The 115,343-nt window shown below is 36.2% G+C and carries 112 protein-coding genes, 5 pseudogenes and 1 other annotated feature (1 of these 118 running past the window's edge); of the genes and pseudogenes, 28 read left to right on the top strand and 89 right to left on the bottom strand.

Annotated elements, in window-relative coordinates:
• The 8 genes from BCR24_RS02990 to BCR24_RS02955 form a co-directional block, all read right to left on the bottom strand.
• Positions 1-5, bottom strand: partial view of a glycosyltransferase gene (locus BCR24_RS02990; RefSeq protein ID WP_167351661.1) — the 5' end (the start) only. 1,123 nt of this gene lie to the left of the window's left edge; the window shows 5 of its 1,128 coding nt (coding positions 1-5); the start codon lies at positions 3-5; the stop codon falls past the left edge of the window.
• A gap of 37 nt (positions 6-42) precedes the next feature.
• Positions 43-807, bottom strand: a complete 765-nt coding sequence (locus BCR24_RS02985) for a sugar transferase (protein ID WP_083244291.1) — start codon at positions 805-807, stop codon at positions 43-45.
• Positions 808-873: 66 nt separating this feature from the next.
• Positions 874-1,638 (bottom strand): tyrosine-protein phosphatase, encoded by a 765-nt coding sequence (locus BCR24_RS02980; RefSeq protein WP_069639081.1) that lies wholly within the window; start codon positions 1,636-1,638, stop codon positions 874-876.
• Positions 1,639-1,662: 24 nt separating this feature from the next.
• The gene (locus BCR24_RS02975; RefSeq protein ID WP_069639080.1) at positions 1,663-2,367 is read right to left on the bottom strand and encodes a CpsD/CapB family tyrosine-protein kinase; all 705 of its coding nucleotides are present in this window, start codon (positions 2,365-2,367) and stop codon (positions 1,663-1,665) included.
• A gap of 11 nt (positions 2,368-2,378) precedes the next feature.
• Positions 2,379-3,218: a YveK family protein gene (locus BCR24_RS02970; RefSeq protein ID WP_069639079.1), complete on the bottom strand. Its 840-nt coding sequence runs from the start codon at positions 3,216-3,218 to the stop codon at positions 2,379-2,381.
• Positions 3,219-3,359: 141 nt separating this feature from the next.
• A complete protein-coding gene (locus BCR24_RS02965; RefSeq protein WP_069639078.1) occupies positions 3,360-4,202 on the bottom strand; it encodes a hypothetical protein in 843 nt (280 codons plus the stop codon).
• A gap of 84 nt (positions 4,203-4,286) precedes the next feature.
• Positions 4,287-5,261 carry a diaminopimelate epimerase gene (gene dapF, locus BCR24_RS02960; RefSeq protein ID WP_069639077.1) on the bottom strand — a complete coding sequence of 325 codons (975 nt, stop codon included), beginning with the start codon at positions 5,259-5,261 and terminating at the stop codon, positions 4,287-4,289.
• Positions 5,262-5,388: 127 nt separating this feature from the next.
• Positions 5,389-5,997: a superoxide dismutase gene (locus BCR24_RS02955; RefSeq protein WP_069639076.1), complete on the bottom strand. Its 609-nt coding sequence runs from the start codon at positions 5,995-5,997 to the stop codon at positions 5,389-5,391.
• A gap of 167 nt (positions 5,998-6,164) precedes the next feature.
• On the opposite strand from BCR24_RS02955, the gene BCR24_RS02950 reads away from it, so the two are divergent.
• The 3 genes from BCR24_RS02950 to BCR24_RS02940 all read left to right on the top strand — a co-directional run bounded on the left by BCR24_RS02950 (position 6,165) and on the right by BCR24_RS02940 (position 9,271).
• Positions 6,165-6,977 carry a DUF1189 domain-containing protein gene (locus tag BCR24_RS02950; protein ID WP_069639075.1) on the top strand — a complete coding sequence of 271 codons (813 nt, stop codon included), beginning with the start codon at positions 6,165-6,167 and terminating at the stop codon, positions 6,975-6,977.
• A 140-nt stretch (positions 6,978-7,117) separates the two neighbouring features.
• A complete protein-coding gene (gene ispG / locus BCR24_RS02945) occupies positions 7,118-8,209 on the top strand; it encodes a flavodoxin-dependent (E)-4-hydroxy-3-methylbut-2-enyl-diphosphate synthase (RefSeq protein ID WP_069639074.1) in 1,092 nt (363 codons plus the stop codon).
• 99 nt (positions 8,210-8,308) lie between these two features.
• Positions 8,309-9,271, top strand: coding sequence for a phosphoglycerate dehydrogenase (locus BCR24_RS02940; RefSeq protein ID WP_069639073.1), 963 nt, complete (start codon positions 8,309-8,311; stop codon positions 9,269-9,271).
• Positions 9,272-9,323: 52 nt separating this feature from the next.
• On the opposite strand, the gene BCR24_RS02935 is transcribed toward BCR24_RS02940, so the two are convergent.
• Complete coding sequence (locus tag BCR24_RS02935; protein WP_069639111.1) at positions 9,324-10,262, bottom strand: glycosyltransferase family 2 protein; 939 nt, start codon at positions 10,260-10,262, stop codon at positions 9,324-9,326.
• A 394-nt stretch (positions 10,263-10,656) separates the two neighbouring features.
• Between BCR24_RS02935 and BCR24_RS02930 the strand changes: the two genes are divergently transcribed.
• Positions 10,657-12,144 carry a helix-turn-helix domain-containing protein gene (locus BCR24_RS02930; RefSeq protein ID WP_069639072.1) on the top strand — a complete coding sequence of 496 codons (1,488 nt, stop codon included), beginning with the start codon at positions 10,657-10,659 and terminating at the stop codon, positions 12,142-12,144.
• Positions 12,145-12,243: 99 nt separating this feature from the next.
• Here the strand turns inward: BCR24_RS02930 and BCR24_RS02925 are convergent, their stop codons facing one another.
• From BCR24_RS02925 to BCR24_RS02880, 10 genes are all read right to left on the bottom strand, one after another.
• Positions 12,244-12,555 (bottom strand): HesB/YadR/YfhF family protein, encoded by a 312-nt coding sequence (locus BCR24_RS02925; RefSeq protein WP_069639071.1) that lies wholly within the window; start codon positions 12,553-12,555, stop codon positions 12,244-12,246.
• A gap of 87 nt (positions 12,556-12,642) precedes the next feature.
• The gene (locus BCR24_RS02920) at positions 12,643-13,308 is read right to left on the bottom strand and encodes a potassium channel family protein (RefSeq protein WP_069639070.1); all 666 of its coding nucleotides are present in this window, start codon (positions 13,306-13,308) and stop codon (positions 12,643-12,645) included.
• 182 nt (positions 13,309-13,490) lie between these two features.
• Positions 13,491-14,123, bottom strand: coding sequence for a response regulator (locus BCR24_RS02915; RefSeq protein WP_069639069.1), 633 nt, complete (start codon positions 14,121-14,123; stop codon positions 13,491-13,493).
• Positions 14,098-15,201, bottom strand: coding sequence for a sensor histidine kinase (locus tag BCR24_RS02910; protein WP_069639068.1), 1,104 nt, complete (start codon positions 15,199-15,201; stop codon positions 14,098-14,100). The genes BCR24_RS02915 and BCR24_RS02910 overlap by 26 nt, the downstream gene beginning before the upstream one ends.
• Positions 15,198-15,929, bottom strand: a complete 732-nt coding sequence (liaF, locus tag BCR24_RS02905; RefSeq protein ID WP_069639067.1) for a cell wall-active antibiotics response protein LiaF — start codon at positions 15,927-15,929, stop codon at positions 15,198-15,200. Before liaF ends, BCR24_RS02910 begins: the two co-directional genes overlap by 4 nt.
• A gap of 197 nt (positions 15,930-16,126) precedes the next feature.
• On the bottom strand, positions 16,127-16,600 hold the full coding sequence (gene greA, locus BCR24_RS02900; RefSeq protein WP_069639066.1) for a transcription elongation factor GreA: 474 nt from the start codon (positions 16,598-16,600) through the stop codon (positions 16,127-16,129).
• A 261-nt stretch (positions 16,601-16,861) separates the two neighbouring features.
• Complete coding sequence (gene mltG / locus BCR24_RS02895) at positions 16,862-18,304, bottom strand: endolytic transglycosylase MltG (RefSeq protein WP_069639065.1); 1,443 nt, start codon at positions 18,302-18,304, stop codon at positions 16,862-16,864.
• Positions 18,305-18,476: 172 nt separating this feature from the next.
• On the bottom strand, positions 18,477-19,814 hold the full coding sequence (gene nox / locus BCR24_RS02890; protein WP_069639064.1) for a H2O-forming NADH oxidase: 1,338 nt from the start codon (positions 19,812-19,814) through the stop codon (positions 18,477-18,479).
• A 309-nt stretch (positions 19,815-20,123) separates the two neighbouring features.
• On the bottom strand, positions 20,124-20,777 hold the full coding sequence (locus tag BCR24_RS02885) for an HAD family hydrolase (RefSeq protein WP_069639063.1): 654 nt from the start codon (positions 20,775-20,777) through the stop codon (positions 20,124-20,126).
• 21 nt (positions 20,778-20,798) lie between these two features.
• Positions 20,799-21,668, bottom strand: a complete 870-nt coding sequence (locus tag BCR24_RS02880; protein WP_069639062.1) for an SPFH domain-containing protein — start codon at positions 21,666-21,668, stop codon at positions 20,799-20,801.
• 167 nt (positions 21,669-21,835) lie between these two features.
• On the opposite strand from BCR24_RS02880, the gene BCR24_RS02875 reads away from it, so the two are divergent.
• Positions 21,836-22,807 carry a ring-cleaving dioxygenase gene (locus BCR24_RS02875; RefSeq protein ID WP_069639061.1) on the top strand — a complete coding sequence of 324 codons (972 nt, stop codon included), beginning with the start codon at positions 21,836-21,838 and terminating at the stop codon, positions 22,805-22,807.
• Between the two features lie 23 nt (positions 22,808-22,830).
• Entirely contained in the window at positions 22,831-23,451 is a 621-nt protein-coding gene (locus BCR24_RS02870) for a flavin reductase family protein (protein ID WP_069639060.1), read from the top strand.
• Between the two features lie 97 nt (positions 23,452-23,548).
• Here BCR24_RS02870 and BCR24_RS02865 read toward each other — a convergent pair whose 3' ends face one another.
• The 4 genes from BCR24_RS02865 to BCR24_RS02850 form a co-directional block, all read right to left on the bottom strand.
• On the bottom strand, positions 23,549-23,911 hold the full coding sequence (locus BCR24_RS02865) for an iron-sulfur cluster biosynthesis family protein (protein ID WP_069639059.1): 363 nt from the start codon (positions 23,909-23,911) through the stop codon (positions 23,549-23,551).
• A gap of 153 nt (positions 23,912-24,064) precedes the next feature.
• Positions 24,065-24,556: a gamma carbonic anhydrase family protein gene (locus tag BCR24_RS02860; RefSeq protein ID WP_069639058.1), complete on the bottom strand. Its 492-nt coding sequence runs from the start codon at positions 24,554-24,556 to the stop codon at positions 24,065-24,067.
• 127 nt (positions 24,557-24,683) lie between these two features.
• Positions 24,684-26,450 (bottom strand): multidrug efflux ABC transporter subunit EfrB, encoded by a 1,767-nt coding sequence (gene efrB / locus BCR24_RS02855; RefSeq protein WP_069639057.1) that lies wholly within the window; start codon positions 26,448-26,450, stop codon positions 24,684-24,686.
• Positions 26,447-28,177: an ABC transporter ATP-binding protein gene (locus tag BCR24_RS02850; protein ID WP_069639056.1), complete on the bottom strand. Its 1,731-nt coding sequence runs from the start codon at positions 28,175-28,177 to the stop codon at positions 26,447-26,449. Before BCR24_RS02850 ends, efrB begins: the two co-directional genes overlap by 4 nt.
• A 194-nt stretch (positions 28,178-28,371) precedes the next feature.
• On the opposite strand from BCR24_RS02850, the gene BCR24_RS02845 reads away from it, so the two are divergent.
• From BCR24_RS02845 to rnjA, 3 genes are all read left to right on the top strand, one after another.
• The gene (locus BCR24_RS02845) at positions 28,372-28,761 is read left to right on the top strand and encodes a YbaN family protein (RefSeq protein ID WP_069639055.1); all 390 of its coding nucleotides are present in this window, start codon (positions 28,372-28,374) and stop codon (positions 28,759-28,761) included.
• A 289-nt stretch (positions 28,762-29,050) separates the two neighbouring features.
• Positions 29,051-29,263, top strand: coding sequence for a DNA-directed RNA polymerase subunit epsilon (locus BCR24_RS02840; RefSeq protein WP_069639054.1), 213 nt, complete (start codon positions 29,051-29,053; stop codon positions 29,261-29,263).
• Position 29,264: 1 nt separating this feature from the next.
• Positions 29,265-30,935 carry a ribonuclease J1 gene (gene rnjA, locus BCR24_RS02835; RefSeq protein WP_069639053.1) on the top strand — a complete coding sequence of 557 codons (1,671 nt, stop codon included), beginning with the start codon at positions 29,265-29,267 and terminating at the stop codon, positions 30,933-30,935.
• Positions 30,936-31,180: 245 nt separating this feature from the next.
• On the opposite strand, the gene BCR24_RS02830 is transcribed toward rnjA, so the two are convergent.
• The 3 genes from BCR24_RS02830 to BCR24_RS02820 all read right to left on the bottom strand — a co-directional run bounded on the left by BCR24_RS02830 (position 31,181) and on the right by BCR24_RS02820 (position 33,486).
• Positions 31,181-32,395 (bottom strand): nucleotide disphospho-sugar-binding domain-containing protein, encoded by a 1,215-nt coding sequence (locus tag BCR24_RS02830; protein ID WP_069639052.1) that lies wholly within the window; start codon positions 32,393-32,395, stop codon positions 31,181-31,183.
• Positions 32,392-32,826 (bottom strand): MerR family transcriptional regulator, encoded by a 435-nt coding sequence (locus BCR24_RS02825; RefSeq protein ID WP_083244290.1) that lies wholly within the window; start codon positions 32,824-32,826, stop codon positions 32,392-32,394. Before BCR24_RS02825 ends, BCR24_RS02830 begins: the two co-directional genes overlap by 4 nt.
• Positions 32,827-33,036: 210 nt before the next feature.
• Entirely contained in the window at positions 33,037-33,486 is a 450-nt protein-coding gene (locus tag BCR24_RS02820; protein WP_069639050.1) for a universal stress protein, read from the bottom strand.
• A 178-nt stretch (positions 33,487-33,664) separates the two neighbouring features.
• On the opposite strand from BCR24_RS02820, the gene BCR24_RS16810 reads away from it, so the two are divergent.
• Positions 33,665-33,814, top strand: a complete 150-nt coding sequence (locus BCR24_RS16810; RefSeq protein WP_167351501.1) for a hypothetical protein — start codon at positions 33,665-33,667, stop codon at positions 33,812-33,814.
• 134 nt (positions 33,815-33,948) lie between these two features.
• Here the strand turns inward: BCR24_RS16810 and BCR24_RS02815 are convergent, their stop codons facing one another.
• From BCR24_RS02815 to BCR24_RS02795, 5 genes are all read right to left on the bottom strand, one after another.
• On the bottom strand, positions 33,949-34,137 hold the full coding sequence (locus BCR24_RS02815; protein WP_069639049.1) for a hypothetical protein: 189 nt from the start codon (positions 34,135-34,137) through the stop codon (positions 33,949-33,951).
• A gap of 215 nt (positions 34,138-34,352) precedes the next feature.
• Positions 34,353-34,553, bottom strand: a complete 201-nt coding sequence (locus BCR24_RS02810; protein WP_010760372.1) for a cold-shock protein — start codon at positions 34,551-34,553, stop codon at positions 34,353-34,355.
• Positions 34,554-34,700: 147 nt separating this feature from the next.
• Positions 34,701-35,369, bottom strand: a complete 669-nt coding sequence (gene radC / locus BCR24_RS02805) for a RadC family protein (protein ID WP_069639110.1) — start codon at positions 35,367-35,369, stop codon at positions 34,701-34,703.
• Positions 35,370-35,455: 86 nt separating this feature from the next.
• Positions 35,456-36,115 (bottom strand): HAD family hydrolase, encoded by a 660-nt coding sequence (locus tag BCR24_RS02800; RefSeq protein WP_069639048.1) that lies wholly within the window; start codon positions 36,113-36,115, stop codon positions 35,456-35,458.
• A gap of 32 nt (positions 36,116-36,147) precedes the next feature.
• Positions 36,148-37,449 (bottom strand): bifunctional folylpolyglutamate synthase/dihydrofolate synthase, encoded by a 1,302-nt coding sequence (locus BCR24_RS02795; protein ID WP_069639047.1) that lies wholly within the window; start codon positions 37,447-37,449, stop codon positions 36,148-36,150.
• A 372-nt stretch (positions 37,450-37,821) separates the two neighbouring features.
• On the opposite strand from BCR24_RS02795, the gene BCR24_RS02790 reads away from it, so the two are divergent.
• The 4 genes from BCR24_RS02790 (at position 37,822) to BCR24_RS02775 (ending at position 44,683) form a co-directional block, all read left to right on the top strand.
• The gene (locus BCR24_RS02790; RefSeq protein WP_069639046.1) at positions 37,822-40,389 is read left to right on the top strand and encodes a YfhO family protein; all 2,568 of its coding nucleotides are present in this window, start codon (positions 37,822-37,824) and stop codon (positions 40,387-40,389) included.
• Between the two features lie 21 nt (positions 40,390-40,410).
• Positions 40,411-41,004, top strand: coding sequence for a TVP38/TMEM64 family protein (locus BCR24_RS02785; protein WP_069639045.1), 594 nt, complete (start codon positions 40,411-40,413; stop codon positions 41,002-41,004).
• A 160-nt stretch (positions 41,005-41,164) separates the two neighbouring features.
• Positions 41,165-41,617, top strand: coding sequence for a DUF1307 domain-containing protein (locus BCR24_RS02780; RefSeq protein ID WP_069639044.1), 453 nt, complete (start codon positions 41,165-41,167; stop codon positions 41,615-41,617).
• 18 nt (positions 41,618-41,635) lie between these two features.
• Positions 41,636-44,683, top strand: a complete 3,048-nt coding sequence (locus BCR24_RS02775; protein ID WP_069639043.1) for a BspA family leucine-rich repeat surface protein — start codon at positions 41,636-41,638, stop codon at positions 44,681-44,683.
• Between the two features lie 69 nt (positions 44,684-44,752).
• Here BCR24_RS02775 and BCR24_RS02770 read toward each other — a convergent pair whose 3' ends face one another.
• The 7 genes from BCR24_RS02770 to BCR24_RS02740 all read right to left on the bottom strand — a co-directional run bounded on the left by BCR24_RS02770 (position 44,753) and on the right by BCR24_RS02740 (position 54,676).
• On the bottom strand, positions 44,753-47,398 hold the full coding sequence (locus BCR24_RS02770) for a valine--tRNA ligase (RefSeq protein WP_069639042.1): 2,646 nt from the start codon (positions 47,396-47,398) through the stop codon (positions 44,753-44,755).
• Positions 47,399-47,549: 151 nt separating this feature from the next.
• Positions 47,550-47,769, bottom strand: a binding site (T-box leader).
• Positions 47,770-47,813: 44 nt separating this feature from the next.
• Positions 47,814-48,305 (bottom strand): thiol peroxidase, encoded by a 492-nt coding sequence (gene tpx / locus BCR24_RS02765; RefSeq protein WP_069639041.1) that lies wholly within the window; start codon positions 48,303-48,305, stop codon positions 47,814-47,816.
• Between the two features lie 223 nt (positions 48,306-48,528).
• Positions 48,529-49,182, bottom strand: coding sequence for a redox-sensing transcriptional repressor Rex (locus tag BCR24_RS02760; protein WP_069639040.1), 654 nt, complete (start codon positions 49,180-49,182; stop codon positions 48,529-48,531).
• Positions 49,183-49,335: 153 nt separating this feature from the next.
• Positions 49,336-50,541 carry a tRNA uracil 4-sulfurtransferase ThiI gene (thiI, locus tag BCR24_RS02755; protein WP_069639039.1) on the bottom strand — a complete coding sequence of 402 codons (1,206 nt, stop codon included), beginning with the start codon at positions 50,539-50,541 and terminating at the stop codon, positions 49,336-49,338.
• A 253-nt stretch (positions 50,542-50,794) separates the two neighbouring features.
• Complete coding sequence (locus BCR24_RS02750; protein WP_069639038.1) at positions 50,795-51,943, bottom strand: cysteine desulfurase family protein; 1,149 nt, start codon at positions 51,941-51,943, stop codon at positions 50,795-50,797.
• A 119-nt stretch (positions 51,944-52,062) separates the two neighbouring features.
• A complete protein-coding gene (gene ezrA, locus BCR24_RS02745) occupies positions 52,063-53,784 on the bottom strand; it encodes a septation ring formation regulator EzrA (RefSeq protein WP_069639037.1) in 1,722 nt (573 codons plus the stop codon).
• A gap of 229 nt (positions 53,785-54,013) precedes the next feature.
• Entirely contained in the window at positions 54,014-54,676 is a 663-nt protein-coding gene (locus BCR24_RS02740) for an HAD family hydrolase (protein ID WP_069639036.1), read from the bottom strand.
• A gap of 198 nt (positions 54,677-54,874) precedes the next feature.
• Between BCR24_RS02740 and BCR24_RS02735 the strand changes: the two genes are divergently transcribed.
• The 3 genes from BCR24_RS02735 to BCR24_RS02725 all read left to right on the top strand — a co-directional run bounded on the left by BCR24_RS02735 (position 54,875) and on the right by BCR24_RS02725 (position 58,758).
• The gene (locus tag BCR24_RS02735; RefSeq protein WP_069639035.1) at positions 54,875-56,227 is read left to right on the top strand and encodes an aspartate kinase; all 1,353 of its coding nucleotides are present in this window, start codon (positions 54,875-54,877) and stop codon (positions 56,225-56,227) included.
• 190 nt (positions 56,228-56,417) lie between these two features.
• On the top strand, positions 56,418-57,182 hold the full coding sequence (locus tag BCR24_RS02730; RefSeq protein WP_069639034.1) for an ABC transporter ATP-binding protein: 765 nt from the start codon (positions 56,418-56,420) through the stop codon (positions 57,180-57,182).
• Complete coding sequence (locus BCR24_RS02725; RefSeq protein ID WP_069639033.1) at positions 57,175-58,758, top strand: ABC transporter; 1,584 nt, start codon at positions 57,175-57,177, stop codon at positions 58,756-58,758. Before BCR24_RS02730 ends, BCR24_RS02725 begins: the two co-directional genes overlap by 8 nt.
• 46 nt (positions 58,759-58,804) lie before the next feature.
• Here the strand turns inward: BCR24_RS02725 and BCR24_RS02720 are convergent, their stop codons facing one another.
• From BCR24_RS02720 to BCR24_RS02705, 4 genes are all read right to left on the bottom strand, one after another.
• A complete protein-coding gene (locus BCR24_RS02720) occupies positions 58,805-59,326 on the bottom strand; it encodes a pyrophosphohydrolase domain-containing protein (protein ID WP_069639032.1) in 522 nt (173 codons plus the stop codon).
• A 37-nt stretch (positions 59,327-59,363) separates the two neighbouring features.
• Positions 59,364-60,200: a Cof-type HAD-IIB family hydrolase gene (locus tag BCR24_RS02715; protein WP_069639031.1), complete on the bottom strand. Its 837-nt coding sequence runs from the start codon at positions 60,198-60,200 to the stop codon at positions 59,364-59,366.
• A 36-nt stretch (positions 60,201-60,236) separates the two neighbouring features.
• Positions 60,237-61,070, bottom strand: a complete 834-nt coding sequence (locus BCR24_RS02710) for a DUF72 domain-containing protein (protein ID WP_069639030.1) — start codon at positions 61,068-61,070, stop codon at positions 60,237-60,239.
• 146 nt (positions 61,071-61,216) lie between these two features.
• The gene (locus tag BCR24_RS02705) at positions 61,217-61,957 is read right to left on the bottom strand and encodes an acyl-ACP thioesterase domain-containing protein (RefSeq protein WP_069639029.1); all 741 of its coding nucleotides are present in this window, start codon (positions 61,955-61,957) and stop codon (positions 61,217-61,219) included.
• 150 nt (positions 61,958-62,107) lie between these two features.
• Between BCR24_RS02705 and BCR24_RS02700 the strand changes: the two genes are divergently transcribed.
• On the top strand, positions 62,108-62,908 hold the full coding sequence (locus BCR24_RS02700; protein ID WP_069639028.1) for a MurR/RpiR family transcriptional regulator: 801 nt from the start codon (positions 62,108-62,110) through the stop codon (positions 62,906-62,908).
• Between the two features lie 53 nt (positions 62,909-62,961).
• Here the strand turns inward: BCR24_RS02700 and BCR24_RS02695 are convergent.
• A pseudogene (locus tag BCR24_RS02695) lies at positions 62,962-64,410 on the bottom strand (6-phospho-beta-glucosidase).
• Positions 64,370-65,653 (bottom strand): annotated as a pseudogene (locus BCR24_RS16355) (PTS sugar transporter subunit IIC). The pseudogenes BCR24_RS02695 and BCR24_RS16355 overlap by 41 nt, the downstream one beginning before the upstream one ends.
• A gap of 509 nt (positions 65,654-66,162) precedes the next feature.
• Here BCR24_RS16355 and BCR24_RS02685 point away from each other — a divergent pair.
• From BCR24_RS02685 to BCR24_RS17345, 3 genes and pseudogenes are all read left to right on the top strand, one after another.
• Entirely contained in the window at positions 66,163-67,008 is an 846-nt protein-coding gene (locus BCR24_RS02685; RefSeq protein ID WP_069639027.1) for a helix-turn-helix domain-containing protein, read from the top strand.
• 168 nt (positions 67,009-67,176) lie between these two features.
• Complete coding sequence (locus tag BCR24_RS02680; protein WP_083244285.1) at positions 67,177-67,761, top strand: lytic polysaccharide monooxygenase; 585 nt, start codon at positions 67,177-67,179, stop codon at positions 67,759-67,761.
• 30 nt (positions 67,762-67,791) lie between these two features.
• A pseudogene (locus tag BCR24_RS17345) lies at positions 67,792-67,896 on the top strand (chitinase); the annotation flags it as partial.
• 102 nt (positions 67,897-67,998) lie between these two features.
• Here BCR24_RS17345 and BCR24_RS02675 read toward each other — a convergent pair.
• From BCR24_RS02675 to BCR24_RS02665, 3 genes are all read right to left on the bottom strand, one after another.
• A complete protein-coding gene (locus BCR24_RS02675; RefSeq protein WP_069639026.1) occupies positions 67,999-68,313 on the bottom strand; it encodes a DMT family transporter in 315 nt (104 codons plus the stop codon).
• The gene (locus BCR24_RS02670; RefSeq protein WP_069639025.1) at positions 68,310-68,645 is read right to left on the bottom strand and encodes a DMT family transporter; all 336 of its coding nucleotides are present in this window, start codon (positions 68,643-68,645) and stop codon (positions 68,310-68,312) included. Before BCR24_RS02670 ends, BCR24_RS02675 begins: the two co-directional genes overlap by 4 nt.
• 669 nt (positions 68,646-69,314) lie before the next feature.
• Entirely contained in the window at positions 69,315-70,643 is a 1,329-nt protein-coding gene (locus BCR24_RS02665) for a C1 family peptidase (protein WP_069639024.1), read from the bottom strand.
• A 143-nt stretch (positions 70,644-70,786) separates the two neighbouring features.
• Here BCR24_RS02665 and BCR24_RS02660 point away from each other — a divergent pair, with 143 nt between their 5' ends.
• The 3 genes from BCR24_RS02660 (at position 70,787) to BCR24_RS02650 (ending at position 73,222) form a co-directional block, all read left to right on the top strand.
• On the top strand, positions 70,787-71,161 hold the full coding sequence (locus BCR24_RS02660) for a GntR family transcriptional regulator (protein WP_069639023.1): 375 nt from the start codon (positions 70,787-70,789) through the stop codon (positions 71,159-71,161).
• A gap of 14 nt (positions 71,162-71,175) precedes the next feature.
• Positions 71,176-72,558: a PH domain-containing protein gene (locus tag BCR24_RS02655; RefSeq protein ID WP_069639022.1), complete on the top strand. Its 1,383-nt coding sequence runs from the start codon at positions 71,176-71,178 to the stop codon at positions 72,556-72,558.
• Positions 72,559-72,742: 184 nt separating this feature from the next.
• Positions 72,743-73,222, top strand: a complete 480-nt coding sequence (locus BCR24_RS02650; protein WP_069639021.1) for a GNAT family N-acetyltransferase — start codon at positions 72,743-72,745, stop codon at positions 73,220-73,222.
• 64 nt (positions 73,223-73,286) lie between these two features.
• On the opposite strand, the gene BCR24_RS02645 is transcribed toward BCR24_RS02650, so the two are convergent.
• From BCR24_RS02645 to rpiB, 19 genes are all read right to left on the bottom strand, one after another.
• A complete protein-coding gene (locus BCR24_RS02645; RefSeq protein WP_069639020.1) occupies positions 73,287-73,910 on the bottom strand; it encodes a P-loop nucleotide/nucleoside kinase family protein in 624 nt (207 codons plus the stop codon).
• A 4-nt stretch (positions 73,911-73,914) separates the two neighbouring features.
• Complete coding sequence (locus tag BCR24_RS02640; RefSeq protein WP_069639019.1) at positions 73,915-74,778, bottom strand: class II fructose-bisphosphate aldolase; 864 nt, start codon at positions 74,776-74,778, stop codon at positions 73,915-73,917.
• A gap of 24 nt (positions 74,779-74,802) precedes the next feature.
• Complete coding sequence (locus BCR24_RS02635; protein WP_069639018.1) at positions 74,803-75,198, bottom strand: hypothetical protein; 396 nt, start codon at positions 75,196-75,198, stop codon at positions 74,803-74,805.
• A 17-nt stretch (positions 75,199-75,215) separates the two neighbouring features.
• A complete protein-coding gene (locus tag BCR24_RS02630; protein WP_069639017.1) occupies positions 75,216-76,505 on the bottom strand; it encodes a PTS sugar transporter subunit IIC in 1,290 nt (429 codons plus the stop codon).
• A 29-nt stretch (positions 76,506-76,534) separates the two neighbouring features.
• Positions 76,535-76,840: a PTS sugar transporter subunit IIB gene (locus tag BCR24_RS02625; RefSeq protein WP_069639016.1), complete on the bottom strand. Its 306-nt coding sequence runs from the start codon at positions 76,838-76,840 to the stop codon at positions 76,535-76,537.
• Between the two features lie 21 nt (positions 76,841-76,861).
• Complete coding sequence (locus tag BCR24_RS02620) at positions 76,862-78,961, bottom strand: BglG family transcription antiterminator (protein WP_069639015.1); 2,100 nt, start codon at positions 78,959-78,961, stop codon at positions 76,862-76,864.
• A 199-nt stretch (positions 78,962-79,160) separates the two neighbouring features.
• Entirely contained in the window at positions 79,161-79,361 is a 201-nt protein-coding gene (locus BCR24_RS02615; RefSeq protein WP_069639014.1) for a heavy-metal-associated domain-containing protein, read from the bottom strand.
• A 38-nt stretch (positions 79,362-79,399) separates the two neighbouring features.
• Positions 79,400-79,846: a CopY/TcrY family copper transport repressor gene (locus BCR24_RS02610; RefSeq protein ID WP_069639013.1), complete on the bottom strand. Its 447-nt coding sequence runs from the start codon at positions 79,844-79,846 to the stop codon at positions 79,400-79,402.
• Between the two features lie 170 nt (positions 79,847-80,016).
• Positions 80,017-80,943 carry a transketolase family protein gene (locus BCR24_RS02605; protein WP_069639012.1) on the bottom strand — a complete coding sequence of 309 codons (927 nt, stop codon included), beginning with the start codon at positions 80,941-80,943 and terminating at the stop codon, positions 80,017-80,019.
• 1 nt (position 80,944) lies between these two features.
• Positions 80,945-81,757, bottom strand: coding sequence for a transketolase (locus BCR24_RS02600; RefSeq protein WP_069639011.1), 813 nt, complete (start codon positions 81,755-81,757; stop codon positions 80,945-80,947).
• A gap of 15 nt (positions 81,758-81,772) precedes the next feature.
• Positions 81,773-82,426: a dihydroxyacetone kinase subunit DhaL gene (dhaL, locus tag BCR24_RS02595; protein WP_069639010.1), complete on the bottom strand. Its 654-nt coding sequence runs from the start codon at positions 82,424-82,426 to the stop codon at positions 81,773-81,775.
• A gap of 85 nt (positions 82,427-82,511) precedes the next feature.
• Positions 82,512-83,276: an SDR family oxidoreductase gene (locus BCR24_RS02590; RefSeq protein WP_069639009.1), complete on the bottom strand. Its 765-nt coding sequence runs from the start codon at positions 83,274-83,276 to the stop codon at positions 82,512-82,514.
• A gap of 18 nt (positions 83,277-83,294) precedes the next feature.
• Positions 83,295-84,284, bottom strand: coding sequence for a dihydroxyacetone kinase subunit DhaK (locus BCR24_RS02585; RefSeq protein WP_069639008.1), 990 nt, complete (start codon positions 84,282-84,284; stop codon positions 83,295-83,297).
• Between the two features lie 18 nt (positions 84,285-84,302).
• Positions 84,303-84,644: a Lin0368 family putative glycerol transporter subunit gene (locus BCR24_RS02580; RefSeq protein ID WP_069639007.1), complete on the bottom strand. Its 342-nt coding sequence runs from the start codon at positions 84,642-84,644 to the stop codon at positions 84,303-84,305.
• A gap of 15 nt (positions 84,645-84,659) precedes the next feature.
• Positions 84,660-85,082: a Lin0368 family putative glycerol transporter subunit gene (locus tag BCR24_RS02575; protein ID WP_069639006.1), complete on the bottom strand. Its 423-nt coding sequence runs from the start codon at positions 85,080-85,082 to the stop codon at positions 84,660-84,662.
• A gap of 17 nt (positions 85,083-85,099) precedes the next feature.
• Positions 85,100-85,483: a dihydroxyacetone kinase phosphoryl donor subunit DhaM gene (dhaM, locus tag BCR24_RS02570; RefSeq protein WP_069639005.1), complete on the bottom strand. Its 384-nt coding sequence runs from the start codon at positions 85,481-85,483 to the stop codon at positions 85,100-85,102.
• A complete protein-coding gene (locus BCR24_RS02565; RefSeq protein WP_069639004.1) occupies positions 85,471-86,265 on the bottom strand; it encodes a triose-phosphate isomerase family protein in 795 nt (264 codons plus the stop codon). The genes dhaM and BCR24_RS02565 overlap by 13 nt, the downstream gene beginning before the upstream one ends.
• A 70-nt stretch (positions 86,266-86,335) precedes the next feature.
• Positions 86,336-86,980 (bottom strand): fructose-6-phosphate aldolase, encoded by a 645-nt coding sequence (fsa, locus tag BCR24_RS02560; RefSeq protein ID WP_069639003.1) that lies wholly within the window; start codon positions 86,978-86,980, stop codon positions 86,336-86,338.
• A gap of 26 nt (positions 86,981-87,006) precedes the next feature.
• Positions 87,007-87,456, bottom strand: a complete 450-nt coding sequence (gene rpiB, locus BCR24_RS02555; protein WP_069639002.1) for a ribose 5-phosphate isomerase B — start codon at positions 87,454-87,456, stop codon at positions 87,007-87,009.
• Positions 87,457-87,762: 306 nt separating this feature from the next.
• On the opposite strand from rpiB, the gene BCR24_RS02550 reads away from it, so the two are divergent.
• Positions 87,763-88,527, top strand: coding sequence for a DeoR/GlpR family DNA-binding transcription regulator (locus tag BCR24_RS02550; protein WP_069639001.1), 765 nt, complete (start codon positions 87,763-87,765; stop codon positions 88,525-88,527).
• A gap of 108 nt (positions 88,528-88,635) precedes the next feature.
• Here BCR24_RS02550 and BCR24_RS02545 read toward each other — a convergent pair whose 3' ends face one another.
• The 13 genes from BCR24_RS02545 to BCR24_RS02485 all read right to left on the bottom strand — a co-directional run bounded on the left by BCR24_RS02545 (position 88,636) and on the right by BCR24_RS02485 (position 100,204).
• Positions 88,636-89,178, bottom strand: coding sequence for a dihydrofolate reductase family protein (locus BCR24_RS02545; RefSeq protein ID WP_069639000.1), 543 nt, complete (start codon positions 89,176-89,178; stop codon positions 88,636-88,638).
• Between the two features lie 126 nt (positions 89,179-89,304).
• Positions 89,305-89,994 carry a uroporphyrinogen-III synthase gene (locus tag BCR24_RS02540; RefSeq protein ID WP_069638999.1) on the bottom strand — a complete coding sequence of 230 codons (690 nt, stop codon included), beginning with the start codon at positions 89,992-89,994 and terminating at the stop codon, positions 89,305-89,307.
• Complete coding sequence (hemC, locus tag BCR24_RS02535) at positions 89,991-90,899, bottom strand: hydroxymethylbilane synthase (protein ID WP_069638998.1); 909 nt, start codon at positions 90,897-90,899, stop codon at positions 89,991-89,993. Before hemC ends, BCR24_RS02540 begins: the two co-directional genes overlap by 4 nt.
• A gap of 47 nt (positions 90,900-90,946) precedes the next feature.
• The gene (locus BCR24_RS02530; protein ID WP_069638997.1) at positions 90,947-91,732 is read right to left on the bottom strand and encodes a formate/nitrite transporter family protein; all 786 of its coding nucleotides are present in this window, start codon (positions 91,730-91,732) and stop codon (positions 90,947-90,949) included.
• A gap of 519 nt (positions 91,733-92,251) precedes the next feature.
• The gene (cobA, locus tag BCR24_RS02525) at positions 92,252-93,232 is read right to left on the bottom strand and encodes a uroporphyrinogen-III C-methyltransferase (protein WP_069638996.1); all 981 of its coding nucleotides are present in this window, start codon (positions 93,230-93,232) and stop codon (positions 92,252-92,254) included.
• A 3-nt stretch (positions 93,233-93,235) separates the two neighbouring features.
• On the bottom strand, positions 93,236-93,541 hold the full coding sequence (nirD, locus tag BCR24_RS02520; protein WP_069638995.1) for a nitrite reductase small subunit NirD: 306 nt from the start codon (positions 93,539-93,541) through the stop codon (positions 93,236-93,238).
• Between the two features lie 2 nt (positions 93,542-93,543).
• Complete coding sequence (gene nirB, locus BCR24_RS02515; protein WP_069638994.1) at positions 93,544-95,946, bottom strand: nitrite reductase large subunit NirB; 2,403 nt, start codon at positions 95,944-95,946, stop codon at positions 93,544-93,546.
• Positions 95,947-96,080: 134 nt separating this feature from the next.
• Entirely contained in the window at positions 96,081-96,911 is an 831-nt protein-coding gene (locus BCR24_RS02510; RefSeq protein ID WP_069638993.1) for an STM3941 family protein, read from the bottom strand.
• Positions 96,912-96,926: 15 nt separating this feature from the next.
• A complete protein-coding gene (locus BCR24_RS02505; RefSeq protein ID WP_069638992.1) occupies positions 96,927-97,367 on the bottom strand; it encodes a precorrin-2 dehydrogenase/sirohydrochlorin ferrochelatase family protein in 441 nt (146 codons plus the stop codon).
• Positions 97,355-98,092 carry a sirohydrochlorin chelatase gene (locus tag BCR24_RS02500; RefSeq protein WP_069638991.1) on the bottom strand — a complete coding sequence of 246 codons (738 nt, stop codon included), beginning with the start codon at positions 98,090-98,092 and terminating at the stop codon, positions 97,355-97,357. Before BCR24_RS02500 ends, BCR24_RS02505 begins: the two co-directional genes overlap by 13 nt.
• A 10-nt stretch (positions 98,093-98,102) precedes the next feature.
• A complete protein-coding gene (locus tag BCR24_RS02495) occupies positions 98,103-98,750 on the bottom strand; it encodes a response regulator transcription factor (protein ID WP_069638990.1) in 648 nt (215 codons plus the stop codon).
• Complete coding sequence (locus tag BCR24_RS02490) at positions 98,747-99,766, bottom strand: sensor histidine kinase (protein ID WP_069638989.1); 1,020 nt, start codon at positions 99,764-99,766, stop codon at positions 98,747-98,749. The genes BCR24_RS02495 and BCR24_RS02490 overlap by 4 nt, the downstream gene beginning before the upstream one ends.
• A gap of 9 nt (positions 99,767-99,775) precedes the next feature.
• Positions 99,776-100,204 (bottom strand): GAF domain-containing protein, encoded by a 429-nt coding sequence (locus BCR24_RS02485; protein ID WP_069638988.1) that lies wholly within the window; start codon positions 100,202-100,204, stop codon positions 99,776-99,778.
• Positions 100,205-100,304: 100 nt separating this feature from the next.
• Between BCR24_RS02485 and BCR24_RS02480 the strand changes: the two genes are divergently transcribed.
• From BCR24_RS02480 to BCR24_RS02470, 3 genes and pseudogenes are all read left to right on the top strand, one after another.
• Positions 100,305-101,810 carry an amino acid permease gene (locus tag BCR24_RS02480; protein WP_069638987.1) on the top strand — a complete coding sequence of 502 codons (1,506 nt, stop codon included), beginning with the start codon at positions 100,305-100,307 and terminating at the stop codon, positions 101,808-101,810.
• Positions 101,811-101,961: 151 nt separating this feature from the next.
• Positions 101,962-102,713 (top strand): annotated as a pseudogene (locus BCR24_RS17365) (MurR/RpiR family transcriptional regulator).
• Between the two features lie 144 nt (positions 102,714-102,857).
• On the top strand, positions 102,858-103,277 hold the full coding sequence (locus BCR24_RS02470) for an effector binding domain-containing protein (protein ID WP_069638986.1): 420 nt from the start codon (positions 102,858-102,860) through the stop codon (positions 103,275-103,277).
• Between the two features lie 861 nt (positions 103,278-104,138).
• On the opposite strand, the gene BCR24_RS02465 is transcribed toward BCR24_RS02470, so the two are convergent.
• From BCR24_RS02465 to BCR24_RS02415, 10 genes and pseudogenes are all read right to left on the bottom strand, one after another.
• On the bottom strand, positions 104,139-104,444 hold the full coding sequence (locus BCR24_RS02465) for an LPXTG cell wall anchor domain-containing protein (protein ID WP_069638985.1): 306 nt from the start codon (positions 104,442-104,444) through the stop codon (positions 104,139-104,141).
• Positions 104,445-105,148: 704 nt separating this feature from the next.
• Positions 105,149-105,571 (bottom strand): NUDIX hydrolase, encoded by a 423-nt coding sequence (locus BCR24_RS02460; RefSeq protein ID WP_069638984.1) that lies wholly within the window; start codon positions 105,569-105,571, stop codon positions 105,149-105,151.
• A gap of 149 nt (positions 105,572-105,720) precedes the next feature.
• Positions 105,721-106,308, bottom strand: coding sequence for a histidine phosphatase family protein (locus BCR24_RS02455; protein WP_209437231.1), 588 nt, complete (start codon positions 106,306-106,308; stop codon positions 105,721-105,723).
• A 619-nt stretch (positions 106,309-106,927) separates the two neighbouring features.
• Positions 106,928-107,053: pseudogene (locus BCR24_RS17015) on the bottom strand (ABC transporter ATP-binding protein); the annotation flags it as partial.
• Between the two features lie 433 nt (positions 107,054-107,486).
• The gene (locus BCR24_RS02445) at positions 107,487-108,935 is read right to left on the bottom strand and encodes a glycoside hydrolase family 32 protein (RefSeq protein ID WP_069638982.1); all 1,449 of its coding nucleotides are present in this window, start codon (positions 108,933-108,935) and stop codon (positions 107,487-107,489) included.
• A gap of 26 nt (positions 108,936-108,961) precedes the next feature.
• Positions 108,962-110,398 (bottom strand): PTS transporter subunit EIIC, encoded by a 1,437-nt coding sequence (locus BCR24_RS02440; RefSeq protein WP_069638981.1) that lies wholly within the window; start codon positions 110,396-110,398, stop codon positions 108,962-108,964.
• Between the two features lie 117 nt (positions 110,399-110,515).
• Positions 110,516-111,508, bottom strand: a complete 993-nt coding sequence (locus BCR24_RS02435) for a LacI family DNA-binding transcriptional regulator (RefSeq protein ID WP_069638980.1) — start codon at positions 111,506-111,508, stop codon at positions 110,516-110,518.
• Positions 111,509-112,021: 513 nt separating this feature from the next.
• Positions 112,022-112,264 carry a hypothetical protein gene (locus tag BCR24_RS02425; RefSeq protein WP_069638978.1) on the bottom strand — a complete coding sequence of 81 codons (243 nt, stop codon included), beginning with the start codon at positions 112,262-112,264 and terminating at the stop codon, positions 112,022-112,024.
• A gap of 169 nt (positions 112,265-112,433) precedes the next feature.
• Positions 112,434-112,925 (bottom strand): hypothetical protein, encoded by a 492-nt coding sequence (locus BCR24_RS02420; RefSeq protein WP_069638977.1) that lies wholly within the window; start codon positions 112,923-112,925, stop codon positions 112,434-112,436.
• A 967-nt stretch (positions 112,926-113,892) separates the two neighbouring features.
• The gene (locus BCR24_RS02415; RefSeq protein WP_069638976.1) at positions 113,893-114,987 is read right to left on the bottom strand and encodes an LPXTG cell wall anchor domain-containing protein; all 1,095 of its coding nucleotides are present in this window, start codon (positions 114,985-114,987) and stop codon (positions 113,893-113,895) included.
• Between the last annotated feature and the right edge of the window lie 356 nt (positions 114,988-115,343).

Genomic DNA, 115,343 nt, shown 5'->3' with positions numbered 1-115,343 from the left:
TTCATCAGTGTTGAACTCCTATTTTTTCTTAACATAAATTGTTCAATATGCACCATTACTATTTGAATTAATTGATAGCATAGTTTTGGCTGTTGCAAAAATAATTTTAATATCACTCATTAAAGAAGGATTCGCGATGTACTCTAAATCAAGTTCCACCATGTCGTCAAAATGAATGTCATTTCTGCCGCATATTTGCCACAATCCTGTACAACCAGGTTTAACAGTCAGTCTTAGCATGTCATGTTGACTGTACTCTTTAACTTCTCTTTCTAGTGGAGGTCTTGGTCCTACTAATGTCATGTCACCTTTCAAAACATTCCAAAGCTGAGGTAACTCATCTATGCTTGTTTGACGTAACTTTTTCCCGATCTTGGTCACCCTAGGGTCTTTTTTTATTTTAAACATTGCACCTTCAATTTCGTTATATTCCAATAGCTCATCTAATTTCTTCTCTGCATCAGTACACATAGAACGAAATTTATACATAATAAACGGCTTTCCATTTTTACCGACTCGTTGTTGCGCAAATAACACGTGACCTTTTGAATCTTCTTTTTTTATTAAAAAAGCTACTATGAGAAATAAAGGACTAAAGCATATAAGTCCTATTAAACTTCCTAAAATATCTAATCCTCTTTTTGATATACGAAAAGATAAAGATCGTTGTGCAAAATCTCTTTCTAAATGCGAATTGTTAGATTCATTACTTCTTTTTATATATGCTTGTTTTTTCTCTTTGTCTTTACCAACATTTACAAACTTCCCCTCCAAATTAAGCACCCCTTTTAGCCCTGATTTGATCATACCAACAACTATGTATTAAAAACATACCAACAACAATATATAAAATCATTTAATTATTTGTTATCTCTAAAATAAACCAAATTTTTTCTTTTTAATCTCTCTAAAAATAGGTCTTTGGATACCATCCCCATTCAAGACATCTTTAGCCATTTGCTGCATAACCGCCACATGTTCCACGCCCATATCTTTCTCAATAGCATCATAAGCTTTTTTCATAAAAAAACCGCGTTTTTTTATGTTGTGGGCATCAGAAGCCATCATATAAATCATATTGTGTGAAACCATTTGTTTGGCTATACGCTCAATCTGTTTTCCAAAAACACCAACGTAACTTGGAGCTGTTAATTGAGTGAGCATCCCCATCTCTAAGAACGGCAATAATCGATTAGGATCTTCAATAAATTTACTGTTTCTTTCTGGATGAACGATCACCGGAATGTGCCCCGCTTTTAGTAGCTCAAAAAATAATCGTTCCGTATAAGCAGGGATATCGTTACTCGGAAACTCAATTAGAATATATCGATTTTCAAGATCTGTAAATAAAATATCATTTGTCTGAATTTGTTCCAGTAGATCTCCACTGATCCGTACTTCTTGTCCTTCATATAAAGTAAGTGGGATACTCCGCTGATCTAATTCTTTTTGTAAAGTTGCCACGTGGGTAATGACCTGCTCAGCTGGGTTATCGTATTTACCATTATTATGATGCGGCGTACAAAGGATATGTGTGATTCCCTGTTTAACAGCCATCCGTGCCATATCAAGGGAATCGTCGATTGTTTTGGCGCCATCATCAATACCTGGCAATATATGGCAATGTAAATCGATCATCGGCTTTCCCCTCTCTATTCTTTTTTATGATCCATAATAATATCCTTGATCTTCTATACTTTTCGACCCATTGTAAACAACCCCTAGGATATTTGCATCCACCAACTCTAGTAGGCTTTTCGCTTTCAGCAAAGAGTCTCTCTTTGAAACATTTTCACGGACCACTAGAATCGTACCGTCTGATTTTGATGAAACGATTTGTGCATCTGTCACCGCAACAACAGGCGGCATATCAAAAATAACCAAATCATATTGATGCTTTAACTCCTGAAGCAATTCTTGCATTCTTCTAGAATCTAATAATTCTGAAGGATTAGGTGGTTTCGGGCCACTTGCCATCAAAAATAAATTATCAACTCCGGAAGGTTGCACCACTTGATGTAACATCGTTTCACGGCTACCTAATAACGTACTCAATCCACGTGCATTATCTAAAGTAAATGTTTTGGCTACTGTAGGCTTGCGCATGTCCGCATCCACTAGTAAGACACGTTTACCAGAATTTGCAAATACAATCGCTAAATTTGCAGATGTAGTGGATTTTCCTTCACTTGGGCCAGAAGAAGTAATAACCAAGGTCTTTAAGTCTCTATCTACCATAGCGTACTGAATATTGGTTCGAATCGTTCGATATTGTTCTGAAATAGGGGAAGATTTATCAGCTAAAGTAATTAAACTTACAGCTTTTGTTTTCTGTTTTTTTTGCGCTCTTATTATATTTTTTGTCATTCTATACTCCTTTAAACTCGTGGACGACTTCTACGCACTGGTGGCGTAGAATTATCAGGCTTACTATTTTCTTTTGTTGTGGTAGGTTTAGGTACGTCTCTAGCCGGCCCTCTAGGATCATTCACAAATGAATCAGACACCGATGGATTACGTACTACTTTTGCATTTAGTTCCTTGGCTGTCATATTAGGTACGACACCTAATATCGTAAAGCCAAGCTCATCTTCTACAAAACTATCATCTTTGATTGTTTTATCAAATAATTCTAAAATGAAAGCTACAACTATTCCGAACATAATTCCTAAAGCCAAACCAATCATTAGATTTATTTTGTCGTTTGGTGAGACTTGATTCACATTTGCAGTTGCCGCAGATATAATCGTGATCTTGTCTACATTCAGCATATCTTTTGCTTGTTCTTGGAAAACCAAAGCAGTCTGATTGGCAATATTTTGTGCTACAAGTGGATCCGTTACTTTGGAAACGATTGAAAACATTTGAGAATTTTGTGATTGATTTACTGAGATACTTTCACCCAAAGCTTCAACAGTTAAATCATTATCATGCTCCGTTTTCATTCTTTGCTGTACTTCGGTCATTACCGTATCACTTTTGATCAAATCCTTATAGGTGTTGATCATCTGTAAATTTCCATTGATATCATTAACGTTGGTTGTTTCATTTTGCGGTAACCGCACGATCAATTGCGCCTGAGAACTGTATTTAGGAGTGATTACAAAATATGTTAATATTCCAGCGGCACCTAACCCTAAAAACATACTGACGATGATTAGACCGATACGTTTTTTTAATACTCCGATTAATTCTTGTAAACTGATTGTCTCTTCCATTTTTTCCTCCAATTAACTACTTACAAATAATTATAGATTTTAGCTGAAGCAACTACAAGGTTATTTGTACAGAATAGCTATCAATTATTTCAATATTTATTGAAATAATTGATAGAGTTCATTCTAACAAGCCAAAAAGCTTTATCCTAGAGGTTCTTCACTAGGCAGGATTTCTTCTTGATTTACTATTACTTCACCCATCGCTTGCTTTTCTAGAAGGTTGTCAATTACATCCATTTTATCAACTAACTCTTTTTTCAATGTTTCATTTTTGATCTGATCTAACTGATTAAAAATAAGAATAAAATTATCCATAGTTACACTATCAGACAATACTCCATCTTTGCTCATAGCAGTAATTTCTTGTTTTAAATCAGAATAGTATTTGACTTGAGTATCCATTTCAGTTAAAAATGCAATGATGGCGTTATTCCACTCATTTTCAGAATCAGCGATTTTACTACGAAGTTTAGAAATAGCTGTAACTGACGCCAGCTCGTTGATGATGATATCTATAGTCTGAGCTGTCCAGTCGTTTGGCGCATGAACAAGTAATGCGGTTATTTGCTCTTGTATTTCTTTTTTATTCTTAAGATTCTTTATTTTAGTGGTCATTTCTTTTTTTCCTTGTGTTACTTCGACAGTATCTACAGAAAAATCATTACTTTTTAAATCGAAGTCTTTTGCTTCTGTTTTTAGAGAAAGGATTTCACGTTCCATTTCCTTTAATTTCTCCATATCAACAGGCTCTACTAAAAATTCTTCCTGATCATTTTGATAGAATTGAAGAATTTGTTTATTAAGTCTTTGTATTTTTACAGTTTCATTTTTTATCGTTGTTTTTGCATATTCGACTTTTCGTTGACGTTCTTTATTAGCATTTGATTGTAATCCTAAAAAACAAATACCAATTGAACTGATGATTACAATCAAATAGATGACCTTCATTACTGACTTACTACCAAACCTTCCACTTTTTATCACTACTACACTCCTTTAGGGATACCTTACTTTTAAATAACCAACTTTTGTATTTTGGACATACCAATCCTCATACTTATTGTGCCTCTATTTTATAGATGCTAAAAATGCCAAATAATCTGCTTGTTCAACAGTTTCCTTAACACTTATTTTATTGAAGTGACCTTCTAAAAAATCAGTCTGTAAACCAGATACCAAATGTGTAATTGTCGCGTTCCCTATCAATTCCATCCAATAGCCATCTGAATCATCTTCATGAACTACAGTTTTTACCATGCCACCAGTATTTTTAACAGTAATCGGTTCACTGAATTCTCCTTCGTTCAACAGGACATACATTAGACTGCTTGCACACATCGCAGTTCCACATGCGCTAGTGAATCCAACCCCACGTTCAAACGTGCGCACAAAGATTTCATTTTTTCCTAATATCTCAACAAAGCTCACATTGACTCCATCTGGAAATAGTGGGTTGACACCATTTACATATGCCGCGATTCGTTTAAACTCTTCTCCCATAAGAGTTTGACGGTCTACAAATGTGATTAAATGTGGATTAGGAACAGCTACTACTGAAAATCTCAGATCGTTAGACAATTCTGGGATCACTTCATCCATTATGGTATTATTTTCAGTCTGCATCGGAATCGCAGCTGCTTCAAAACGAACAGGTGAAATTTCTACTTGATAGGTAACTACTTGTTCCGCTAGATTAGGCGCCTTGCGTACTTTAAGGTCAGCAAACATAGTCTCCACAGTAAAGGAGCTTTTTTTATACTTTTCGGCTAAATACCTAGCTACAGTACGTAAACCGTTCCCGCACATACTGGCTTCACTACCATCGCGATTGATCACCCGCATCTTAGCGAGTGATTCACCATTTAGTACTTCTTCCACTAGCAATAAGCCATCAGCACCACCTAAAAGACCTGTCTCTCTATCACATAGACGAGTGCGTAAAGTGTCGATTTTCTTTTCCGTAAGGGGCTCATCCAACTGCGTTTCATCTATTAAAAAGAAATCATTTTCTGATCCATGAACTTTTTGCATAGTTATCTTCATTATAGTTCTCCCTTACTCTCCCTAATTTTATATTCCTAACTAATAGTATGCCACAAACAAAAAGAGGAAAACAGCATAATTTACTGTTTTCCTCAAAAAGTTTCTAAAAACTTTGTTTTGTTCTTAATTATTTAGCTGCTGCAAAGCGTTTATTCACTTCATCCCAGTTTACTACGTTCCAAAATGCATCAATGTATTCTGGACGTACATTTTTGTAATTTAAATAGTAAGCATGTTCCCAAACGTCTAAACCTAAAACTGGTGTTTTACCATCCATTAAAGGTGAGTCTTGGTTTGCAGTTGAAGTAATTTCTAGCTTACCGTTATTCAAAACTAACCATGCCCAACCTGAACCAAAGCGTCCAGTTGCAGCTGTTTTAAATTCTTCTTTTAATTTATCAAAACTACCAAATGCGGCGTCAATAGCCTCCTTGATGTCGCCTGTTGGCGCACCACCAGCATTTGGTGCCATGATTTCCCAGAAGAATGAGTGATTGGCATGTCCGCCACCATTATTACGTACTGCTGTATGAATATCTTCAGGAATGCTATCCATATCAGCAATCAATTCTTCTACTGATTTAGTCCCTAATTCAGGATGCTTTTCGATTGCAGCATTTAAATTCGTCACATAAGTGTTATGGTGTTTGTCATGGTGTAAATGCATTGTTTCCACATCGATGTGAGGTTCTAATGCATCATAAGCATAAGGTAAATCTGGTAAAGTGTAAGTCATAAAAAATCCCTCCATTAATTAAGTATAAAGTTTCATACATTTATAGCATAACAGATTTTATGGCAACCTTCAAAGTAATTGCTTACAAAGTTTGATATAAACTTGTTTTTCCTTGATATCTCCTTTAAAATGACGTGTATACTCAATTTCAAGTCAGGAGAGAAATCATGAATTCATTTACGCTTTTTAAACACTCGTTATTTAGATTAACTGATCTCAATCAGGCAAAAAAAATGCCTTTTTGGAAAGTTATTTTATATGTTTTTTTTCTAAGTATCATTCTTGCCTTGCCAATAACAAAGCAAATATTTTCTATTATGAACGACATTAAGAGTGATGGACAAGAAATCGCTACAAAACTACCTGATTTCAACATTACAGATGGAAAATTTCAAACTTCTCAAGAAGCTGAAGGTTTCATCTATCAGACAAACTCAATCATTTTTACATTTGATCCAGATGGAAAACGCACTCTTAATGATGTGGCAGCTGATTCCGTAGGAAGCGCTGTTGGTCTAGGTTTTTTGAAAGATGAATTTGTTGTAGCTTTGCCTAATTCAGGTGCTGCCGATGCGTTGTTAGGCGCTAATCAATTTGAAGTCCCCTATTCTAAAGGAACTTTAGACGGCTTGAATAGTAAAGAGTTGAAACTAGCTTTAGATAAGGCAAATGTCCCTTTTTGGATAAAGTTAATTGTCTTTATTGTTACGTTGTATCCCACTTTCATCAACTTGGTCATCAACTTACTTATGATAACTATCGGTGCCAATCTTTATAGTAAGATCCGTTTGTATAAATTACGTTTTTTAGATTGTTTAAAAATCGCAACTTATTGTGCGACACTGCCTGTGATCATCAGTAGTATTCTTCATTTTCTCACTCGCTCATTTGATGACAGTTTCCTAATCGTCTTCACTTCATTACTGATCTTCTTTTTTGCTATTCGTAATGAGGAACGGCGAGAAACACCTTTAGTTTAACTTATAAAAACAAATGAATTGAATCTTAAACATTTCTTACATAATTTGGCTTATAATTATGTAAGAAACTGGAACATAAATGATACTTATTTAGAAATGTCTTATAAAATAAATGCATAGTAATAGGGAGAGAATTAATTATGGGAGAATTGACCCATCGTAAAAATACTCGTCAGGTTAAGATTGGCGATTTAACGATTGGCGGAAGTGATGAGTTGTTTATTCAAAGTATGTGTACCACAAAAACACATGATATCGATGGCACTGTAGCTCAAATCAAACGCTTAGAAGAAGCTGGTTGTCAAATCGTCCGTGTGGCAGTCCCTGATGAGGCAGCAGCAGAAGCTTTAGGTGCTATCAAACGTCAGATTTCGATTCCTTTAGTTGCTGACATCCATTTTGATTATCGTTTAGCACTAAAAGCTATCGAACAAGGCGTAGACAAAATCCGAATCAATCCAGGAAATATTGGTCGTAAAGATCGTGTAGAAAAAGTCGTCACAGCCTGTAAGGCCAAAGGAATTCCAATCCGAATCGGTGTCAATGCTGGTTCATTAGAGAAAAAATTCTTGCAAAAATACGGGTATCCAACTGCAGAAGCCATGGTAGCCAGTGCTGTTGAACATATCGAGATACTTGAAGAGTTAGATTTTTACGATATTATTGTTTCATTGAAGGCAAGTGATGTTAACTTAGCAGTCGAAGCTTATACTCTAGCAGCACAAACGTTCGATTATCCGCTACATTTAGGCATTACAGAAGCTGGAACAAAATTTTCTGGCGGTATAAAATCAGCTGCTGGTCTTGGGGCATTGTTATCACGAGGTATTGGAAATACTTGTCGAGTGTCATTATCAGCCGATCCTGTCGAAGAAATCAAAGTCGCCAAAGAAGTTTTAAAAGCTTTTGGTTTGGCAAGTAATGCTGCGACATTAATTTCTTGTCCAACTTGTGGACGGATCGAAATCGATTTAATCCCAATCGCTAATGAAATTGAAGAATATATCGAAACCATCAAAGCACCCATCAAAGTAGCGGTTTTAGGTTGTGCTGTTAATGGACCTGGTGAAGCGCGGGAAGCTGATATCGGGATTGCTGGTGGAAACGGTAAGGGAATGCTTTTCAAAAAGGGGAAAATCATCCGAACTGTTCCAGAAGAAATCATGGTCGATGAATTGAAGAAAGAAGTCGATATTCTTGCTGCGGCTTATGCTCGCGGAGAAAAAATATAATCCAAAACCAAAAAAGAGTGGAATGATGTGATTATCAGTTCACTCTTTTTTGGTTTTGGATACTTTTTTGTTACAATAAAGTAGCGAGGAGGAATCAACATGGGACAACCAATAATTTATCTGTATGAACAATTGAAAGAAGAGCAAGTTGAAACAATCAAGCGAGCTGCTCCTGCGTATACTATTATCGATGCTCAAAAAGAAACAACTCAAATGATAGAGGACGATATCCAGATTATGCTTGGCTGGGACAAAGAATTAGGTCAACGTTTGTTAGCTTCTGAATCAAGTCGACTACAATGGGTCCAAGCTATTTCAGCTGGTGTAGACTCTTACGATTTGAAGCGTTTCGCTGATAAAAAAATCTTGCTTTCTAATGCTAGCGGCATTCACAGCGTATCTATATCAGAACATGTTTTAGGGACATTATTGACTGAATTCCGTGGGATTCGAGCCAGTATCAATAACCAATCGAAAAATGAGTGGACAAGAGAAAATATCACTTATCAGCAACTTTCTGAGCAAAAAATGTTGATCGTTGGAACGGGACATATCGGACAACAGCTTGCTGTTTTCTCACAAGGACTAGGAATCCAAACTTATGGCGTAAATACATCTGGTCATGCAACAAATGGTTTTATTGAATGTTACTCACATAAAAATATCAGTCGGATTGTCAATGAAATGGATATTGTTGTAAATATTCTCCCTTTGACCGATGATACTTATCAGATGTATAACGAAAGATTGTTTCTTGCAATGAAGCCTGGAACCGCTTTTGTCAATGTTGGGCGAGGACCTTCTGTCAATACAAATGATTTGATTGATGCATTGAATACGGGTCATCTACGTTTTGCGGCTTTGGATGTTTTTGAAGAGGAACCGTTACCTAGTGACAGCCCATTATGGCACATGGATAATGTCTTGATCACTCCTCATATTTCTGGGTTAACCCCTAAATTTAAAACAAAACTATCACTAATATTTATGCAAAACCTCAAACAATTTCTAAAAGATCATACACTAGTAAAAAATGAAATATCCTTGCATCAAGGCTATTGATCAAAAAAACACTGATTCAACGCTCACTCTAATGCGCTGAATCAGTGTTTTTTTATAATTTCCGATCCTTTTCTGTTTCTTTTACCAGATAAATCGGCCGTTTTTTTGTCTCTAAGAAAATTTTCCCAATATATTTCCCAATGATCCCCAGACAAAGTAACTGCAATCCCCCAACAAATAAAAAAATACAAACCATCGACGGCCAACCACTTGTCGGATCTCCTTTAATGATTGTTCTGAAGAAAATCACAAACATTGTTATCACTGAACCCACACATGAAAAAGCCCCAATATAAGAAGCAAGATTTAATGGTGCTTCTGAGAAATTAACGATTCCATCGATCGAATAACTTAGTAAACTCCAAAAAGACCAAGACGTAGCTCCAGCTACTCGTTCGCGGTTCTCATAGGAAAGATATTCTGTATTAAAGCCAACCCAACTAAAAATGCCTTTTGAAAAACGATTGTACTCAGTTAATTCTAAAATCGCATCTACCATTTGGCGTGTCATCAAACGAAAATCACGTGCGCCATCAACCATCTCAGTTTCTCCAATTTTATTGACTAAACGATAAAACATTTTCGCAAAAAAACTACGAATAGGCGGTTCACCGGCACGATCTCCCCGTCTGGTACCCACACAATCCAGTTCTTGATTCGTTTCCAGCATTTGGATCATCTGAGGTAATAGCTCTGGCGGATCCTGTAAATCTACATCCATGACAGTTACCAAGCTTCCATTTGCTTCCTTAAGCCCTGCATACAACCCAGCTTCTTTCCCAAAGTTTCTGGAAAAAGAAAGATAACGTACTTTTTCAGGATGCTCTTTATATAATTTTCTAAGTGCACTTAAGGTATGGTCAGTCGATCCATCATTAATAAATATGTATTCTATATCCTGTTGTATTTCCGAACTCACTTTTTCCACTTCATCAAAAAACAATGGAATTGACTCCTCTTCATTGTAACAAGGAACAATAATCGATAGCATAAAATTTCCTCCAAAAAAGTATTCTTTTTTGATTATAGCATACATTCTTAACTGAATAATAATAAAATTATGTATAAACGTATCCACCATAATGTAAGGGGGAAGCCTCCTATAAAATATAGAAAAAAACAAATTTCAACTATATAAATAACACATATTTTTTAATTATATATAAATTAAAAAATATAAATTCCAATAGATGCAACAATACAAACTACAAATAAAATATTAATGTAACTTTAAATAATTATTAGATTTCTAATTTATAATTGAAATCCCTAGATTAAATGGTTATTATAAAGAGAATTAATTTTTATGCTCTATTTATCTTTGTAAAACTAATCATTAGAAATTGCAATAACTTTTAAACAAAATCACTAAAAGGAGACTAAATATGCTAGAAGACATTTTATTAGATGATGTTGCCCAACGCAAGATCAGTGTTTTTAATCAACTATTAGCTACAGCAGATGGTACATATAGCATTCATTATTTTGAACAGTTCACAGATTTTTCTTATGCTCGTTTAATTTCTTTGTTTGCTGAGATACATGAGGATCTCATGGAGAAACAAAACCTTGAATTATTGAACGATCAAGGAAAGGTACATATTGATTTATCCAAGCTGCGAGATATTCCATACGCTCAATTTTTATTTCGTAAAAGCTTACCTTATAAGTTTTTACTTGCGACAATTTTGGAAAATAATTATACGATTGAACACTTTTGCAGAGATCATTTTATTAGTCGGGCTTCGATTATTCGAAGACTGCAACCATTGATTAATTATTTAAAAGATTTCGATATTCAGTTGAATTGTTCCAAACTCCAACTTACAGGGAAAGAAAACTTGATTCGCATTGTTTATCTAAACTTTTTTTGGATCGCATCATGCGGGGAAGATCTTTTTTTAGCGTTAGATGAAACAAAAAGAGGGGTTGAGCTGTTTGATTCACATGACCATCAATGGATGACTTATGCTGAACCAAGAGAATGGTATCTACTAACAACAATTTCTCAATTACGAATCAAAAAGAAACACTTCATTATCGAGCCTCCCTTCAAACAATTAACTTTTCCAAAAGTAAATATGTCTTTTATTAAAAAGCTGGAACAATCGAAGATCCCTCAGCAATTCATAGAAAGAGAAGCTACTTTTCTTTCCTTTATGATGTTCTATTGGAGCATTTATTTTTACGCAGACGATCCTAGGCTAAGCTATGTAAAAGAGTATATGAGAAGTGACCAGCAGCCTTTAGGAAATTTGATTGAACGCTTTGAAGGCTTTTATCAGTCTTTATTTTCTGAGAAAAAATTATCTAATGACATAAAAGAATTACTAAATGCCAATCTCTTTACTACTTGTCTCAATCACTTTGTATTGAAAGATTCACTCCCACTGGCCATTAACTTTATGGAGAAATGTATCAAAGAGCAAAATCCGTTGTATCAACCACTTTCAGTAAAAGTCCGATCATTCTTGGCTGAGATCATTTTACTCCCAGAATTCGCTTGGATAAAGAATTGTTTGGAAGATTTAGTTTATATTTGTTCTTATTTACTCCTTCCTTTTTATGAAAGAAATAATCCTAAATATCAGTTGAATGTAGGAATTATTTTGTCGCCGAATGCTATATTCTTGAAACCTCTTTTTGATTTTTTAGAGCATCTTTCATTTGTCACCGTTTCTTTTGTCTCCTCAACATCTGACGATGATTATGATTTCTACATAGCAGCATCAAAACTATTGCTGCCAGAAAAAATCAAGCAAACTGATAATTTCCAAGTCATTCCATTATCACATGCCCTTGATTATCAAGCGAATCTTATCGATACGTTACATAAAAAATATACAGAAAAATCGACTTCATTATCTAGTTAAAAAACGAGCCTTGGACAAAACTAGTTGCTAGTTATGTCTAAGGCTCTTTACTATAAAAGAAACTATTGAAAATTTACTTCATCCAGCTAAGCTGATTTTTTATTGTTTCAAATCTTCTTTATTTTCAGCGAAGTTGTATTTCGGTTCATCTTTGTCTTCATCATAATCCACTAATAAATCATACCCTTTAAAAAACCAATCATCCGTTTCTTCAATAAAATAAGTAATGCCTTCAATCTCTTCTTTGACTAGTGGTTGATCTGGCGCTTCTACTGACATGGCTATAGAAAACCCTTCATGGACATCTGTCTTACCGTAAATTTTACCGTAAAAACGAATACCACTATCCGAGGTAACACCGACTTCCTCTTTGAACCATTGTTGCGCACGCGGCGTAATTGTTAATTTCATCTGCAATTTCCTCCTAACATGAAAGCTAGTTATCACTCTTGTTATTTTAGCACAGAGTTTGTCTTTCAGAGAATAAAGTGCTTGACCTTACTCATTCATCTTTTCATCCAGCAAATCAACATCGTCTGTTTCGCCAACTACCAATAGGTTATCATTTTCTCGTACCATCTCTTCAGCTGCTGGCGAGGCAATTACTTCTGATTTTGAGCGGCGGATGGCCACTACGGTCAAGCCAAAGCGTTGACGAAAATTCAAGTCCCCCAGTGTTTTGCCATAAAATTTAGGGTTTGATACGCGAACCTCTGCTAATGATACTTCATTTGATAGTTCGATATAGTCTAAAATATTTCGAGAAACTAATTTATGTGCTACTCTGATGCCCATGTCTCTTTCAGGATGAACAACCAAGTCAGCTCCAATCTTTTCTAATACTCTGGCATGGTACTCATTCACGGCTTTAGCTAAAACGTTTGGAACACCCATTTCCTTTACCATCAAAGTGACTAAAATACTCGCTTGAATATCTTCACCGATTGCAACAACGACATGATCGAAGTTACGAATTCCTAAAGAACGCAATGTTGCTTCGTCTTGCGCATTTGCTACAACTGCGTGGGTTGCTATATTCATGTATTCATTTACTCGGTCTTCATTACTATCAATCGCCAAAACTTCTTGACCTGACTCGATCAACGTTTGACAAATGCTGCCGCCAAATCTTCCTAGACCAATAATTGCAAAATTTTGCTTCATGTTTATTTCTCCTAGCATTAGATTTAGTTTAAGTATAACAAACAGATAGCTAATTGAACAGAAACAGTAAATCATTCCGTGTTGTACGTACTATTTCTACTTTATTTGTTACTGCTGAGTACTTATTTTACTACTAAAAAAAGTGAACAAGATTGCCTTATTCACCCGTAGTTGTCTATTTTTTATTTTGCTAAACCGTGCTGAAATGCATAGATTGCCGCTTGTGTACGATCTTCAACATCTAGTTTTGCTAAGATATTCGAGACATGTGTTTTAACTGTTTTTAGCGTAATAAATAACTCATCTGCAATTTCCTGATTACTACGACCTTTGGCAATCAACATTAAAATTTCATGCTCACGATTCGTCAAATCCTCATGTAAAACTGGCTCTTGCTTTTTCGTTAAGCGTTCCATCATTTTAGTCGTTACTTCTGGTTCTAACACACGTTCACCTCTAGCAATAGCACGTATGGCATTGGCAATTTCATGTGCCGTAGAGGTCTTCAATAGGTAGCCCGCAGCACCAGCTTCAATGGCTGGATAGACTTTTTCATCATCAATAAAACTAGTCACAATAATGATACGGGCTTGGGGCCAATCTTTTAAAATTGCTTTTGTTGATTCGATCCCATCCATCACATCCATGACTAAATCCATTAAAATCACATCTGGTCGTAATTCGAGGGCTTTTTCATAACCGATCTGACCATTTTCCGCTTCTCCAACGACTTCAATATCTTCTTGAATCGACAAATATGAGGATACTCCTAATCGCACCATTTCATGGTCATCCACTAACATTACTTTGATCACTTATCATTTCCTCCTTTATTACAGGCACTTTGATCTCAACACTTGTCCCTTGTCCTTTAAAACTGATGATCTTCACGATACCGCCCATACCTGCTACACGTTCGCGAATATTTTTCAAGCCATAACTTCCAGCCTTATTATCATTTTCACTCATATCAAAACCGACACCATCATCGACTAAACGCAACAGAACATTTTTGTCTACTTGATGAAGATATACCTCAAGTTCTTTTGCTTTTGCATGACGAAGCGTGTTGGATAATAGTTCTTGTACGATTCGGAATAAATGATCCTCGATACTATTATTTAAATGAACATCCTCAACATCCCAAGTCAATTCGATTTTGATTTTCGTTTGTAATTCTTTTAATAATTGTTCAATTCCCTTACGTAAACTCTTACCTTCTAAGCTCACAGGACGTAAATGAAGCAGCAAAGCACGCATCTCAGATTGAGAGGCGTTGATAATATCGGTTACAGTTACCAATTGTTTACGGAACATCTCTAGCGTATCACTACGTTGGGCTTGTTCATTCAAAGCAGATAACATCATCATCGCAGCAAATAACTGCTGACTGACAGAATCATGAAGTTCTCTAGCTAGACGATGACGTTCCGCTTCTAAGATTTCCTCTTTTGTCTCTCCATCCATGATTTGTGGACGACTATTCAATAATTGCAATTCTTTTGACATTTCCAATAATTTCGTTCGAATTTTGAAAATATCATGATCGACTTCGCCGATGTATTGATCATTGCTCGCATGTGGTACGCTTTTAGTAATGACAGGATTTTCGTAACTGCCTCGAGCTAACAAACGAAGTTTTTCTTCAATTCTACCATATTGTGCTTTTTGTACAATAGATACGAGTAGAAATGTTGATAATCCCACTAACAGTGAGATCAAGAGCATATGGAAAATCAAAGGAATATAAAATACTTTCCTTTGAAGTAATTCCAACATCCAATTTTTTTGTTTGATTGAATGAAAATAAGAGAACAGAGTGAGTAGAACGACAATAAACGTACTACATGCGGCATATAGTGAAAGCATCTGTCTGGATATCTTCCCCATCATACGCGGATCACCTCTAAATCTCCGACTAATGTATTGGTGATGATCTTTAGGCGGCGATTATTTGTGTCATAATCATGGCTATAGAGTTTTAATGATTCATTTTTTAAATGATATTTTTCTTCTTCAAAATTAACATTTCCATAAAATGTCGAATGTTCTAGCATAACTGCAACCCCAAGAGGAACTAAAATTCTAGTTCGGCCAAAGCCTTTGCGGATAATGATGATGCTATCATCTTTAGGTAATAAGGTATTGCCTAAGTCAACGATCGTATCCCCAGAAAGCACGTCTATATTGATATCATCCCATTCATAAACATTACTCCCGATACGTTCATTGGCAAACCAAGGACGCTTAAAGCGGCGACCGCTTTTAGGTTCGACATTCGTTGTTTCTACCATGATCATTTGTTTCTTTCGCCACGGAGCTCGTTGAGTAATATCAACTCCTGCGATTTCAACACCTTTTAGACCAATAAATAAAACACCAAAAACCAACATCAACCAAAATGCCGGGCTATTCATTACTCCTATCAAAATCAAAATGATCCCCAATACTAACTGGAAATTATTGAAATTACTGCGATGTACTTTTTTAAGTGCATAAACTGCACTCAAGATACCTAATACTAATACCACTACTAAACCTGGGTTATGTATAATTTGCCATAAGGCTAATATAAAAAGTAATGCTTCTACTACGATAAAAAAACGCCATGGGTTATTCATTATAATCCCCCTTCCTATGAAATTAGTATACCTTGATTCCCATGCTAATGTTAGTTGCTAAAGCCTCATTTTGCTATAGGACTTTAGCCCTAATTTTAAATACAGACAAGAGTCCCTCTATAATTTATTCAGGTTTAAAGGGCAAGTCAAAACTAATGATAGCTTTGGCTCGCCCTTTGTTCTTATTGATTGTTTTATTAACCGACTTTTGTAATTCTGACTTGCATATCTCCACCTGGAGTTGCAATAGCGACTTGATCGTTTAATCGTTTACCAATTAATGCTTGTGCAATTGGTGAATCATTTGAAATTTTACCTGAAAAAGGATCTGCTTCTGCGCTACCTACGATAGTATATTCTTCTTCATCGCCATCAGGTAATTCAATAAATGTTACAGTTTTCCCAATCGAAACTTCATCAGAATCGACGCCATTATTATCAATGATTTGTGCAAAACGAATCATATTTTCTAATGTAGTGATTTTTCCTTCCACAAATGCTTGTTCATCTTTAGCAGACTCGTACTCAGAGTTTTCTGATAAATCACCGAAACTTCTTGCAATTTTTATACGTTCAACGATTTCTTTTCGCTTAACTGTTTTTAGTTCTTCTAATTCTTGTTCTAATTTTTCTTTTCCTTCAAGTGTCATCGGAAATACTTTTTCTACCATGTTAATTTCTCCTTCTTAACTTACTACAATGTTTTATTTTTATCTTCATTGAAAAATTCCGCTTTCAATCCACAAAAGAGTACCACGCTTTAAGCAAATTGTAAATAATATTCACTTAATTTTTATAAATCTGCTAAACTTTTTTTAACAGATGATTCTTAAAGTATTTCTTTTGGATCATAATCCACCTATTCTATAGTAAAGCGAAACGAGCCGCCTAAATAATAGGTTGGCTCGTAATATAATACGCAAATTTATAAGCTATTCACTTTTTTCAGTATCAGTATTGTTCACATATTTATCTACAAACTCTTGATGTTCTTCATACGTTTCAGCAAAATAAACATTTCCAGTTGAGATATCTGCAACAAAATAGAGATAATTATTTGGTGCTGGATTTAAGACAGCGTTGATTGCTTGTTCACTAGGGCTATTGAAAGGTCCTGGACCATACCCTGTATTTTTATAAAGATTGTAGGGTGAATCGACTTCTAAATCCTTATATGTGACTAATTCTTTGTGTTCACCTAGAGCATATAAAATCGAAATATCAGATTGTAACGGCATATTCGCTGCTACGCGATTAAAGAAAACTTGGGCAATTTTCTTGCGGTCTTCTTCTTTCACCCCTTCTTTTTCTACTAATGATGCTAATGTCAAGACTTGTTGGACTGTCATCCCTTTTGCATGGACCATTGGAATAAAGGGCTCCATCACACTATTAGACTTAGCGATCATTTGTTCAACAAACTCTTCTAACTTAGACTCTTTATAGTAGTCATAGGTTGCTGGGAATAAGTAGCCTTCCAAACGATAACGGACATCTTTTGCTTCAGCTGCGCTTGCCAATAATTCCGGATATTTTTCCTTCATCGAATCAAAAAATGCTTGGTCTTTCATCAATTCAATAAATTGATTTTTCTTAAAATCGGTATTTTTTTCGATTGCCTCTCCGATTTTCTCAATATCAAAGCCTTCTGGAATTGTGACTTTGCCATCGGCAAGCTGGGTTGGTTCAGCTGTTCCGCCTTCTCTTAAAAGTGCACCGATATCATCTAATGTCATATCTGGCGACATTTGATAGTATCCAGCCTGAAAATCAGTTAGATTTTTAAACTTTGCATAATAGTTAAAAACTAAGCCACTTTTAATCACTTTGCTTTCTTCTAAAATATTCGCGATTTTCTTATTGGATGAATCTTCTGGAATATGCACTTGAACTAATTTTGAATTCTTCTTGTCTAGCGGCTGTAGACCTGCATCAACATACTTATAGAACGTGAATCCAAAAATTGCGATCACCAATATCAACACAGAGGCAACAATCAATACAATTCGGCTGACGATTCGATCTTCTTTCTTTCTAGTACGTTTATTCGATTCTTCATTTTTAGGACCTTGATGCTTTTCCAGTTCTGGTTTTGCAGCAAAATCTGGTTGTTCATTTTGTTTTGCATGATGTTCTGCACTACGAGAACCTACTGAATATATTTCTTCTGATGGTATTGATTCTTCCTGTTTATGAGACTGAACATGGTCTACTTGATTATATTCTGCTTCGTTATTGTGCGATAAGTTCTGAGCATTGTGTTCAGAAGAAGCTGAATCATCATTGCCTATTTCTTCTCCCCGCAAAGAACGCAAGACCTGATCTTTGAATGAAGACTTGGAATGATCTTGATTATTTTGGTTATCTTCTGCCAAAACAAATCCTCCTTACTTTCTTATGTATCTTCGTTAACTTTAACTATTATACATGAAAGCTTTTTAAATTTAAACTTTTTTAGAAAAAAGTCACCAACTTGTAAGATTTGCTTTTTCTCTCAAACGTTTAAAATAAGGCTAAGGACTTATGTCCCCAGCCTCTAAAACATGATTATTCAGCGCTAAGTGCCGCCATTGTAATATAGTTATAGGGTTGATTAAAGTGCGGCAAGAAGAAAATATCTAGTAATTTCAATTTATCGATCGTGACTTTTTCTTCGATTGCTAAGGAGAACATGTGAATTCCCATTGAGATATCTTCATAAGAAGCCATCTGAGCACCCACGATTCGACGAGACTCTTCTTCATATACGATTCTAATTTTTACGTTGTTGTTTTCTTTCATGAAGCCAGGTTTTTGTAAATCTTCAAATTCAGTATATTTTATTTTCAAGCCTAATTTTTCAGATTCTTGAACCGTTAATCCTGTAGAAACCATATGATAACCAAAAATTGAAATGCCGTTTGAGCCTTGAACACCGATGGATTCTAGTGGTGTCCCGCCAACATTATGTGCGGCAACGATTCCTGAACGAACAGCATTTGTCGCTAAAGCAATATACGTTGTTTGTTGTACAGCATTTGAGAAGATCGTTGAACAATCTCCTACTGCATAAACATCGGGATCACTTGTTTGTTGGTGTAGATCCACTAAGTAAGCACCATTAGCGAACAATTCCAAGTGGTCTTTCCCTAATCCGTTATTTGGCCTAAAACCAATTGCATTGATAACTAGATCGACAGCATATTCTCCTTTGTCTGTGACGATAGATTCAACTTTTTCAGTTCCTTTGTATTCTTTAGCTAATTCATTGTAATGAAGCTCGATGCCATTATCAGCTAGAACTTTATCCATATCATCTGTGAACCATTTGTCATAGTAGTTTGGTAGACATCTGTCCGCTGCATCGAATAGTAAAACTTTCTTACCACGCCGTTTCGCCGCTTCAGCAATCTCAACACCAATGTAGCCTGCGCCAATCACAGCAACTGTTTGAACTTCTTCTTTAGCCATAGCTGCATCCACAGTTTGACCGTCTTGGAAAAGTTTTAGAAATTCGACATTTTTCAGCTCTCTTCCAGGGATGTTAGGATTGATAGGTGCTGATCCTGTTGCTAAAATCAGTTTGTCATAGGTTTCTGTAAATTCTTCACCATTATGCTTTTTACAAAAAACGGTTTTTTGTTCAAAATCAATACGCTCTACTGTTGTTTCCATGTAAATTTTAGCACCTTTGGCTTCAAATGCTTCTTTGTTTGTATAAAATAAATTCTCGTAAGATTCAATTTGACGTCCTACCCATAGCGCTGTCCCACAACCTAAATAACTAAGGTTTGTATTACGGTCGATCATTACGACTTCTTGATCTGGATACGCATCCAACAATGTGTTTGCAGCAGCAATTCCTGCATGATTGGCACCGACAATAACTGTTTTTGTTTTACTCATAAGACTCTCCTTCATGTGATTTATTGAACTTAATTATAACCGAAGAAAGGGTTTTTTTTTATCAATTTATAAGCATTTCATTAAAATATTTGAGAATACCTCATCATTTTCACCAAATAATAAAAAAAGGCTTATTGTTTTATAATAGTTGAATATGTTTCTTTCATGGATTGATTAGACTTTACCCAGATTATCAAAGGAGTAATGAATAATTTTAAAAAAGAGCGTTTTGAGAATCAAACAGTAGCATGTTACAGAAAAATTGCTTCTGTCATACTGTTCATTTAGTCTCATAACGCTCTTTTGTCATTAATTGTTTATAATTATTTTCTCAATCTCTTTAGGGGTTTCAACAATATAATCAGCACCTGCAAGTTCCAACTCAGCTTGGTCACCGAAGCCATACAACACACCAATACTAGTTAGTCTATTCTCTTTAGCCCCAATTATATCGTGACTGCGATCACCAACCATCAGTGTCTCTTCAAAGTGAGTAATTGCAGACTTCTTTAGTGCATACTGAATAACATCTCCTTTTCTTGACCGTCCGCCATCCAAACTTGCGCCATAAATTCCATCGAAATAACTGCTTAAATCAAAATGAGTCAAAATTTGTTTAGCATAAATCTCTGGTTTAGATGTTGCAATATAAAGAGTGCAGCCAGCAGCTTTCAAGTTAATCAATAATTCAGAAATTCCTGCATATACGTGATTTTCATAGATTCCCTGTTTTTGATAATAGTCACGATAATACTCCACTGCCAAGCTCGCTTTTAGGTCATCGAAATGATAGAGTCGTTTAAATGAATCAGTTAATGGCGGACCAATAAACGAATATAATTCTTTTTGATCAGGTATCTTTACCTTCATTTTTTTTAAGGCATAAACGACAGAGTGCATAATTCCTTCACCAGAGTCCGTGATCGTGCCATCCAAATCAAATAAAATCGTTTTATAGCTCATACCAGGCTCACTTTCTTTTGTTTATCGTTCATGAACATCTCCAGTGTTGATTATCGGCTGCGTTCCTTTATCTGTAATGATTGATACTAGCAGATTATTAATCAATTGAACTTTGCGATCGTCTGTGAAATTGATTTCCTGTCCATCTTCAATTTGTTCTAACGCCATTTGAGTCATAGATACCGCACCTTCAACAATGATTTGCCGCGCAGATAGAATGGCTTTGGCTTGTTGTCTTTGCAACATCGCACTTGCAATTTCAGTCGCATATGCAAGGTGGTTCAAACGGGTTTCGATCACTTCAACGCCAGCTGCTGCTAAGCGTTCTTGAAGTTCTTTTGCCATTTCTTCTGAAACTTCATTGGTATTGCCACGTAAAGTGAGGTCGTCTTCATTAAACGTATCATATGGATATTGTGTCGCAATGTGACGAATCGCAGTTTCACTTTGAATTTCTACAAAATCTTGATAACGATCAACGTCAAACAACGCTTTAGCTGTATCAACTACTTTAAATACCACCACAGCAGAAATTTCAACTGGGTTACCATCAGAATCATTTACTTTTAACAATGAACTATTGAAGTTGCGTACCTTTAACGAAACATTGATTTTTTGTGTTAATGGCGTTGTGACGAATAAACCATTATCCTTGATCGTGCCGAGATATTGTCCAAAAAATAAAATGGCTTTGGCTTGATTGGGACTAACGATCGTTAGCGAGCTTAAAAATAGCGCAGAAATCACCCATAACACCATACCGATCGTGATCATACTAAAGCGTTCATCTATTACCCCGATATACAGACAATAGCTACCAATCACAAGTAAAATAACCAATACTACCAATGCAATGTAGCCATTGACATGAAATGTTTTTTTCTCTTCCATTATTCTCCCTACCTTCTTTAACAGCTTCGTAATCTTATAGTACTCCTCTTTAATCTTTCTATCAATAGTTAGGAAAAGTAAAAAAGGTTGCTTATTTATTAGTTTAGATGTAAACTTACTTTTAGTAAGTTAAATAAAAATAATTATCAATTCGGAGGTTTTATATTATGAATACACAAATTCGCGGAATTCACCATGTTACAGCCATGACATCAAGTGCAGAAAAGATTTATCGTTTTTTCACTGATCTGCTAGGTTTACGACTGATCAAAAAAACTGTTAACCAAGACGATATTGAAACGTATCATTTATTTTTTGCAGATGACCTTGGTTCTGCCGGTACAGACATGACATTTTTTGATTTCCCTGGGATTCCCAAAGGAACTAAAGGAACCAACTCAATTTCTCACACATCGTTCCGAGTAAAAAATGATGCTTCTTTAGATTACTGGGTCACCCGCTTTAACGAACATCAAATCGATCATGGCGAAATTCAAGAACGTTTCGGCAAGAAATATCTAGAATTCGAAGATTTTGATAATCAAAGATATCAATTGGTTTCAGATGAAAACAATCAAGGTGTTGCTAGTGGCACGGCATGGAAAAAAACAGATGTTCCTGCTGAGCATGCCTTAACTGGATTGGGACCTGTTTTTGTAACCGTAGCAGATTTTGACCATATGCAACGTGTTTTAGTAGGCGTTTTAGGATTTAAGCTGATTGATGCCGAAGGTCGTTTCCATTTATTTGAAGTAGGAGAAGGTGGCAATGGTGCTAGTATTATCGTTGAACATCGTGATGATTTGCCTGATGCGCAAGAAGGCTTTGGTAATGTCCATCACTTAGCTCTTCGTGTTGCAGATCAAGAAGCTTTGCGCTTTTGGATCGATAAAATCAATCAGCTTCAATTCCCTAATTCCGGATTTGTTGAACGTTTCTACTTCAAATCTGATTATTTCAGAGCTGCTCCGCATATTTTATTTGAACTAGCAACTGATGGTCCTGGTTTCTTAGAAGATGAAACCTACGAGGCTGCAGGTGAAAAATTAGCTTTACCACCATTTTTAGAAGGAAAACGCAAAGAAATCGAAGAATTTGTACGTCCTTTTGATACTTCTGATGCAAATAAAGCACGTTAAAAACAATGGATCGGAGAAGAAAAATGCTGCATTACCCGACAAACAATTTATCAGCAAAACAAGCCTATAAATTTCTTTCTGGCAGTATCATTCCACGCCCAATCGCATGGGTCACAACATTGAATGATAAAACTCAAACGATCAACGCTGCTCCTTTCAGTTTTTTTAATGCTGCAGCTTCTGATATCCCATTAGTAACATTATCAATTATTAGAAGAAACGGCGAAATAAAAGACACCGCCCAAAATATTCTGGCGACTAAAGAACTTGTGATTCATTTAGTCAATGATCAAGTTGTCGCGTCGATGAATCAAACAGCTGCCTCTTTGAAGGCTGATCAGAGTGAAATCATTATCAACAAGATAGCAACGATACCAAGTAAATCAGTTGCTGTTCCTGGCATCAAAGCAGCACCGATTCGAATGGAAGCACGTCTCTACCAGTATGTTCCTATCAAAAATCACGAAGATCAAATTATTACTGATTTGTTTATTGTAGAAATAACAGATTTCTATTTTGATGAAGCGATTTTTGATAAAGAAACTGAATATATTTTACCTAAAGCCTTTAATCCAATTGCCCGTTTAGCTGGTAATACCTATGCTCATATCGACGGATTATTTGACTTGAAAAGACCAGATTAATAGAGGTTCGGACAGACGTTGAATCGATCCGAGATTCGTTCGAAATTTAAAGAACTGAGGGAAAACTCATAGAGTTATGCCTCAGTTCTTTTTTTATTTATTTACTTTTTTCTGGTCGCAAATCTACAATTGGAACATTACCGTCTAGGACTCCACTTGGACTTTTTAGCTTAAAGACTTGCAAACGTGGATCGATTTCCAGCGTCATTTTTTCATCTAGATAGCGTTTAGAGTAATCCTTGATATAGATTGCACCAATATCTGAATCTAAAGTCAAACCAAAATCTGATTTATCTTGTAGTTGATCCAGTAGCAATAGACGAAAACTAGTATCGAGTGAACAAACACCCATTTTAGAATATTTGCCAACACCATCATCTAAATCCAATACAATGATTGCCTTATCTTCAAGATAAGGCATCAATTTTACCTGTGCTTCCTCACTGACGTTTAAAAACATCTACTCTTCACTTCTTTCTTTTATTATAATACTAAGCCTAACACCTAACTATATTTTTTTCGAAAGATACGTGCTGAGCAATTGTTCAACACACTAAATGTGAATCCGCCGTTGATCGACTTGATAACTAATCCATTATTAGGTGTTTTACTATTAAGTTAGCCTTGGATACTGATCTGCTGCAAATTCTTTTGATCGTTCAACATAATGTTGCGCATTTTCTTTATTTTTCCGAAGCTCTTCTCTTGTTAAAGGGCGAATGACTTTGGCAGGTCGGCCAAACGCTAAAACATTCGCTGGAATTTCAGTACCTTCTGTGACTAAAGATCCTGCTCCGATTAAACTATTTTTCCCGATAGTTGCGCGATTTAAAATAGTTGAGCTCATGCCAATTAATGCGCCATCTTCTATTTTGCACCCATGGAGCATACAATGATGACCAATTGTGACATTCTCTCCAATAACGACTGGGGCATCCTTATCAACATGGATGACAGTGCTATCTTGAACATTACTTCCTGCATTAATCGTAATTGAATTATTGTCACCTCTTAGCACCGATTGAAACCAAATACTAGTATCTTTTGCTAGCCTCACGTCGCCATAAACGTCGGCGCTTGGCGCAATAAAATAATCATTTGTCATACATTTCACCTCTTCTTATTGACTATAAGTATAACAGATTTCTAACGTTTATTAGATCAGTTCGCTTTTTTGAATAGTCATTTAATGAAAAAAAGACACCCAAACTAGGTGTCTTCCTTGCTCATCTTTAATCATAATCGCCGTCTTCAGCAAATTGACTATTGTATAATTTTTCATAAAAGCCGCCTTGCTCTAATAGCTCATTATGCGTTCCTTTTTCGATGATCGCTCCTTGATTCATTACAAGAATCAAATCAGCTTCACGAATCGTTGACAAGCGATGAGCAATCACAAAACTTGTACGACCTTCCATCACACGTTCCATGGCTTTTTGAATCAGCGCTTCTAAACGCGTGTCAACAGAACTTGTTGCCTCATCTAAAATCAAGATTCTTGGATCAGAAATCACGGCTCTTGCAATGGTCAACAATTGTTTTTGTCCTAAAGAAACGTTATCTCCTTCAGAATTGATTTCCATCTCGTAGCCATCTGGCATTGTACGGATAAAATGGTCCACATTCGCCGTTTTGGCTGCATCCACCACTTCATAATCAGTCGCATCTAATTTACCAAAACGAATATTATCAGCGATCGTCCCTTCATATAACCAAGCATCTTGTAAAACCATGCCAAAGACTGAGCGAACGTCACTACGATCCATTTTCTTCGTATCGATTCCGTCAATTTTGATTGCTCCATCACTGACATCGTAAAACCGCATCAATAGATTGATCAATGTTGTTTTCCCTGCGCCAGTTGGTCCAACAATTGCCACAGTTTGACCAGCTTTGACTTCAAAATTTAAGTTTCTGATCAACGGTTTTTTAGGATCATAACTAAAGCTAACATTATCAAACTGAACTGAACCATGAACTTTTTCTGGTAAAGGAATATCGTGCTCATTTAACTCTTCTTCTGGTTCATCTAAGATTTCAAAGACACGTGTCGTCGCAGCAGAAGCACTTTGAAGTGCAGCGGACAGCTGCGTAATATTCCCCATCGGTTGACTGATCTGCCAAATATATTGAATAAATGCTTGTAGCTGTCCAACGACAATAACTCCTGTGATCACATAATAACTCCCCAAGACAGCCATACCAATATAGGTACCATAAGCGGTCATTTGTACAAGAGGCAACATCAATCCAGAAATAAAAGTTGCTTTAAAGCCAAAGCTATTTAAGTTATGATTGACCTTTTTAAAACCATCTAACGTTTCTTTCTCACGTCCATAAAGCTTTAAGACACTAAACCCTGTCATATTCTCTTGCACATATCCATTTAGATTCCCAAGTGCATTTTGCATGCCTTGGAAATATTTCTGTGAAAACCCAACAATCGTTTTTGAAATAAACAACGACAATGGAATCATCACGATCGAAATCAATGCCATCAGCCAGTTGATATAAAACATCATTGCAATCGCCATTACGATCCCTAAAACAGCTGAAACAATATTAATAAAACTTTGCTGCATAGCATTACTTACTGCATCAACGTCATTAGTCACCCGAGACAAAATATTTCCTTGTTGATTTTTATCAAAATAAGAAACCGGCAAACGATTGATTTTTTCATCGATATCTCGTCGTAAATCACGCATGGAATGCTGCACGACTGCGGCCATAAGATAACCAGATAAAAATTGTGCCACACAATAACCGATCCCTACAATTAAAATCCAAATCAAACACTGGATGATATACGCATAATTTAGTCCTGTCCCTTCAGCCACATTCTTACTAATCTCGGTGATTGGAAGTCCAGAAACATAAGGTAGAGCCGCATTAAAAGCAACTGTTAAAACAGTAAAGATAATCACTAATATAAACGTTCCTTTATATGGATCGATATACTTACCTAAACGTCTAATGGAAGAAAGTGCGTTTTTCATGCTAATTCCTCCTCTGACAATTGAGAAGCGGCAATATCATAATAGATAGGACAATTCTCAAGTAATTCGCGGTGGGTACCGATACCAACAACATCGCCTTCGTTCAAGACTATGATTTTATCCGCATGCATAATTGTTCCAACACGTTGAGCAACGATCAAAACAGTTGATTCTGTTGTTTCCTTTTTCAAACGAGCTCGTAAATTCGCATCAGTTTGGTAATCTAGTGCTGAAAAGCTATCATCAAAAATATAAACTTCCGGGCGACGGATGACAGCTCTAGCAATCGCCAACCGTTGTTTTTGTCCACCAGAAAAGTTTGCTCCGCCTTCTGAAAGAAGCTCGTCATATCCTTCAGGCTTTTGTGAAATAAATTCCGTTGCCTGAGCAATATCCGCTGCTTGTTCCATCTCTTCAATCGTAGCATCTTCTTTACCATAACGCATATTTTCTGCAATCGTTCCAGTAAATAGCAACGCTTTTTGCGGAATATAACCGATTTTTTCACGTAAAGTACTTAGTTTATAGTCACGAACATCTACCCCGTCCAACAAAACTTGGCCTTCTGAAACATCATAGAAGCGAGGGATCAGTTGGATCAATGTTGATTTTCCGCTCCCTGTACTACCAATAAAAGCTACTGTTTCACCAGGAGATGCTGTAAAGCTGACATTTCGAATTACTGGGCTTTCTGAATGCCCTGGATAAGCAAATGTTACATTTTTAAATTCTAAATAGCCTTTTGTTTCTGTTTCAGTTATACCTGCTTCATTTTCACGAATCACAGGCTCCATATCAAAGGCTTCTTGAATTCGGCGAGCAGAAACGGCTGCACGAGGATACATCATGAAAACACTAGCAAATAACATAAATGAAAATAGTGCATGGAAAATGTATTCAATAAATGCTATCAAGTCACCCACTAATAAACTGCCTTGATCGATTTGGAGTGCCCCATTCCAGATAATCAATACCATCACGATATTAAAGAGGAAGAAGAAGCCTGGTTGAGCCGCTGCCATCAAGCGAAAAAGGCTCTTAGAGCTTTTAGTATACTCTTCATTGACTTTACTAAAGCGACTTTCTTCAAATTTCTCATTAACAAACGCACGGATTACTCTTAATCCAGAAAGATTCTCTCTTAAAATTCCGTTGATCCCATCTAAGTTTTTTTGCTGCTTGTTTGATAGAGGTTCTGATATCTTAGCAATTAATACCACTGCTGCCAAAAGAAATGGCAAGGCCCCTAAAACAAACCAACCTAAGGACGGACTCGTCCGCATGACCATGTATAAGCTGACAAAAAACATCATTGGTGTCATGAAACCGATTCGCAAAATATTCCCCATAAACAACATGATTTGATATGCATCATTGGTTGTTCTGGTGATCAATGATGATACACCGATCGTTTCATATTCACGATGGGAAAAAGTCTGTACTTTTTCAAATAAATCATCACGAATATCACGAACAATATTTGTTGTCATGCGTGCGCCAAAATAGCCCAACATAATATTCATTGCTACACCGACAACAGTGATTCCTATCATCAACAAACCTTGCTGCTTTACATAATTGTAATCATTGTTTTTGATCCCAACATCGATCATTCGTGCTAAAATCGTTGGTAAACCAAGTTCTATCAATATAAATCCAAACACACAAATGAAATCTAAAAATAATAATTTTTTATATCTCATCGTGTAACGCCACATCAATTTCAATCAATCATCTCCTATCCCAATTTTTAATCCAGTACTTCCACTATAGCATAAAACTAATAGTCAGGTAAATTATATTTAAATAAAAATCAGAGACTTTTCTTCAGAAGAATAAACTGGACAATTTTTACTATGTTATAATAGTAATTACTTTATTTTTTCCACCAATTATAGAATGAAAGTGATGGTTCAATTTAATGAAGAAAATACTTTATATGGCTTTAGGTTGTCTGACCTTCGGACTGGGAACATTAGGCATTTTCCTACCGATTTTACCCACAACGATTTTTTATATTTTGACTGCATTCTTTTGGATGCGCAGCTCTGACTTTTTGTATAGTAAATTTATTGAATCAACTTATTATAAAAAATACATTCAAGAATCAATCATAGAAAAGAAAATCACACCCTTTGGCCGAGTGAAATTATTTTCAACTTTGTTTGTGATCTTTGCGATTCCTTGTTTGCTCGTTCGTAATCTATTCATGACAACGACTTTAGCTATCGTTTTTTTAGCTCATCTGATTGGTTTAAATTTGTATTTTAATAAAAAGAAAATCACACCTTTAAAAGAAGCTAATAAATAATAAGGTTTTCGTTAAAGCGACAAGTCTGATTCTATACTTATTCATTGTTTTGTGATAAAATACCTTTAATTGTTGTACAACACAACACAAGGGACGGTTGAAAGAAAACAAGTTTCCATAAAACAAGTAATGTGGAGCAAAGTCGAGGCTTCATTTCATCATTAACTCCTGTTTCTGATGACAATTGTTTTAAAGGTGGATAACCACCTCGTTTTGTTGTGTTCAAAATTACAGTAAGAAAATATAAAAATAAATATCAACTGCTTTGGCAGATAAAGGAGAAAAAAATATGATTTATAAAGTTTATTATCAAGAAACAAAAACAAGAAACCCAAAAAGAGAAGATACAAAATCGATTTACGTTGAGTCAGAAAGCGATGTTATCGTTCGTCAACAAGTAGAAGAAAATACCCCATACAATATTGAATACATCCAAGCTCTTGATGAAAATCACTTGGCTTATGAAAAAGAACATGCGGAATTTTCTTTAACGGAGTTTTAACATGAAAGTAAATATAAAAAACAATGAAACCGGCGTTTTTGCAATAGGCGGTTTGGGCGAGATTGGGAAAAATACTTATGGGGTTCAATTTCAAGATGAGATTATCATTATTGATGCTGGGATCAAATTCCCAGAAGATGATTTGCTTGGGATCGACTATGTTATTCCTGATTATAGCTACATCGTTCAAAACCTACACAAAGTAAAAGCCTTGGTTATCACCCATGGACACGAAGATCATATCGGAGGCGTTCCTTATTTATTGCGCCAAGCCAATATACCGATCTACGCTGGACCTTTAGCTTTAGCTCTGATTACAAACAAATTGGATGAACATGGTTTATTGCGAGATGCTGAGATGCATGAAATCAATGAAGATACTGTGATTCGTTTCCGCAAAACAGCAATCAGCTTTTTTAGAACGACTCATAGTATCCCTGACGCTTTAGGTGTGGTTGTGAAGACACCTTCTGGTAATATCGTTGCAACGGGCGATTTTAAGTTTGACTTTACACCAGTTGGTGAGCCAGCTAACTTGCATCGAATGGCAAAATTAGGTGAAGAAGGTGTTTTGTGTCTTCTTTCAGATAGTACAAATGCTGAAATTCCAACTTTTACCAAGTCAGAAAAAACGATTGGTTCTTCTATTTTAAAGATTTTTGAAAAAATCGAAGGTAGAATCATCTTTGCAAGTTTTGCTTCCAATATTTTCCGTCTACAACAAGCAGCGGATGCAGCTGTGGCAACGGGACGAAAAATTGCAGTATTTGGCCGTAGCATGGAAAATGCAATCGTTAACGGCGAGCAGCTTGGCTATATTAATGTACCTAAAGGAACGTTTGTTGATGCTAGTGAGCTGAACCAATTACCTGCTGGCGAAACAATGATTTTATGTACTGGCTCTCAAGGTGAACCGATGGCCGCTTTAAGCCGAATTGCTAACGGAACTCACCGCCAAATTTCAGTCCAACCGGGAGATACAGTCATCTTTTCAAGTTCACCGATCCCTGGAAATACAACAAGCGTTAACCGTCTGATCAACTTGCTTTCAGAAGCGGGTGCTGAAGTTATTCATGGAAAGATCAATAATATCCATACTTCTGGCCATGGTGGTCAAGAAGAACAAAAATTAATGTTGAGTTTAATGAAACCTAAATATTTTGTACCAGTTCACGGTGAGTTTAGAATGTTGAAAATCCATGCATCCTTAGCACAAGATGTCGGTGTTCCAGCAAACAATTGTTTCATCATGGAAAATGGTGATGTGTTAGCCTTAACTGCTGATGATGCTCGTATCGCTGGGCATTTCAATGCCAATGATGTCTATGTAGATGGTAACGGTGTTGGAGATATCGGTAATGTCGTCTTGCGTGACCGCCGAATTCTATCTGAAGAAGGTTTGGTTTTAGCAGTTGCTACAGTCGATATTAAAAATAAAGAAATTTTGGCTGGTCCAGATATTTTATCTCGCGGATTTGTCTATATGAGAGAATCAGGCGAAATGATTCATGAAGGACAGCGTTTATTATTCAATGCAATTCGTGAAGCTCTACGTGATGAAAATTGTACAGAAGCAAAATTATGTGATGCGATAACTGCTGCATTACAGCCGTTCTTGTTTGAAAAAACTGAACGTCATCCAATGATTTTACCAATGATCATGACATCTTAAAACTTAGCTAAAGTAAAAAAGCCTGAAACATAACTCAAAAAGTTATGTTTCAGGCTTTTAGTATCCGAATAAACAGTTGGGGTAGAAGCAACTTCTTCTGTCCCAACCTTTTACTTACTGATATTTTTTAACACAAACATTTGTAAATTTTTATTTCCAAGCTTTTCTCTTCCTTCATCGTAATATCTTCTAGTACAATGAGACATTTTCTTGAGTATGTATAAGATCGAGTATTTGTCACACTACTATTCTTTATTTAAAAATTTGCCTATTTCTTCTGCAGCTAATCTATTTCCCTTAATTTCACCAAGCTCTTGCTGCAATTTTCTTGCTTGGACAGTGTAACGTTGATTTTTTAATAGTTCGTTGACTTTTTCTTTAAATAAAACGTTGTTTTTTAATTGCTTTTGTTTCATTGAAAGAGCATTTCCATATTCAACGCAACAGCTAATATTATATTCCTGTTCTTTTTGTAAACCAATACCTAAAAAAGGTTTTCCTGATACGCAGGCAGTTTGTACCGTTCCTTCTCCACCATGAATAACAGAAGCTGTAACGGCTTGTTGTACTTCTCTTGCTGGCAACCAATCATAAAGATGAACATTTACTGGAAGTAATGCTATTTGTGTCTCCGTTAAATAACTTTTCATCGGACTGATCACTTCGACTGAAATACCCGCAAAACTTTGCAATAAGTCAACAATAAGTTGACGATTTGCTGAACTGCCCATACTGCAAAAGATTAATGGTTTTTCAGATGATCCCAGTAACGTTTTTAAACCTAATGGTATTTCTTTTTTTAAGTTCGCGAAAATGGGTCCAACATAAATAGAATTTTTTGGTAAGTCAGGGTTTCGAGTCAGGTTTACTGGCGTGGTGATGCAATTTAGATCTGCATCTAATGCAGCTAACGTATACTTGAATCTATGCTTCACATCATACTCTTTTACAAGTTTTTTGATACTTTTGGGCAGCCATCTTAGGTTTAAAAAGATTGATTGGACTGCTTTCCTGCAGTATTTAGTTGAATGTTTTAGAAATAATGGACTTCGTACATGAGCTTGAGTGTAAGCATACGGTTTTACATAAATCAATGGTGTCTCTTTGACGCGAGCACTTATCAGTAAACTCATTGTAGAGCCAATTATGATCCCATCAGGTTTTAGTTCTTCGATCAATTGAATTTCATTTTCTATTCTTTCTTTTAACATACCGTATGAGAAAGGGAGCTTTATTGTTTTCATTTGATCAAATTTCATAATCATTTTAATCTGCTCTTCCGTAAGCTGAGGTGCTAATAATCGAAAAGAAAACCCCTCAGCTTCTATAAATGGTACAAATTTTGTACTATAGCCCATAAAAATACAATGCGCATTTTCCTGACACTCTTTTGCTACTTCGATCATTCTAGTCGTTTCAGCTAAATTGAATGTTTCAGGCGCAAATAATAATGTTTTCATTGAGTGTCTCCATTTGCTACAATCGTTTGGTAAATTTCTTCAATACAACAATCGATCTCGCTTTCCTCTTCGTTAGTGAAATTTATTATGTCTGGAATTTTATCAAATAGAGCGACCATTTGTTCATAGTAATCGATTTTATCTTGGAAAAGCTTCTTCTTGGCCGCTATTAATTGTTCTGTTTTTTCAATGCAAACACTCGTTGGGTCAATTTGCATCGTATTTAACACTGTCTGCATTTCTTCAAGACTAAATTCACCATATTTCATAACTAATATGTATTTGATCATTAATAGATCACTTTCTTGGTATACTCGATAGCCATTTTCTTCTCTGCTTGGTTTTAGTAAGTCAACTTTGTCGTAATATCTTAATGTTGATTTTGGGATACTAAGTTTTTTCGCTACTTCTTTCACATTTTTGCCCATCATTTCACTCCTCTAATTTCTTTGCTAGTACTATAACATGAAACCAAACTTTAATGTCAATGGCAAAAAAAAGAGACTGTGGCATAACTCTACGAGTCATATCTCAGTCTCCAGGAATCTGACTAAACGGTGGGAGAAAAAAACAGGTCTATTCTTATGTTTCGAGGTTAAAGACTTCTGTCCCATCCTAGTTTTTGATGCGTATTACAAATTTTAAACTACATTATTCACGACTAAAACATTGGCTTTTGTGTGATTAACAACATAAGAAGTCGTTGAACCGACCATCAACCGTTCAAAACCATTCAATCCTGTTCTCCCGATTACAATTAGGTCTATCGGTTCTTTTGACTCTGTAAAATCAGCGATCAACGATTTTGGATAACCATACAGTACATATGTGAAAACTTGAGCTACTCCTTCTTCAAGGGCCTTTGCTTCTCGGTCTTTCATCTCTTCTTCTTCTTTTGTCCGAAGATCTTCCATCAGTGTTCCCATCGACATTGTCAGTTCGCCAAAGTAATTGCCCATCTCTTCAATGACAGATAAAATGTGTAATGCAGCACCGTTGCGCTTCGCAATTTTTATTGATTCTTGAAATGCTTTATCTGCCTGATCCGAACCATCTACAGCGACTAAAATATTCTTATACGATTCTTCCATGATAAAAACCTCCTTCTCTTCTCTCTTCATTATACTACTTAAAACTGCTTTCAACAAAAAATACTGCTAAATTAAAACTTTCCTCTTTACACATCAAACAAGCCATGTTATAGTAATCATGGAATTTCGTTATCAGATATCGTCGCCTTTCATTAAGAATCAAGAAAGGAGAATTATTATGACATTTGGTAATAAAGTATTAAAATACCGTGTAGCACTTGATACAGAGAAAAATTTGTTTATGGCTATCGATGCAAATAACCAAGCAAATATTGCTTATGGTATCACGATTACACAAGCAGTAAAAGAATTGAAAAAATCTATTTAAGGAGTTATCAACCTAAATGAGCGATTCAAGTTCTAATACGATTTAAAGGCATCCTGTGAATGGTAAATCACGGATGCCTTTTTTGTTTTCTTAAATTTCGCTTAGCCATTCCTCTTATTTTTTAGTGTGGAACATCATTTTGGATAATTAAGATAAATCATTATTAAGCTAACTGCTAACAATACAAAGCCAAATGCGCCTAGTGGAACCACCATACCATTCCACGCTTTTTTATTAGTAAAGGCTCGCCAACGATAGAGAATACTTGCTAACCCAAGAAATGCCCAAGATACAAAAAAGATCGCCAAAGAAAGATTTAACATATTTATCACCTCTTAATAAAGAGTTTACAACTTCTAAAAAAAAAAGATAGTAACAAAAATGTAAGGAAAACCTAAGTTGCTCATCCATCAAACGAATGAACCTTCTCTCCCTTCGTTCGACAAGTACTTTGTATCCTCAGCTCTGCAAGTAGTCGCTTTGATTTAAAATAAAAAAAACACTTAGCAAATTTGCTAAGTGTTTTGGAATGGATGAATTAGTTTTTTACAACGTTAACTGCTTGAGGTCCACGATCTGAATCTTCAACGTCGAAGCTTACTGATTGACCTTCTTCGATTGTTTTGAATCCTTCTCCTTGGATAGCTGAGAAATGTACGAATACATCGCTACCATCTTCGCGAGAGATAAATCCAAATCCTTTTTCTGCGTTAAACCATTTTACTGTTCCTTGTTCCATTCTTTGTTCCTCCTCGTGCTTAAGCACTAAATATTGTAACATTGCCCGTGTACGATAGAGGGTTTTAAAATTAAAACTTCTATATTGTCCCAAACAAGATTACAGATATATTGTACATGTGAACCTTCATTTTTGCAAGAATTCTAGTCAGTCTACAGCAAAAAAATTTTCTTCTCTCATGCTGATGTAAACTTGCTCTCCAATGATGATATGATCCAATACTTCGATCCCCATCATTTTTCCACATTCCTGCATTCTTTGAGTAAAGTGTATATCACTTTCAGATGGTGTTGGATTACCACTTGGATGATTATGTGCGAGGATCAAACGCGCGGCTGAACATTTCACTGCGCTACGGAAAATTTCTCTCGGATGAGCTACTGACTGGTTCAAGGAACCTTTAAACACCGTCTCCTGCTTGATCACTTCATTTTTTGTATTCAAATATAAACAAACTAAATGTTCTTGCTGAAAATCTTGTAATTCATAGATTAAATTTTGAGCAATTTGATAACTAGACGACACCTTGCCAAATTTCAGTTGGGTACTTTGCTGAATTCGATACCCAAACTCAATAGCTGCTCTTAGTTCAATTGCCTTAATTCTACCAACCCCTTTGATTTCCATCATTTCAGTAAGTGTTGCATTTTTTAATTCATATAAATGATTGAAATAATTCAAGAAGTTTGAAGCCACTTCCATAACATTTATATTCTTTGAGCCCGTACGTAATAGAATGGCCAATAACTCTTGATTAGACAATGCCTTCTCTCCTACAACTTCCAAACGTTCACGAGGCAGACAATCTTCCGGCATTTCTCTAATAAATAGTTTCTCTTCTTTAATCAAAAAATCACTCCTTTATACGCTTCTACTACAAGATACGCAAAGGAGTGATTTTTTTATTTTTTTAGATAAGCTGGAACTTGAGTCAAACTATCAAGAATTTCCAGTGTTTTTTCTTTGATTTCATCAGTTGGTGCCAATAAGTCTGGAACCATAATCACAGGAATCCCCGCTGCATCTGCTGCTGTCACGCCATGAAACGAATCCTCAAAGATTAAGGTGCTATCAGCCTTTGTGCCGAGATTAGCTAATGCTTTTTGGAATATCTCAGGATCTGGTTTTGCTCGGGTCACATCTTCTGCCGAAACAATTCCAGAAAAACGTTCCTTGATTCCAGCACCTTCTAATAATAACTCGATTGCTGGACGAACATTGCTTGAAGCAACGATTCTTGGAATCTCTTGTTGATCAAGAAAATCGAGTAACGCTAAGACACCCTCTTTTAATGGAACTTCGCCTGACTTAAATACTTGATAGGTCTCGTCATAGGAACGGTTTATAAACTCATTCACTTTTTCCTTACCGAAATCTTTATAGATTCGATGATAGTTTTCTTGGACTTCTTCATCAGACACACCTAAAAACTCTAAATACAACTCTTTACTATAAGGAAAACTCATTGCATCTGCTATTTTTTGCGTTGATTGATAGTAAATCAACTCAGTGTCAAACAATAAACCATCCATATCAAAAATCACACCGTCAATTTTTTTCATCTTTTCCTCCTGATAATCATTAATGAGCAACATTAGATATTTAGTAATAATTCACGTACTTGTGAAACAAAATAAAGCGAACCTGTGACTAACATTAAATCCTCAGAAGACATTTTTTCTAAAATTTCTGCTAAGCCAAATTGCCATAATGAAACAATTTCAGTCTTCTCATCTTCATAATGGGCCATTTTTGTTAATTCGACCGCTCTAGGATAGTCAAAGGTGGTCAAGTATAAATGGACATTCGGTACCTTCCGCAAAATAGCAATCATTTGATCGATATTTTTTGATGATAGAGCGGAAAATAGAATGTGGATCTCTCGATTTGGAAATTCCTTTTTTAAATTCTCAGCAAGGCGGCGCATCGCATGATCATTGTGAGCACCATCCAAGATGATCAATGGTTCATTACTGATCTTCTCCATCCGTGCTGGCCACTGTGCTTGAGCTAGTCCGTGATACACATCTCTATCGGTAAAATTGATTTGCCGCATTTGACAATAGAGGTAAAATAGTTGAATCGCAACTGCGGCATTTTCTACTTGATGGCGACCTAACAATGGGACTTTGACCTTGGGTAATTTGCCCACTTCTCCATAAAAATCAAAGATTTCACCCCAATTTTTATCTGGATGTAGATAGTTGGCTTTGTAGTCTTGTTCATAACGATAGATTGTACTATTTTTTTCAGCAGCGACTTCACTGATCACGACGAATGCTGTTTCTTCAATATTCCCTGTAACAACAGGAATCTTCTCTTTAATGATCCCAGCTTTTTGAAAGGCAATTGCTTCGATTGTTTCACCTAGAATTTCGGTGTGGTCTTTGCCGATGGTCGTAATCGCTGTTAACATTGGTTTGACCACATTGGTGCTATCTAACAACCCACCAAGGCCAACTTCGATGATGGCAATATCCACTTGTTCATCAAGAAAGTAATCCAAAGCCATTACTGTCAATGTTTCAAATTCTGTTATCCCTGCACTTTCAGGTTGCTGATCCATCTCTTTGATCAATGCTTGATATTTTTCTACATACAAGATAATCTGATCATCTGATATCCCTCGTCCATTAATCGCGATTCGTTCATTGAACTGTTCGATATAAGGAGATGTAAACGTACCTACCTTCAAGCCTAGCTCTTCTAGCATGCAACGTAAATAAGTGACCGTAGAACCTTTACCATTTGTCCCTGCAATATGGATCGTTGGCACTTTTATTTCAGGATTATCGATTCTTTTTAATAATTCTTCTACTCGATCAAGCCCTGGTCTAGAGCCAAACAACAATCTACTATGAATCCAATCGATTGCTTCTTCTATCGTTAATGACATCTTATCAACTCCTCATTCTCTATTATAGCGAAAGCTTGCGTGCTTTTCACTAATTACAATCTTTAATTCCATAAATAATTCATCTACTAAAAAAAGTCATTCTCTAAAAAAGAGTAAAAAATTCTCACAATCCTTTTAAATGACAATGGTTGTGATAAAATAAACAAGACTATATGTATGAAGCACGCAGTGTTTCTTTTACATACACCTTGAATCCATGATAGACTATAAACTTAGAGAAATATTGGATTTATTATTCATTAGTTCTGAATCATATTATTGTTGCAGGTAGTTCGTTTGATTTCGCAAGATTGATTGGACCTTTATCCTAAAACAGTTACAAATTATTAGAATAGAGGAGCAGTTTAAATTATGTCAAAAGTAAAAAAATATGCATTGATTGGTGGAAGTTTTTTGCTGCCGTTTTTATTATTGATCGTACTCTGGTCGATTTTGGGCTTAGCGCCTTTTGGGAATAACAATCTCTTAGTTAGTGATCTAGGTTCACAGTATATGCCTTTTTTAAGTGCCTTTAAACAATTTTTCCAAGGAGAAACGCATTCTCTGTATTCATTTTCTGACGCACTTGGCGGAACGATTTTGCCTTTAAGTGCGTATTATTTGCTAAGTCCCTTTAATCTTATCGTTTTGTTGTTTTCATATGAACAACTACCGATTGCTATATTATTGATCATTACACTCAAGATTTCACTTATGGGGACCTCTATGTTTTATTACCTTCAAAAAACGTATCAACATGCTACAGTTGCCACTTTACTTTTTTCGACTTCCTATAGTTTATGTGGCTTTGTGACTGTTTATTGTTTGAATTTCATGTGGTTAGACGCATTGATCTTATTGCCTTTACTGGTACTGGGTATCCAACGTTTATGGGATCATAAAAAATATGCGCTATATGCAGCGATCTTGTTTCTATCGATTGTGACAAACTACTATATGGGCTATATGCTCTGTATTTTTGCAGTTTGTTATAGTCTGTATTGGTATTATCAAAAAATAGATGACGCTAAAAAAAAGTCTCTTTGGCAATTTATTAAAAAGGGTCGATTATTTTTTATCACTTCTCTTCTTACAGGAATTAGTACTAGTTTTATTCTGATTCCAGCTGTTGAAGGCATGTTGGCAACAAAGAAAACAAGCTTTGATTGGCATACGTTTTTACCCACACCAAATTTCGGGTTAAATTTTCTTTCTCAGTTTGGTTTAGGGAATGTTAATTTTGAGTGGCGTTTGGAACATTTGCCAACTATTTTTTCTGGGATTCTGATGGTTCTATTGTTCATTGCGTACTTCCAATTATCAAGTATTACTAAAAAGGAAAAACTCGGAGCTGGCTTTTTAATCGGATTTATCTTTTTAAGTTTTTGGTTGGAATTAGTTAATACTATCTGGCATATGTTTCAAAGTCCTGCAGGCTTTCCTTATCGAAATACGTTTATCTTTAGTTTTTTGATAATCAAGTTTGCTTATGAAGCCTTTCTTAAATTAGAGCTTGGGGCAAAAATACCGATTGCTGTTCCGCTTATTTTTTCTGGATTACTGACGATTGGGTTTATTGCTCTAAAATTTTCAAAGGAAAAAATTTATCTATTATCCGATCATTATTTTATTCTCTCACTATTAGGTATTTGGTTGATTTTCACTTTAATTTTCTTCCTTCAGAACCAAAATGGCGCTAAAAAAAATGGGCTCTATTTTCTACTATTTTTTGTCGTTTGTTCTGAATTAGTCTTTAATTTTTGGATCAGTGTTAAAGATATTCCTTTTGGTAACCAAGAAAAATTTGCCGAGACTTATCAAATTCAAGATAAACTTATTTCAGATTTGCATAATGAAAATAACCATTTATTCCGTATAAAACAAACGATCGATTCAGATGAGGCCGGTTATAATGAAAAAAATAATGGGTATAATAATCCAATTTTATATGGATATGCTGGTGTTTCAAGCTACACTTCTACGCTGGATGCCAAAACACAAGATACATTGCATGCTTTAGGTCTTTATCAAAAAAATGATCGTAGAATCGCATATGTAGATGAATCGAAAGTGATCAATTTTCTTTTAAATGTTCATTATCAACTAACACCAGAAAATAAATTTCCTCAAAAAAACAGGTCAAGTGAACCGTCAACAAATATCTATGAAAATGCTGAAGCGATCGGGATGGGGTACTTAGTCCCACAAGATTTTGCTACTCTAAAACTAGCAAAAAATCAGCCCTTGAAAAATCAAGAAATGATTTTACAACAGATACAGAAAAAACAACAACACTACTTTGAAGAAACACAAAGAATTGTTTGGAGTGAAGAACCAGATAATTGTTATACTCTTACTACTAAAACAACAGCCGACGGCGAACTTTATCTCTATGCACCAGAAATCAATTGGAAAAAAATCACCTCATTTAAAGTAAACGGGCAAAAAATCCAGCCGGCTGTTTATATTGTAACCAACCAATTGTTTAATTTGGGCTACTTTGAAAATGATGCCACCGTTCAAATTCAGATCGAGTCTGAAGCTGAACTTGAAGAAAAAACAATCGACTTAAAAACATTACAGCAAGAAGCGTTTGATTCTTTCATTGATAAGCAAAAGTCCCGAGCCATTCAACTTAATGAGGAAGTTTCTGGAAAATTGACTGGTGAAATTACGGTTGATGCTTCAGAAAATTCATTACTTTATCTCGCTATTCCTTATGATAAAAACTGGCAAATCACAGTGGATGGAAAAAAAGTCAAAGCTATCGCTGTATTAGATAATTTTATAGGCATCAACTTAACTTCTGGAAAGCATCAAATCAGGATGGTTTATCAGCAGAAAAATTTTCTTATAGGCGTTTTGATTAGCATTTCTGTTCTTTTGGGCGTATTATTTTATCAACTACTAAAACATTTTGTGTTACGAAAAGCAACGTAACAGCGAAAGGAAACTGCAGTCATGGGGAAAAAAATTCTGAAACGAATTATTTATGTCCTGCCTATTCTAGGTGTCCTTTGTTTTACTACTTTAGTGATTTATGGCTATTCTAAAGGTGTTTTTCATTCAGTTCAGTCTTTACAAGATTTTATCAAGCAGTTTGGTGAGTATGCTGTATTCATCTTTATCTTTTTACAAATACTCCAAGTTATTGTGCCGATTCTTCCTGGAGGGATTTCGACGGTTGTCGGTATGCTGATATTTGGTAATATCCCTGGACTACTTTATAGTTATGCTGGCTTGATTATAGGTGAGATCATCGTTTATTGGTTGGCACGCTACTATGGCAAGCCCTTTGCACGATTGATTTTGACCAAAAAACGCTATTTAAAATTCGAGAAAATGTTGGATCGTCCTGAAAAAGGAATCAAGAAATTAATGATTGTCACGTTATTAGTCCCTTTTGCCCCTGACGATTTAGCTTGCTTAGTTGCAGGACTTGCAGACCTTCCTTTCAAGGAATATATGAAGATTTTGCTACTCTTTAAATTTTGGTCTGTTGCCAGTTATGGCTATGCCATCTTGTTCTTGTTTAACCATTTTTTGATCTATTAGAAATTCACATACGAAAAAACAGCAAGCAGATCTCCTAGCTTGCTGTTTTTTCGTATTACTTATATTCCCCCTCACCCCTTAAAAAATTCAAAAAGAATAATTTAAATTACTTTAAATATGTTATGATTAACATTGCATGTTTAATTAAGGAGGTGAAAAGATGAAAAAAGATTGGAGAGTTATTGGTATAGTTTTTTTATTACTCGTCTTTATGAGTGCTTGTACAGCAAAAAGTCAAACAGCCACGTACAAACTTAGGCAAGATGATGAAAATGTAACGATTCAAAATAGTTACAAAAATGATACGCTACTAAAAAAAACGATTACCACCATTATTCAATACGAAACAATGGGGGTAAAAACGAAAAAAAAGGCAGAAAGCTTATTAAAGCCTAGTAAAGAATTATATGTTGATAAAAAAGGCCTGAACTATTCAATTATCTTTAAAGAAAAAGAAGCAGTAGAAACGATTGAAGTAGATTTAAAATTACTTTCTAAAGATGATGCCAAAATGTTGCCATTGATCTCTTTACCTGACGGGGATTTTGATTCAGCAAGTGAAAAAGCAAATGCAAAAAAATTAACAAATTTAGGATTTGAGAAAGAAGATTAAGTTACCTAAGGAGGAAATATGAAAAATAACTATCTGATTCAAGGTCTTATACTTGTTGGATTGATTGGGAGCATCGGGTATTCCTCTTCCTCTGTTTTAGCAGAAGCACAAGATAAAACTGTGGAAGAAACGAATTCTAACGAATCAACCGCCACGGAACAAACGGAAGACACAAACGAAATGGTTCCGACAACAATAGAAATTTTAAGTGAAAAAACAACACTAGAAGTCAATGAGAGCCTTACCTTAACTGCTAAAATCACCTCAGAAAGTAATATCAAAACCGCTATATGGACAACGAGTGATGAAACGATTGCGACTGTTTCTTCTACTGGAATCGTTATAGGTAAAAAAGTAGGAACTGTCTCCATTACAGCAAGCACTTCTAATAAAAAAAGTGTTTCAATGCTTTTGACCATCACTGAGAAAAAAGAGGCCGTTACAGGTACTTATGGAACGGTTCCTTGGACTTGGAACTCGGAAACACAAACGCTTACTTTTGGAGAGGGCAATTTTCCTAGTTCAGATTGGCTAAATGGTATCTTACCCAAAATAGAAAAACTTAATCGCCTAGAAGGAAAAAAAATCAAAAATATAATTTTCACGAAGCCTGTTATGGCCAATAGAAACTCTGATTATCTATTCTATGAGTTAGGAGAATTGGAGTCAATTGATGGATTAGAGCAATTAAACACAAGTAATGTTTTAGGAATGTCTTATATGTTTGGTGCAGGTTTCGGACCTGGAAATAAACTAAGCACAATAAATGTGAGTAACTGGGATACCAGTAAGGTTACGAATATGTCTTATATGTTTGCTTCTGCTGGCAACCTGACAACTCTCGACGTGAGTAACTGGGATACCAGTAACGTGACGAGTATGTTTGCTATGTTTAGAGAGGCAAGTAGTTTAACAACATTAGATGTCAGTAAGTGGAATACCAGTAAAGTCGCACGTATGGCTGATATGTTCCGTGGTGCAGCTAGCTTAATCGCACTTGAAACAGGCAATTGGGATACAAGTAACATAACAGATATGTCTTATATGTTTTCCAATGCCAAGAATTTGACAACTCTTGATGTTAGTAAGTGGAATACCAGCAATGTGACAAAAATGTTCAAAACGTTTGATTTTGCTAGTAGTTTGACTGTTCTTGATGTCAGCTCGTGGAATACCAGTAATGTGACTGACATGACGAATCTATTTTATTGTACAAGCAGTTTGTCCACTCTTGATGTAAGCAAGTGGGATACCAGTAATGTCACGACTATGCCTTACCTATTTGGCTGGACAAATAGTCTGACCGCTCTCGATGTGAGCAAGTGGGACACGAGTCGTGTCACAAATATGCAAGCAATGTTTCTTCACACAGAAGGTCTAACAACACTTGATGTCAGTAAGTGGAATACCAGTAATGTTAAAGATATGTCTTATATGTTCAGAGGGGCAAAAAATTTAGCAGTTCTCGATGTGAGCACTTGGGACACAAGTAGTGTCTACGATACCTCTTTTATGTTTTATAATGTAAAAAATTTGCCAACGCTTGATGTCAGCAGTTGGAATACAAGCAATATCGTTTATATGCAGAATATGTTTAACTTTGCATCAAGTCTAACAACACTAAATACGAACTCTTGGGATACAAGTAAAGTGAAATACATGGACCAAATGTTTGATCAAACAACCAACTTGACAACAGTTGATGTAAGTAATTGGAACACAACTAATGTGCAAAATATGACTAAGATGTTTTACAATACGCGAAATCTAACCGCAATTGACATAAGTAAATGGGATACCCGTAATGTGACAAAAATGGAGCAACTATTTGCTTATACAAATTCATTAAATACCTTAATTTTAGGTGCAAATACAGGAAATATTCTAAAAACAGCTAGCTTTCCAGAGAAAAAAGATGCTACCTATACTGGAAAGTGGAGGTTAGTTTCTCCAGATACACAAAATAGTTATTCCAGTAGTGCAGACTTAATGGCAAATTATGATGGAACAAAACCTGGGAAATATGTTCGAGAAAAAGTTGGAGACAGTCTAAAAGTAACTGGGATCGAGTTAACCCCTCCTTCTATAGAATTAAGTGTTTCTGAAGAAATAACCTTGCAAACAAAGATTACACCTGAGACTGCAAAGAATAAAAACGTCACATACACCACGTCAGATAACTCTATAGCCACCGTCTCATCAGATGGTGTAGTGAAAGGGCTAAAAAAAGGAACAGCTGTGATTACTGCAACAACAGAAGATGGCGGTTTTAAAGCAAGTAGTACTATTACTGTTACAGAGCAGAGTTCTTTCTTACTCGATACCTTCTACTTAGGAATTGACGACTATGTAATCGGGAGTATAGATACTAGTTCTTCAGCAAAAAAAGTCCAATTAGTCATCAATGATGAACTGATTACTACCTCAACAATTTTTAGAGATGGCAGTTTTGAATTAGACACAGATGGACTGATCAAAAATGTAACGGATAAAGTCGAAGTAATCGCATTAGACCGGAAAAATAAGGAATTAGAGCGAGCAACTGTGACTATCGAAGAAAAAGCTTATTCTTTGACTGTGAATCCTTACACCTTATATGAAGATAAAACAATCACAGGTGGAACTGATTATTTTCATACGCATGTCGCTTTGATGATCAATGGCGAAGAAATCGAACGTAAGTTACTATCTTCAACCAGACAATTTACTTTTGATGTTGAAGGTTTGATTGACTACACAGATGACGAAGTAGAAATCGTTGGTTATCGTTATGAAGATGAAATCACTCGAAATGACGTAGGGATTCAAGAACCTACGGTAGAGATGACACTAAGCCCATACAAAATAGATGATACTTTTGTAACGGGTAAAGTAACAGGCAAGTCCGCTACAACTGTTCGTCTCTATGTAAATAGAAGACGACAACAAACAGTGAAAATAGCCGAAGATGGCACATTTAGCTTATTAGGTGTTGCTATTACCTCACCTACAGACAAAGTTGAGCTAGCTGTATTGAATGATGCTGGTATTGAGATTCAACGATTTACTGTTAAGGTGACGAGCTAGTAATTGAGTGTAAAGAAAAGTGGATCGTTAATCAGATTTTTTTCTGACTAACGATCCACTTCTTTATAATTAATTCACTGTACGCAGTTGCGCAATTCGTTCCTTCACAACCACTTGTTTTTCTAGATAATCTTTTTCTTTTGCTTTCTCAGCTTCTACAACATCATCTGGTGCGTTAGAAACAAAGCGTTCATTAGCTAATTTCCCTTGTACGCGTTTGACTTCTTGCGTCCATTTGTCTAATTCTTTCTCTAAACGGGCAATTTCTTCTTCTACGTTGATCAAACCTGCTAATGGTAAATATAACTCTGCTCCAGTTAGAACCGCTGACATTGCTAGTTCTGGTGCAATGATATCACTTGCAATCGTCAACTCTTCTGGATTACAGAAACGCTCGATATAATTGGTATTGTCGATCAAGAATTTATCCACTGCCTCATCACTTGTTTTGATCAATAATGTGATTGGTTTAGAAAGTGGGGTATTCACTTCCGCACGAATATTACGTACTGCGCGAATCACTTCTTTTAAGACTTCCATTCCACGAGCGGCTGTTTCATCTGAAAATTCTTCGTGCACGACAGGATACTCAGCAACAACTAGCGATACACCTTGATGTGGAATGTTTTCCCAAATTTCTTCCGTCACAAATGGCATGATTGGGTGTAGTAAACGTAAAATTTGGTCTAATGTATAGACTAAAATGCTACGTGTTGTTTGTTTTGCCCCTTCATTTTCACCGTACAGAATTTCTTTACTCATTTCAATATACCAGTCACAGAAATCATCCCAGATAAAGTTATATAACTGACGACCCGCTTCACCAAATTCAAAACGATCGAACAAGTCCGTTACACGAGCAACCGTTTCATTTAGACGTGTTAAAATCCAGCGATCTGCTACGGTTTTTTCACCACTGAAGTCGATCTCATCATAAGACATTCCTTCAACATTCATGATCACAAAACGGCTGGCATTCCAGATTTTATTGATAAAGTTCCATGAGGCATCCATTTTTTCATAACTGAAACGCATATCTTGACCAGGTGTTGAACCATTGGACATAAACCAGCGCAACGCATCTGCCCCGTATTTATCGATGACTTCCATCGGATCGATTCCGTTTCCTAGCGATTTACTCATTTTGCGTCCATCTTCTGCTCGGATCAAGCCATGCATCAAGACATTTTTAAATGGCGCTTGTCCTGTAAATTCTAAACTTTGGAACATCATGCGGCTAACCCAGAAGAAAATGATATCGTAGCCTGTTACTAATGTGCTAGTTGGGAAATAACGCTGATAATCAGCTGCTGCTTCATCAGGCCAACCCATTGTTGAAAATGGCCATAAAGCTGAACTAAACCATGTATCTAATACATCTGAATCTTGAGTCCAATTTTCCGGATCGGCTGGCGCTTCCATGCCAACGTACATTTCACCTGTTTCTTTATGATACCAGGCAGGAATTTGATGACCCCACCATAATTGACGTGAGATCACCCAGTCGTGGACATTTTCCATCCAACGCAAGAATGTTTGATTAAAGCGTGGTGGATAAAATTCTACTGCATCCTCTGTATCTTGGTTTTTGATTGCTTTTTCAGCAAGTGGTGCCATTTTAACAAACCATTGTGTGGATAAACGAGGTTCAACGACAACGCCGGTACGTTCTGAATGACCAACACTGTGATTCATTGTTTCGATTTTAATGAGGCGACCCATTTCCTTTAGATCAGACACGATCAATTTACGTGCAGCGAAACGATCCATTCCTGCATATTTACCTGCTAAATCATTCATAGAACCATCTTCATTCATCACATTTACACGAGGTAAATCATGACGATTACCCACTTCAAAGTCATTTGGATCATGGGCTGGCGTGATTTTTACGACACCTGTTCCAAATTCCATATCTACATACTCATCCGCAATAATCGGGATTTCTTTGTCTACTAATGGCAATGTGACTGTTTTTCCGATCAAGGCTTGATAACGCTCATCATCTGGATGAACAGCAATCGCTGTATCGCCTAACATTGTTTCAGGACGTGTTGTTGCGATTTCCACAACGCCTGTTCCGTCAGTCAGTGGATAACTCATATGATAAAAGGCCCCTTCGATATCTTTGTGGATAACTTCGATATCAGATAAGGCTGTTTTGGCTTTTGGGTCCCAGTTGATGATGTATTCCCCACGATAAATCAGGTCTTTTTCGTATAAAGAAACGAAGACTTTACGAACAGCTTGAGATAATCCGTCATCTAAAGTAAAACGTTCACGGCTATAATCTAGTGATAAGCCCATTTTTGCCCATTGTTCACGGATATGAGAAGCATATTCTTCTTTCCAATCCCAAACTTGCTCAACAAATTTTTCACGGCCTAAATCGTAACGAGAAATATCTTGTTCAGCTAATTTTTCTTCAACTTTTGCTTGGGTTGCGATACCTGCGTGATCCATTCCTGGCAACCATAAAGTATCAAAGCCTTGCATTCTTTTTTGGCGGATGATCATATCTTGTAAGGTTGTATCCCAAGCATGACCTAAATGAAGTTTTCCCGTAACATTTGGCGGCGGAATCACGATCGAATAGGGTTTTGCATCTTTGTTGCCATTTGGTTTGAATAGATCTTGATCTAGCCATTTTTGATAACGGCCCTGTTCTACTGCTGTGGGTTGGTATTTAGTTGGCAGATTTTTTTCTTCTGTCATGTAGATTCCTTCTTTCAGTTTTAATTTAAATGAATGGTGAAACGACAAACTAAGGTGACAACGTTTCTTATTAGTCGCCTTGTACTGTTCAACATCAGATTGCTTCACAATCTGATGTCGAACATGTAAAAAGCCCTAAAATACTTTCGTATTTTAGGGCGTAAACTTCTGTACGCGGTACCACCTAAATTGTGTCTGACGATCCAGACACCGCTTCATTCGTGAGGTAACGATCACTACTCGAATCATTCTACTCCATTCAAATCATTGACTCCCAAGCTACCTTCTTACTGGTTATGTGAAAATCTTCCACCAAGTGATTTTCTCTCTATAACGATGCCAGTCGTACTCCTCTTGATCATGGTCTTTGGTTTATTTTAACATTGAATAGGAATATAAGTCAATTTGAAAAAAATCAACGAGCTGCTTTGGCTTGTTCTAACGCTTTATCATAATCTGGCTCTTCCGAAATTTCAGTGGAAATTGCTTCATAAGTGATTTTACCCTCTTTATCGATCACAAAAATACCTCGAGCTAAACGTCCCATTGCCGGAATAAATAAACCATAGGCATTCCCAAAGGTTCCATCTGTATCGTGTAAAATTTCCATATCTACACCTTCAGCTGCACACCAATTCGCTTGTTCGTCTTTTGTATTATTTGATATCGTGATAAATTTAACGCCAGCAACAGTCGCTGCTTCTTGATTGAAACGTTTCGTTTGTAATGAACAGATTCTAGTATCAATATCTGGTACAACGCTGATCAAAACTGGCGTACCAGTGAAATCTGACAAGTTTACAATTTCATCGTTTAAATTTTTTAGTGAAAACGCTGGGGCCTTAGTCCCTACCTCAGGTTGAACACCAATGATTTCTACTACTTCGCCTTTTTTTGTTACGTTCATTATTTTTTCCTCCTCTAATTTAAAAACTGAATACGTCACTTATCATCGAAGAAACATAGGAAAATTCGGCTGTGACATTCTTTGTCACATTCATATTTTATCTTTTTTCCGAGATACAGACTCATAAAGCTATATATTTAAGTTTCAAGAGCTCAACAAATGACAATTACTGCTCTCTATTTAGTATAGAGGAAGGAGGGCCAGATGACAAAGTTCTTGCCTTCTAAGCTTTTTTACTAGAAAAAGTCTCATCAAAATAAATCAATGTCTGTAGTTCTGTTGTTAAATCAATGTATTGTACATTCACGTTATGTGGAACTGTCACACGGTCAGGTGCAAAATTTAAGATTGCTGTAATACCCGCATCAACAATTTTATCGATTGCTTCTTGTGCAAATTGACTTGGTACAGTTGATATCGCAACTGTTACACCTGTTCGTTTGATCTCATCTTCTAATTTTTCCATTGGCTGAATAACGATATCATCGACCGATAAGCCAATTAATTCTGCTTCTGTATCAAAGGCACAAACAATATTTAAATTTTCATTGCGCCTAAAATTATTTTTTATCAGCGCTTTCCCTAAATTACCACAACCAATCAAAGCAATCCGTTTCTCTTCTTGTGTATTTAAAATATGACTGAACACTTCAATCAAATAAGGGACATCATAACCATAACCACTTCGGCCTAGCTCCCCTAAATGCGAAAAATCACGACGGATCGTAGCAGATGGGACTTGAATCACATCACTGAATTCTTTAGATTTGATTCGAGTCACACCAGAATCACCTAGCATTTTTAGATAGCGTAGATACAACGGCAAACGTTTAGCAGTTGCTTTTGGTATTGTTTTTTCTTTATGTAATTCTTTCATTTCCCGACCTCCTTGTTACTCATTTCACATATATAGTTTAGCATGCTTCGTTACAAGGAGCAACTTGTTTGTGAAATAAATAATAGATATTAGAAAAACCTAATAATGAAAAGAACAGACTCGATAGCGTTATCAAGTCTGTTTTTTCAACTTTTATAGTAAATCGGAAAATTCTTCATTTTTTTCACTCAACTCAGTTATTTCACTAACTTTTAAGCCAGCTATCGAACGAGCTATTAAACCTTCAATATCTAATCGCGCTTCATATGCTTGGGCCTTGTCTAGTTTTGGTCTTGTTTTGGGTTGAGGGGGAGCAAAAATTGTACAGCAATCTTCAAAAGGCTGGATTGCTAATTCAAAGGTATCAATTTTTTCTGCGATCTCAATGATCTCCCCTTTATCCATCGAAACGACAGGACGAATAATCGGTGTAGTAGTTACTTCATTGATTGCTACCATACTTTGCAATGTTTGAGATGCAACTTGACCTAGTGATTCACCGTTGATGATCACCAATCCTTTTCTTAATTCACGGATAGTATCCGTTAAACGCAACATCATCCGACGCGTCACCGTCATTAGATAGCCTTCAGGTACAACTCGCTTGATTTCTTCTTGAATCTCAGTAAAAGGAACTTCGATGAATTGAATACTACCAGCATACGGTGCAATTTTTGCTGCTAAATCCTTTGCCTTTTGCAATGCTTGTTCACTTGTATATGGCGGACTAGCAAAATGGACAGCCTCGACTTCGACCCCACGTTTCATCGACAAATAGCCGGCAACTGGTGAATCGATGCCTCCAGAAAGCATCAGCATACCACGCCCACTAGTCCCAACTGGTAAACCACCGGCACCACGAAGCGTCTCATATGAAAGATAGGCACCTTCTTTACGGATTTCGACACGAATATTTATATCTGGTTTTTTCATTTGCACAGCAATTTCAGGGAAGACTTCAAACACAGCCCCACCTAATTCTCGATTTAATTCATTTGAATCCAATTCAAAATCATGATCCGAACGCTTAGACGTGATTTTAAACGTTTGCCCTGGTTGATAGGCAGATTGGATGATACTTTGGACCATTTCACGAATTGCCGGCATTGTTTTTTCTACTCGGACACTAGGAGAGAAATTTTGAATACCAAACACTTTTTCTAATTTCGGCATGATTTGTACGCTGTCTTCACCATTTAATAATAGATGCATCCGATCTCGGTCAGCATGTATTTTAACAGCTGGAAAATCACTTAGTACTCTTTTGACATTTTGTGCTAATTGGGAAATAAATAATTTTCTATTTTTCCCTTTTGTTGAAAGTTCCCCGTAGCGAACCATGATTTCAGTATATTTCACAATTTTTCAATCCTTTTCTATGAAGCTTGATTTTTCAACCTATTCTTAGCAAGTCTTTCATTGCCACGTTTAACATTACCTGTTAGTCTTGCATCTATCTTATTGTTGCTCTTCGTCACAAGTCATTTGTAAATCTTCTCCTAGATGTTGAGCTTCTGTTCTTTTGACAATCATCACTTGTTTTCCATCAAAACATTCTATTTGCGACTAATTTATTTAATCCCATCATCTTCACCCACTAAATACTCATTGCTCATCCATTTAACACTAAAAATTTTTTATAGAGTTGATTAAAAATAATCATAAATTGTTCAGCCTCTGCGATTGTATTACTTTCGTCTAAGCTGACACGAACCGCAGATGTCGCTAAAGAGTCTGGTACTTTCATCGCATGTAGCGTACTGCTCGTTAGTTTTTTACGGCTTGAACAAGCACTTGTCGTTGAAGTGTAAATTTGCTTTTCTTCCAGCGCATGGACTAAAACTTCCCCACGAATGCCTTTTAAAGCAAAACAGATAATATGAGGAGCAAAATCTGCTGTTTCTTTTGAAAAGACGGTCACATTCTTGTACTCTTTTAAGGCTTCAATCAAATAACGGCGAATAGTTGCCGTATGTTCTGGTTTGTCCATTTTTTTATCTACATATAATCGTAAGGCTTTCGCCATTGAAACAATCCCAGCAACATTTTCAGTGCTACTCCGTTGATTGCTCTCTTGACCACCACCATTTAATAAAGGGGCAAGTTTACGTCCATGTTTCCAATAAATAAAGCCTACACCTCGTGGACCATGAAATTTGTGTGCAGAAAATGTAGCAAAGTCAACACGCGGTGTCAACCACTGCTCTTGGCTTACTTTACCAATTGCCTGAACCGCATCTACATGAAAATGAATCGTTGGGTATTCAGTCAAACAGTCGCTGATTGCTTGAATCGGTTGGATCGACCCAATCTCATTGTTCACAGCCATGATCGAAACTAAAATCGTATCCTTACGAATTAATTTAGCTAATTCAGCCACCTTGACAAATCCACGCTCATCAACAGGTGCAACAGAAACCTCAAACCCATTTTCGGCTAGTTGGCTTGCCGTTTCAGAAACAGCCGGATGTTCAATATCTGAAATAATGATATGGCGGCCAAATGCTTTTTTTTCTATAGCTGTGCCTTTTAATACCCAGTTATCGCCTTCGGTTCCGCCACTCGTAAAATAAATCTCATTTGACTGAACTTGAATTAACTCAGCTATTTGCTTGCGTGCTTGTTCTAACAAACGATTTGCTTGATTGCCTAAGTCATGTAAGCTGGATGGATTACCAATAATACGTTGACTAACTTTTACAAAGGTATCTAAAGCTTGGGGATAAATCGGCGTTGTTGCACTGTTATCAAAATATATCATTTTAAAAACCCTCTTCTTTTGAAATTCTTTCCTATTATATACTTTCTATTTTTGTAGTTCAACCTCACAATCCTTCAAATCAAAATAAAAAGGTGAGACACTTGTCTCACCTTAGATGATTAAATCACATCAAGATTATTGAAGTAAAAATCTTCGATTCTTCTAAATGCACCTGGCTCCACTCTTTCAAGTGCAGTGCCGATCTCATCCAGAGCATCTTGATATCTGTATTCTTTTGAAAATAGTTCTAAGCTATTTTCCATCGCTACACGAATGGCTTCGTGTGTATGACGGTAACGATTAGCGTATTGCATCATTTGTTCTGTTAATGCAGCCGAATTAACTAAATCATTTGTTTTCTTATCTAGTAGTTCTAAATCTTCATTACAAAGATCAGAAAGTTTTTTGATTTCTTCCATGTTAATACGAATTCTGTTTAAAGCTTTACTTAATTCTTCAATGCGGTCTGTCGCAACGAAAAAGAATTCTAAGTAATCAGCTGGTAATCCAGGTAAACGTTGTTTTTCAACATGACGTTTGATATTGCGTAAACGGAAATCATATTGATCAACTTTTTCTTGAGCAGCTTTTTCACCTTTACGTAATTCTTTTAATGAGTCATCGATTTCAAGTTGTTGATTTTCGATGTCATCTAATATTTTGTAGCAATCCTTGAAGAATGCTTGAACTTCTGAAAATGGAATTGTATGCTCTTTTAATTTTGGTTCAAAATCTTCATAGCGGCGAATCAATTCTTCGATTTCCGTTTGGAAGCCTCTTGAGCGACCTAACTCATTATGATTCAACGTATAACTTTGAGATGTATGATCTAATTCGATCATCAATTGACGATTATTTTTCAATGCATGGGCAATATAATCTCCAACTACCTTGTGATTCGTCATGACATATTTCTTAGCGTTGATCTCACGTTCCATGATTTCATACAATGCATCAATTGCATTCGCAGTGTCACGGTTTGCAACTTCTACAGCGTCGACTTCAGTCTTCTCCAAATCAACAGTTGAATTTTTCACACGTTTTTGAACACGTCTTAACTCATCTTCGAAATTCTTTTCAGGGAAAACATAATGATCTGCTAAGAGACGTTTGTATCCTTCTTCGATCTCTTTTAGTTGATCTGGGAAAGTCCGATTCAATTCATCATAAAGTGGTGGAATACGTTTCATCACATCATCTAATTCATAGGTGTGACGTTCAGCATTTTCCAACACCTCACGCGCTTCGATCGGATCGCCTGATGTATTCAATGTAACAAACTGTGTGAATTCGATCTCGATATTTTTGATTTGCTTTTGCAACTCAGGGTAAGCTGAACCAAATTCTGATTTTTCGTCGTGAAGTAATTTACTGATCTCTTCATAAACATCTAGCGCTTTTTGTACTTCAAGTGAATTACGTTCTTCACTTTCACGCAGCTCTTTCAAGCCATTACGAATGATTTCAACTTCTGACTCCATTTCAGTCATCGTCTCGTCAGCTTCAGCAACTGCTTTTTTTGCTTTCATAAAACGGAAGGTTTCATTTAAATTTTCAACTTCAAAAATCTGACTTTCTAACTCTGCAAAAGAGCGAGTATAAATCTCGGTCCAACGTTGATTCCATTCTCTAAACGTGTTCTGACTTTGTCCGACCATGTGCATTTTTTTTACATCGTCGACCTCTTCGATCACAGGCAAGTCGAACAGCGCTTCTTTCCTCTTTTCCAGATCATCGAGTTTCATTTGATTTTTCTTTCTCATAAAATAACCAACTAAATACAAAACAGCTGCGATGATTATTATAGCTAAAACTACGATAATGATCAGATTATTCTTCATCCATGGTTCCTCCGTTTATTAGTCCATATATGATATGCAACAGCGGATAAATAACAAAAACACGACTATCTGCTCTCACAATATTCTCTTATCTACTTAAATTTCTATAAAAACACCTACAGAAAATTATAGCACAAACCACTCAATCAAGCACTAACAATTTATAATTTTTTAAGAAATGTTTTGACTTTGTAATATTGCAACAAATCCGTGCCGACTATTAGTCAGTTTAACCGATTCGCTCTGCTTTTTGCAACTTTTTGCACACATCGCTCAATGTATCTAGTTTTAAATCAGCCAATTGTTGATTCATACCAAAATGAGTATCTTTCAAAGCCCAGACTGCTAGACCAGCATCATGAGCTGAACGAATCCCTTTTTCAGAATCTTCGATTGCTACACAATTCTGAGGTTCAATGCCTAACTCTTGCGCTGTATATTCGTAAATTTCTGGTGCTGGTTTACTTTGTTTAAATTGTGTACCGCTGACGATCACATCAAAATAGCTAGTTAATTGACCGACCTTCAAGACTTCTTGTATCACATCCATGGCTGAGGAAGATGCAAGACCAATTCGATAACCATTTCGTTTAAGAAACTGCAAAACGCGTTTTACATCTGGATCGATCAAGTTACTATAATCAATCGGGCGCTGGCTTTTGTATTCCTGATATTTCTCACTTAAAAAAGCTTCATCATAGATTGTATCATTAACAGCCAGAATCAGCTCCCATAGACTCCGCATATCTGCTCCGATAAATAGAGGGATTGGAATTTGCTCAATCGATAGATCATACTCTTTAAGAAACGCTTTTCTACGTTGATAATAGAACTCTTCACTATCGACCAACACGCCATCCATATCGAAAATTATGCCATTGTATTCTTGCATTATTTTGGTGCTCCTTTGTGTGACTATTCTTGTTCAGCTCTACTAGTCTAACAAAAGTTTGAAAAAAAATGAAGAAATTTGTTGAAAAACAATTGAAAAGATCGAATAATTGTCATTTTTACGGTTGCTTTTCCGTCTATATTTCGGTATTCTTTTACTATTATAATGAAAAATATATTAGAATTAGGAGTGAAAAAAGTGAAAGTCATAAAATTTGGAGGCAGTTCTTTAGCATCTGCTACGCAATTAGAAAAAGTTTTACAAATCGTAAAAGAAGACGTTTCACGAAAGTTTGTCGTCGTTTCAGCTCCTGGTAAACGTTCTTCGGATGATATCAAAGTGACTGATTTACTTATTGCGTATTACAATGCTTATTTAAATAACGAGAACACCACCGAAATCATTAGTAAAATTGTTGGTCGCTACGAAGGGATTTTAGATGCGTTAGGCATTAACAAAACCGTTCTAGCTGATATCCAACAAGCAATCGAACATTTAGCAACGTTATCTAAAGAAGACAATCCTCATCTTTTTGATGCTTTTTTAGCTAGTGGTGAAGATAACAATGCTAAGCTTGTTGCTTCTTTCTTCCAACAACGAGGCTTAAATGCCTGTTATAAGAATCCTCTAGACCTAGGAATCATTGTATCAGACGAGCCTGGCAATGCACGGATTTTGCCGTCTTCTTCAAGTAAAATCAATCAATTTAAAGAAACGGAAGAAATTTTAGTAATCCCCGGTTTTTTCGGTTTTACAGAAGCTGGCGATATCTGTACATTTTCTAGAGGTGGTTCGGATATTACTGGCTCGATCGTTGCCGCTGGTGTGCAGGCCGATATTTATGAAAACTTTACAGATGTCAATGGGATTTTTGTTGCTCATCCTGGGATTGTTCATGAACCGAAAACAATCAAAGAATTAACATATCGAGAAATGCGTGAATTAGCTTATGCTGGTTTTGCAGTGCTTCATGATGAGGCATTGATGCCTGCTTATCGTGCGAATATCCCTGTTGTCATCAAAAACACAAATAATCCGGACCATCCTGGTACTTTGATCACAACATCAAGAACTGTACAACATGATCCTGTGGTCGGGATTGCCAGTGACCAAGGATTTGCCAGCATTTATATCAGTAAGTATTTAATGAATAGAGAACTAGGTTTCGGTCGTCGTTTATTACAGATACTGGAAGAATTAGGTCTTAGTTATGAGCATATGCCTTCTGGAATCGATGATATTTCGATTATTTTGAGAGAACGGCAATTAACTATTGAGATCGAAGAAGAATTGATGAAACGTTTGGAAAACGAGCTTGAACCTGATGAGTTGCGAATCACTCATGGCTTATCTATGTTAATGGTGGTAGGTGAAGGCATGCGCCAACGAATTGGTGTCATGGCAGATAGTACGGCTGCTTTAGCTTTCAACAAGATCAACTTGGAGATGATCAATCAAGGTTCTTCTGAGGTGAGTATCATGTTCGGTATTCGGGAAGATCAGGAGAAAAAAGCAATCGAAGCGTTATACCGCACATTCTTTGAAAAATAGTCAATGAGAAACGTCGAAAGAGACCACACCTAATCTAGGTTTGCTCTTTCGACTTTTTACATACTCTTAACATGATTTCACCCCAAAATACTGTTTATCTGTGCTTGTCCTTTTACAGAAAGCATTTCCTTCATTAAAAGTCTGGAGTACAATAAGAATATATGATAACAAAGAAAAGGTGGGAAAGATGATGATTGAATTAGTAAGAGTTAGTAAAAGTTACGGAACAAAACAAGCACTAAATGAGTTGAGTTTAACAATTAGACAAGGAGAAATCTTTGGCTTTCTTGGTCATAATGGCGCTGGCAAATCAACAACGATTAAAAGTTTAGTTAGTATTATTCAACCTTCTAACGGCACTATCACAGTAGATGGTTTAGACTTATCAGAAAATCGGCAAGCAATCAAGAAAAAAATTGCTTATGTTCCTGATACACCTGATATTTTTTTACAACTGACTGCTGGAGAATATTGGGATTTGATTGGGGCAGCTTATGATCTTGATTCTGTCCGAAGTCAGACTCGTTTGAATGAGCTAGTTTCTTTATTCGACATGCAAAGCCATCAAGAGGAAACCTTAGCGAGTTTCTCTCATGGGATGCGGCAAAAAACGATCATCATCGGCGCTTTATTGCCTGATCCTGATATCTGGATTTTAGATGAACCCTTACAAGGCTTAGACCCTCAAGCGGCATTTGATCTTAAAGAAATGATGAAAAGACATGCAGCCAAAGGGAAAACGGTTATTTTCTCGACACATGCATTAGACACTGCCCAACAATTGTGCGATCAATTAGCAATCTTAAAAAAAGGAGAACTCATCTATAATGGTTCTGTGGATGAATTGTTAGCGCAATCGCCAAATGAATCGTTAGAAACGATTTACTTGAAAATGGCTGGACGTCAAGCTGACACACAAGGCTTAGACACTATTGAAGGTGATTCCTATGAATAAAAAACAGCTGCTTGAACTGACACGTGTAAATTTGCGTTATGCTAATCCTCAAGTAACTGAACGTGCTCGCAAAAAAGGGAAAAGCGGCAAAGCATTGACCAGATCCTTGATCAATCAATATCTGCTCTCCGGTGTGTTGTTCTTGATGATTTATGGCGTAACGATGTTCATGATAGATTTTAGTCAGATGCCTGGTTTTTTTACCTATTATGTCGCTTTATTTGCTATTTTAGCTTTTTCACAAGGAATAACGGTTATTTATAATGTTTTTTTTGAAAGTCAGGACTTACCTGCTTACCTTCCTTTACCCTTTCGACAAAGTATGATTTTTACAGCTAAAATCTTGGTCGTGGCGTTGACTGTAGTGCCCTTTGTCTTTCCGATGCTGGTTGTGTTTCTACTGACTGGGTGGCGGTCTGGGGTTTTGTTACCAATTACGATTATTTTAGCAATTTTACTTTTCTTGTTAGTTCTAGCTGTGATCTTTGCTTTTTGTTGTCTAATCGTTTTTGGTTTGACAAGAACGACTTTCTTCAAAAAACATAAAAAAGTCGTAACTAGTTTATTATTGGGCATTTCAATGGCTATTGCGATTATCGGGATTATTATGATGAACGGCCAAACCTCTTATTCAGAGACGACTCAAATGGATCGTGTGCCTATTTATCTATTCATTCCGCTTTTCCAAATCATCTCTGAGCCGTTTTCACCAACGGGTCTGCTCAGTTTCATTGCTCTGTTAGGTTTATTGCTACTATTATTACTAGCGATCAAGCTCTTTATCTTGCCTAAACTTTATGAACAATTGACTGATGCTTCTACCGCTAAAGTAAGCAGTCGCCGAAAACGTAAAGAAAATCAAAATTTGAAACAATTGCTTATAAATTATAATACGCAATTAATAAAAGAACCCAACTTAATTATGCAAGTTTTGTCTAATTCTTTATTGATGCCGTTGATTTTTATCGTTACATTTGCACTTGGCGGCTCGCTGAATTTAAATACTTTAGAATTTCGATTTATTGGAGTCGTTTTTTTAACAGGGATTGCTTTAGCTTGGATGACCATTAACCAAACTTCTTTTATTAGTAATTTAATTTCTCTTGATCAGGAAAATTTCAACTTTATCCAGTCATTGCCTCTTTCAATGCATGGATATATGAAGCAAAAGTTCTTTGTTGGGCTTATCGTTCAATGTCTATTGACGAGTGGCGTTGCTTTGATCGGTGGGATTCTTTTTAAACTGCCATTTTTATTTATCATCAGTTTGCTGCTAGGCTCGCTTTTGGGAAGTTACCTTCTCTGCCTTCGTTTTTTTGCAAGGGATTATCGGTTTATTTTATTAGAGTGGACTAGTATTAGCCAACTATTCAACCGTGGTGGGGGCAACGTGGGGTTAGTCTTAACGATGCTGGGATCGATTTTTGTTAGTTTGATTGTTCTTGTACTTTATGGTGTTGCTGCGATGTATTTACCGTTTTGGCCACTTAATTTATGTGTTTTAGCTCTTCTTAGTCTGGTATCTATTCTGTGGATTCGTTATTACCGAACTCATTTTTGGGCTCTCTTCTCTTAAAAAAACGGATTAGAAAAGGAATTTCTTTTCTAATCCGTTTTTTCATTTACTCAATCTCAGCAGCTCTTTTTTGTCGCTCTAACTCTGCTTTGATTTTTGGCTCTGGAGCAAAGTCTGCCTCCCAGTTGTCAGGTTTTAACACTTTATGTGTAACGGGATGATAATGCGGTTTTCCATCTGGAAAAATTTTCCCCATATTCGCCTCATGAACAATTGAGAAAATCTCTGTTGGATCGACACCTAACAAAGAAAAAGAGCCATACGTAAAATATAACAAATCAATCAGCGCATCAACCTGTTCTACTAAAGGATCCGTTACCTCTTTTTGTTTACTTAGAACTTTTTCTTCTGCTTGATCCACAGACTCTTTCAGTTGATTGACTAACTCTTTAAACACTACTGGATCATTATTGGCTGCCCCAAATAAAAATTCTACTAATTCTTCTGCTTTAAAACCAGCTCTATCTGAAGCTTGTTTAGCAGAAAATGCTGTTGGGATTCTAGGTTTTCTATTATCAAATTTCTGATGAAAGACTTCTGTTTTTTCAAATGGATTCTCGATTTTCATGGGGTTCCTCCTAATCATAAAAGCCTAGCCCATGGAGCTAGATAATTTTATAATACTTCATCGCCTGGTAAATGCCATCTTTTGCATTTGTTTGCGTCACATATTTTGCAATTGCCTTAACTTCACTTTCTGCGTTTCCCATTGCAACCCCAAAGCCTACACCACTCAACATCTCTAGATCATTCCAACTATCACCAAATGCTAGGACTTCATCTAATGTGAAACCAAAATATTCCACACATTTTTGAATTCCAATCAGTTTAGAACCTGACTGTGGAATAATATCTACGGTATAAGGATTAGAGCGTGTGATATGACAATCTGGCAATTGCTCTTTTAACGTCTGCGTCTCTGATGTTGGACTTAATAAAACGCACTGATAAATGGGTTCTTTTACTATTTCTAATTCACGGTAACGTTGTTCTTTCCTGTGAATTGAAAAACGACTGATCAGATTTTTTACAAGCGTGGTGGGAAAGTATTTTGGTAAATATCGTACAATTCTTTTTGCCCATTTATTTTGACCAAAACGCATCAATGAGCTCCCATCTAAACTTCGTCTTGAACCAAACATGATTTGCCGATGATAACGGTCAGAAAAAGAGATGATTCTATTAAGCGTTTCATCTGAAAAATGTGCTGCGTGAATGGTTTCTTCTTGCGTATAAACTAATTGACCATTGTAAGTCACAAAAAAATCAAAGTTCAACGCATCGATTTGCTGGCTCAATTGTACGGGGCCACGTCCAGTTGCAACACCACAGAGAATTCCTTTTTCTTGTGCCAGAGCAATTCCTTTTTTTGTTGATTCCAATGCTTTGCCGTGGTCATTTACTAGTGTGCCATCGATGTCAAAAAATATCGCTTTTATCATGCTTGGTATCCCTTTCTCTATGCAACTTTTTTATGATTAAAACAAGCCCATTTGTTTAGGATTTAACTGCTCGTATTCTAGGCCTAGAGCTGCTTTCATTTCTAATAGATTCCCTGCTGCATCTCCACCAGAATTATTGTTGAAGATCACCCCGACTTCTTTGGTTTCCCGAGCTATTTTTCCGACGGCTTCACTCAACTCTGCAATTTCTTCTGCGTTATAGCGATAGAGTGTCCGTTTTTTGCGCCAATCTTTATCATTTGCCATCCAACCAGCTGCATTGCGCCCGTGAAAACGAAACAATACAAATTGATCATTTGTCGCATAAGGAAAAAATGGGACCGGATTAGTTGGAATTTGCGGTTCATCTACAACTACTAGTGAAAAATCATTCTTTTTCATAAATGATAGGGTTTGTTTGATATATTTAGCGGAATACCACGAACCATTCCGTAATTCTATAGCAACTGGAAATCCTGCAAACCAGTGACGAATCTTTTCCAAATATTGGACATTCTCTTTTGTACAACTGAATGTTGCAGAAAATTGAATCAAAAACGCATACAGTTTGCCACTTTCGTACATAGGCGCCATACTTGTCAAAAAGGCCTCAACCATCTCTTCTTCACTTTGGTAATACTGCTGCCACTCGCCTTGACAGCTGATACCACTATATACTTTCATGACAAAACGAAAATTATTAGGAACTGATTTTGTCCATTCTCTAACAGAATCTTGTTTTGGGATTCCATAATAAGCAGTATCCATCTCAACTAAGGGTAAATATCCTGCATATTCATATAATGTAGAACGTTTTTTCCCAGTTAGCTTATCATGTTCATTAAAAGAAGTTAACCCTAAACGAATCATAATCTCTTTCGTCCTTTCTCTTCCTATTAAAGCAATATTATGTACATATAGTTAAAACAGTCATGCTATGCTTTTATTCTATACCAAAAAAGACTAAGACAAAACAAAAAGTTGTCTTAGTCAAAAAAATAATTTAACCCCATCGTTTATTGACTTTTTTTCCAGTTCATATTCGCTTCACAATAGGTTTGACCAGCGATTTTAATTTCGTGTCGGGTTGCTTTACCGTTTTCAGTATCCAACATTTCATAGTGGCTTTCTACTACTTGACCGTATTCCACTTCCTTATCAAATTTTACATTGATAAATGTTGGTTCATGTGAACTTAAAAAATCGTAGCCTAAAACATCTAGTAACCAATTAAAATAAATGGCATTGTTTACGTGTTGGTTGCCATCAATATCAAAATAACGGACACGATAAGGTAAAAACTCACCGTTTTCAACTTTTTCGATTTTTTCGCCGCGATAAATTTTCTTGATTTTTTCACTTTCGTACGGTTCTATGATTTCGGGTAGCACACTGCTCATTTTGCGATTTTCTTTATCCATCAAGACAAACGTCGACTTGATCAAGACGCATTCGTTTCCTAGCTCGTCATGAATCCAAAAGTTTCGATAACAGAAATACTTATTATAAGCGATCGCTTGAGTCGTAATCGCAAGCTTTTCACCAACTATAGGTAGGCGTGTGATGTGAATCTCATAATTGGTAATGACCCAGCCGAGACCAAACGAAGCGACAAAATCTGCCCCTCGATCTAAGGCATCGCTTTGCTCTTCGGAAGTTTTGATCACAACAGCCAACATTGACGGAATCGTCATTTTTCTTGTAATATCGCCATCATAATAAGCTACTTCATATGGAGTTGTAAATTTTTTTGCCACTGGATCTCCTCCTTTTTGTTGTCTAACTAGTTAAATTATAACATAAGATATCTGACACATAACAAGAATATTGTATGAAAGGATGTTTGTCCCAACCTCCTTCATTTTTCTGTTATACTTTACATAATCATAGTTATTCGGGAGGAGTCCATGGAAAAAACAAGTATTGTGGGGAAACTTCAGGATCTCGTTATTTCCACAACTGAAGGAAATATAAATACGACTATTGCTCGCGTATTACTCAAAAAAGTTGGCCATGATGCACCTGATATTACCATTGAGTCTTTAGCAGATGAGTGTTTTACCTCAACTGCTAGCATCAGCAGATTTTCGAAAAAAATAGGGTACTCAAAATTTTCTGATATGAAACAAGCATTTATCGAGTATCAATCGGACACGGCAAAATTTATCAATAAAAATAATTTTGAGTTGACGATTGGTGAAGCCGATAGTGAGCGTTCGCTTAGTCATTATATCCAAAAAATAGCTCATTCTTTTTTATCATTAGAAGAAAATCTTGATTTAACGCAGATCGATGCCTTATGTCGGCGAATCCATAATACTGAAGATGTTTATTTTTTTGGTACGCACAGTTCCGGCTTATTATTAGAACAATTTCAATATCAATTATTTTCATGCGGAAAATACGTTACATACTTTAACGGGCGGATGAATCAACGAAAAGCCTTCCAACAGATCACCAAAAATAGTTTAGTGATTATTCTTTCTACGGATGGTAATTACTTTTTAAAATTCAGCGATCTTTTATTTGACTTATCTTCAAAGGACAATTACACAGTCCTCATCACACAGAATATTCAGATGAGAATCGCAAATATTTTTGATGAAGTCCTTTATTTGGGACAAAGCTCTATTAAAAAGGCTGCTCCTTATCAAGCCCAATTATTGATTGATATTCTTTATTCTCGTTACTACCACCTTTATTCATAATGATGATTGTTTACTATAAATGACGTAGCTTTTCGTGGGTCATCACGGCCTGTTTATACATCTGCTCCATTGGTCGCAATGACTTTTTGATACCATGAAAAGCTATCTTTTTTATAACGTTTACGGCTACCTTTGCCTTCATTATCTAAATCGACATAAATGAAGCCGTAACGTTTTTTCATTTCACCAGTTCCGGCACTAATCAAATCTATACAGCCCCAAGTGGTATAACCTATTAATTCAACACCATCTTTTACAGCCTCAGCCATTTGTTTGATATGCTGACTAAAGTACTCGATGCGGTAGTAATCATGGATCTGTCCTTCAACAAATTCATCTTCTGCACCTAACCCATTTTCAACAACAAATAGTGGTAGTTGGTAACGTTGATAAATTTCATTGATAGTAATCCGAAAGCCTAATGGGTCGATTTGTCTGCCCCAGCCTGCATCCTTTAAATAGGGATTGCGGACACTTGCCATTGCATTTCCTTCGATAAGATTCTTTCACAATTCACTATCACTAGTCTCTAAACGACTGGTATAATAACTAAATGCCACAAAATCAACCGTATGTTTAGCTAACAAATCAGCATCTTCTTTTGAAATCGACAGTTGAATGTCGTGCTCTTCAAAGTAACGTTGCGCAAAGTAAGGATAGGTCCCATTGACTTGAACATCAATAAAAAAATACTGTTCTCTCGTACGCTCAATCGCTGATTGAACATCTTTAGGATTGCACGTATATGAATACACACTCCCTGCTGCTAACATACAGCCTATTTGCATGTTGGGATCAATCTCTTTTGCTACTTTGGTTGCTTCCGCTGATGCAAGTAGCTGATGATGTGCTGCTTGAAAAATGTGATTTTGTCTCTCGCCTTTTTCAGTATCGATCAAGCCGCCTGCTAAAAAGGGATTGCGTAAAATCATGTTGATTTCGTTGAACGTTATCCAATAGTTTACTTTCCCTTGATATCGTTTAAAAATTGTCTCGCAGTATCTTTTATAAAACCCAACTAATTGTTTGCTTTGCCAACCGCCATACTCTGTTGCTAAATAGAGCGGTGTATCAAAATGATTGATCGTAACAATTAGTTCAATCTTATAATTTAAACATTCATCAAAGACCGCATCATAAAATTGAAGCCCGGCTTCATTTGGCTCTAATTCATCCCCATTTGGAAAAATCCTAGGCCAACTGATTGATTTCCGCAAACACTTGATTCCAAGTTCAGCTAAAAGTTTTATATCTTCTTTATAGTGATGATAAAAATCAATGGATTGATGACTAGGATAATAATCGTACGTTTGTTCAAGTGCCTGCAAGGGATCTTTTAACCCACGTTTACGCGGGACGCCCACTGGTAAAATATCAATGATCGAAGGACCTTTCCCATCTTTTAAATAGGCTCCTTCTGATTGATTGGCAGCTAATGCACCACCCCATAAAAAATCCTCTTTAAATCTCTGCAATTGAATTCCCCACCTTATCTTCTTCATTTACTGTTAATTCTGTATCAAGTTGTTTTTCTTCAAGCAAGGCCTGCTTATCCGCAGCTTTAAAAAAGGGTAACCACAGAATAATTTGGACCACAATCAATATCGCTTGTACAAGTAGAATCGGCAGTCCTCCTTCTAACCAACCATAGGCCAAAGCGGGTGTTCCAAGCGGCAGCTGAATGCCTCGCAATGTTTCGATTACATGAAAAACCTGTAGTAAATAGGGAATCACAAACATCACGATAGGACCAATGATAAAAGGAATGAAAAAGACTGTGTTCAGTACCATTGGTATGCCAAAGATAACAGGTTCATTGATCCCAAAGAAAGTAGCAGGCAAAGCCATTCTTCCTAACTTTTTATAGCGGTCACTTTTCGCCGTAAAAGCCATCAGAATCGCTAATCCCAGCAAGGCGCCAGATCCGTCTAAATTAGCATAGGTTCCATAGTGTTGATACGTAATCGCATTTGGCAATTGCTCTCCTACCTCAAAAGCCGTTAGATTCATCAAACTTAATGGAATAAAAACGGTTTGTAAAATAGGACGAATGATCATGTATCCATGGATACCGAAAAACCATAATAGCTGAGCAACAATAATTAACATGATAAATGAAAATGGGCTATTTCCTAATGTTTGTAACGGTCCACCTAAAATAGAGTAAATAAAGTTATTCGCATCTCCATATGAAGTCATTTCAAAGCCGAAACATACGACTGAAAAAATACCTGTAAGAATAAATGCTGGTGCTATAGAAGCAAAAGATTTGGCAATGGTTGGTGGAACGCTTGCTGGCATTTTAATAATAATTCCTCACCTAATAATGCCACAATAGATTATCGGAACAATGATCCCTATAATAAGTCCCATAAACATTCCCTTGGCACCTAAGTATTCCGTTGCCAGAGCATTTGAAATAGGAACGATCTCTCCTGTATTCAATTGATGGTCTACTCCATTGGGTAACAACAAGAAAAATAAAACAAGTGAAATCAGTGCTGAAAAGAAAGCATCTTTTTTAAAACCAAGCTTTATCGTTAAATTGTACGCTACCGCGCATACCACATAAAGAGCGATCATATCTGTCGTCACTTTTGATGTGTAGCTTAAAATAGTTGCTAAGTGGGTTACTTTTAGAAAACTTTGATACCATTCAAACTGCATACTTGAGAACAAAGTAAAAATGGCTCCTAGCATCGTAATCGGTAAAATCATTGAAAAACCATCTGAAATTGCGCTCATATACTTATTATTTTGAATGTTCATTGCGACTGGCATGAGTCGCTCATTGATTATCTTTTCAATTTTATTCATTTCCTTCTCCTTTAACCATCCTTTGTAATCGATTACAAAAAACAACATATCATAGCACTATTGCACTTGTGAGAGCAAAATTTGTACAATTTACAGAAGCTGTTCTTTTTACAAATTTTGAAAGTGAGTGAAACTATACAGTGAGAAAAACTACATCCTATTTTTTAGATAAAATAAAAAAACTTTTCAAATTTAAAGAGTAAAATCTCTCCACTTGAAAAGCCTTCATGCTTAAGCTATTTGTCAAAAAAACACTTCTATTCACTATTTTTTTTACACTAGACGTGCCCAGTATTTCCGTAGCGGATCACTTCATCCAATAAAATTAAAAGCGCTTTCATTTTTATCCCTCCAAAAATTCAGTTGATTCTAAGTGGATAATACCATACTATTATATAAAACTAGAACAATAACGCTTAAACATAGAGGGGAAAAATATGAGAATCAAAGGAGACATCATCCGTTCAGTAAGAAAGCAAAAAAAAATGTCGCAAGTCACTTTGGCTGCTGGAATTTGTACACAGGGAACTGTTAGTAACATTGAAAATAAAAATGTCTGTGATAGTCTTGAGATCCTTGATGCAATCTGCAAAAGATTAAACCTCAGTCTGGAAAGTGTATTAGATGATAATGACGAGAAAAAACTAACGTCCCTATTAAATCATGTAGAAGAATTATGTAATACATTTAAACATAAAGAAGCTTATTCACTTTTACAAGAAAACTCGATTGACGTAACGAATTTCCAAAATAAAGAACTAAAGGTTCGCTGGTTCTATTTCATGGGGATCACTAATTTATTAGGCTACAACAATACAACCGATAGTTTGTATTATTTCTATAGAGCCGATGAGCTTGGTGATTCAAACTCTGTTTACGCGATTCTTTCAGTCAATAGTTTAGGAATCGTCTATGAAATGGTCAATGAATTAGACAAAGCGCAAGTTTACTATGAAAAATCCATCAATATGCTGAAAAAAATGACGGTTAAAATGCCGATCGAAGCCACTAAGATTTTCTTCAATACTGCGAAATTTTACTCATTGATCGAAGACTACAACACAGCTTTTGATCTAGCATGTGAAGGAATGATTTTGAATCGGACCTACCAATCCTTATATATGTTGGACCTTTTGGCGTATGAAGCCGCATTTAACGACTTTATGCGCTCCTCAGATTTGACAGCACCTGATTTTAATAGTGCGAAGGCTTTTGCCACATTCAACGACAATCAAAGCTTGTTAAGTGTGATTGCAAATGATGAAAAAAATTTGAATCGTTAAAACAATAAATGTCAGAATGAATTGAGCTCAATCCATTCTGACATTTTTATCTTTTCATCACATATATATTATTTTAAAAATAATTTCATATCATTTGAACAATACGAAACAACATGATATATTTACCAATGTAAGCGCTACAAAAAAATACTTTTAGGAGGAATCACATTGAAAAATACAATGCTCAAAGCAGTCCTTGCACTTGGTTTATTAGCTGGAGGGTTATCTGTTTCATCGACTATTACACATGCTCACGGATATGTTTCATCCCCGGGAAGCCGCGCCTATTTCGGCAGCGCCCAAGGTGGAAAAGTAAATAAGAATGTTGGCCGTGCTGAGTGGGAACCTCAAAGTATTGAAGCCACTAAAAATACATTTACTCCTGGGAAATTAGCTAGTGCTGGGGTTAGCGGTTTTGAACCATTAGATACACAGACCACTGATCGGTGGGTTAAATCGGATATCGCTACAGGTCCACTTTCAATCAAGTGGACACTGACTGCTCAACATCGAACTTCGACATGGGATTACTATATGACAAAACAGGGATGGGATCCAAATCAACCATTAGCGATCAACAACTTTGACTTGATCGGGCGTGTTGATGATAAAGGAACTATTCCTGGAGCTACGGTCAATCATACCCTCACAGTACCAACAGATCGTAAAGGCTATCACGTGATTTATGCAGTTTGGAATGTTTTTGATACAACAAATGCATTTTACCAAGTCCTCGATGTTAACGTAAAATAACTAGTTAAGGGCAACTGGAAGGAGCGGCAGAAAGGACTAATGACCTGGTCAGCCAACTGGGACATTGGGACAAACGTAAATGGTGTTTCTTATAATAATGAGTTTGCTACAAGATATACACAAATTGTACAGTAAAAAAGGAAGAGAGCGGCACAAAACTAAAAACAGTTTTGTTTCGCTCTCTATATCCGTATAAACGGCGAGAAAAAAGTAGACTACGCTGCGATCCTCTTTTCACTAGCCAATTAGTTTTAAACCGATAACAGACCCTAAAATAACTCCAATAAAAATAATTCTACGCCAATCCTTCGATTCCCCATAAAAAAGCATTCCTAAAACTGCTCCGCCAGCTGCTCCTATCCCTGTCCAAATCGCATAAGAAACACCCATTGGTAGAGTTTTCATAGCTAAATACAGAAAAACGAAGCTTGCGCCAAACGTTAAAAATAACAGAAATAAAGACTGTTTATCTTTTTTCAAATTAAAACGATTGATCGATCCAACTCCCAGCATTTCAAAAGTTCCCGCAATAATCAAAAAGATCCAACTCATTTTTGACTCGCTCCCTTCTCACCTGTAACAAATTTCAAGCCCATCACACCAATAAGTAATATGATGATTAATAGAATTTTAGATAGTTTAAATTCTTCGCCGAAAAAAAGAATGCCTGTAACCACAGTCCCAGCTGTACCTAACCCAACAAACACCGCATACGCTGTTCCAACCGGCAGTGATTCTCCTGCTTTTATCAATGCGTAGAAGCTGATGAGAATGCAAATAACCGTTACTAAAATTTCCCACCAAGTATTACTATGCTTTATTCCAATGACCCACAGAACCTCAAAAAATGCACCAATCATTAATTTTATCCAATCCTTACTCATCTAAAAACCTCCTAAATTTAAAAGCATTGCAGACTCGTATAGTCTTATGCAACTATACGACATAAATAAAAAAAAGTGTCCATCAACAATTCCTTCTAAGGCCTAAGAATTGTTGATCTACACTTTTGCTGATAAATAGCCGGCGCTACCTATCAAAGTTAGTTGATTTAATTTTATTATTTCAATGTATTAACGTCACTTTTCATCCTACTACACAATCCATGATTTGGCAATAGTCGTTCTCTATCTAATTAATTAATTAAATTTTAACAAATAACCTGTCTTACCCATAAAAATAGTCAGAAGTGCTTTTATTTTAGATACTTCTAATTAAATGTCCAAAAACCCAAGCATTTTAGAAAAATTTCTTTCAACAATTCTTCATTAGTTTATTTTAACTTATTAAAAAAACAAATTAATCGAATAATTCTAAAAATATTTGTCTTACGATTTTGTAAATCTAATCAACATATGATACACTTAACTTATCAAAAAAAGATTCCTAGTGAATCAGTTAACGTTGATATTACTTACTTTAGGCGGTAGTAATATCAGCGTCTTTCTTTTGTCTATACAAATTATAACACACTAAAATCTTTTTGAAAATATGCGCATACTTTGGGTAACAAAAAAAATTCTAGCTCGGATGAGCTAGGATTTTTTTTCTATTTACGCCAAGGCACCCATTGGGTCCCAAGGTGCTAACACTGTTGGCTCTTGTTTCCAGACATTTTGCAATTCTTTCGATAATAATTCTTTCCGGACAACGATTTGATACGTATACTCATCCATCCAAGCGTCGCTCATTACAAAGAAACCTTTATCACCGACTTTTTCACCCCAGCTGTTTTCAACTTTCCATTTAGTCGATGTGCCGTCGATCATATCGACACCTGTCAAGACCATTGCGTGCGTCATTAAACTTTCACCAAAATCTAGACGTTGTGCTTTCGTCATTGTAAAATCGATATCAAATAGATCATTCATATCATACGCATCTAAAGACATGATCCCACTATCTCTTGTAGAGGATTGACCAACATCGCAGCCAAACCAAACCGATTCTCCTTGTTCAAGTTGAGCAATAGCTAATTTTTTGAAAGTGGTCATATCCACATTGATGTATTTAACCTCTTTACCACCAACGACATTCCCTAACATTTCGACTGTATAGGTTTGATTATAAGGTTTGTCTGCTGTTGGAGCATTGATTATACTTACATATTCATCTAGATCTATGCCAACGTATTTGTCATAAAATGATTTGGGCGTTAAGTTTTGATCTAAATGGTATTTTTTCTCTTCGTCACGGTATTCAAAATCAAAAGTTTCAGGCGGCGTACCCAATGAAATTGCCAAAAAGTTGTAAACCTCACCCAGCATCGCTTCTTTAGCTGTTTGAATGTCTTGCACTGGTTTGCCACTAGCAATTAACTCACGCAAAATCGTTGCGTCTTTTCTTAATTTTTTGTTTAAGTAATTATTCAAATCACGAGAGTTTGAGCTATTGCTGCTTTCAGGCATGGCTGTTTTAGGAACAACACCATATTTTTGGAAAAGTGATACGATCATATCCCATTGTCCACCATCTTGTTGAGGTGTCGCTAATAGGAACGCCACTTTTCTACTATCTAACGCTTGATCAGCCGTCGCAATTATATTTTCATAGAAGTAATTTGATTTTTCATATTTATCCCAGAAAAAAGTATAATTTTGAGATAGTTCAAAATCTTTTAGATTAAAGCTGTTGATCATTTTGTGTCTAAATGTATTTAAGGCTGCAAACATCCAACAGCGGCCACTTTGTTTTTGATTGGCCACTTTTCCAGTTGTAAGATCCACTGAAAAAACAGGTACATTATTGACCTCAGCACGTTGATTTTGAGCCGAAGCTGCAATACCATTTTTTACTACTCCGCGTTGTAAGGCATTTTGTTTATTATTTTTTGTAAATGTATCATGAAACTTTTCTGTAACAGTTGGTTCAATTGCTGACATATTCATTCATCCTTTCACACATCACGTTTCTTTTCTATTATATGCCTGAATTTTCATTCTCTCAAGCATTTCATAAAAATATCATTGCTTTTTTGCATCACGTGTATTATCATATGTAATACAAAGTGAAAAGAGGTGAAATGATGTTATTAGAAATAAATGCCCAAAGTCAGATCCCTATTTATCAACAGATCTGTGATCAATTGATCCTTGGGATTGCCACAAATAAGTTGCAGCCAGGCGAACTTCTGCCTTCTGTTCGACAAATGGCAGACGAAATCGGAGTGAACATGATGACTGTTTCAAAAGCCTACACTTTATTAAAAAATGATGGTTACATTTTGACTGATCGCCGAAATGGAACAAAAGTAGCTGAAAAGCAAGTCAATGAACCGTCATTTCAAAAACGGTTTTCAAAAAGATTGGAACTGTTGTTAGCTGAAGCCCAGATTCATCAGCTATCGGAAAACGCAATACAAGACGAGGTCAAACAGATTTATCAAAAATTTGAACAGTAAAAGGTGTGTTGAAAATGAATTTCTTTCTCTATTTACTACTTGTAGGTGTCAATTTTTTAATGGCTCTTTCTGGCAGAATACCTGCAAATCCGCATAAAAATGTTATTTTGGAAACAACTTTACCGAAAGATAAGCTTCAAGATGAACAAGTTCTTGCTGTTAGTAGGACTTATAAAAAAAGACTACTTCAAGGTGCTTTTATTTTTACTATTCTAGCCTTACCGATTTTAATCATTCCTTACGATTCATTGACGTTGATTTACTTTATCGTGAACGTATTCAGTTTTATTGGTGCATTTTACTATTTGGAAATCTTGTCTATTCGAAAAATGACCGCAGTGAAAGTGAAAAACAATTGGGTATTGCCCGTTCGTCCGATTTTAGTGGATACAAAACTTGTGGCAAATAAGAACCGGAAATTAATTTCTATCTGGTGGTTTTTACCCAGCCTTTTAATCGTTCTTTTGGGCTCTATTTATTCATTCGTAACACTTGGAGCAACAGGTGGGACTTGGCTTTTCTGTCTGCTTGCTGTTCTTATGATGGCGATGTTTTGGCTTTTCTATTATTTTATTGCACGTTTTCCAGTCAAGGCTGTGACAAGTGATGAAGCGATCAATCAAAAAGTCAATGATTCCATGCGCCACCATTGGTCCGTTCTAATGGCTCTTTCAGCTTTTGCTCTAAGTCCACTTGCTTTCATTTCAACGATTTCGATTGTTCTGCCTTATGAGCAAATGCTGATTGTATCCTTGATCTTTGCACTTTTGATTTTGTTTTTTGTGCTCTTTACTTTTTATTATTTGTTCTCCGCTAGAAAAAAACAAGATCAATTGATTGCACAAGCCAAGGAATATCGTTACAGTGATGAAGATCAATATTGGAAGTATGCGATTTATATTAATCCAGATGATAAAAGGATCCTTGTACCGGACCGTGTCGGCATGAATATCTCAACTAATTTAGGTAGACTTGGCGGAAAACTGACGATGGGCATACTGGCCGTTATTGTTATATTTGCTTTGATTGGTGTCAGTATCCCTATGCTGATCAGTGACTTTACTGCTAATCCCTTTCAATTAAGCACTTCTCATATTGGTATTCATTTATCTGCACCGATGACTCAAAGTAGAAAAATCGAGTGGGACGATGTTGAATCTGTGGCATTGATCGACACATTGCCTAAAGATAAAATCCGTCTCTATGGCACAGCGACAGAAAATTATTTAACAGGAGAATTTCGGGTCGATAACAAGCCTGCTTATTTATTGGTTTTAACGCATGAAAAACCAATTTTAGAAATAAGAACGAAGGATAAATTGTACTATTATACGAATAAAGACAGCCACAAAACAAAAAAATATTATCAGGATATCCAAACAATTCGTGGGAAATAAGGTGAGGGTAGGAAAAGTGACTTCGCTTTTCCTACCCTTTTTCTTTATTTTTCATCTGCCTAAGTAATCTTTTTCTATTCTTAAGAGCTTATTTTAGTAAAAACTGAATTTTTTCCAAATTATACTTTGACATATTTCTTTTATGTGATTAAACTAAGCTTAATGAATAGGAGTGAACAAACTAATGACTGGATTCAATTTGAGAAATTACCAGAAATCTGACTTAGAAACGTTACTTGCTTTATTTAACGGAACAATCCAAGCAATCAATAAAAAAGATTATACCCCCCAACAAATAGAGCAATGGGTTCAGCTAACACCTGACTATGAAAAATGGCATGCCAAACTTGACACAAACTATACCGTCGTTGCACAAAATAGAATGCAAATACTTGGCTTCGGAAGTATTTCTGATTCAGGAAAGCTTGATTACTTATACGTCGGTAAGGAATGGATCGGCTACGGTGTCGGAAAATTAATTGCGAACGATCTGATTGCTCATGCATTTAAGGCTGGCGCTAAAGAGATTACGGTCTATTCGTCGATCACAGCTAAGCCCTTTTTTGAATCACTTGGTTTTGAATCGAAAGAACAAAAAATCAATTACCGCAATGGTGTATTGCTGATGAATTACTTAATGGTTTACCGTAAAGATAACGAATAATCGGTTATTTTTACCAATAGAAAACAAAGAGACCCACCATTTTTTTTGGGAGTCTCTCTGCTTTCTATTTATTTTTTTTGCTTTGAACTTTCTTTTTTAGATAGTCGATCAACGACGTGTAATCGACCTTCTCATAATCAGTGACATCTACTTCATGAAGTTCTCCTAATTGAAATTGATCGTATTTTCTTGTTTGAGTGATTTGTTTGAAGTTTTCCTTCGTAATTAGATTGTCTGCCTGACTTCGATCCTCTAATCTGTCTGAAAAATGATAATGAGACATGAGATGGCTGAGATGGCGATCTGGTTCTAAATCTCGTCGGGCTCTTCTTTGCCATAATACTTCAAAATCAGCTACCAACCGGATCGTGATCACTTCATACGCATAAGTATCTGCCAAGTTCGCTAGTGTTTCTTTTTGTTTATCACTAAAAGGATACTCTGAAACAATCACTTGCTTGCCTGCTTCCATATAGAGCGCTAAAACAACATAGTAAAAATGCCAAACTTTTTTCTCCAGCTGCGCTTTTTCGGCAAGCGTATCAAACCCGATTGAATCTGCAAACAATTCTTTTCCTTCATCTGGTGTAATTAGAAAAAGATCAGGAATCTGTTCGCGGATTTTTTGAATGAGATAGCTTTTACCTGTTGCTGGGCTGCCTGCCAGTAGAATTAAATACTTTTTCATTAATCTACCTTACTTGTAATGGACTGTTGCTATTCATAAACAAACCGATTTTGTGTTTCACAATGTCGTGACAAACTTCATTGGCGGGAATCACATTGTATCGTAATGATTTATTTACAGCAGTCTCTTCAAATGACTCTTTGGCCATCTTGGTCCAATTCACTAAAAGTTCCGTCCCAACATTAAATTTGCGGATACCATTATTGATTAGTTCTGGATAATCTTCTTCTTTAACGCCAGTTCCGCCATGAATAACTAATGGAATATCAACAATTGCGTGGATTTCTTTAAGCAGAGGTAGGTTCACTTCGGTTTTAGATTTAAATTGTCCATGATTTGTTCCAATCGCAATGGCTAAGGCATCGATTCCAGTCGCTTCTACAAATGCTAGTGCATCCTCTGGTTTAGTGTAAACTTTGTCATTTTCTGCCACATGGATTCCTTCTTCCGTTCCACCAATCGTACCTAATTCTCCTTCAACAGAAACACCATGTTTATGAGCATATTCGACTACCGCTTTGGTTTTTAGAATGTTTTCTTTGAAAGGGAGGTGTGAACCGTCGTACATAACAGAGGTGTACCCTTGATCGATTGCTTCTTTAATGTCATCAAAATTCCGCGCATGGTCTAAATGAAGGACCGCATCAACCATTTCGTTTTCAGCCATTGTTTTCACCACTGAAACCAAGACCTCGTAGCCAATATACTTTGCTGTATCAACACTAGTTTGGATAATAATCGGAGCCCCCATCTCTTTTGCTGCCCGAATCATTTCAGGCAACATTTCCAAATTATGGGCGTTAAAAGCCCCTACTGTAAAATTCAATTCTGTTGCCGTTGCTGTTACTTCTTTTAAGGTTGTATACATGTGTCCGTCTCCTGTCTATTGATTTTATTTGCCACCAATCGTAACTTGTTTTGCAATTTGTCGCATCTCATCCATTTTGTTCATCCAGTGATCGATTCCCCCATCATCTCCATTTCTGGCAGCTTCTGCACGTTTTTGATTGTATAAATTGAGCAACTTTTTATAGCCTGCTCCGATACTTTTTTTATAGATTTGGCTTTTTTCTAGCATAGCAATCGCCTGCTCGTCTTCTTTTAGTTGGGCCAATAATAGCCCAAGTTCCTCATATTTTTCAGCTAATTCTTTATCCGCTAATTCTAGAGTATCGATTTCTCGTTTTATTTGTTCGATTTTTTTGCGCATTTCATCTTGCTGCTCTTCTGTTAGTTGCGCTTCAGATTCTGTTTTCACAACAGTTTTCTTTTTGAGAAAATTAAACATGCTGTTCCCTCCTATTGTTAAAAGGCTCTCATGATTGGACTAATGATCCAAGCATATAGAAGCGCTGCGGTAACGGTGTCTACATCGGTCGCTGTGGCATTGACAAAGCCCATGCTGTTGAAGATCGTGACTAACAAGGCTGGTAATAATGTGATGAAAAAGCCATGGGCAATGCCACCAATGATCGCGCCTCTTCTTCCACCTACCGCATTTCCAAAAATCCCAGCAGTTCCACCGGCAAAAAAGTTCGTCAACATACCTGGCAAGATCATTGCTAAGCCAAATGTCGGTAAAATGAACATTGCTAAGACAGCCCCGATCGTAGTTGTAATAAAGCCTAAAATCACTGCATTTGGGCTATATGGGAAAAATACAGGGCAATCTAATGCTGGAATGGCATTTGGTACAAGTTTCATCGCGATCCCTCTAAAGGCTGGTACGATTTCTCCAAGTAATAAGCGTACACCAGCTAATAAAACATACACTCCAACAACAAATTGGATCGCTTGTAGGAAAGCAAACATGATATAATTTTGGTTACCTGATAATGTCGAAGCAAATGTTTCTCCTGCGAATAACACCGTCACGATATATAATGGCACCATCACAACCATTACAGACAAATAGGTATCTTGAAGAAATTCAAAGGATTTCGGTAATTTAAGATCCTCTACTGACTTCTTATTTTCACCACGTTCACCAAAAATCCAAGCGACTCCTGCTTCAAATAGATAGCCAATTGTACAAAAATGACCTAAAGCAATATCATTTGAGCCAGTGATTTTTCTGATAAAAGGCTGCGCGATTGCTGGCATTGCAACGGCGAAAACGCCACCGATAAAGCCACCTACAATGATCAAGGCTATTCCACGAAGACCGGCAAAGTAACCAAAGACTGTCGTCATCGTTGCCATCCATAATATCGCTTGGCCTGTTAAGAAAATATATTTCCATTTTGTAAAACGGGCAATGAGAATATTAAAAACAAAAATAGCTAGAAAGGTCAACGCAATGTCTCGACCTAACCCCAGTTCATTCATCGCTTGGCCGTTGATTGCCTCGATCGATGGAATGATTCCCTGCATATGAAACCCTTCTGTAAAAATCTCACCAAAATACGTCAAACTCCCTACGATAATGCTAGAACCTGCACTCAACACCTGAAACCCTAACAGTGTTTTCAATGAGCCCGATAAAACTTGCCCAATCGATTTTTTTTGTAAGATCAATCCTAGCATTGCAATCAAACTAATTGTAATCGAAGCCTGTGTTAAAATATTTTCGATGATAAAATTGACTACCCCCATGTTAAAATCCCTCCATTAATTTTTTGTCGCTAAATTGCGCCTTTTGCTTGTAAAACGGGTGTGATTTTTTCATCAATTTCCACTTTTGATACAATATTTTTCAAATAGATGATCGCTGTTTTTTCCTCATCAATGCTAAATTTCTCGAATTGTGATTGGAAATTTTGAGCAGTGATAATGATATCCGGATTCATAGAAACAGCCGATGAGATATCCGTATGCTCTAGTTTTGCCTCGACTCCTTTTTGATTTAACACATCTTCTGCCGCCATTTGCGCTGCAAAACTACTCCCCAATCCTGCACCACAAACAAATAGAATCGTTAGTTTTTTCATGATGATTTGCTCCTGTCTTGTTTATTTTTGTGTTTCTTTCATACTTTCTTCATACAAAATCGTTTCAAATTCTGTTACAGTCGTACACTGAGCTAAACGGTTTATCTTCGTCTCGTCATTGATCAATTCAATCAAGCTTTTCATAATATTCAAGTGAGAAAATGAATCGACTGCGGCTAAACAAAAAATAATACTTACCGGATCATTCTCCTCATTTCCAAATACAACGGGTTCGGCCATGGTCGCGACACTGATTCCTAGTTTATTCACGCCATCATCTGGTCGTGCATGAGCCAAAGCTAAATGTTTTCCGATCACAATATATGGACCAAACTCTTTGACTGAGGCAATCATAGCCTTGACATAGGATTCTTCAATACTCTTGTCTTTTAACAATGGACGCGCAACGCTTTGAATCGCACACTCCCAATCTGGACATTTTTCTAATAATAAGATATCGCTTTGTTTTAAGACATCTCTCAGCATCGGCTGCAACTCCTTTTTATTTATCTTTAAATTGTTCTTATCAAATGCTTCTTCTAAACTTTGATAAATTTCACTAGAAACGATTCCGCCACTTGTCTTGATCAAATCAAGTACTTCATAAAATAAGTCTGTAGAATCCTTCCCATTATTGATCAAGCGTTGAACTTGTTTATTTCGTTCTAAAAATTCTTGAATGTTTTGACGACTTTCTTCTTTAATGATCGGATCTAAAACTAGAATCGGTAATTCTTGATAGGTCAAGTTGACTGTTGAAAAAATCAAATCGACATCTAGTTTTGAGATCAGTTCCATTTCTCCAGAACTTAAAACAGCTACTACCTCAATGTTGAATAACTCTTTTAGATTTTCTGCTAATAATTTTCCTGTTGCTATTCCGTGGTTACAGATCACAACTGCTTTGTACGTGTATTTCAACTCTTGATTGATCGCACTAACCGATGTAGAAAAATGAATCGTCAAAAAGGCAATTTCATCATCACTCAATTCATTTTTCGTAATAGCTTCGATCGTTGGTGCAAATTTTTTTATGGCTAAATATATCGAAGCATAATAGCGCTTGATGTTTTCTTTTAAAGGATTTAAAAGTTGAATTTCACTTTTGACTCTATTGATCAAACCAGCCATGTGTCGATATAATCCTTCGTGTAATGATTCTTCTTTTTTTGAAAAGGGTATTTTTGTCGCTTGTTCGACAGATTGAATGAGCTGGATCGATAGCAATTGTGCTTGGACCCATTCAACAGAAGTACTCATGCTGCCTGTTTGAATCGTCTCTAACATAAACACAATATAATTTATTTCAGCTGTTGGCGGTCTAACTGCAAGTGTTCGGCATAATTGATCTATAAAAGACCGAATCTTATTTTGAACACTATCCGCTATTTCCCAAGATGACGTCACGATCAACTCCTGCCTAAAATAACGACTCAGCCAAACTGCAGTGAACATAACAGAATGATTTCGATAAATATCTTCTCGTGGAGAAATTGATTGATGGTAGACTTGATCTATTTTTTTTAGTATATTTTTAGGCATGTAACGAAATAACTGCTTTTCTAAAGTTGTCAGTCCCATCTCACTTTCATCAATAAACTGCAAATTGTCTATCGCTTGATTGATCACATCATAAATCATCGTACGAATGGTTCGCTCTGATCCTTTTAAGACGATTCCTTGTTTTGGCATACTCAAAACTTCGATACCATACCTCAAAAGAATCGTTCGAACTCTGCGCATATCTTCATCCATCGTACTTTTCGAAATTTGGTACTCACTTTCTTTTTGGTATAAAAAAATAGGTTGTTCAGACAAAGAAAAAGCCAAAATCAAGTCGAAAATCCTTTCTTCCCGATTTAAATAATCAAATTCATTTTTTTCATCAATCAGAGGTTCCAACTTCGTTCTTTCCTTTAATTGTAAGGCTAAAAACATTCCTCTTTTTCTGATTGTTTTTATTTCTGGTAGTTTTTGATTTGCTAGAAATTCGTTAATTTCCTTAATTTCATTTCTGATAGTTCTGTGACTAATTCGAAAATCTTCACTTAGCTCATCTAAAGTCACTGGATAGTCTGACCAAATAAAGCGTTTTAAGATTTGTATCGTTCGATCTTTCATCTGTTTCTCTCCTTGTCTGATTTCAGTATATAGCTGATTGCTGCAATTGATTAGTAGAGATTGTTGCAACATTTACTTGCAAAAATGTAAGCGCAATCATATTTAAGCAAATAAAAAAAGCTAATTTTAGTATACAAAAAAGAGCATAAAAAAAGTCTAGTTCCATTTTTTTCGGAACTAAACTTTTTTTGACTGTTCGTTACGCTACAGTAAATTTTGTTTCAGAAAGCGAACGCTGTAGCTCATCATTTGAAATTTCTTTTTCACTAATCACGACGGCTGATTTATTTTTTAAATCAACACTAGCTGATTGGACACCTGCAATTTTTTCAAAATTTTCTTTGACGATCGTTACACAACCATCGCATTTCATTCCGTTGATCGTTACTGTTTTTTCCATTGGTAAACACTCCTTATCCTTGTTTTAATTGTACTGCTTTAACTCACTAAATGACACTGACACTGACCAGGAATACAGTTGCAAGGTACTTCTTTCACTGCGGTTTTCTGTTTCTCTTTAAGCAGTGTTTCTAATCGGGTAATATCGTCAACACTCAATAAACTGTCATTGATGATGGATTCAAGAACTTTACCGACTTTTTTGCTACAAACTTTTGTCAACAGCTCTTGTGAAAGTATTTCAATGCTAGAGCGTTCTTCTACTAAAGGAAAATAAATAAACTTATTCCCAGTCCGCTTTGTGCCCAACATTCCTTTATCGACTAAACGGCTTAGCAACGTTTTAACTGTCGTACTTTTCCACTCAGTCTTTTCATTCAGAGCTGCAGTGACTTCTTTACTCGTCGTTGCTTTCGTTGTCCATGCAACACGCATGACTTCCCACTCTGCATCTGTGATCTTTAATGATTTTTTCTTTTCTGACATAAAAAGTCTCCCTTTTACTATTCTCTTGCTTAACAGCACAAAGAACTACATCCGTAGTCAATCACTAAATTAATAATAACTCTTTTTTATACGTTTGTCAAAGAGGAGAAAGTCATTTGTGAATAGACAAAAAACTTCTGTTAAATTTTCAGAAGTTTTTCAATCTTGTTTTATTGAAAAGAGAGTTTCTTTATTGTTTCAATCAAATGCTCAGCAGTTAAGCCATATTCTTTTTTCAGTAATTCTGGATCCCCGGATTGGCCAAATCGATCTTGAATTCCGATTTTTATCACTTTTGTTGGATAATGTTCTGAAAGATATTCACAGACAGCTGAACCTAAGCCGCCGATTACGCTATGTTCTTCTGCCGTAATCAGCCAAGGTGTTTCTTTAGCTGCTTGTAAAACAAGCTTTTCATCTAGCGGTTTAATCGTAGAAAAGTTTAAAACTCGAAGATCAATTCCTAACTGTTTCAATTTTTCAGCAGCAATCAAAGCTTCTTGTACCATCAAGCCTGTTGCTATAATGGTTCCGTCAGAACCTGTTGTCAGTGTTTCTCCTTCTCCAATTTTAAACGTATTTTTTTCTGCGTGGACTCTGGTCACCGGTAACCGACCTAAACGTAAATAAACTGGTCCAGTATGTTCCATGATTGCTTCTATCGCAGCTTCTGTTTCTAAATCGTCCACAGGATTGAGGATCGTCATGCCCGGAATCACTCGCATCAATGCAATATCTTCAATTGCTTGGTGTGAGCCCCCATCTTCTCCCACAGTTACGCCTGCATGCGTCGCAGCAATCGTGACACTCAACTGCGGATACGCCACACTATTGCGAATCTGTTCATAGGCCCGACCAGCTGCAAAGATAGCAAAACTACTCGCAAAAGGACGTTTTCCACCTAGTGCTAGACCAGCCGCTGTACCGATCATATCCGCTTCTGAAATCCCCATGTTATAAAATTTGGTAGGACTCTCTTTTGCAAAAATTTCTGTTTTTGTTGCCGCAGATAAATCTGCATCTAGCACAACTAAATCTGGATGTTCTTTTAGCTTTACCAACGTTTCACCATATGCTTGTCTTGTTGCTTTTTTCATTTTATTCAGCTCCCATTAACTCTGCCAAGGCTAATGCTGCTTCTTCATGTGAAGGAGCTTTTCCATGCCACCCGACTTGATTTTCCATAAAACTGATTCCTTTACCTTTGATGGTTTCACAAACAATTACGCTTGGTGCCTCAGTTTCTTTTTTTGCCATCTGAATCGCTTGAGCGATAGCTGATATAGTGTGTCCATTTACCTGCTGTACATGCCAATTAAAACTAGCAAATTTTGCTCCAATATCACCGACTCCCATGATTGCTTCGTTGGTGCCATCGATTTGTAAGCCATTGTGATCAATCAGCACAATGAGCCGATTCAAATGATAATGAGCCGCACTCATCGCCGCTTCCCAAACTTGCCCTTCTTGAAGTTCTCCGTCACCTAGCAGCACAAAGGTAAAACAGTCACTATCGTTACTTCTTTTCGCTAATGCTAGCCCATTGGCAATTGATAGTCCTTGACCTAATGAACCACTTGATGCATCAACGCCATAGGTTTTATTTTTATCTGGATGTCCTTGTAAGTGACTGCCAAATTTACGTAATGTCATTAAATCACTTTTTGGAAAAAAACCTTTATCTGCTAATATCGCATATAAGGCTGGGGCACCATGTCCTTTGGATAAAATGAAATGATCTCTATCTCGTTGTTCATAGTTTTGCGTATTAATCGTCATTTCTTGATAATATAAGGTTGTTAAAATGTCGATTGCTGATAAGGAACCACCGGGATGTCCTGACCCTGCAGCCGCTAATGATTCAATAATCATCCTTCTCAATTCTTGCGCTTTTTTTTCTAACTTTTCCATGCCACACATCCTGCTTTAGTTATTCTTTTTCATTTCTTCGTAAAAAACGTTCAGCAACATCCAAGAAGATTCAGCACCAGGATCTTTGTGCCCTATTGCTCGTTCACCAAGGCGCATTGCCCGACCTTTTTTAGCAATTAAGGGAATAGTAGATTCGGCTCCTTCTTGCATCATTTGAATTGCTTTTTCCATGACTGTCAGATAATCTTCCTCATTTTTATGGGCTTGTAGATACTCAATCCCTGGCAGCAGTGCATCTAACATTGTCTTATCTTGTAGTTCTGCTTTGCCTCGGGCTTGAATGGCATCAATACCAGACTGAAGCATCTCTACAAATTCTGGGAAGGTTACTTCTGTTTTCCCTTCAACCTCTTTGCCCATTTTTATGAAAAAGCTGCCGTATAAAGGTCCTGATGCTCCGCCTACTTTAGACAGTAAAATCATCCCAGATTTTTTGAGTAATGAATGAATATCTTCTGTTGTCTGATCCAGCTCTTCGATTTCTTTAGAAATACCGCGAAAGCCAATGCTCAAATTGATTCCGTGATCCCCATCTCCGATGTTCGAATCCAAAGAAGTCCAATAATCTCTTTGCTCTTCTGATAGCTCTGCCATCTTTATAAGTGAGTTTTTAAAAAAGGTTTTATTTGCGATTACTTCTGTTGTCATAGCTCATTACTCCTATCTAAAATAAAATTCTTTTAGGTATTAAGTAATAATCAGTTAAAACAATTATTACTCAATACCTAGGTCCTTATTTGATCGTATACCCGCCATCGATCACAAGGTTTTCTCCAGTGATCAAGTTTGATGCATCAGCTGCTAAAAAGAGTGCACAAGCTGCCACTTCTTCTGGGTAGCCAAAACGTCCAGCAGGGATTTGTTTTTTCATCTCTTCACCAACTTGACCTGCCCAAGCTTTTTTCCCTAATTCCGTCAAAATCACCGTGGGAGAAATACAATTCACATTAATATCATATTGCGCCCATTCATAGGCCAGCACTTTTGTCATCGAAACGATGGCTCCTTTGCTTGCACAATAAGCGACATGATTATCTAATGCCACGACTGCTGCTTGTGAAGCCATATTGATGATTTTCCCACCATTGCCACTGATTAGTTCATTTCCAACTGCCTGTGCGACTAAAAAGCTGCCTTTTACATTGATCGCAAATGTTTTGTCCCAATATTCTTCAGACAGATTTTCAGCATCATCTAGTAAAGCGACACCAGCCGAGTTGACGAGCATGTCGATTTTGCCGAAATGACTTTTTGCTGTAGTAATAGCTTGGATTACATTCTTTTTATTGGTGACATCTACTTTGATCCCAAGGCCATTTTCTTTGAATTTTTCTGAAACAAGTTGTTCTGTCTCGTCTTTTATATCAAAAATAACGATTTTAGCCCCTTTTTGTGCAAAAAGCGCTGCGATTGCTTCACCGATTCCGCTTAACCCTCCAGTGATGATCGCTACTTTATCCGTTAAACCAAAATTAATATCATATCCTTTATACTCCATTTTTTGTACTCTCCTTTTTTAAAGTTTCATATACGGCGTATCACATGACATATCCAACAATTCTTTCAATTCTTCATCTAATCTAACGATTGTGATCGACATTCCTACCATATCCATTGATGTTGCATAATTTCCAACTAATGGTCTGTGGAGAACGATGCCTTTCTCTGTTAATACTTCTGCCACGCGTCGATAACAAACATATAAATCCATGACAGGTAGCCCGCCTAAGCCGTTGACCATGACATGGTACTCTTCACCAGCCTTCGCCTGTGCATCTTCTAAAATATAGCGCAACAGCTGATCTACGACTTTATCAGCTGGTTCTAATTTACTTCGTTTGATTCCTGGCTCACCATGAATCCCCATGCCAACTTCCATGTCTCCTTCATCCATTTCAAAAATAGCTTTTCCTGTGACTGGTAAGGTTGAAGAGGATAATGCAACGCCCATCGAATAAGTGTTACTATTCGCTTTTTCTGCTAAAGCTTTGACTTTATCCAAATCGTAGCCTTTAGCAGCTGCTGCTCCGGCAACTTTAAAGACCGGTACATCCCCTGCAACACCACGACGATCCGGTACATTTTTAGCGGAATAGACATCATCTGTAATCAGGACTGTTTCTACTCTGATTCCATCTTCTGCAGCTAATTCTACACCCATATCAAAGTTCATCACATCACCAGCATAATTACCGTACATGAATAAACAGCCTTTGCCACTATCTACAGCTTTGACCGCATCATAGCAGGCATCTGGGGCTGGTGAAGTATTGATATTACCAACAACCGAAGCATCTGCAAAATTTTCTCCAACATAGCCGATAAATAAAGGTTCATGACCAGAGCCACCGCCGACAATCACACGTACTTTAGGTTCTTCACTCATTTTTTGACTAACTAATACTCTTTTATTATCAGCAAATCGAACATACTCTTTATGTGCAGCACAGTAACCTTCTAACATTTCTTCGACAACTTCATAGCCATCGTTTACTAATCTTCTCATCTAAATCTCTCCTTCATTTTATAAAAATAATGACAATAAGAATCCACCAAGAATACCGCCAGAAACAGCTGCTAAGACATTTCTATACGACTTTTTCACATTGCCTCCAGTTAAAGCTGACGCAACCCAAACACCAACTCCGGCTGCTAACCCCATATCGACCCAGGCTGTTCCAGATTGTGTGATCATCGGTGTCGAAATCCCATGATTGATACACCACACAGTTCCCACAACAAATGCCGCTGCCATCCAACCACCAATTGCACCCCACTGATCAACCATTTTTCCCCAGATCATTCGAACGGCAAATGGAAATAAAAAGCCGCCTAAAACTGTTGCAATCCCTAAACTAATCGTCATGTTTGATTCCCTCCTTTATTCTGTTTCTGCTAAACGATCTAATTCTTTTTCTGTCATGCCAGGTTCTGGCGCAGTTGCTTCATGTTCGGTCTCTTTTGCCATGCTTTTTTCAATCGCTGCTGCAACAATTCCACCAATGACAGCCCCAATAATAACTAAACCAATTGTTGGTAATGAAGAGACGAGGCTTTCTGTCCCATTCATAAATGTGTCTCGCATAATACCACAGACCCCAATTGCTAATCCCATATCAACAAACGCCGCATCATCTTCGTTTCCGACTAAGTTAACGAAATGATTCATAAACCACATCGGACCAATAATGATAAACGCAGCTAAGTAGCCACCAAAAATGCCGAACGCCCCCAATTGTCCCCAAACCGCCATCACTATCATGCCCGCAATCGTGTAGCCGATCAATCCTCGTATGAACTTCATTGTTTTGCTCCTTTTCTTTATAAATGACTTAACTCTGCAACAACTAGTTGTTTATTTTGTGAAACGGATGCTTGAACCGCAGCAGCAAAGGCTCCTTCTACTAAAGGGCAATCCATGATTTCTACTTTATCTTTTAGCCCTTCATCCTCAATTAAATCGATCGCTGTTTCCGAACTCAAAATAGCGCTTCCAATATCGCAAAAAATTAAAATATGTTCGCAATCCCGACAACTCTCTATATAGTCCATAATCATCACTGAATTTGTTCCTAAACGTCCATCACCTGTCCCACCTGCTGAAATAACCCGCACACCGTCTAATTCACCTGTCATCTCTTCAATCATTTCTTTTGTGCCATCTGTAATTTTTTGACTATGGGAAACCAAAATTATTCCAAACATCCTTTACCCTCCTTGATCATTTTGACGGTCTTCACAATATTCGCATAGCGCTCAGGATCATGACCAAATCGTCCGACAAAAACCCCATCAACATTTTCATCTGAAACAATCAACTGAACATTTTCTTGAGAAACAGAACCCCCATAAATGATTCGTGTTTTTTGAGCTGTTTCATATGAATATAACTCTGTTAGACACTCTCTAATAATTCCATGAACTGCATGGACGTGAACAGCACTTGCTGCCAATGTTTTTCCGACTGCCCAAGCTGGTTCATAGGCTAGAATAACTTTTTCAGCTTGTTTATGCGGGACTTGATTCAATGCTAGGAATAATTGCTTCAATAACAAATTTTTGATTTCTTCATAATCCTCACTATGTTCCGACTCCCCAATGCAAAGAACGGGTATTACATTTTTTTCTAAGGCCAATAACACTTTTTGATTGATCATATCATCACTTTCACTAAAAATCGTCCGTCGTTCGATATGTCCTAATTCAACGTAGGTTCCTTCCATATCCAGTAAAGAATCAATCGAAAATTCTCCTGTATAGGCGCCATAAGCAACCGGTGCCATATTTTGTGCACCTAACCCAATGTTCGTTTCACGGAGCAATACAGAGACTGGATAAAGAACCCCCATACCCGGACACATGAATTGCTCAACTGCCTCGACTTGTCCCGTTAAATCAGATATTTTTTGAGCAAAATGTTGCGCTTCTTTTAATTGATTTTGATACATTTTTAAACTGATTCCCACAATCGGTTTTCTTTTCGTCATCACTCGCTCCTCCTTTCTTTTCATTCGGAATCCTTAAGCTGTCATTACTTAAAGATTCCGAATTCGTTTCTTACTTAGTAAAATTTTCCCAGTCTTTCATAAAGGCTGCAATGCCTGCATCTGTTAATGGGTGTGACCACAGTTTTGGAAAAATACTGCCAGGAATCGTGGCAATGTCTGCCCCTAATTCAGCAACCTCTTCAACATGTTTCAAATTGCGAATACTAGCGGCGATAATTTCAGTAGAATAACCATATTGATCCAATACATTTCTTAAATTTTTGATCAAGGCTAAACTATCTGTTCCAATATCATCCAGTCTACCTACAAATGGACTAATAAACGTTGCCCCTGCTTTGGCTGCCATCAATCCTTGGGCAACGGTGAAAACAAGCGTCACATTGGTTTGGATATTTTCTTTACTCAAAATATGAACCGCTTTCAATCCTGCTTCTGTCATAGGAATTTTTACCACAACATTCTCTGCCCATTTGGCTATATCGCGGGCTTCTTTGAGCATTCCTTCTGTGTCAAGTGCAATGACCTCTGCACTTACAGGACCTTCTACAAGTTCACAAATTTCTATGATGACTTCTTTAAAATTTCGACCTTCTTTAGAGATGATTGTCGGATTTGTTGTTACTCCATCCACTAAACCCAATTCATTGATTCTTTTAATTTCATCAACATTGGCTGTATCAAGAAAAAATTTCATCTGTCTCGCTCCCTTTCTTTGTGCGTTTATTTGCTAAATTCGGATTCTTTTTGCATAATTTGATCGATTTTTCGTGCAGAATTTCCACCTTCGAATTTTACCGAAAGATATTCTGATACAACTTTTTTTGCCACTTCTATGCCAATAACTTTTGACCCCATGGTAATGATTTGCGCATTATTGCTTAATTGCGCTCGCTCTGCTGAATACGTATCGTGGCATTGCGCTGCTCTAACTCCCGGAACTTTGTTTGCGGCCATCGCCATGCCGATACCTGTTCCACAAACCAAGATGCCACGTTCAATTTTGCCCTCATTAATGCCTTTGGCTACCTCAAAAGCAATATTCGGATAATCTACTTCGTCTGGTGAAAAACAGCCAAAATCGATTACTTCTATTCCTAAGGTTGCAATATAGTCTTTTAATTGATTTTTCATTTCAAATGCATTGTGATCTGAGCCGATCCCGATTTTCATTTTCTCCACCTCTTTCGTTGTCTACATTCATATTAGCTTTTAACCTTCACTTTGTCAACGTTTATTTTCGTTTGTTTTCGATTTAAATAAAAAAGAAAGTTATCGAAAACGAAAATCAAAAGTAATCTATCTAGAGATTAGGTCAATATAGCCTTTTCCAGAGAGAACAATTAAACTTTTAGAGTGAATGAATTGTTTCATTTTTTCTTATAAGACAAAAAACGAAAGTAAACGACAACAAATTTGTCATTTGACCCTTAATCCTGTATACTTTAGCTAACATAAGGAGTTAAGGAGGAATAAAAATTGTATACAGACCAAAGAAGAGAGAAGATTTTGTCCCTATTGCAGGAACAAGAGTCTGTATCTGTTAATGGATTAACAGAAGTTTTAAATGTCTCCAGAGCCACGATTCGCTCTGATTTAAACTATTTAAGTAAGAATAATCTTTTGATTCGTACACATGGCGGAGCCATTCGCAGCAAAGAGGATGAAACGCTTAAAATAGACAAAAATTATGATATTCGCAAACAAAAGAATATAGATAAGAAAACACAGATTGCCAAAAAAGCCTTAGCTTATATTCAACCTGGTGAATGTATTGTGTTAGATGCTAGCTCAACTTGTTATGAGTTGGCAAAATTGATCGATCAATCTGATTTAAAATTAACGATTTTAACGAATGGTATCCGGACAGCGTCGTTATTGAAGGAAAATTTTAATTTGACGGTGATTTTAATCGGTGGTGTTGTTAAGGGCTCTTCCAATGCGGTTGAAGGAATTCTAGGGATTGAGATTTTGAAGAAGTTAAATATCGATACCTTGTTTACTTCTGCATACGCGATTTCTTCCTCTGAAGGTTTATCTGATTTTAATTTATATGAAGTGGAATTAAAAAAACGTATGGTAGAAATTGCACCACATACGATCGCATTGATCGATAGTACTAAATTTGAGAAAAAATCAATTGCGACATTTGCTAAATTGAATCAATTAGAACTGTTGATTACTGATGATCAATTATTGGATGAAGTTAAAAAATATTATGAAAATGATGTTGAAATTTTGTAAATCAATTTTTTTATTCGTAATAAAATACCTAGCTTTTGCCTTTGAAAGACAGGAGCTAGGTTTTTTTCATATTTGAGAAAATACCTTGAATTACAGTGTTGCTATAACTTATGAATGAGCTTTTGTTGAATAGGTAGTATATACCAGATCATTTTTTTCATATACATGCTCAACTTGTAAACTAACCGGTCCATTCAACTCATTGAATAACCGAATCCCTTTTCCTAAAATCGTTGGGATTGTTGTCAGAATATAGGTATCAATCAAGTTTGCTTCCACTAAAGGTGCAATAATACTAGCGCCACCAACGACCCAGATTGCTTTTCCCTCTTGTTCTTTTAATTCCTGAATCAACTTTACGGGCCCTTGATTTGTAAAAAACAGCTTGTCTGTACTTTTATCTGGATGACTCGTGATGACATAAGATAGCTGTTCTTCATAGGGATACTGCTCTGGAGATAATTCATTGACTACTTGATCATAAGTCGTTCGCCCCATCACCACTGTATCGATCTTTTCCATTAATTCTTGGTAACTAGTATCCTCTTCTACTAATTCAATCCCGCCACCTAAAAAATCAATACTACCATCTGGCTCTGCGATATATCCATCAACACTTGCTGCGATATATAAAATAACTTCTCTACTCACAAAAAAACCTCCATCTCAATTAAACGTTCTCTTACCTCGAACTATTTATTGTACCTGTTTTAACGCTTTCGTCAACTACTTTGTCTAACAAAAGAAGCATAGTTGAGAGGAAGTGCATGCCTTCTTTCAACTATACTTCTCTGCTTTTTTGATTATTGCTTCGTAACCATCTTTTAAAATAGCTTGTCTTGTTGTTTCACCTAAACAGTATAGCATCGGCATTTCTTTTAAGGTTGTATTTTTAAAAACTGCAAAAAAACGTTGCCATAAGGACGGACTTGCTAGATAAACTGAGGTTATTTTGTCGGCCAATAAAAGTGTTTTTAGTTTTTGTTGATTTTTCTGGGGAACGTAATTGTCATACAGAATGGGTGTAAACAATTGATGCCCCTTTGCTATTAATTCGCTTTCGCCAAGGTTATCTGCTAAATTACTTTTTGGATATAAAATTGATGTCGGCTCTCTATTACAAGCTGCCCAAGCTTCAAATAGATGCTTTTTTGTTGGGCGTGGTGCTTGAAACATTAATTTTACGTTATTCGCTAAGAGGACTTGAGCAGTCTTCTCACCGATCACAGCAAATTTTTTCTGTTCAACATCTCTTTTACTTATTTGCTGAAAAAAGAATTCCGCAGCATGCTGACTTGTTAGAAAAACCCACTCACTCTGTTCTAGCATTACTTCAAAAGATTGCCCCATTACTCGTCTTTTTAACTCAAGTAAAGGAATTTCCACTGTTTCAAACCCTTTTTGCTGAAAATAAAGACAATCGTCGACATTATCCTGCGGCAACCGTGTTAGAAGAATCTTTTTCATCGTGATGCCTGATCCATTTCGTTTAGCAAGTCAGCTGCTACTTGCTTTCCAACACCGACTAATTCTTGTACAACAATACTTTTAGTGAATGACTGTTGTAATTTTTTATCGCCTAAGAACCCTGAAAAGTGATAGCCGTTTTGTTTTTGAACAGCATAGGCTCCAATCGGGATGTCACAATTTCCATTTAACATTGCTAAAAAAGCCCGTTCTTCCATGACTAATCTTCTTGTTGATAAATCATCGATTGGTCTTAAAAAGTCGTTCATCGCTTGATCCTGACTGCGACATTCTACCGCTAAAGCTCCTTGTCCTACAGCTGGAATACATTGTTCGCACGTTAAAATATGATAAGGGTGCGTAGGATCAGCAAACCAATTCAATCGCTTTAACCCTGCAACAGCTAAAACAATGCCATCTAGTCCTTGCTCTTCCATTCGTTTCAAACGAGTCCCCACATTCCCTCGAATCGATTCCACTTGAATATCTTCGCGTAAATTTTTCATTTGAAATTCACGTCGTAAACTACTCGTTCCGATTCTAGCAGTGTTGGGCAACTCTGCTACAGAGCTAGCTTCTCTAAAAATCAGACAATCAGCTGGATCACTTCTTTCTGGAATCGCAGCTAGTGTCAAACCATCTGCAACTTTTGCAGGCATATCTTTTAAACTATGGACCGCAAAATCGATCGAGCCTTTCAATAAAGCCTGCTCTACTTCATTGATAAATAATCCTTTTCCACCGATTTTAGACAAACTAACAGAAAGCATTTGGTCTCCTTTAGTTGTCATTGGAACAATTTCAACTGGAAAATCACCATGAGCCTCTTTCAGTAAATCTAATACGATCATTGTTTGTTTCATTGCTAAAGGACTATTTCTGGTACCGACACGGACGGTTTTCATTCAATTTACTTCCTTTTTCTTGACTTCTCTTTTTATCTTACTAGATTTTATTTTTTTGACAACTGGCCAGTGCCAACTTTATATGCTAAGAAATAAAGCCCTGCTACAAAGAAACCTCCGCCAATGATATTTCCCAGATAGACACTCACCATATTTTGCCCAAAAGCCGACCAAGTATTGCCGCCTAAAAGAATCCCCATTGGAATCAAAAACATATTTGCCACAACATGTTGGAAGCCACAAATCACAAAGCCCATGATTGGTAGGAAAATCCCTACAATCTTACCAATGAAATCTTTTGCCGCAAAATTTAAATACACGGCTGTGCTGACTAAGAAATTACAGGCAATCCCTGAAAGAAATCCTTGTAAAAAAGTATCTTTGGTTCGACCAAGTGAAACTTGAATTGCTCGTTCAGCAAAATCCCCTTGTAAAGCGCCACTTAAATAGCCAAAGAAGTAGGCTACAAATAAAGAACCGATCAGATTGAAAAGCGTCACGATCACAATATTTCTCAGCCATTCTTTGCCACTGATTTTTCTAACAAACAACGCCATCGAAACAACCATCATGTTTCCCGTAACCAGTTCTCCCCCAGCTAACAATAAACAAATCAGCCCAAACGGAAACACAGCTGCACCGATCACATTTACCAGCGACCCCCATTCCTTTGGCATCGTTCCCATTGCTCTAATCATCGCAATCCCTGCAACAGCGATAAAAACACCTGCTAAAAATCCTAATACTGCTAACGTCAAAAAACTAGCACGCGCTTTTTGCACGCCTTTTTCAATTGTAACATCCACTATTTCTGGTGGTTGAAGTGATCCCATATTTACCTCCTTGATTTAAAAGCGAAGTGGGCTCGTTTAGCTCTGACAGAAAAATAGGAAAATATGTTTGTGACGCTCTCTGTCACAGGCAGATTTTATCTTTTTTCCGAAGAGCTAGCCCATGCAGCTAGATAATACATGGTAACAACGTTCCGCTTCGCTGCACCTTGTACTTTTCAACATCAGTTCTTTTCATTCACTGTGTTTCAAAGCAAAAGCGTAGCGGGCTCGTTAAACCTTGACTGAAAAATAGGAAATTATGACTGAGGCGCTCTTTGCCTTATTCATAATTTATCTTTTTTCCGAAAGGTTAGCCCATGCAGCTAGATAATACATGATAACAACGTTCCGCTTCGCTGCACCTTGTACTTTTCAACATCAGTTCTTTTCATTCACTGTGTTTCAAAGCAAAAGCGAAGTGGCTCGTTTAGCTCTGACAGAAAAATAGGAAAATATGTTTGTGACGCTCTCTGTCACAAGCAGATTTTATCTTTTTTTCGAGAGACTAGCCCGCGTAGCTTAATTAATTTGCTCATTTAAAACATCCCATTGATTTTTATACATCCTCGTCAATTCTTCATCCAAATACACAACTTCATCAAAAGAGTGATCACTTAAATACCACTGATGCACCTCATCAAAACGCTGATCACGATGCTCACCAACTTGAATTGCATACACATCAGCTCCTTGTTGTGTATAAGCCAAAATCGTTTCAAAATCGATTTTCTCAGTATCAAGCAACAAAATTTTATGTCCAAACAACGGCAATTGTTCAAACCAATCCGCACCCTTCCGACAAGAAACGACTTCTCCTAAAATGATCAACGCTGGATTTTGAACTTGATGCTCTTCAATAGTTCCTACCATCGTTTGAATCGTGGCTGTGATCGTACGCTGACGACCTAAGCTTCCCCACTCAACGATTGCCACTGGTAATTGTGGTGAAACCTCTTGCTCTAAAAGTTTCTGCTGTGTACTTTTGACTTTTTCTACGCCCATATATAAACAAATCGTACCGTTTGCTGTCAGACCTTTAAAATCAATTGATTCGTCCGCTTGACGATGAGCGGTTGCTAGCGTTAATTTACTACTATACTCACGGTGCGTTAGTGGGATTCCACTATAACTACTAGCAGCCGAAGCAGCGGTAACCCCTGGAACGATTTCATAGCGGATTCCTTCACTTTGAAGTGTGCTGATTTCTTCTCCTACACGACCAAAAATACCAGGATCGCCGCCTTTCAACCTCACCACGATCTGATCTCGTTGTCCTACTTCTACCAATAATTGATTAATATTTTTTTGCTTTAATACATGATTTTTCGGATATTTCCCGCTATAAATAAAACGTGCCGAATCTTTTGCAAGGTACAATAAAACTGGATGAACCAATCGATCGTAAATGATCACATCTGCTGATTCCAGTACTCTTTTCCCTTTAAGTGTCAATAGCTCAGGATCTCCCGAACCAGCACCAACAAAATAAACTTTTCCCATAAACTACACCACGATATAAACAAGATCATCTTCGACAATCGTTTCATAGGCGCGAACGCACCCTTCATCTGGCTCTTGGACTTGCCCATCATCCAAATTGATTTTATAGTCATGTAATGGACAAAATACATAGTCACCAGAAACGGTTCCTTCAGCTAAAGGCCCTTGTTTATGTGGACAAACATTTTCAATTGCTTTGACACGATCATCGCTTAAACGAAACACAGCGATTTTCTGCTGTCCAACGATCACTTCTTTGCCCATTCTAGGTGCTAACTCTCCTAATTGCCCAACATAAATTTTTTCCATTTTTATATTCTCCCCACTGTGTATAACTCTTGCTGTGTTTTATGATCTTCAACCACTTCATCCCAAGGATTGCCGCGACGTCCTGCAACTGCTTCATCAAGTGCCGCTAGCAATTCTTGACGTTTTTCAGCATTTAGCAAGACTTCTTTCACAACCTCAAAGCCCATACGTTCGATCCATGGTGCAGTGCGTTCTGCATAGATACCCGTTTCTCGATAATATTGCAGCATAGCTCCACAAATATCGATCACTTCTTCCTCTGTTTCCACGGTCGTTAGTAATACTGCTTCTTTGACTTCTGTTCCGCCATTTCCACCAACATAGATTTGGAAACCATTTTCCACGCCGATGATGCCAAAATCTTTCACACCACTTTCCACGCAACTTCTTGGACAAGCAGAAACACCCATTTTGAATTTATGTGGGGTATCGATAAACTCATAACGTTGTTCTAGTTTGATACCAAGTCCCATTGAATCTTGCGTACCAAAACGACAGAAATTCGCACCCACACAGGTTTTCACTGAACGAACCGCTTTTGCATAGGCACCAGCTGCTTTCATATCTAGTTCTTCCCAGATTTTTGGTAAGTCTTCTTTTTTCACTCCGTATAAGCCAATGCGTTGGCTACCGGTTACTTTGACCATTGGTACATCATATTTTTCTGCCACTTTGGCAATCAATAGTAATTGCTGTGGATTGGTTTTCCCACCACGCATTCTTGGAATCACTGAAAATGTACCATCGTTTTGGATGTTAGCATATAGTCGTTCGTTGACATAACGAGATTCTTTTTCATCCTCATGTTCTTTAGGCCATGCTACATTTAAATAAAAATTGATTGCGGGTCGGCACTTTGGACAACCTTCTGGATTGGTAAAATCCAGTTCACGATAGACTTCTTCAGAAGAAGTTAATTTTTTTGCGTAGATTTGGGTTACGATTTGATCTCTTGTTAAATCAGTACACGCGCAAATCCCAGTTGGTGCAGAAACGACCTCGCCACCTAAAGCATATGCCAAGACATCGCCAATCACTGATTTACATTTTCCACAAGAACCGCCTGCTTTGGTGTGTTTGGTCACATCTGCCACAGAGGTCAAGTCTTTTTCATTAATTGCGGTCATGATCGTTTTTTTATCGATTCCGTTACAACCACAGATTACTTCATCATCTGGCCATTCGCTTACGTCAGCGCTAGCTTCTTCACCCACCATATGCAAAAGAGAAACTGGTGTATAGTCTTCAATGCTTTCGTTTTTCTTGAGAATATTATAATAGCGATTGCCTTCACTTGTATCTCCGTAAAGAACAACACCGATAACTTGATTGTCTCGAACAAAAATTTTCTTATAAGTATAATTTAAACCGTCAAACGCTTCGATGCTGTTGATTCCCTCTGTCTCTTTAATCGTTCCAGCAGAATATAAATCGCAGCCAGAGACTTTTAAAGACGTGAAAGTAGTACTCCCTTGATAAGGTTTCGCTTCACGATCTGTCAGCACATCCGCTAATACTTTGCCTTGTTCAAATAATGGTGCAACTAAACCGTAGACATTGCCGTTATGTTCAGCACATTCACCTACTGCAAAAACATCTGGAATATTGGTTTTCATAAAATCATCCACAACGATTCCACGGTTGACTTCGATAGCCGTTGTTTTTGCTAGCGTTGTTTCTGAACGAATCCCGATCGACATCACGACCATATCCGTTTCAATCGTAGTTCCGTCACTAAAAGCTAAACCAGTAACACGTTTTTCACCAAGGATTTTTTGCGTAGCTTTTTCCATTAAAAATTTCAACCCTTGTTTTTCTAAATCGGCTTGTAACATCTTCCCTGCTTTTTCATCTAACTGAGTTTCCATCAGCCATTTTTCTAAATGAACAACCGTTACGTCCATTCCTTGATCTAACAACCCTTTTGCCGCTTCTAAGCCAAGTAAACCGCCACCAATCACGACGGCTTTTTGGTATTTTTGAGCTGCTTCAAGCATATTTTCTGTGTCATCGATTGTTCTAAAGCCAACAACACCAGGTAGTTTAGCACCTTCAACAGGTAAAATAAATGCTCTGGAACCTGTAGCTAAAATGCATTTATCATAAGAAATTTCTTTCCCTGATTGTGTCGTGATCTTTTTATTCGTAGTCTCCATTTGAACGGCTGGATCATGATTGATCAACTCAATCTGATTTTCTTCATACCATTCGAGTGGGTTCGTGATGATTTCTGAAACCGTCATTTTCTTTTGTAAAACATTACTTAGCATGATCCGGTTGTAATTTGGATAGTTTTCTTCTCCGATGATCGTGATTTGATAGCGTTCAGGGGCACGATCTAAGATTTCTTCGATTGTACGCACACCAGCCATACCATTTCCAATTAAGACAAGCTTTTCTTTCATTCTATATAAACTCTCCTTTTGTGATTTTTTGAGCAATCCGTTCGATGCTTTGTCTTTTTTAGAATAACAAGAATAAAAGCCGCTGACTATTAGGGAATCACCTAATAGTCAGCGGCTTTTCATGTTCCATTCATTTATTTCTCTAGTTCTTTCTCTTTCAATTTCTGCTCATTCGTTAACTTTCCTTTAGTACTATAGGATTCAAACACCACTAAAATAAGACCCATGGCAATAATCGCTTCTAAAATGAAATTGATAATTTCAACTTCTCTAGATTCTCTGATTCCAACAGAAAATAAACTGATGATCCACAAGAGTACAAACATTACGAGAGCAAGCAGTGCGGCTGCTACGAAGAATCCTCGAATCTTACCACCTTGGGTTTGTTTTGTTTCTTCCATATTGCTTTCACGGTTTTGCTCAATCGATTCTTTATTTTCTGAAGTATTTTCATCTGCGCAATCTTTTGGTGCATACTCTTGCAAGAGCGATCTCAAATAGAGTATAACTTCTTTTTCTTGATAACCTTTGATCGCTTGATAATTGAAATAGACACCGTTTTGGGCTTGAAATTTTTGGTTCAATTTACTTGTCTGGATTCCTAGTTCTTCATAGATCTTGTCATCATTAATAAAAATAACGCCTTGTTCATATGCATAGCTGATACTTTCAATGTTATCCCAAGGAATCGAATAATTTGCTTTGTTTGTAAAAATTGAATAAATCGTTAGTTGTTCTGGTGTCCAACTGATCACCTTTTTCCCTTTAATGCTCAAATAAATTCCTTTAATAAAATAATAGCCAAAGAAAAGAACACCTGCAAAAAAGAGTAACATGATGAATGTTTCGTTGATACTCATTAAAAGACCACATACCATTAGCCAACCAAAAACGCCAAAAAAAGAAATTAAAACGGTTCTTCCTAAAGTTTTGTTTTTCTTTTCTATTAAATACTGTTCACCCATTTTTTTCCTACCTTTTTATTTATTCTTTTTACTCAATAAATTGACTAACGCTTGTTTCTTTCCTTTTAACGCAGCAGGATCTGTCCCATAAGAAGATAGTGCAATCAAATAATCCTCCTGTTCAATCGTACTCATATTATAAAAGTCACTGTTTTCTTTTTGGCTGCAATCATTGACCCATTGATACGCTTTAGCATCTTTGACGATTTGTTGATTGATCGTTTTAGAATCTGTACAGGCAAAAATCAGATGGGCTTCTTTGATCCTTTCAGCAGTGTAAGTTGCTGTGATTAACGTGGTATTCACTAATTCATTGAATTCAGGCAGAAAGGTTGGTGCAACAAGCGTTACTTGTCCATGAGCTTTTAAAATCTCTACTGTTTTTCGTAACGCGATTCTTCCGCCTCCGATGATTACGATTTTCTTACCTGTCAAATTAAGCATTACTGGATACATGCGACGGCCTCATTAACGATTTGTTCCAAATCAAGTAATATTCGTGGATCGAATTCTAACGTTCGTGTGATCGTAATCTCCGTTGTTGGAAAGGTTTCGTTTAACTTATTTTTCATGATCGTAATCAAATGCCCATCAAATAAAAAGAATGGTACGATCACTATTTTTTGCTTCTCTATTACTAGCTTTTTACTATCTAACAAATAATCTTGTTGCCCTTTTAAACTTGTTGGAATAATTGAAAACCCAACTTGCTGCTGGATTTCCTTTGCAATTTCAATTAACACTTGTTGCGGCTCATCCGTTTGCTTTGTTCCATGAGCCACTAACATACCTGCTAATTGCTCATCTGGATAAGCGTCGGCGACTTCTTGGAAACGTTCTAATAAGACTTGACGGCTCCCTTTCTTACTACCAAATGTTTCCGTTTGACTAAATTGAACCTCTGGATGCTGTGTTTTGACTGTTGCAAGTGCGGCGGGAATATCCACTAAAGCATGTTTGGCGGCGAATAATAATACTGGTACAACGATTAGTTTCGTCACCCCTTTGTTGATCATTTCTGTCGCAACGCTTGGAATCGTATCTGGATGATTTTCTAAAAAAGCTGTTGCTTGGTAAAACTTTGGATCTAGCCTTTTTTCTAATCGTTGAATAAAGTCCATTGCAGCTTGATTTTTTTCAGCTTTTTGACTACCGTGAAAGATATAAAGAATTCCGATCATTTTTCTCACCTCATAAGTCGATTAATTGATGTTTCATACTATATTGCAATAATTCGCTAAATGTTTCAACTTCTAATTTTTTCATTACGTGGGATTTGTGTACCTCCACTGTTTTAACAGAAATAAATAACCGTTCAGCAATCTCTTTGTTGCTATATCCTAAAGACACAAGCGGTAAAACTTCACGTTCTCTTTTGGACAGACGCTTGTATTTCTCATCTTTTTCCTCTTTATCAACTTTTTTTAGCCAATAGTTTTGCTCATACGAACCAAACAATGGATCGATCACAATGTTTCCAGCGGCGACTTGCTGGATTGCCTTTAATAAGACAATATCTTGCGAGCTTTTAAGAATGTATCCCATTGCACCGTATTTTAACGCTGTGCGAATATATTCTTCCTCATCATGCATACTCAAAATAATCGTCTTCACTTGAGGAAAATGCTCTGTAATACGCCGTGTTGTTTGTAAGCCGTTTTCACCTGGTGGCATCCTCATATCCATCAAGACAACATCCACAGGATATTTCTCAAGTAGTAAAAATGCTTCAGTACCATCTGCGGCATCCCCTACCACAGTAATATCCGGTTGGCTTTCTAGTAACAAACGAAGACCACTTCTAACTACTGCATGATCATCTGCTATGATAATGTTCATTTGAGAACCTCCCATTGAATAGGCAAACGCAATGTCACAACGGTTCCTTCTGATTTTTCCGAGTGAACTGTTAGATGCCCGCCAATCGATTCTGCTCTTTCCTGCATATTTAAAAGACCTAAACCTTGACTAAATTCGGTCACTTTTTGGATGTCAAACCCTTTGCCATGATCTCGAACAGTTAGAACGAGATGTGCTGCTTGTTCGCTTAGTGTAACAAACAATTCATCTACAATAGCATGTTTGATACTGTTCATGACACTTTCTTGTAAGACGCGGTAGGTAATTGTTTCCACACGATCAGGAAAACGTTTATTTTCGATCATCGGAATAAAATGAATCACTACACCCGTTGTTTCTGTCAAACGATGCAATAAAGTCTCGATTGCTGGAATCAAGCCTAGGTCATCTAAAGCTGTCGGCCGTAAATCCATCGCCAGCTGTTTCACCTCACCGAGTAAGGCAACAAAATCTTCATCGATTTTTTGTAGTTTTATTGATAAGTCCTCTGTTTGCTGACACCATTTTAACTGTCTCGTTTCCAACATCAGACTATAAATACTTTGAGCCAGTCCATCATGCAGTTCTTGAGACAATACGCGACGCTCATTTTCATGGGCTTGATTGACGTATTCAATCAAACGTTTATTTTGAATCACTTGTTGTAGACGATCTTCAACCGCTAAACGACGAATACTCAGCAAGGTCTTACGTTGATCAATCATCGTATAACTACCGCTAAATTGCTCTTGTCCACCTTTTAAGTTTTCTAAAACCAAAGGAAAGGCCGCTTGATCCCAATCAGCTCTTACCTCACAATCTAGACATTTCTCCATCGTAGAATGAAGCATACAGCCTTCTCCTTTAGCAATCTCTAGCACTTTTTCTAAAGGCAACAGATAGCTAGAAGCCAAGTCGTTCGCCGCTTTATTCTGCCTAATACACGTATTTCCATCAATTAAAAAAAGTGCATCTTTAGTTTCTTCAAATACTTTTTCCATTATGCTTATTTTCATTTTTTTCACCTATAAATAAACAACAAGTTCATTTGTTTTGTCTTTAGCAACAGTCAAAAAATCTTCTGTAATAATTGTTTTTTGTCGATAGCCGATGAGCAGAACCCCCTTCACTTCACCATTCTCCAATGCTGGAAAGGCTGCAACCGTTTCTAGTTTTTCCAGCCGTGTAATCGGCAGTTCAATTAATTTTTCCGGTTGCTTTTGTAATTCTGTCGCTTGGTATGCTCGCCCAGTTCGCCAAACAATACCACCAATACCTTTCCCAACTTGCAGCCGAATCCGTTGATAATGTTGATTAGTATTTCCAGCCACATAATTCCAACGGATCACTCGGACTTTAGTCACCTCATTAATTGTGGACAATGCTAAAGCAACAAAATCAACGTGAAGTTCCTCTTTTATTTGCTCGATTCTTCGTTGAATCTGATCCGTCATTTGACTACTCCTATTCCCTAATTTTTGATAAAAAGCTTGTTTTCTACTAAATCTTCTCTTATTCTTAAGCCAACATATCTTATTTTAGAAGGATTTTTTAATGAAAACAACCACTACTTTCAGTTCCAAGCATTTAGTAATGATCATTACGATGACTGTTTTTTCTTTTTCTAGTATGACGACAGCTTTTTTCTTAATGGGCATCAAAGCGTTTCCGTATTTTATCGGTGCAGCTCTGTTTTATTTTATTCCCTATGCTATCATTATAGCAGAATTTACTGGGGTTTATAAAAATCATATTGGCGGATTGTATCAATGGCTGGCTGGACATCTCTCTGAACAAATTGCGTTTATTGCTGCTTTTTTATGGTATTGTAGTTATTTTATTTGGATGATCAGTTTATTTATGAAGATTTGGATTCCTGCATCGATTTTACTTTTTGGTGAAGATTTAACAAAAAAAAATACGACGAGCTCTTATTTTTCAACGTCTAGCATCATCGGTTTGTTCTCTATTCTAGCAGTTGTAGTAATGCTCTTTTTTGTGAGTAGAGGCTTTAAAGGGATTGCATCTTTATTATATTTAAGCGGAATTATGATGACTGTCTTACTTGTTGCAAGTCTTGGCGGTAATTTATTGCTATGGATCACCAATCGCCCTGATATCCTACCAAACCTTACGGCTAGTTTCAAAGTGATTCCGACAGACTCGTCATCTGAACAAAGCTTGGTCGGGCAGTTGTCTTTTCTGATTTTTGCGATTACAGCCTTTGGCGGTCTAGACACAATTGCAAGCTTAGTTGATAAAACAGGCAAACAAAAAAAACAATTTCCCAAATTATTGATTTTCAGCAGTTTTTTCGTTGTTAGTTGTTATTTTTTAGGTATTCTTTTATGGAGCGGCGGAACAGATTTAGTCCGTTTAAAAGCCAATAATAGTATTCATTTAGGGAATTTAATGTATGAATTAATGGAACAGTTAGGCTATGCTTGTGGTCACGCACTTTCTTTATCAGCTGCACACGTTCAATTATTAGCCCAAGTACTTACTCGTTTTACTGCTTTGACGCTATTACTTTCTTATATTAGTTTATTATCGACGATTTTTTATCTGCCGATTCGAACGCTTGTAGAGGGGACCCCTAAGCATTATTGGCACCTTCGTTTAAAACAAAAAAATAAACATGATATGCCGATTTATGCCTTGCTGATTCAAGGGGGACTGGTTAGTTTGTTTATTTTAGGTATTAGTCTTGGCAGTCACTATGTTGTCTTTTTATATAACCAACTGACGCTGATGACAAATCTTTCCAGAGCTATTCCTTATTTATTAGTGGCGCTTGCATACCCAGCCTTTAAGAAAAAACAATTAAAAGACAAACCAGAAACCGTTCTGATTCATTCAAACGCCTACGCTGTTTTTCTTAGTCGCAGTGTGATCATCAGTATTAGTTTAGCTATAGGCTTCCAACTTTATCAGCCTCTCTCTCAAGGAAATCTACTACAGAGTCTAACCTTATTGATGGGGCCTTTGCTATTTACATTGCTTGCTTATTTTCTTTATCAACGGTTCCACAGAAGAAAAGAATTAACGCAAAACAGTTAGGAAAATTAATTTTCTTTGACTGTTTTTTTTTAGCTAAAAAAGTAATAACAAGCGAAATAACTATGTTTCCTGTACAATATAAAGGAAACATTTTTTCATTTCTTATATAAAAAATGAAGGAACCGTATTTTTTTGTACAGGGGGAATCTTTTTGTTTGATTTAGAAAAAGTCCAGTCGTTAAATGAGCTAGAAATGCTTGTTTATCACTATGTTTTGGAACATATGGATAATATTCCAAAGCTGACGATTCGTCAACTTTCCACAAATGGTCATGTATCCACTTCAACGATTCTACGTTTTTGTTCAAAAATAGGCTTTGATGGTTTTTCTGAATTGAAATACGCTATCAAAAATGGCGAAGAACAACAACCTTTTTTGACCAATTTTACGCTGCTACGATACACGTTGATTCTTTTTTAAAGCGCCTTAATCAACAAACGTACTATGAAACATTGAAACTTGCAATCACGATGATCACCTCCGCTCGTCATGTCGTTTTTTCAGGAATTGGCACCAGTGGGATTTTAGGAACATACGGCAGTCGCTATTTTACAAATATGGGTATCAATGCTTATAGTATCGGTGATCCATTTACCCCAATTCCTCAAAGAGGTTTTGAAAATACGTTAGTAATCATTTTATCTGTTTCAGGAGAAACCTCTGAGCTCATTAAACAGGTCACTGATTTTAAACGGTCAGGAGCTAAAATACTCAGTATTACTAATGATGAGCATTCAACGATAGCTCGGTTGGCTGATTACAACATTTCTTATTACATGCCTGATGAACGATCGATTTACACAGATCCGTATATCAATATCACCACACAAATTCCAGTTGTGACCTTGATTGAATTACTAGCTCACCAATCAAGTAAAGAGCTTGCTGAAAAATCTGATTAAAACAGAAACTTGCCTGACTAAAATTTTGACAAAATGAAGTAGAATTGCTATGGTTTTTGAGATGATGTACCTCCTGTTTTTAGCAAACCCTAAATCAGTCGTTAAAGTACATCGGACTAATATAAAAGAGGAGCGTGACGATCTATGTCTTTTAGTATCGAGTATTTGAATAGCCAAGAAATCACTGGAAAACAGTACAAGTTCGCTATTCCTAAAACCCCTGAAGATTTTACTGAAGTCAATAATCAGAAATTAGAGATTTTACCTACTGATAAAAAGAAGATTCAGGCCTTTATTATGAATGATCCCGATAAACGTAACGGTACGTATAAATACTTTATCGAAGATAATGACGGAAATCGAACCTTTACATTAGCTGGTGGTACATATGCAGTCTTCACAAATCCTTGGGAAACGTTAGCAGATATCGATCATTTTATTGGTGCCTGCTATGGTGAGCTTTATCAAACCATTGAATATGATATTGGCGGAACAACTAACATTCAGTTACTTGATTTTGAACATAAAAAAATCACCTTAAAACTCCCTGTAGTTAGAAAATAACTATACGACCTGAAAGAAAATGGCTTTTTACTTTTTCTTTCGGTCGTATTTTGGAACGCAATTCACGTTTTATTGATCTTTTTTTGAGAATTTCATCAGCTTCATCCTGACTTTTAACTATGGTTACGTTTTTTAACAAGGAAGATTTAAACGGCTCATATTCACCTGTTTCATTAACAATGACTTTTTTTATCTTTTAATACTGTTTTTAAAGCATTCATTTTTTATCATCACCTTGTAGCCATGTCTAGGTATGCTGACCCAAAGCATATTCCCAAAGATAAGAGTGCTATTAAATTATTATTCTTTTTTTCTTCATGTTGATTCCTCCTTAATCATCGTAAAGGGTCATGCTGAAAAAACTTAAAACAGATTAATACTTTTTTCATTGATTTTGGTCGATCACTAGGAGAAAAACTGGATACTCAAATGCTCCTTGATTCTGCACTGGATTTAGAATAGAAGAAAAAAGCAAAAAAGGAGCCTTAGCATGAGTATAAAAGCATTAGGTCAATGTAATTTAAAGTACCTATAGACACTTATAATCGTAGCTTGACTTTTTTGTTGAATATGATTGAGGAGAATTGATAGGAAAAGTTTATATGAAACCCTACTTTGATTGTCCAACTTGTAAGCGTAGATATGCACCATCTGAAGGAAGTTACATAGAAACCAAAAATAAGAAAAAGAGGGACTGTAAAGAATTTTGTTTAAGTTCTTTACAGTCCCTTATAGATACTATGAAAGGAGCAAATATTCTTTTTTGATGGTATTTGCTCCTTTCAATTTTTTACGAAATACTTACTAAATTTCTTATTTACTTTTAAAAATATAAATATTAAATTTTCTTAAATCATGTAGTTAACTTTTTTTCCTTATCAAAAAGATACCACCACTAAATAAAATCATCAAAATGCCTAATATAGAGATACTTTGATAAATTTCATCACCCATTTTAGGAAGATCTTTAGAAAATGTTTTTCCTTTAGATATATCCCCACCTGTATTTACTTGGTCGCCTGCTGTTGGTTGGTTAATTGTTGGTTTGTGTGAATCTGGCGTTCCTATGTTGCCTGTGTCTCCTTCGCCGGTTTCACTTTTTGGCAATACCGTTACTGTTGCTGGGGTTCCGATATTTTCACCTGTACTTGGTGTTGCCGTGATCACTTCGCCTGCTTCTAGTGGACGGTTTGTATCAATCTTGATACTACCATCTTCTCCTACTGTACCGGTTCCTAATTCAGTTCCACCTTGATCAGTAATAGCGTAAAAATCTTATCATAAGAACAAGGAGAAATGCGGGAAAAAGAGGATATTGGATCAGTCACCCTATAAAGAAAAGATTCGTAAGTTACTTTTTGAAGAATAGTGATCTCCAGAACAGATAGCCAATAGAATTAATTTAGAAAACAATAGATCTATTATTAGTTATCTTACTATTTATCGTTCAATCTATAATGGTCTATCTAATCAAAGTTTTCTAAAGGAAGTCCTGCGGTTAGAAAATTATTAAGACGAAAAGGAAGAATATCAGTGAATGAAGAATTGGTGATTGTCGTAGAAGATTCACGGATGTGGGAACGATCCATGAACGTCCAGCAAAGGCTAAAATAGAGAAGAACTTGGTCACTGGGAAACCGATACTGTCCTGGGAATCCGAGGAAAATCATGCCTTATAACACTAGTTGGTCGCAAATCTCTTTTTTTGCTAGCTAGTAGAATCCATAAAAAGAGAGTGTAAAATGATGATTTTTATTCCTATTTTTCATTATTATAAGATACTGTTTACTTATATCAAATAACCCTAACAAAACATTTTCTTCTTTTTTAACTCTTTTTCCTACCTTCTCCCTAAGGTAGGTCTTTTTTGTTTACCAGGAGTTAACCATCCTTTTTGAGAAATATTTTTTTAAGTAGTTTACAAGTTTTGGAACTTCTATAACTGAAGTTGCTAACATGAAATCTGTATATTCTTCTGGATCTAAAGTTATTTCTTTTTCACCTTCAATACTCCCTTCATACACCAATCTAGTAAAAATAGTTTCCTTTCTTGAATCATAATTACTATCTTCATGAATAATTTTCTCAATATAAATTTTTAGACCTGTTTCTTCATATGCTTCTCTTATAGCAGTTTGCTTTGGTGTTTTTCCTTGTTCGACTGTTCCTCCTGGTATATCCCAAAAACCTGCTAAAAAATTCTCTTCTCCTCGTTTTATCGTTGACCTCTTTATGAAAAGATATTTATCGTCTATTTTCAATAGTATATGCGCAATTAATTTATTTTTTACCAAGGATTCATCCTCCTTAAGTTTATTTTTTGAGTTTGGCCCTTGTCTTGGCATTGTTGCTCATTCGTTTCTAAGTGTATTTTCCCTAGTGGATCTCACTATGCAGCCGACAGAAATCAACTACTTTCTCAAACGATCCTTTTTGTGAGAAACTAGATATCTTGACTAATTGACTCTATGAATTCGAACCTTCCATTTGAATATTCAAATTTTAAAATACAGCAGTTCGTAAATTTAATTGTTTTAATTTGTTCTTGAGATAACCATTTTTGTATAAATCGATACATTGAACCTCCATGACTAACACATAAAATATTCTTATGACTTTCTTTTTTCATTATTTCAGTCAAAGTATCATTCATTCTTTCTTGTACTATTTCGCTAGATTCTCCACCATAATCTACAAAAAAATCTCCATAAGAAGTTTCACCGGGTTTAATCTTGGGATTTAACTCTTCACTTTCACCTTCAAATAAACCAAAATTCCACTCTTTTAATCCTTTTAATCGAACAACATCTCTATGTTCACAAACTATCTCAGCAGTATCAACTGCTCTTTCTTGTGTTGATGAATATACATGGTCAAACGTAATTTCTTTATCTTTAAAATAATTTTTTGCAATATTCGCCTGTTCGATTCCCATCTCAGTTAAAGGAGAGTCACAAGCCCCTTGAATTTTACCTCTTAAATTAAATAATGTTTGCCCATGTCTCATTAAATATAGCGTTTTAATTGTCATTTCCTCCTATTTTTAGATATATTTTATTTATCATTTTTTTGAGAATCTATACCTATCATTTCCAATTTATACTTGATTCACTATAATCTATCTTCAATTTTTTATTTCTGTAAGTATAGCCCGTTTTAATAACTTCTAGATTTGATTTCAAAATACTATATAAGTTCTTCCCTTTATTTTGATGTTGCTTGCGATTAATGATGTTTTTTATTCATTATTCTAAGGTACTATTTACTTAAACCAAACAACCCTAACAAAACATTTTTTCCTTTTTTAACTGCTTTTCCTACCTTCTCCTTAAGGGAGGTCTTTTTTGTTTACCAGAAGTTAACCCTTCTTTTTGAGAATCGCACCTTATGCACCTAACTGTCATTATTCTTAAAGTATGTAGCTAAGTCTGAAGCAATAGGAACAAATCGAAACAAATCAATATCAAATGTACTCATTCCACAGTCCTTAACACCTGAAGTGAAGAGAAGAACTTCTTACTCTTCAATCATATCTTCTACCAACTTCAATAAAGTTATATTTTCATATACATACTTCGCTTGATCATCATCTTCCATCATAATACATAAAGCTTTTTCCATAATACTTCCTCCTTCAGTTCTATTGGTTATTAAAAGCAGTAGGAGACTTGCATGCGACAATTTTCAGGTGTTGCATTTTCAATGTTTTGGTTGTTGAACATAATTGAACCTTTCGTTGTTGTCAGTATAAAAGCCAATAATTTAAGAAAGGTACTTTTCCCACTGCCTCATGGTCTAGTGATAATTGTGTGGCTACCTTTTTCAAACGATGTGGTGATATCGTTTAGGATTAATTGTTTTTCGTGTTGAAAAGAAGAGTGAGCATTTCTTTTGATTGTTATTAAGAACGTATACCCATTTTTAATTATTTTTTCAGTAAATATTCTTCCTTATTATCTTGCCAGTCGGTCAGCACTTCTCATAAGACTATTTTACGCTCCTTGAGTTCATTTGTTAATCAAATAAATTCATTTTTTTCAATTTTTCACCAAAATAAGTAGATAAACCCACCCTTATACACCTTTCAGACAGATTCAATTTCTGCTGAACACAAGGACAGAGTAAAAATGTTATGCATAAAAAAAGTCGCACAAAAAAACTCTATACACACCTTGACTAAATCTATCAAGATGCGCAGAGAGATCTCTATTATTTTAAATATGCCCACGTGGCTTCAGTTTCTTTTGAAAACGAAATAGTGGTTTGTTCTGATTCTAAGAAGACCCTAAAACTAAAAACACGTTCGCCTTCATTCAAATACAGTTCTATAAAACTATTATCAACAAACACATCAACTGTGATATTATTTGCTAATTCAGCTATTTCACATGTTCGTTTCATACCATATTCGGTATCAATTTTTTTGGCTAAATGGCCACGATCAATTGTTACTGTTTCTTTTTTTTCATCTAAATTCAATTGCCAAAAATCATCTTTTGTACCAAAGCAAATAGTCGACTCTTGTTCTTTGTTCAATTCAAATTGAAGATGATAATAGGGATATTCTAAAAGAAGTTGGTTAGTTCTTATTGTTTGTTTATCAGTAAACTGTTTTTGTACTTCTTCTGTTGGAAAACGTCTTAATTTTCCATCCACTAGTCTCATTTCTTGTGCAGTCGTTAATCCATGTTTCCAACCTTCAGTGTCAATTGGATACACTTGCTCACCACAGCCAAACCAACCAAAAGTTAATGGCAACTGATTCTTTCCATAAAATGATTGAGGGGCATAATAATCAAAGCCAGCATCCAACTCATCCACATGCTCTAATGCAAACGTTCTTTTTTCAACATCCAATTGTCCTACTAAATAAATGGAAGAAAAGCGATTTTGGTAACGATACGTTTCTTTCTCATAGCCCATCGGTGATAGAAATAAAACATCTTTTCCATCAATCGTTACAAGACTCGGACATTCTAACATATAACCTTTATCGATCGGTAAATCAATCGTTCCTTGATACGTCCAATCCACTAAATTAGTACTCTTATACAAAAGCAATTCACCAATGTCACCGAAACCTGTTTGTTCTCCCTCCAAAAAACGACCTCCGCCAAGTAACATATAAAAAGAACTGTTACGCTCAAAAACAAAAGGATCTCTTAATTCTTGACTAAATCCTTTCGGTGCACCCTCAAGGATTGGATTCTTCGGATATTTCGTAATAGTCCCTTTTTTATCCATGATCGCCAAAGCTTGCTTCGCTACTTTCCCTGTATTTGTTTTATAGTTCGCTGTATAAAACAAATAGAGTTCGTCATTGTATTCGAAAGCATTACCAGAATACGCACCATTTTTTTCATATTCTTCATCAGGAATAAGAGCAAAACCTTCATCCTTGAATTTAACTAAGTCTTCTGAAGTAGCATGGCCCCAATGTTTCATTCCATGAAAAGAATCAAATGGAAACCATTGATAAAATACTTGATACTTGCCATTAAAATAGCTCAAACCATTTGGATCATTCATCAAGCCTGTCTTGGGGTATAAATGATACTTTGGGAGATAGGCGCTCTCGTTTATTTTTTCTTCTAATTGACTTAAATATTCTTGCCATTCCGTCGTATAAAATGTATATTTTTCAATTTTTTTACTCATCAATCGCTCTCAGACGTCCCTTCTTTTTATAAGGTACTACCTTTTCCTATTTCTGCTCCTTTTACCCCTTTAACGCGATTCCAAACAATCAAAATAATAATTGGTAAAATAAATGCCATTAAATTTCCGATGATATAAAAGATCAATCTAGGCGGGTATACGATCGTCAAACCTGGTAGACCTGTTAAAGCAAAACTTGTTGCTTTGACATCAAATATTTTCATAAAAGCACCACCGATCCCTGCTGAAAATGAAGCAGCAAGAAATGGAATGATCGAGTCACGTAAATTGACTGCAAAAATAGCTGGTTCTGAAATACCAAATAATGTTGGAACAAAGCTAGACATTGCTGTTTCACGACGCTTAGAATTTTTCTTCGCAAGGAAAAACATGCCCAATGCTGCTCCACCTTGTGCGATGATTGAAACGGACCATAATGGTTGAATGTAGTTGAATCCTGTAGCTACAACTAATTGCGCTTCAATAGCCTGGATCGCGTGTTGTGTGCCCGTTACAACAAGTGGCTGAAGCAATGCTGCAAAAACAAAGGCACCCACAAATCCTGTTTTGTTGTATAGAATATCAATGATCCATCCTAATCCCGTGCCGATTGCATTACCGATCGGACCAAATACCAAGAATAAAGCAAGAGCAGAGAATAAGATCGTAACTGTCGGTACCAAAATAAAACTCAACGCTTGTGGTGTTTTTTTCTTCGCAAATGCTTCTGTTTTTGATAAGAACCATGCCGTTAAAATTGCTGGAAACACGCCGCCTTGGAACCCAACTTGTGGGATGGATAATCCAAATACATGCCAAGAGGATAGGGTATCATAATTGCCCAAGACAAAGTCATTACGATTCATCAAATCTGGTGTAATCATCACAAAACCTAACACTAAACCCAAGATCGGATTTCCACCAAATCGTTTGGTTGCTGAATACATGACTAAGACAGGAAGATAAGCAAATGTTGTCGCAATAACGCCTAGAAAACTAGCTAAATCTTGCGCCCAAAGCCATTCCTCCGCCATTGATCCGCCTAAAAAGCCAAATTGTGTCGTTAATAGTGACTTCAATCCTAAAATCATCGCCGCCCCAACAAAAGCTGGAATGATTGGAATGAATATATCAGAGAATACTTTAAATGCTTGTTGTAATTTATTCTGTTGCTTCGTTCCAGAGGCTTTTACATCTTGCAATGAAGCTTCCTTTATCCCTGAAACTTCTTGAAATGCAGCAAAAACCTTTTCTACTGTTCCTGTACCAAAAATAATTTGTAATTGTCCACTATTAAAAAATACTCCTTTAACGCCTTCGATATTTTCTAATGTTTCTTTATTATAATTATTACTATCATTCAATACTAAGCGTAAACGCGTAACGCAATGAGCAGCATTCGCTATATTTTCTTTTCCCCCGACACCTTCTAATACTTCTTCAGCAATTTTTTTATAATCCAAACTATTCATCTCCTTAATTGTTTTAGAAAAAACCATTTTTGGAACGTTCCATATATAATTATTATAATACTTGGAACGTTCCAAAAAAGCAAGGGCTTTCAAACAAAAAAATTGGATTTATTTTTCATCCAATTTTCTAGTCGTCTTAAATTCTGTAAACTTCACTGGCAATATATGTTTCTTTTGTATAGCTAAGCTATCATCAAATTCCACTAACTCTTTCACACTTAAATGAGCAATCTCACGCACATCCTGACACATTGTTGAAATAGTCAATGACTGATTAGAAAAGCTTCTAGCACCATCGAAACCAACTAATTGTACATCTTCTGGAATCGACCACGGTAAATGTGCAAATGTATTAAAAACAAATTCTGCATATCGATCTGTTACAGTAAAAATCCCATCAAAAGGACAATTCTCTGAAAATTTTTCAGTTAGAAATAGATCCAGTCTTTTGGGAAAATCAATTGAGTTTCCTTTATCTAAATAAACTTCATATTCTAATTCATTATGAGTACAATAATCAATAAAACCATTCATTCGTTCAAAAATACCTAAATTATTAGGTAACTCTCTTAAAATCAACAGCAGTCGTTTTGAACCTCGTTTATGCAATTCTTCTGCTGCTTGTCTAGCGCCACCAAAATTGTCACTTGTTATAAATGGAATAGCACTATTAAAATAACGCTCAATTGAAACAATCGGTATGTTTGAAATAAGATAGGGTTCTATATCACTGTAGGAAATAGTCAAAATTCCTTTGACTTTCTGTTCTTGCGCCATTTTTATATAGTCTAACTCCAAATTATAATCATTTTGAGAATTACATAATAACATTTTAAAATTTTGAATTTGTAATTCTAATTGGATATAGTATGCCAATTCAGAAAAAAATGGCGTCCATATCGTTGGTAATATAAATACAATGATGTCACTTTCTTGTTTTTTTAATGATCTAGCCGCTTGATTTGGTATATAATTCAACTCTTCAATTGCTTTTTCTACTCTAGCAGCTAATTCTGGCTTGATTTTTACGTGATTGACATAATTTGATACAGTTCCTCTAGACACGTTTGCTTTTTTTGCAACATCATTCATATTGACCATTTACCTTCACCTCATTAGATAGTATATCATAATAAAAAATGTGGCATGATTATTTTAAGCTGTTATTCATGTTCATTCGCAGAAGATTAAACATTTTTGGAGTAATCGCTTAATCCTTTTGTCACAATACTTCTCTACTGATCTTTTTAAAAACATGAATCGTTTTTTTACTCCTAAGCTAACAATTTTTTTCGCCTTTTCTTGATTAGATAGAAAATACTCAACATTATCAAATAACATGCAGGTACTATTACCCAAGACATATACAAAAATAATCCGATTCCCAGCATAAATCCCTCAGTTATTCTAGCAAATAGAAATGGGTAAATACCATACCAATCTACCACATAACTAATCACCCCTGATAGCAAACCTGTTATATATAAGTTTGGTCCAAACTTTAAATTTTTCCATACTCTGTTCGTTAAATAATAAATCAAAATATGAATTATACCTATTTCTACAAATACAAGAAAAGGAATGAATGGAATAATCATTATTAATCTCCTTACTTTACTGATCGCTTTTGGTAAATCTAAAACTGTGAGCTCTCATAAAAGTTGTTATGGGAGTTGGTGCAGGAGCAAACCAATAATCTGTATAGTCGGTAACTAGAACATCATCTTCTGTAACGACTATTTTTACTATATTGTATTTTGTCCAATACCCTTTCTCAAAAAATTCAATCAACACACTATCTCCATCATTCAATGGTTTTCCATTTCTATCTCGATAACCGCTATATTTACTATCCACTTGTTTACTCCTTTAGTGATCGTTTTTGGGAATTCTATCTTCTTTTTTCTGTAAAGCTTTATATCTGTTCATTAGTTTTCCTATTTGTTCCAATTTCTCTAAGTCTTTGTCAACATTCCCTGAAAGAGCCTTTGAGATTTTTTCTCTTTCAACTAGAATTTGTACTTGTTCATTTGTAAGTATAGCCCGTTTTAATAACTTCTAGATTTGATTTCAAAATACTAAATAGGTCCTTCCCTTTATTTCGAAGTTGTTTGCGATTAATATATAAGACAACTTTTTCATTACTAAAATCATGGTTCAGTTTTATGTTACCTTTTGTCCCTGAAATTCCATCGGAAAATCTAAACGGTTTTGATTGTCGAATGATTTTTTTTATTGGAAGGGCATTTTTATAATTAAGTTTAGCATACTTGTTGGATACAGTTATTCCAATTATATATTGGGAAGAAAGACTTCCTGGGATTGAAACATTTTCATCAAAAATAGTTAATATCTCGGACCAAGGCACAAAAATTGTTTTTCTAGAAAAGTTGCTTACCACTCCGTCAGGTAGTATTTGAATTATTGGTTTTCCTTTCAGAATTAAATTTATTACAAAATTGCCATAGAAGTTCTTGGTGTATAGCTCAGTTATTTTTCTATTTCTTGCTTCTCCCATAACTACAAAATTCCTTCCATGTTATTCTTAGGAGTATTAGCTATATTTATTGATTTTGTTTTATTTTCCATACAAGACTTATCCTCTCTTAGTTGTTGATCCTTTTTGGTATAACTCATCTTTTTTTATCTGGAAATAGGATTTCCGACAATGTAATTACTATCAACAAAATTACTGATAGTTGGATCGTTTTAAGAAAATCTTTTTCTTCTACGAAAAAATACAATCCTACAAAAAACAAGAAAAAAAACACCACATATCTTATTATTTTATTTTTCACAGTATCCTCCATATTACTCTTTTTTAATATTATTTACTTTTTCTTCTTACTATACATTGCTAGTGCTACGGAACTAAAAAAATCTCCAATTGTTGCAAATAAACCTTCCATACGATGCAGCTATCGATCCTTTTTGAGGAATAATTTTTTTATTTCAGAAATTCTATACTAATTCATCACAATTAATTCAAATTTGAATTGTATTATTTACTCATACCTAACAAACAACCCTAACAAATAAAACTTTTTCATTTTTAACTCCTTTTCCTACCTTCCCCAAAGGTAGGTCTTTTTTAGTTTATAAAGAGTGAATCATCCTTTTTGAAAAGTAGTACTCCGGAAACACGCAATAGTACACAAAGAATTATTATCACTATTGAAACAGCTTCAACCACTTCACTATACATTTTCTAGATGCTCTTATAAGAGTGAATAGACCCCACATAACTACACCTAAAATTAATAAGCTCAATTAAAAAAATACTATTTCGTTTACCTTCAGATATTTTGGTACATAATGCATGTTGCTATTTTTACCGAAAAAAGGCAACGTGTCAACATACCATTAAAATTGAACATTTTTTAATTTTCAGAAATCATATTAACTAAAGTAGCCCACATACCAAGAGATATGTGGGCTACTTTAGTTAATCACGATTATGTTTACAACTGTGTTAAATGACGATATTAGTTACTTTTTTTGCGTTTAAGAGTTAATACATAAGCTCCACCTGCTAGTAATGCCATAGAACCAATTACTGTTAGCAATGGTGAGTTCGTTTCTCCTGTTTGTGGCAATCCAGCAATTGCAGAAGCTGAACTAATTGGTGTTGTTTTACCTGTTGGTTTGGTATATGCTCCAGGTGAACTAGTCGTATTTGTAATTCCCGTTGAACTAGAGCTACTAGTTGTAGTTGAAGAAGTAGTATCTGTAATGCCTCTATTATTAATCGTTAGTGTAATAGTTTCTTCTGCTAAATAACGTTTTTGACTAGCACGTGTGGTGGCCTCTACATAATATCTAATTTGGTGAACACCCGGTTCAGCTAAAGTATTTCCCACTTTATATACTTGAATTGGGTCACCAATAACTTCAAAACCAATTTTTAAACCATCCACATTTTCAAATGTCGCCCAGTTCAAAATATCTTCTTCTGTTAATTTATCACCGACATACATTGTTTTATCTGAAACATTGATAGTTGGTTTAAGTTCTTCAGAAGTGCTAGAGCTTGTAGAATCTGTACTTGATGATTCAGATTCAGAAGTGCTAGAGCTTGTAGAATCTGAACTTGATGATTCAGATTCAGAAGTGCTAGAACTTGTAGATTCTGTACTTGATGATTCAGATTCAGAAGTGCTGGCGCTTGTAGATTCTGTACTTGATGATTCAGATTCAGAAGTGCTGGAACTTGTAGATTCTGTACTTGATGGTTCACTTACGTCTAAGGGAGAAGATTTTACAAGTTCTAATGCACTATTGATGGCATCAATATGTCCTGGTAGAGTAGTCTCTGAAATATATCCATTAGTGATGTCACTTTCAGCAAATCCTATATACATGTTTAACGTATCTACAGGTCCTTTTTCATACTTGGTATAGTCTACATAAGGTTTAGCTCCATCAATAACAGCTTGTAATTGTGCGACTAAATCATTAGTTGATGTCGAATCTGATGTGGATGCTCCTTCTGCAAATACTTTAGACGGTAACGTAACAGTTGTAGCTAGCGCTGAGCTACATAATAAGGTAACCCCTAATAAACTTAATTTCTTTTTCATAAAATAACTCCTTTTTTTCATTAATATAATTAATTTTACCACTTAACATTATATATTCAATAGTTTTAGAAGAAATTAATTAGAAAAAAATGAGATTTATTCAAAACTAGCAATCAATATAAATTTCAACTTATATTAGTTATGAACTTAATAAAAGTAGGTAAGACACTTATACCAAGTAAGTATATTTAGCTATATCAAAAAAACAAATGTTCTTGGAACTACTAAAAAGAGTCTGGGACATAACTCTACGAGTTATGGCTCTATACTTTCTGATGTTGGTGAGAAATCACCGGCATCTTTTTAATGCAAAATAATAGAAAAGACACCCTGATATCCTTTAGAATTAAGTCGTC

Origin of the sequence: Enterococcus ureilyticus (assembly GCF_001730315.1) — a bacterium.
In the GTDB taxonomy this organism is placed as follows: Bacteria; Bacillota; Bacilli; order Lactobacillales; family Enterococcaceae; genus Enterococcus_L; species Enterococcus_L ureilyticus.
The sequence above is the reverse complement of the archived record's forward strand: the minus strand, read 5'-3'. Positions and strand labels throughout refer to the sequence as shown.

Coding starts and splice junctions, on each gene's coding strand:
- BCR24_RS02790 (WP_069639046.1), top strand. CDS start 37,822: ATGTCAAAAGTAAAAAAATATGCATTGATTGGTGGAAGTTTTTTGCTG.
- BCR24_RS02800 (WP_069639048.1), bottom strand. CDS start 36,115: ATGAAAAAAATTGACGGTGTGATTTTTGATATGGATGGTTTATTGTTT.
- BCR24_RS02620 (WP_069639015.1), bottom strand. CDS start 78,961: ATGAAAGATCGAACGATACAAATCTTAAAACGCTTTATTTGGTCAGAC.
- BCR24_RS02625 (WP_069639016.1), bottom strand. CDS start 76,840: ATGAAAAAACTAACGATTCTATTTGTTTGTGGTGCAGGATTGGGGAGT.
- liaF (WP_069639067.1), bottom strand. CDS start 15,929: ATGAATAACCCATGGCGTTTTTTTATCGTAGTAGAAGCATTACTTTTT.
- BCR24_RS02420 (WP_069638977.1), bottom strand. CDS start 112,925: ATGGGAGAAGCAAGAAATAGAAAAATAACTGAGCTATACACCAAGAAC.
- BCR24_RS02615 (WP_069639014.1), bottom strand. CDS start 79,361: ATGGAAAAAACAGTAACGATCAACGGAATGAAATGCGATGGTTGTGTA.
- BCR24_RS02435 (WP_069638980.1), bottom strand. CDS start 111,508: ATGGTCAATATGAATGATGTTGCAAAAAAAGCAAACGTGTCTAGAGGA.
- BCR24_RS02580 (WP_069639007.1), bottom strand. CDS start 84,644: ATGACGATTAGTTTAGGGATTGCAACAGTTTTAGGCGGCTTTTTATTT.
- BCR24_RS02870 (WP_069639060.1), top strand. CDS start 22,831: ATGCTGCATTACCCGACAAACAATTTATCAGCAAAACAAGCCTATAAA.
- ispG (WP_069639074.1), top strand. CDS start 7,118: ATGGGAGAATTGACCCATCGTAAAAATACTCGTCAGGTTAAGATTGGC.
- BCR24_RS02645 (WP_069639020.1), bottom strand. CDS start 73,910: ATGAAAAAGTATTTAATTCTACTGGCAGGCAGCCCAGCAACAGGTAAA.
- BCR24_RS02610 (WP_069639013.1), bottom strand. CDS start 79,846: ATGTCAGAAAAGAAAAAATCATTAAAGATCACAGATGCAGAGTGGGAA.
- BCR24_RS02950 (WP_069639075.1), top strand. CDS start 6,165: ATGAATTCATTTACGCTTTTTAAACACTCGTTATTTAGATTAACTGAT.
- BCR24_RS02665 (WP_069639024.1), bottom strand. CDS start 70,643: ATGTCAGCAATTGAACCAACTGTTACAGAAAAGTTTCATGATACATTT.
- BCR24_RS02415 (WP_069638976.1), bottom strand. CDS start 114,987: ATGAAAAAGAAATTAAGTTTATTAGGGGTTACCTTATTATGTAGCTCA.
- BCR24_RS02885 (WP_069639063.1), bottom strand. CDS start 20,777: ATGAGCTATAAAACGATTTTATTTGATTTGGATGGCACGATCACGGAC.
- BCR24_RS02795 (WP_069639047.1), bottom strand. CDS start 37,449: ATGTCATTAACGATAGAAGAAGCAATCGATTGGATTCATAGTAGATTG.
- BCR24_RS02740 (WP_069639036.1), bottom strand. CDS start 54,676: ATGCAAGAATACAATGGCATAATTTTCGATATGGATGGCGTGTTGGTC.
- BCR24_RS02770 (WP_069639042.1), bottom strand. CDS start 47,398: ATGACAGAAGAAAAAAATCTGCCAACTAAATACCAACCCACAGCAGTA.
- BCR24_RS02600 (WP_069639011.1), bottom strand. CDS start 81,757: ATGGAAAAGTTAGAAAAAAAAGCGCAAGAATTGAGAAGGATGATTATT.
- BCR24_RS02715 (WP_069639031.1), bottom strand. CDS start 60,200: ATGATAAAAGCGATATTTTTTGACATCGATGGCACACTAGTAAATGAC.
- BCR24_RS02495 (WP_069638990.1), bottom strand. CDS start 98,750: ATGAACATTATCATAGCAGATGATCATGCAGTAGTTAGAAGTGGTCTT.
- BCR24_RS02640 (WP_069639019.1), bottom strand. CDS start 74,778: ATGTATACAACCTTAAAAGAAGTAACAGCAACGGCAACAGAATTGAAT.
- BCR24_RS02650 (WP_069639021.1), top strand. CDS start 72,743: ATGACTGGATTCAATTTGAGAAATTACCAGAAATCTGACTTAGAAACG.
- BCR24_RS02455 (WP_209437231.1), bottom strand. CDS start 106,308: ATGACAATTAAAACGCTATATTTAATGAGACATGGGCAAACATTATTT.
- BCR24_RS02810 (WP_010760372.1), bottom strand. CDS start 34,553: ATGGAACAAGGAACAGTAAAATGGTTTAACGCAGAAAAAGGATTTGGA.
- BCR24_RS02775 (WP_069639043.1), top strand. CDS start 41,636: ATGAAAAATAACTATCTGATTCAAGGTCTTATACTTGTTGGATTGATT.
- tpx (WP_069639041.1), bottom strand. CDS start 48,305: ATGAACGTAACAAAAAAAGGCGAAGTAGTAGAAATCATTGGTGTTCAA.
- BCR24_RS02585 (WP_069639008.1), bottom strand. CDS start 84,284: ATGAGAAGATTAGTAAACGATGGCTATGAAGTTGTCGAAGAAATGTTA.
- BCR24_RS02935 (WP_069639111.1), bottom strand. CDS start 10,262: ATGCTATCGATTATTGTTCCTTGTTACAATGAAGAGGAGTCAATTCCA.
- BCR24_RS02980 (WP_069639081.1), bottom strand. CDS start 1,638: ATGATCGATTTACATTGCCATATATTGCCAGGTATTGATGATGGCGCC.
- BCR24_RS02955 (WP_069639076.1), bottom strand. CDS start 5,997: ATGACTTACACTTTACCAGATTTACCTTATGCTTATGATGCATTAGAA.
- BCR24_RS02675 (WP_069639026.1), bottom strand. CDS start 68,313: ATGAGTTGGATCTTTTTGATTATTGCGGGAACTTTTGAAATGCTGGGA.
- BCR24_RS02630 (WP_069639017.1), bottom strand. CDS start 76,505: ATGGGGGTAGTCAATTTTATCATCGAAAATATTTTAACACAGGCTTCG.
- BCR24_RS02860 (WP_069639058.1), bottom strand. CDS start 24,556: ATGACAAATGATTATTTTATTGCGCCAAGCGCCGACGTTTATGGCGAC.
- BCR24_RS02760 (WP_069639040.1), bottom strand. CDS start 49,182: ATGAAAGAATTACATAAAGAAAAAACAATACCAAAAGCAACTGCTAAA.
- cobA (WP_069638996.1), bottom strand. CDS start 93,232: ATGGGAAAAGTTTATTTTGTTGGTGCTGGTTCGGGAGATCCTGAGCTA.
- dhaL (WP_069639010.1), bottom strand. CDS start 82,426: ATGACAACAGAAGTAATCGCAAATAAAACCTTTTTTAAAAACTCACTT.
- hemC (WP_069638998.1), bottom strand. CDS start 90,899: ATGAAAACCGTCCGTGTCGGTACCAGAAATAGTCCTTTAGCAATGAAA.
- BCR24_RS02470 (WP_069638986.1), top strand. CDS start 102,858: ATGTCTTTTAGTATCGAGTATTTGAATAGCCAAGAAATCACTGGAAAA.
- BCR24_RS02840 (WP_069639054.1), top strand. CDS start 29,051: ATGATTTATAAAGTTTATTATCAAGAAACAAAAACAAGAAACCCAAAA.
- rpiB (WP_069639002.1), bottom strand. CDS start 87,456: ATGAAAATCGGGATCGGCTCAGATCACAATGCATTTGAAATGAAAAAT.
- efrB (WP_069639057.1), bottom strand. CDS start 26,450: ATGAAAAACGCACTTTCTTCCATTAGACGTTTAGGTAAGTATATCGAT.
- BCR24_RS02910 (WP_069639068.1), bottom strand. CDS start 15,201: ATGATGGGGAAGATATCCAGACAGATGCTTTCACTATATGCCGCATGT.
- BCR24_RS02940 (WP_069639073.1), top strand. CDS start 8,309: ATGGGACAACCAATAATTTATCTGTATGAACAATTGAAAGAAGAGCAA.
- nirD (WP_069638995.1), bottom strand. CDS start 93,541: ATGGAAAAAATTTATGTTGGGCAATTAGGAGAGTTAGCACCTAGAATG.
- BCR24_RS02730 (WP_069639034.1), top strand. CDS start 56,418: ATGATTGAATTAGTAAGAGTTAGTAAAAGTTACGGAACAAAACAAGCA.
- BCR24_RS02685 (WP_069639027.1), top strand. CDS start 66,163: ATGAGAATCAAAGGAGACATCATCCGTTCAGTAAGAAAGCAAAAAAAA.
- BCR24_RS02875 (WP_069639061.1), top strand. CDS start 21,836: ATGAATACACAAATTCGCGGAATTCACCATGTTACAGCCATGACATCA.
- BCR24_RS02500 (WP_069638991.1), bottom strand. CDS start 98,092: ATGATCGGAATTCTTTATATCTTTCACGGTAGTCAAAAAGCTGAAAAA.
- BCR24_RS02970 (WP_069639079.1), bottom strand. CDS start 3,218: ATGGAAGAGACAATCAGTTTACAAGAATTAATCGGAGTATTAAAAAAA.
- BCR24_RS02820 (WP_069639050.1), bottom strand. CDS start 33,486: ATGGAAGAATCGTATAAGAATATTTTAGTCGCTGTAGATGGTTCGGAT.
- BCR24_RS02930 (WP_069639072.1), top strand. CDS start 10,657: ATGCTAGAAGACATTTTATTAGATGATGTTGCCCAACGCAAGATCAGT.
- BCR24_RS02445 (WP_069638982.1), bottom strand. CDS start 108,935: ATGAGTAAAAAAATTGAAAAATATACATTTTATACGACGGAATGGCAA.
- rnjA (WP_069639053.1), top strand. CDS start 29,265: ATGAAAGTAAATATAAAAAACAATGAAACCGGCGTTTTTGCAATAGGC.
- BCR24_RS02825 (WP_083244290.1), bottom strand. CDS start 32,826: ATGATGGGCAAAAATGTGAAAGAAGTAGCGAAAAAACTTAGTATCCCA.
- BCR24_RS02575 (WP_069639006.1), bottom strand. CDS start 85,082: ATGAAGTTCATACGAGGATTGATCGGCTACACGATTGCGGGCATGATA.
- BCR24_RS02830 (WP_069639052.1), bottom strand. CDS start 32,395: ATGAAAACATTATTATTTGCGCCTGAAACATTCAATTTAGCTGAAACG.
- BCR24_RS02880 (WP_069639062.1), bottom strand. CDS start 21,668: ATGGAAGAGAAAAAAACATTTCATGTCAATGGCTACATTGCATTGGTA.
- BCR24_RS02530 (WP_069638997.1), bottom strand. CDS start 91,732: ATGGGATCACTTCAACCACCAGAAATAGTGGATGTTACAATTGAAAAA.
- BCR24_RS02720 (WP_069639032.1), bottom strand. CDS start 59,326: ATGAAAATCGAGAATCCATTTGAAAAAACAGAAGTCTTTCATCAGAAA.
- BCR24_RS02660 (WP_069639023.1), top strand. CDS start 70,787: ATGTTATTAGAAATAAATGCCCAAAGTCAGATCCCTATTTATCAACAG.
- dhaM (WP_069639005.1), bottom strand. CDS start 85,483: ATGTTTGGAATAATTTTGGTTTCCCATAGTCAAAAAATTACAGATGGC.
- BCR24_RS02785 (WP_069639045.1), top strand. CDS start 40,411: ATGGGGAAAAAAATTCTGAAACGAATTATTTATGTCCTGCCTATTCTA.
- BCR24_RS02565 (WP_069639004.1), bottom strand. CDS start 86,265: ATGACGAAAAGAAAACCGATTGTGGGAATCAGTTTAAAAATGTATCAA.
- BCR24_RS02780 (WP_069639044.1), top strand. CDS start 41,165: ATGAAAAAAGATTGGAGAGTTATTGGTATAGTTTTTTTATTACTCGTC.
- BCR24_RS02710 (WP_069639030.1), bottom strand. CDS start 61,070: ATGATTCGTTTAGGGTTAACTTCTTTTAATGAACATGATAAGCTAACT.
- BCR24_RS02670 (WP_069639025.1), bottom strand. CDS start 68,645: ATGAGTAAGGATTGGATAAAATTAATGATTGGTGCATTTTTTGAGGTT.
- BCR24_RS02590 (WP_069639009.1), bottom strand. CDS start 83,276: ATGGAGTATAAAGGATATGATATTAATTTTGGTTTAACGGATAAAGTA.
- fsa (WP_069639003.1), bottom strand. CDS start 86,980: ATGAAATTTTTTCTTGATACAGCCAATGTTGATGAAATTAAAAGAATC.
- BCR24_RS02725 (WP_069639033.1), top strand. CDS start 57,175: ATGAATAAAAAACAGCTGCTTGAACTGACACGTGTAAATTTGCGTTAT.
- BCR24_RS02605 (WP_069639012.1), bottom strand. CDS start 80,943: ATGAAAAAAGCAACAAGACAAGCATATGGTGAAACGTTGGTAAAGCTA.
- BCR24_RS02985 (WP_083244291.1), bottom strand. CDS start 807: ATGATCAAATCAGGGCTAAAAGGGGTGCTTAATTTGGAGGGGAAGTTT.
- ezrA (WP_069639037.1), bottom strand. CDS start 53,784: ATGAAGAATAATCTGATCATTATCGTAGTTTTAGCTATAATAATCATC.
- BCR24_RS16810 (WP_167351501.1), top strand. CDS start 33,665: ATGACATTTGGTAATAAAGTATTAAAATACCGTGTAGCACTTGATACA.
- dapF (WP_069639077.1), bottom strand. CDS start 5,261: ATGAAGATAACTATGCAAAAAGTTCATGGATCAGAAAATGATTTCTTT.
- BCR24_RS02750 (WP_069639038.1), bottom strand. CDS start 51,943: ATGATATATTTTGATAACAGTGCAACAACGCCGATTTATCCCCAAGCT.
- BCR24_RS02480 (WP_069638987.1), top strand. CDS start 100,305: ATGAAAACAACCACTACTTTCAGTTCCAAGCATTTAGTAATGATCATT.
- nirB (WP_069638994.1), bottom strand. CDS start 95,946: ATGAAAGAAAAGCTTGTCTTAATTGGAAATGGTATGGCTGGTGTGCGT.
- BCR24_RS02485 (WP_069638988.1), bottom strand. CDS start 100,204: ATGACGGATCAGATTCAACGAAGAATCGAGCAAATAAAAGAGGAACTT.
- BCR24_RS02975 (WP_069639080.1), bottom strand. CDS start 2,367: ATGACAAAAAATATAATAAGAGCGCAAAAAAAACAGAAAACAAAAGCT.
- BCR24_RS02925 (WP_069639071.1), bottom strand. CDS start 12,555: ATGAAATTAACAATTACGCCGCGTGCGCAACAATGGTTCAAAGAGGAA.
- BCR24_RS02540 (WP_069638999.1), bottom strand. CDS start 89,994: ATGAAAAAGATTCTTCTAACACGGTTGCCGCAGGATAATGTCGACGAT.
- BCR24_RS02865 (WP_069639059.1), bottom strand. CDS start 23,911: ATGTTTTTAAACGTCAGTGAGGAAGCACAGGTAAAATTGATGCCTTAT.
- BCR24_RS02510 (WP_069638993.1), bottom strand. CDS start 96,911: ATGGGTGAACAGTATTTAATAGAAAAGAAAAACAAAACTTTAGGAAGA.
- BCR24_RS02920 (WP_069639070.1), bottom strand. CDS start 13,308: ATGAAGCAAAATTTTGCAATTATTGGTCTAGGAAGATTTGGCGGCAGC.
- BCR24_RS02505 (WP_069638992.1), bottom strand. CDS start 97,367: ATGTATCCAGTAATGCTTAATTTGACAGGTAAGAAAATCGTAATCATC.
- BCR24_RS02635 (WP_069639018.1), bottom strand. CDS start 75,198: ATGTTTAATTTTCTCAAAAAGAAAACTGTTGTGAAAACAGAATCTGAA.
- BCR24_RS02815 (WP_069639049.1), bottom strand. CDS start 34,137: ATGTTAAATCTTTCTTTGGCGATCTTTTTTGTATCTTGGGCATTTCTT.
- BCR24_RS02490 (WP_069638989.1), bottom strand. CDS start 99,766: ATGAAAATAAGCATAATGGAAAAAGTATTTGAAGAAACTAAAGATGCA.
- BCR24_RS02655 (WP_069639022.1), top strand. CDS start 71,176: ATGAATTTCTTTCTCTATTTACTACTTGTAGGTGTCAATTTTTTAATG.
- greA (WP_069639066.1), bottom strand. CDS start 16,600: ATGGTAGAAAAAGTATTTCCGATGACACTTGAAGGAAAAGAAAAATTA.
- nox (WP_069639064.1), bottom strand. CDS start 19,814: ATGAGTAAAACAAAAACAGTTATTGTCGGTGCCAATCATGCAGGAATT.
- BCR24_RS02700 (WP_069639028.1), top strand. CDS start 62,108: ATGGAAAAAACAAGTATTGTGGGGAAACTTCAGGATCTCGTTATTTCC.
- BCR24_RS02845 (WP_069639055.1), top strand. CDS start 28,372: ATGAAGAAAATACTTTATATGGCTTTAGGTTGTCTGACCTTCGGACTG.
- radC (WP_069639110.1), bottom strand. CDS start 35,369: ATGCCGGAAGATTGTCTGCCTCGTGAACGTTTGGAAGTTGTAGGAGAG.